Raw genomic sequence first — 115,343 nt, forward strand, 5'->3', positions numbered from 1 at the left:
ACCCGGCTTATCTGATCTACACCTCGGGCTCGACCGGCAAGCCCAAGGGCGTGCTGGTCGCCCACGCCACGCTGTCGCATCTGTTTCAGCACCAACGCAGCACCCTCTACAGCGCGGTCGCAAGCGACAACGACACCACGCGGGTGCGCTTCGCCCTGACCGCCACCTTCGCCTTCGACACCGCCGTCGAAGGCCTGCTGTGGCTGTGCGCCGGCCATCAGTTGGAACTGATCGACGACGACACCCGCCGCGACGGCGAACTGCTGATCGCGCGCCTGCGCGAGCGCCGCATCCATGCCGTCGACCTGACCCCGTCGCACTTCGAACCGCTGCGCCAGCGCGGCCTGCTCGATCCCGCGCATTGGCACCCGCGCAGCGTGATCCTCGGCGGCGAAGCCATCGCCCCGGCGCAATGGCAGGCCTTCGCCGAACGCGACGACGTGCGCGGCTACAACGCCTACGGCCCCACCGAGTACGGCGTCGATGCCGCGTTCACCGCGATCGAGCGCGAGGCCGCGGCGCCCTCGGTCGGCCGCGCAATCTGGAACACCCGCGCCTACGTGCTGGATGCCTGGCTGCAGCCGGTGCCGGAGGGCGTGGCCGGCGAGTTGTACCTGGCCGGCCCCGGCCTGGCGCGCGGCTATCGCGAGCGCGCCGCGCTCACCGCCGAACGCTTCGTCGCCGACCCCTTCCAGGCCGGCGAACGCATGTACCGCAGCGGCGACCGCGCACGGCGCCGTCGCGACGGCCGCCTGGAAGTGCTCGGCCGCGCCGACGACCAAGTCAAGATCCGCGGCTTCCGCATCGAACTCGGCGAAGTGCAGGCTGCACTCGCCGAACTCGGCTACGCCGACAACGCGGTGATCGCGCGCGAGGACAGCCCCGGCCATAAGCGCCTGGTCGCCTATGTGGTCGGCGAAGCCATCGACACCCAGGTCGTGCTGCGGCGACTGGGCGAGCGTCTGCCCGATTATCTGCGCCCGGCCGCGGTGGTCGCGCTCGACGCCCTGCCGCTGACCCGCAACGGCAAACTCGATCGCCACGCCCTGCCGGCGCCGAGCGTCGAGGCGGCGCGCGGCGCGGCGCCGGAATCGGCGCAGGAGCGTTTGCTCGCGCGCTTGTTCGCGCAGGTCCTCGGCCTGGCCGAGGTCGGTGTCGACGACGGCTTCTTCGCTCTCGGTGGCGATAGCATCAGTTCGATCCAGTTGGTCGGCCGCGCCCGTCAGGCCGGGCTGCGCCTGAGCGCCCGCGACGTGTTCCAGCACCAGAGCGTGCGCTCGCTGGCCGCGGTCGCGACCGCGCTCGACCCGCTGGCGACGCCGGCGCAGCCGACGGTCGACCCGATCGGCGAGCTGCCGGCCACCCCGATCGTGCGCGACCTGTTCGAGCAGGACGGCCCGTTCGGGCAGTTCCAGCAGTCGATGCTGCTGCGCGTGCCGGCGCTGCGCGAGGCGCCCTTGCTGAGCGCGCTGCAGCGCCTGATCGATCATCACGATGCGCTGCGTCTGCGCCTCGATGCCGGCCTGGCCTTGCACGTCGGCGCCGCCGGCAGTGTCCAGGCGCGGGATCTGCTGCGACGCATCGACATCGATATCGACGGGTTCGACGCCGCCGCGCGCAAGCGGCTCATCGAAGCCGAGGCCCAGGCTGCGCAGGCCCGGCTCGATCCTCGCAACGGCCGCATCCTGCAGGCGGTCTGGTTCGACGGCGGCGACGATTCGCGGCTGCTGTTGACCATCCATCACCTCGCCGTCGACGGCGTGTCCTGGCGCATCCTGGTGCCCGACCTGCGTGCGACCTGGGAGGCCTGCGCCGAGGACCGCCCCGCGTCGCTGGCGCCGGTGCCGACCTCGTTGCGGCAATGGGCGCTGGCCTTGCCGGCCGCCGCCGAACGCCGCCGCGCCGAGTTGCCGTTCTGGCGCGCGATGCTCGACGGCGATGCCGGCGCGGTCGCCGCGCGCCCGCTCGACCCGCGACGCGACACCCTCGCCGGCCAGCGCAGCCTGAGCCTGCGCCTGGACAGCGAGAGCACGCGCCTGTTGTTGACCCGCGCGCCCGAGCTGATCCACGGCCGCATCAACGACGTGCTGCTGACCGCGTTCGCACTGGCCCTGTCGGCCTGGCGCGGAGCGAGCCAGTGCAACGACGGCGAGGCTTCGGTGCTGTTCGACCTGGAAGGCCACGGCCGCGAAGCCGGCCTGCTCGACGGCGCCGATCTGTCGCGCACGGTCGGCTGGTTCACCAGCCTGTTCCCGCTGCGCCTGCACCTGCCCGAAAGCGGTGCGCAGGCCGCGCTGCGCGGCGGCAAGCCGCTGGAACGCGCGCTCAAGTCGATCAAGGAACAACTGCGTGCACTGCCGGACAACGGCATCGGCTACGGCCTGTTGCGCCATCTGGACGACGAGGGCCGCTACGCGTTGGCCGGTTGGCCGTCGCCGCAGGTCGGGTTCAACTATCTGGGCCGCTTCGATCTCGACGCCGGCAACGACGCTCTGTGGAGCGCCGCCGAGCCGGGCCTCGCGCTCGGCAGCGGCGGCGATGCGGCGATGCCGCTCGCGCATGCGCTCGAACTCAATGCCCTGACCCTGGCCGGCGAACACGGCCCGGAGCTGTGCGCGAACTGGAGCTGGGCCGGCGAACTGCTGCGGCAAGACGAAGTCGAGGCCTTGGCGGAGCATTGGTTCGCGGCGCTGCGCGCCATTGCCGACCATGCCGCCGGCAGCGACATGCGCCGGCTGACGCCGTCGGACCTGGAGCTGGTCGCGCTCGACCAGGACACGATCGAACGCCTGGAGTCGAGCCAGGCCCTGGCCGAGGTGCTGCCGCTGTCGCCGCTGCAACAAGGCCTGCTGTTCCACACTTTGTACGATCGCTCCGCGCCCGACGCCTACCTGACCCAGATGGTGTTCGAGCTCGACGGCACCCTCGACGGCGATCGCCTGGAACGCGCCGCACGCGACCTGGTCGCCCGCCATCCGCATTTGCGTGCGGCCTTCGTCCACGACGGCCTCGACCAGCCCTTGCAGTTGATCCCGCGCGACAGCCTGCTGCCGTGGGAAGTGATCGACCTGACCCCGCTGACCGCGGAACGCCGCGACAGCGAACTCGAACGGCTGCTTGCCGACGACGCCCAGCGCAACTTCGACCCGGCGCAGTCGCCGCTGCTGCGCTTCACCTTGCTGCGTTGCGCCCGCGACCGCCACCTGTTGGCGTTCACCAGCCACCACCTGCTGCTCGACGGCTGGTCCTCGCCGATCCTGATGCGCGAGTTGTTCGCGCTGTATCGCGACGGTGCCGAGGCCGCGCTGCCGCGGGTCACGCCTTATCGCGACTACCTGCGCTGGCTCGCCGGCCGCGATGCCGCCGGTGCCCGCGAAGCTTGGCAGGCGGCATTTGCGGGCTTCGACGAACCCACCCGCATCGCCGCGGCCACGACCGCCACAGCGACCGCAGCGGAAGTGCGCCGCTACCTCGCCGATGCCGCGCTCACCGCACGCCTGGAAGCGCAGTCGCGCAAGCTCGGCGTGACCCTGGCCAGCTTCGTCCAGGCCGCCTGGGGCCTGGTGCTGGCACAGCTCGCCCATCGCGACGACGTCGTGTTCGGCGCCACCGTGTCCGGACGCCCGCCCGAACTGGCCGGTGTCGAGGACATGATCGGTCTGTTCATCAATACCCTGCCGCTGCGCCTGCGCCTGCAGCGCGACGAAACCGTCGGCGCCTTGTTGCAGCGCCTGCAGAGGGAACAATCGGCGCTGCTCGACCACCAACACCTCAGCCTGACCGAGATCCAGCAGTCGGCCGGTCATGCCGAGCTGTTCGACACCCTGGTGGTGTTCGAGAACTTCCCGATCGGCGCCGACGCCACCGGCACGCTCGAAGTCGGCCCGCAATTGAGCGCGCGTTTCCACGGCCACCGCGGCGGCGATGCCTCGCATTACCCGCTCGGCCTGGTCGCCGTACCCGGGCGCGAACTCGCGCTCAAGCTGAGCTATCGCCCGGATCTGTTCGACGCCGCGACCATCGACCGCATCGCCTCGCGCTGCCTGCTTGCGCTCGACGCGCTGGCCGGCGATCCGCAGGCGCGGGTCGGCGAGATCGAGCTGTTGCCGAGCGAGGAACGCCGGCAAGTCCTGCAGCAGTGGAACGACACCGCCCATGCCTTCCCGGCACTGCCGCTGCCGGCCCTGTTCGAACGACAGGTCGCGCGTACGCCCGACGCTGTCGCCGTGGTGTTCGAGGGCGAGCGCCTGAGCTATGCCGAACTCGATGCCCGCGCCAACCGCCTCGCCCACCGCCTGATCGCCGACGGCATCGGCCCGGAGAGCATCGTCGGCGTGGCCCTGCCGCGTTCGGTCGAGCTGATCGTCGCCCTGTACGCGGTCAGCAAGGCCGGCGCAGCGTATCTGCCGCTGGATACCGATTATCCGGCCGAGCGCCTGGCCTACATGATCGGCCACGCCGCACCGGTGCGCGTGCTGACGCGCTCGGACGTCGCCGCGAAACTGCCGGCGCAGGCCGCGTTGTTGCCGCTCGACGATGCCGCGCTGCTCGCCGCCCTCGCGCAGGCCAGCGACCGCGCGCCGACCGATGCCGAACGAGTCCGCCCGCTCGAACTCGATCACCCGGCCTACGTGATCTACACCTCCGGCTCGACCGGACGCCCCAAGGGCGTGATCAACTCGCACCGCGGCATCGTCAACCGCCTGGCCTGGATGCAGGCCGAGTACGGCTTGCGCGGCGACGACGCGGTGCTGCAGAAGACCCCGTCGAGCTTCGACGTGTCGGTGTGGGAGTTCTTCTGGCCGCTGCTGGAAGGCGCGCGCCTGGTGGTCGCCCGTCCCGACGGCCATCGCGACCCGGCCTACCTGGCCGAACTGATCGAGCGCGAAGCCATCACCACCGTGCATTTCGTGCCGTCGATGCTCGACGTGTTCCTGTCGGAACTGTCCATGCGCGGCGCCGATGGCGCGGCCGGCTGCGCCGGCTTGCGCCGCATCCTGTGCAGCGGCGAAGCCTTGTCGGGCGAGCTGCGCAACCGCGTGCGCGAGCAACTGGCGCGGCCGCTGCACAACCTCTACGGCCCGACCGAAGCCGCGGTCGACGTCAGCGCCTGGGCCTGCCGCGACGACGAAACCGGCGCGCAGGTGCCGATCGGCGCGCCGATCTGGAACACCCGGCTGTACGTGCTCGATGCCGCACTGCGCCCGGTGCCGGTCGGCGTCGCCGGCGAGCTGTACCTGGCCGGCGTCGGCCTCGCCCGGGGTTATCTGGCCAATCCGGCGCTCACCGCTGAGCGCTTCGTCGCCGATCCGCATGCGGCCGACGGCTCGCGCCTGTACCGCACCGGCGATCTGGCGCGCTGGCGCGCGGACGGCCAGGTCGAATACCTCGGCCGCGTCGACCATCAGGTCAAGCTGCGCGGCCTGCGCATCGAACTCGGCGAGATCGAAGCGGCGCTGGCCCAACTCGGCCATGCCCAGCACGCGGTGATCGCGCGCGAAGACCGGCCCGGCGACAAGCAGTTGGTCGCCTATGTCGCGGCCGAGTCGATCAACGTCGAAGCGCTGCGCCAGGGCCTGGCTGCGCGCCTGCCCGAGTACATGCTGCCGAGCGCCTTCGTGCGCCTGGACACCCTGCCGCTGTCGCCGAACGGCAAGCTCGACCGCAAGGCGCTGCCGGCGCCGGACTACGCCCCGCACGCGCATTCGCGCGGGCCGCGCGACGCCACCGAAGCCCTGCTGTGCGCGCTGTTCGCGCAAGTGCTGGGACGCGAACGCGTCGGCATCGACGACAGTTTCTTCGCCCTCGGCGGGCATTCGCTGCTGGCCACGCGCCTGATCGGCCGGGTCCGCGCCACCTTCGACGTCGAACTGCCGATCCGCGCCTTGTTCGAGGCGCCGAGCGTGGAAGCCTTCGCCCGCCGCCTCGGCGAGGGCGGGCGTGCGCGCTTGCCGCTGTCGGTGCAGGAGCGCCCGCAACCGCTGCCGCTGTCGTTCGCCCAGCAGCGTCTGTGGTTCCTGCATCAGTACGAAGGCGCCAGCGCCCTCTACAACCTGCCGCTGGCGCTGCGCCTGCACGGCGAGTTGGATGCGGCCGCCCTGCATGCGGCAATCGCCGACCTGGTGGAACGTCACGAAAGCCTGCGCACCGTGTTCCCCGGCGGCGACACGCCGCAGCAACAGGTCCTGGCCGAGGTCGCGGTCGAACTGCATGCGTTCGACTGCAGCGAAGCCGACTTGCCCGAACGTTTGAGCGCGGCCGCGGCCCATGCCTTCGATCTCGAACGCGAGATTCCGCTGCGTGCGAGCCTGTTCAAGCTCGGCGCGCAGGATCACGTGCTGCTGCTGTTGCTGCACCACATCGCCGCCGACGGCGCCTCGCTGGTGCCGCTGAGCGAGGACCTGGCCGAAGCCTATGCCGCACGTCTGCAAGGGCTGACGCCGGCCTGGGCGCCGCTGCCGGTGCAGTACGCCGACTACAGCCTGTGGCAACGGCGCGTGCTCGGCGCCGGTCCGGCCTCGGGCGCCACCGACGACGACAGCGTGTATGCGCGCCAACTGGCCTGGTGGACCCGTCGTCTCGCCGCCCTGCCCGATCAGCTGAGTCTGCCGAGCGAGCGCCCGCGTCCGCAGGTCGCTAGCTACCGCGGCGCATCGCTGTCTCTCGCGATTCCGGCCGATCTGCATCGCAGCCTCGCCACGCTCGCCCAGCGTGGCGGCGCGACCTTGTTCATGGTGTTGCAATCGGCGCTGGCGGCGATGTTGACCCGCCTCGGCGCCGGCACCGACATCCCGATCGGCAGCCCGGTCGCGGGCCGTACCGATGCCGCGCTCGACGGCCTGGTCGGTCTGTTCCTCAACACCCTGGTGCTGCGCACCGACACCTCCGGCAACCCGGCCTTCGAGCAGTTGCTCGAACGCGTGCGCGACGCCGACCTGGCCGCCTACGAGCACCAGGACCTGCCGTTCGAGCAACTGGTCGAAGCGCTGAACCCGGTGCGCTCGCTGGCCCATCACCCGCTGTTCCAGGTGATGCTGGTGCTGCAGAACAACGCGCCGCCGCAAGCGGCGCTGGCCGGCCTGCGTTGCACGCCGCAGCCGATGGCGCTGGCCTCGTCGAAGTTCGACCTGAGCTTCGATTTCAATGAACGTGTCGATGGCGACGGCGCCCCCGCCGGCATCGACGGCACCCTCGAGTACGCCCTCGATCTGTTCGACGAGGACGGCGCGCAAGCGCTGGCGCAGCGCCTGCTGCGCGTGTTGGCCGCGGTCGCGGCCGATCCGTCGCTGCCCTTGGATCGCATCGAGCTGCTTGACGACGCCGAGCACCGCCGCTTGCTGGTCGAAGCCAACACCACCGCACGCAGCCAACCCGGCCTGACTCTGCCTGCGCTGTTCGAGGCCCAGGTCGAGCGCACGCCCGAGGCGACCGCCGCGGTCTGCGCCGAGGCCCGCCTGAGCTACGCCGAACTCGACGCCCGCGCCAATCGCCTCGCCCACCTGTTGATCGCGCAAGGCATCGGCCCCGAGGCCATCGTCGCGATCGCCCTGCCGCGTTCGCTCGACATGCTGGTGGCCCTGCTGGCGACACTGAAGGCCGGCGCCGCTTATTTGCCGCTGGACCCGGACTATCCGGCCGAACGCCTGGCCTATATGGTCGAAGACGCCGGCCCGGCCTGTCTGATCGGCGACGACGACACGCTCTCGTTGCTCGCCGAGGCCGAGGTCGCCTTGCGCTGGTCGCTCGACGCGGCCGACCTGCGCGAGCGTCTCGCCGGCGCCCCGGCACACGGCCCGCGCCAGCACGAACGTGCGCGCGCCCTGCATCCGCGCCACCCGGCCTACGTGATCTACACCTCCGGCTCGACCGGCCGTCCCAAGGGCGTGGCGATCGAACACCGCGCGCTCGAGAACTTCCTGTGCGCAATGCAGCGCGAGCCCGGCCTCGACGCCGGCGACCGCCTGCTGGCGCTGACCCCGATCTCGTTCGACATCGCCGGGCTCGAGTTGTACCTGCCCTTGCTGTGCGGCGCCGAACTGCACATCGCGCCGCGCGAGGTCGCGACCGACGGCGAGCGCCTGCGCGAGCACATCTCCGCGATCGCGCCGAGCACGATCCAGGCCACCCCGGCGACCTGGCAGATGCTGCGCGCCGCCGGCTGGGTGCCGCCCGGCGACCTGCGCGTGCTGTGCGGCGGCGAAGCGCTGCCGGCGGAACTCGCCGACTTCCTCGCCGCCGATGCCGCGGCACTGTGGAATCTGTACGGCCCCACCGAAACCACGGTCTGGTCGCTTGCCAGCCGCGTCGTCGCCGGCGAGGCGGTGCGCATCGGCGCGCCGATCGACAACACCCGCGTCTACGTCCTCGATGCCGCGCTGCGGCCGGTGCCGAGCGGCGTCGCCGGCGAGCTCTACCTGGCCGGCGACGGCCTGGCGCGCGGCTACTTCCGCCGGCCCTCGCTGAGCGCCGAACGTTTCGTCGCCGATCCGTTCCAACGCGGCGAACGCATGTACCGCACCGGCGACCTGGCACGCTGGGGCTTCGACGGCCGTCTGGATTTCCTCGGCCGCCTCGACCATCAGGTCAAGATCCGCGGCTTCCGCATCGAACTCGGCGAAATCGAAGCGGCCCTGGCCCAGCTCGGCCACGCCCGCAACGTGGTGGTCGCACGCGAGGACCGCGAAGGCCTCAAGCGCTTGGTCGCCTATGTCGTCGCCGATGGCCTCGACGGCGGCGCCCTGCGTCAGGCGTTGGGCGAGCGCCTGCCCGAGTACATGCTGCCCTCGACCTTCGTTGCCCTGGACGCGCTGCCGCTGACGCCGAACGGCAAGATCGACCGCAAGGCCCTGCCGGAACCCGGCGAGGGCGATCGCGCCGCGGAAACCTATCGCGCTCCGCAGACGCCGCAGCAAAGCCTGCTGTGCGAGCTGTTCGGCGAGGTGCTGGGGGTCGAACGGGTCGGCCTCGACGATCACTTCTTCACCCTCGGCGGCCACTCGCTGCTGGCCACCCGTCTGGTCAGCCGGATCCGCGCCGCACTCGGCATCGAACTGCCCTTGCGCGCCCTGTTCGAGGCGCCGACCGTGGCGAGCCTCGCCGCGCGTTTGCCGCAGGCCGAGTTGGCCCGCCCGGCGCTGCGTCCGCAAGCGCGTCCGGCGCTGCTGCCGCTGTCCTACGCGCAGCGTCGTCTGTGGTTCATCCAGAAGTTCGAACAACACGCGGGCACGGGCGACAGTGGCGCCGCCTACAACATCCCGATGCCGCTGCGCCTGTCGGGGCGGCTGGATCTGGACGCCTTGCGCGCCGCGCTGAGCGATGTGGTCGCGCGTCACGAAAGCCTGCGCACGATCTTCCCGGAAGCCGACGGCACGCCTTACCAGCAGGTGCTGACGATCGCCGAAAGCGCTCCGCAGTGGTCGCTGGTCGACGCCACCGCCGACACCCTGGCCGAGCTGCTGCATGCCGACGCCATGCACGTGTTCGATCTCGCCCGCGAGACGCCGCTGCGCAGCAGTCTGTTCCGTCTCGACGAGCAGGAGCACGTGCTGCTGGTGGTGCTGCATCACATCGCCGGCGACGGTTCCTCGCTGGCGCCGCTGGCGCGCGACCTCGGCCAGGCCTATGCCGCTCGTCTGCAGGGACATTCGCCGACCTGGGCGCCGCTGCCGGTGCAGTACGCCGATTACACCCTGTGGCAGCAACGCCTGCTCGGCAGCGAGCAGGACCCGGACAGCCTGATCTCGCAGCAGTTCGGTTACTGGAAGGCGCAACTGGCCGACCTGCCCGAACGCATCGAGTTGCCGACCGACCGGCCGCGTCCGCTGGTCGCCAGCTATCGCGGCCGGCAATGGGCGCTGAGCATAGATCCCGAACTGCACGCGCGCCTGCTCGACCTCGCTCATCGCCACGAAGCCAGCTTGTTCATGGTGTTGCAGGCCGGCCTCGCCGCATTGCTGCACCGCCTCGGCGCCGGCGACGACATCGCTCTCGGCAGCGCCATCGCCGGGCGCAACGATCAGGCCCTGGACGATCTGGTCGGGTTCTTCGTCAACACCCTGGTGCTGCGCGCCGATCTGTCCGGGCAGCCGAGCTTCGAGACCTTGCTCGGCCGGGTCCGCGCCACTGCGCTCGCCGCCTACACCCACCAGGACGCGCCGTTCGAGCGCCTGGTGGAACTGCTCAACCCGACCCGCTCGACTTCGCACCATGCGCTGTTCCAGGTCGGCATGGTCCTGCAGAACGTCAGCGAAGCCGAGCTGCGCCTGCCCGGCCTGACCGTGTCGATGCATAGCGCCGACTTCCGCAGCGCCAAGTTCGATCTGTTCTTCAACCTCGGCGAACGCCTCGCCGCCGACGGCGTGCCGGCCGGCCTCGACGGCGTCATCGAGTACGCCACCGATCTGTTCGACGAAGCCTCGATCGAACGCCTGTGGCAGCGTTTGCTGCGCCTGCTCGATGCCGCCGCCCGCGACCCGCGGCGCAGCATCGCCGCCATCGACCTGCTCGATAGCGACGAACGCCAGCGCTTGCTCGGCGACGCGAACCGCACCGTGCTCGGCGACGCGCACGGCGCCATCGCCGACGCCACCATTGCGGCCCTGTTCGAGCGCCAGGTCGCGCTCGATCCGGAAGCGCCGGCCTTGCTGTTCGGCGACGCCTGTCTCAGCTACGGCGAACTCGACCGCCGCGCCAACCGTTATGCGCATGCGCTGATCGCCCTGGGCATCGGCCGCGAAGACCGCGTCGCCATCGCCCTGCCGCGTTCGCCGGAAATGGTCGTCGCCGTGCTCGGCATCCTCAAGGCCGGCGCGGCCTATCTGCCGCTGGACCCGGACTACCCGCCGGAACGCCTGGCCTACATGCTCGCCGACGCGAAACCGGCGCGATTGATCAGCCGGCGCGAGATCGAAGCCCGCCTGCCCGAACACGGCGTGCCGACCTGGCTGCTGGATCTGCCGGAAACCTTGCAGACCCTCGCCGCGCAAGCGACCGACGCGCCGCAGCTCGTCGCCGCATCGCCGGCCGATGCCGCCTACGTCATCTACACCTCCGGTTCGACCGGGCGACCCAAGGGCGTGGTCGTCACCCATGCCGGCGTGCCGAGCCTGCTCGCCAGCCAGATCGCCGCCTTCGAAGTCGGCCCGGGTTCGCGCGTGCTGCAGTTCGCCTCGTTGAGCTTCGACGCGGCGTTCTGGGAACTGTGCATGGCGCTGCTGTCGGGCGCGGCCCTGGTCGTCGCCGAGGCCGACCGGCTGTTGCCGGGCGAGGCCCTGGTCGAGACCATGCAACGCCACCGCGTCACCCATGCGACCTTGCCGCCGGCCGCGTTGTCGGTGCTCGGCGCCGATGCGCTCGCGACCTGCAGCGACCTGATCGTCGCCGGCGAGGCCACCGCGCCGCAGTTGGTCAAGACCTGGTCGCAGGGCCGGCGCATGACCAATGCCTACGGTCCCACCGAAACCACGGTGTGCGCGACCATGAGCGCGCCGCTGGCGGGCGCCTCGGTGCCGCCGATCGGCACGCCGATCCTCGGCAGCCGCGTCTACTTGCTCGACGCCGGCCTGCAGCCGGTGCCGGTCGGCGTGCCGGGCGAGTTGTACCTGGCCGGCAAGGGCCTGGCGCGTGGTTATCTGCATCGCCCCGCACTCAGCGCCGAGCGCTTCGTCGCCGATCCTTACCTCGCCGGCGAGCGCATGTACCGCAGCGGCGACCTGGCGCGCTGGCGCGACGACGGCCAACTCGAATTCATCGGACGGGTCGATCATCAGGTCAAGCTGCGCGGCTTCCGCATCGAACTCGGCGAGATCGAGGACGTGCTGCAGCGCCACGCCGCGGTCGCGCAATCGATCGTGGTCGCGCGCGAAGACGTGCCGGGCCATAAGCAACTGGTCGCCTATGTCGTGCTCGAACACGAACGCGACGCCGACCGCGACCAGGGCCAGGAATCGCGCCTGATCGGCGAGTGGGAAACCATCTACGAGACCCTGTACGGCGAAGAACCGCCGCAAGCGGTCGAGTTCGGCGAAAACTTCCACGGCTGGAACAGCAGCTACGACGGCTCCGAGATCGCTCTCGAACAGATGCGCGAGTGGCGTGCGGCCACGGTCGAACGCATCCTCGAACTGCAGCCGAGGCGCGTGCTCGAGATCGGCGTCGGCAGCGGCCTGATCCTGTCGCAGGTGGCCCCGCACGTCGAGGCCTATCACGGCACCGACCTGTCGGCGGCGACCATCGAACGCCTGCGCGGCGAGATCGAACGGCAACCGCAGCTGGCCGGCAAGATCGAACTGCATGCACGGCCGGCGCACGAGATGCACGGCCTCGGCGACAGCCTGGCGAGCGACGGCCAGGACGGCCGCTTCGACACCATCGTCATCAACTCGGTGCTGCAGTACTTCCCGAACGGCGACTATCTGCTCGAAGTGATCCGCCAGGCGATGGACTTGCTGGCGCCGGGCGGCGCGCTATTCCTCGGCGACGTGCGCAATCTGCACCTGCAGCGCAGCTTCGCCACTGCGATCCAGTTGCACCAGGCCGATGCCGACACCGACGCGGCGACCCTGCAACGGCGCATCGAGCAGATCCTGCTGGCCGAGAAGGAACTGCTGGTCGCACCGGAGTTCTTCAGCCAGTTGCCGCAGCGCCTGGACGGCATCGCCGCGGTCGACATCCAGACCAAGCGCAGCGCCTACGGCAACGAACTCAGCCGCCACCGCTACGAGGTGGTGCTGCGCAAGGGGCCGCTGCCGCTGCGCTCGCTGGCGTCCTTGCCGGTGCGCGCCTGGGGCGCGGATTTCGACGGATTCGATGCCGTCGCCACCCATCTGCTCGACCACCAGCCCGCCGGCCTGCGCCTGCGCGGCGTGCCCAATGCGCATCTGCAACCCGAGCTGGACGCGCTGCAGGCCCTGGCCTCCGGCACCGCTATCGCCGAGGTGCGTTCGCAGCTGATCGCCGAGGGCAGCGCCATCGAGGCGACCAGCGAAGCGCTGGTGCAACTCGGCCGCCGCCTCGGTTACCGGGTCGCGACGACCTGGTCCGGCGGCGCCATCGGCGACGGGCTCGACCTGCTGTTCGTGCGCGCTGACGACGCCGCCGCGCCGGCGATGTGGACCGATCTGTACCTGGCGAACACACCGCGCGAGCTCGCCGCCTGCACCAACAACCCGGCCAACTTCGACCAGTTCAGCGACCTGCGCCGCCACGTCGCCGCGCAGCTACCGGACTACATGCAGCCGGTGATGGTGTTGCTGCCGTCGATGCCGCTGACCCCGAACGGCAAGATCGACCGCAAGGCGCTGCCGGCTCCCGATTTCACCCCGACCCACCACCGCGCCGCGCGCAACGACCGCGAGCAGGTCCTCGCCGAGCTGTATGCGCAAGTGCTCGGCCTGCCGCGGGTCAGCATCGACGACAGCTTCTTCGATCTGGGCGGCGACAGCATCATCTCCATCCAACTGGTCAGCCAGGCGCGCAAGGCCGGCCTGCTGATCACCCCGCGCGACGTGTTCCAGCACCAGAGCGTCGCCGCACTGGCCTTGGTCGCCCGCGATGCCGACGAGGCCGCACCGGCCCTGCTCGACGAACCGCTCGGCGAACTGCCGGCGCTGCCGATCCTGCGCTGGTTCCTCGACCGCGAGGTCGCCCTCGACGGCTTCAACCAATCGGTGCTGCTGCGGGTGCCGGCCGGCCTGGCCGAAGCCGAGCTGCGCGATGCGCTCGCCGCCTTGCTCGATCACCACGACGCCCTGCGCCTGCGCCTGGGCCGCGACGACGCCCAGGCCTGGCGCCTGCGCGTGCCCGAACCCGGCAGCGTCGACGCCGCGGCCTGCCTGCGGCGCATCGACGTCGCCGGTCTCGATGGCACGGCGCTGCAGGCCCGCATCGACGCGGCCGCGGCCGAATCGGCGCAGGCCTTGTCGTGCGAGCGCGGCGATCTGCTGCGTGCGTTCTGGTTCGATGCCGGCGAGCACGGCGGCCGCCTGTTGTTGACGATTCACCACCTCGCCGTCGACGGCGTCTCCTGGCGCATCCTGATTCCGGATCTGCGCGACGCGGTCGAGGCGATCCGTGCCGGCCGTGCGCCGGCGTTCGCGCCGCGCAGCCATTCGCTGCGCACCTGGGCGCAGCAATTGTCCGACGACGCGCATTCGCCGCAGCGCCTGGCCGAGCTGACGCATTGGACGGCGACGACCGATGGGTCCGACCCGCCGCTGTCGCCGGTCGCGCTCGATCCCGCACGCGACACCGGCGCCAACAGCGAGCACTTCAGCCTCAGCCTGCCGAGCGAAGTCACCGCGGCCCTGCTGACGGCGTTGCCGGCGCGCTTCCACGCCCGCATCAACGACGTGCTGCTGAGCGGCTTCGCCCTCGCCGTGAGCGACTGGCGCCGCCGCCACACCGGCGCCGTAGTCGATGCACTGCTGCTCGACCTGGAAGGCCACGGCCGCGAGAGCGATCGCAACGGGCTCGACCTGTCGCGCACGGTCGGCTGGTTCACCAGCCTGTATCCGCTGCGCCTGTCGCTGGACGAGATCGACCTGGAGCGCGCCTTCGCCGGCGACGGCGAGCTCGAACGCTTGCTCAAGCGTGTGAAGGAGCAATTGCGCGCGGTGCCCGACCACGGCCTCGGCTACGGTCTGCTGCGTCATCTCAACGCCGATACCGGCGCGCTGCTCGCCGCGCAGCCAGCCGCGCAGATCAGCTTCAACTACCTCGGCCGCTTCGGCGTCTCGGAAACCCGCGATTGGGAACAGGCCGAGGAAGAAGTCGCCAACAGCGGCGGCGATGCGATGCCGATCGCCCACGCGATCGAACTCAACGCCCTCACCCAAGACCGCGCCGACGGCCCCGAGTTCGTCGCCACCTGGTCGTGGCCGCGGGCCTTGTTCGACCGCGCCCAGATCGTCGACCTGGCCGAAACCTATGCACGCGCCCTGGGTGCATTGGCGTCGCTGCTCGAACGCGAAGACGCCGGCGGCCTGACCCCGTCCGACCTGCCGCTGGTCGCACTCGACCAGACCACCATCGAAACCTTGGAACGCGAACACGGCGGCGCCCACGCGGTCGCCGACATCCTGCCGCTGACGCCGTTGCAGCAAGGCCTGCTGTTCCACGCCCTGTACGACCACGAAGGGCCGGACCCGTATGTGGTGCAGGTGCATTTCGATCTCAACGGCCCGCTCGACGAAGCGCGCCTGCGCGACGCCGCACGCCGGCTGATGCAGCGCCATCCGCACCTCGGCGCGGCCTTCGTCCATCGCGGGCTGGAAACGCCGGTGCAGTTGATTCCGCGCGAGGTGCCGCTGGACTGGCGACGGGTCGATCTCGACACGGTGCCGGCCGCGCAACGCGAAGCCGAAGCAGCACGGGTCGCCGAGACCGAGCACCTGTGCCGCTTCGAGCTCGATCGTGCGCCTTTGCTGCGTTTCACCTTGGTCCGCCTCGACGATGCCCACCACCGTCTGCTGATCACCAACCATCACATCCTGCTCGACGGCTGGTCGCTGCCGGTGCTGGTGCAGGAGTTGTTCGCGCTGTACGGCGGCGCCGAGTTGCCACGCGCCACACCCTACGGCGACTACCTTGCGTGGCTGGGCCAACGCGATCCGGACGCGGCCGAACAGGCCTGGCGCGAAGTGCTCGCCGACATCGAAGAACCGACCCTGTTGCTGCCGTCGCGTCCGGCCGCGTCGGGCGAACAATCGCACCACGCCCTCGATCTGCCCGAACCGCTGTCGCGCACCCTCGCCCAGTTGGCGCGCCGCCACGGCCTGACCTTGAACACCCTGGTGCAGGGCGCCTGGGCGTTGTTGCTCGGGCGCATGCTGGGCCGCGACGACATCGTCCTCGGCACCACGGTCTCGGCGCGTCCGCCGGAGCTGCGCGACGTCGCCCAGATGATCGGCCTGTTCATCAACACCGTGCCCTCGCGCGTGCGCCTGCAGGCCGGCCAGAGCTTCATCGACCTGCTGCTGAACCTGCAAGCGCAGCAGGCCGGGCTGATCGAGCACCAGCACCTGAATCTGTCCGAGCTGCAACGCCTGGCCGGCTTCGAGCGTCTGTTCGACAGCCTGTACGTGTTCGAGAACTACCCGATCGATCACAACGGCCTGGAGTCGGCGCTCGGCGAGCTGCGCATCAGCGGCTTCCACAGCAGCGACGCCACCCACTATCCGCTGAGCCTGCTGGTCACGCCGGGCGCGCGACTGTCGTTCCGTTTCAACTACGACCCGGCGCGGTTCGACGCGCTCAGCATCGAGCGCTTGGCAGAGCGTCTGTCGCGTCTGCTCGATGCGATCGCCGCGCATCCGCAGCGGGCCCTCGAACAGTTCGACCTGCTCGACGACCGCGAACGCCGCCGCGTGCTCTACGACTGGAACGGCAACGAGGTCGAGCTGGCGCAGCAGACCGTGCCGCAGTGGTTCCAGCAACGCGTCGCCGCCGCGCCCGAGGCAGTCGCCGTGGTCTGCGCCGGCCACGAGTACAGCTACGCCGAACTCAACCGCCGCGCCAACCGCTGTGCGCATGCGCTGATCGCGCACGGCGTCGGCCCCGAGGACCGCATCGCCATCGCGGTGCCGCGTTCGCTCGACACCGTGGTCGCAGTGCTCGGCATCCTCAAGGCCGGTGCCGCCTACCTGCCGCTCGACGCCGATCACCCGGCCGAGCGCCTGGCCTGGACGCTGGCCGATGCGCGTCCGCGCAAAGTCGTCGCCACCCGCGCCAGCGCGACGCGCCTGCCCGCCGATGCCGAACTGCTGCTGATCGACGACGACCACGGCTTCGGCGCCGAGCTCGTGCATGCGCCGAGCCACGACCCGGACGACCGCGAACGCATGCGCGCGCTCGATCCACGCCATCCGGCCTACGTGATCTACACCTCCGGTTCGACCGGGCGGCCGAAGGGCGTGGTCGTCACTCACGCCGGCATTCCCAGCCTGACCCACAGCCAGATCGAACGCTTCGGCCTGGATGCCGACAGCCGCGTGCTGCAGTTCGCCTCGATGAGCTTCGACGCGGCGGCCATGGAAATGCTGATGTGTTTCGCCGCCGGCGCGACCCTGGTATTGCCGCCGCCGGGCCTGCTGCTCGGCGATGCGCTCGCCCGCACCCTCGACGAACAGCGCATCAGCCACACCCTGATTCCGCCGAGCGCGCTCAGCAGCCTCGACCCGGCCGTGCAGACCTGGCCGAGCACCCTGATCGTCGGCGGCGAAGCCTGCCCGCCGCACGTCGCCGCGGCCTGGTCGGCCGGGCGGCGCCTGGTCAATGCCTACGGCCCGACCGAGATCACCATTTGCGCGGCGATGAGCGGAGTGTTGTCGCCGGCTTCGCTGGCCGGCGCGGCACCGCCGCTCGGCACACCGATCGCCAACACCCGCTTGTACGTGCTCGACGCCATGCTGCGTCCGGTGCCGGCGGGCGTGGCCGGCGAGTTGTACATCGCCGGCGCCGGCCTGGCCCGCGGTTACCTCGACCGCCCGGGCTTGAGCGCCGAGCGTTTCGTCGCCGATCCGTTCGTGATCGGCGAGCGCATGTACCGCAGCGGCGACCGCGCCCGTTGGCGCGAGGACGGCCAGCTCGACTACCTCGGCCGCGCCGACCAGCAGATCAAGCTGCGCGGTTTCCGCATCGAGTTGGGCGAGATCGAAGCCGCGCTGGCGCAATGCGGCCATGCCGGCAACGCGGTGATCGTGCGCGAGGACCGGCCCGGCCATCCGTTGCTGGTCGCTTATCTGGTCACCCACGAAGCCATTGACGAGGACGGCCTGCGCCGGCGCCTCGGCGAACGTCTGCCCGAGTACATGGTGCCGTCGGCTTTCGTCGCCCTGCCGGCGCTGCCGCTGACCGCCAACGGCAGCAAGCTCGACCGCAAGGCCTTGCCGGCGCCGGAGTTCGCCGCACAGCCGGCCTCGCGCGGCCCGCGCAACGCCGCCGAAGCGATCCTGTGCGCCCTGTATGCGGACGTGCTCGGCCTGGAACGGGTCGGCGTCGGCGACAGCTTCTTCGCCCTCGGCGGCCATTCGCTGCTCGCCACCCGTCTGATCGGCCGCATCCGCGCGACCTTCGACGTCGAGTTGTCGATCCGCACTCTGTTCGATGCGCCGACCGTGGAAGCGCTCGCGCGGGCCCTGCCCTCGGGCGGCGGCCGGCGTGCGCCGCTCATCGCGCAACCGCGACCGCAACGCCTGCCGTTGTCGTTCGCCCAGCAACGCCTGTGGTTCCTGCATCAGTTCGAAGGGCCCAGCGCGACCTACAACATCCCGCTGGCCCTGCACCTGGACGGCGAACTCGACCGCGATGCCCTGCGCGCCGCGCTCGCCGACCTGGTCGCGCGCCACGAAAGCCTGCGCACGGTGTTCCCCGCGACCGCCAGCGCAGGCGAAGCACCGAGCCAGTGCGTACTGGCCCAGGCCGAAGCGCCATTGGCAATCGCCGATAGCAACGACGAGCGCCTGCGCACCGACCTGTCGCAGGCCGCCGCCTACGCTTTCGACCTCAGCCGCGAACTGCCCTTGCGCGCCCATCTGTTCGCGCTCGACCCGCAGCGCCACGTGCTGTTGTTGCTGCTGCACCATATCGCCGGCGACGGCGCTTCGCTGGCGCCGCTGTCGCGCGACCTCGCCCAGGCCTATGCCGCGCGTCTGCGCGGCCGCGCCCCGGAGTGGTCGCCGCTGCCGGTGCAGTACGCCGACTTCAGCCTCTGGCAACGCCAGGTGCTCGGCGACGAGGGCGACGACGCCAGCCTGCTCGCGCAACAAGCCGAGTACTGGAAGCGCACCCTCGCCGATCTGCCGGAACTGATCTCGCTGCCGACCGACCGGCCGCGGCCGCCGACCTCGAGCTACCGCGGCGGTCACCTGGCGCTGCCGCTCGACGCCGCCCTGCATGCGCGCCTGGCCGCGCTTGCCGGGCGCCACGGAGCGACCGTGTTCATGGTCCTGCAGGCCGCGCTCGCCGCCACCTTGAGCCGGCTCGGCGCGGGCGACGACATCGCCCTCGGCACGCCGATCGCAGGCCGCTCCGACGCCGCGCTCGACGATCTGGTCGGCGTGTTCCTCAACACCCTGGTGCTGCGCAACGACACCTCGGGCAACCCGAGCTTCGCCGCCCTGCTCGGCCGCGTGCGCGAGACCGACCTGGCCGCCTACGAGCATCAGGACCTGCCGTTCGAGCGTCTGGTCGATGCGCTCAAGCCCACCCGCTCGATGGCCCATCACCCGCTGTTCCAGGTGATGCTGTCGCTGCAGAACCACGCCCAGGCCGAGCTGGAACTGCCCGGCCTGCGCAGCCGCAGCGCCGAGTTCGACCTCGACATCGCCCAGTTCGACCTCAGTTTCGACTTCACCGAGCTGCACGACGAACGCGGCGCAGCCGCCGGCCTGCACGGCATGATCGAGTACGCCGTCGACTTGTTCGACGCCGACACCGCCCGCCGCATCGGCGTCTACCTGGAACGCATGCTGCGCGCGGTCGCCGCCGACGCCGGCCGCGCCATCGGCGATATCGAGCTGCTCGACGCCGACGAACGCGAATGCCTGCTGGTCGGCTGGAACGGCGCCCGCACCACAGCGTCCGGGCGCTCGTTGCCGAAGTGGTTCGAGCACCAGGTCGCGGCGACGCCGGACGCGATCGCCGCGGTCTGCGGCGAACTCTCGCTGAGCTATGCCGAACTCAACCGCCGCGCCAACCGCATCGCCCACGGCCTGATCGCCGCCGGCATCGGCGCCGAGGACCGGATCGCCCTGGCCCTGCCGCGTTCGCTCGACACCGTCGTCGCCATGCTCGGCGTGCTCAAGGCCGGCGCGGCCTATCTGCCGATGGACACCGAACACCTTGGCCCGCGTCTGCGCGAGCTGCTCGCCGAAGCCGCGCCGCGGATGTTGCTCGCCCATGGCGCCATCGCCGATGCGCTTATCGACCATGCCCCGCTCGCGTTCGACGTGCCGATCTGGCGCCTGGACGACGTCGAAGGTGTGCAACGCCTTTCGGACGCGCCGGACCACGACCCGACCGACGCAGACCGTTCGGTGCCGCTGCACGCCCTGCATCCGGCCTACGTCATCCACACCTCGGGCTCGACCGGCAAACCCAAGGGCGTGGTGGTCACCCACGCCGGCGTCGCCAACCTGTTCGAGGAGCATCGCGAGCGCCTGTTCGCCGAGGTCGTGCGTCATTCCGGCGAAGCCCGCATCCGCTTCGCCCTGACCGCGACCTTCGCCTTCGACACCTCGCTGGAAGGTCTGTTGTGGCTGTGCGCCGGCCAGGAACTGCACCTGATCGACGACGACACCCGCCGCGAAGGCGAGGCCCTGCTCGACTACATCGCCAGCCGGCGCATCGACGCGGTCGACCTGACCCCGGCGCATTTCGAACAACTGCGCGCTATCGGCTTGCTCGACGAAGGCCGCACTCACCCGAGCACGGTCGTGCTCGGCGGCGAAACCGTCGGCGAATCGCAGTGGAAGGCGCTGCGCGAGCATCCGGTACGCGGTTACAACTGCTACGGTCCGACCGAATGCACGGTCGACGCCAGTTACGTCGCCATCGACGAGATCGAAGAAGGCGACCGCCCCAGCATCGGCACGGCGCTGCGCAACACGCGTTTGTACGTGCTCGACACGCGCCTGCGGCCGGTGCCGGTCGGCGTGGCCGGCGAGCTGTATATCGGCGGCGCCGGCCTGGCCCGCGGCTATCTCGGCCGCCCCGACCTCAGCGCCGAGCGCTTCGTCGCCGATCCTTACCTCGTCGGCGAACGCATGTACCGCTCCGGCGACCTGGTGCGCTGGCGTCGCGACGGCCGCCTCGAACACCTCGGCCGCGCCGATCACCAGCTCAAGATCCGCGGTTTCCGCATCGAACCGGGCGAGATCGAAACCGCCCTGGCGGCAGTCGGTTATGCCGCCAATACGGTGATCGCACGCGAAGACCGGCCCGGCCAGCGCCAGTTGGTCGCGTATGTCGCGGCGCCGCAGATCGATGCCGCGCAGCTGCGGCGCGAACTCGCCGAACGCTTGCCCGAGTACATGCTGCCGGCGGCCTTCGTCGCCGTTCCGGCCCTGCCGTTGACCGCCAACGGCAAGCTCGACCGCAAGGCGCTGCCGGCGCCGCAAGTGCAGGTCGACGTCTCGGCCGCGCCCGGCAGCGAGCTCGAACAGCGCCTGTCGGTGTTGTTCGCCGAAGTCCTGGGGTTGGCCGCGGTCGGTATCGACGACGGCTTCTTCGCCCTCGGTGGCGACAGCATCAGTTCGATCCAATTGGTCAGCCGCGCCCGCCAGGCCGGCCTGCGCCTGAGCGCGCGAGAGGTGTTCCAGCACCAGACCGTGCGCGCACTCGCCACTGTCGCCACTGCGCTCGAACAAGCCGTTCGACAGCCAGCGGTGGCCGCGACCGGGCCGTTGCCGGCGACGCCGATCCTGCGCGACTTGTTCGAACAGGCGGGGCCGTTCAAGCAGTATCAACAGTCGATGCTGCTACGGGTGCCTGCGCTCGACGCCGCGCCCTTGTTGCACGCAATCCAGGCCCTGCTCGACCACCACGATGCGCTGCGTCTGAGCGTGTCGCCGACCCATGAGCTGGAGATCGCCGAGCCCGGCCGCATCCGTGCCGACGACTGCGTGCTCGCGGTGTCGCTGCACGGGCTCGATGCGGCCGCACGCGAAGCCGAGATCGCCGCCCAGGCCCAGGCCGCGCAGGAACGGCTCGACCCGCAAGCCGGACGCCTGCTGCAGGCGGTCTGGTTCGACCACGGCGAACGCTCGCGCCTGTTGTTGGTGCTCCATCACCTGGTGGTCGACGGCGTGTCCTGGCGCATCCTCGTGCCCGACCTGCAATCCGCCTACGAACAGGCCGCTAGCGGCGTCGAGGCGATCGCGCTCGAGCCGGTGCCGACCTCGTTGCGCGAATGGGCGCTGGCCCTGCCCGAGGCGGCGCAACGACGCAGCGCGGAACTGCCGTTCTGGCGTTCGATGCTCGAAGACGCCTCGCCGTCTTGGTTCGCGCGCCCGCTCGATCCGCAACACGACACCCATGCCAGCCTGCGCAGCCTCAGCCTGAGCCTCGACGTCGCCACCACCGAGCGCTTGCTGATCCAGGCGCCGGAACGCATCAATGGCCGCGTCAACGACGTGCTGCTGACCGGGTTCGCGCTGGCCGCGTTCGCCTGGCGGCGCGAACGCGGCGACCCGCTCGATGCGGGCAGCTTGCGCTTCGACCTCGAAGGCCACGGCCGCGAAACCGCGATCGTCGACGGCCTGATCGACGGCGCCGACCTGTCGCGCACCGTCGGTTGGTTCACCAGCCTGTTCCCGGTGCGCCTGGATGCCTCGCAGTTCGACCCGGTCGAGGCGATGAGCGGCGGCAAGGCCATGGAACGCGCGCTCAAATCGGTCAAGGAGCAATTGCGGCAAGTGCCCGACCAAGGCATCGGCTACGGCCTGTTGCGGCATCTGCACGACGAGGCCGGGCGCGAGCTCGCCGCGTTCGCGGCGCCGACCATCGGTTTCAACTACCTCGGTCGCTTCGCGGTCGGCGCCTCCGACGACGCCGCGGCCTGGAGCGTCGCCGACGACCCCGGCGCCTTCGGCGGCGGCAGCGACGAGACCCAGCCCTTGCCGCACGCGATCGACCTCAACGCCCTGGTCCAGGACGGCCCGGACGGTCCGCGCCTGTGCGCGAACTGGAGCTGGGCCGGCGAACTGCTCGACGAAAGCGAGGTGCGTGCCTTTGCCGAGGCCTGGTTCGACGCGCTCACCCGCATCGCCGACTTCGCCGCGGCCGCCGACACGTCGACCCTGACCCCTTCGGACGTCCCCATGGTCGCGCTCGACCAGTCCGACATCGAACTCCTGGAATCGATTTATGCGCAACTCTCAGATTGAAGACCTGCTGCCGCTGTCGCCGTTGCAGCACGGCTTCCTGTTCCACGCCCTCTACGACCACGAGGTGCAGGACAGCTATGTCGTGCAGATGGTGTTCGCGCTCGATGGCGCGCTCGATGCGGCAGCGTTGCAAGCGGCGGCGCAGGCGCTGTTGCGGCGCCATGCCAGCCTGCGCGCGGCCTTCGTCCACCACAAGATCAAGGAGCCGGTGCAGGTCATCCAGCGCGAGGTCGAGCTGCCGTGGCGCGAGATCGATCTGGGCGATCTGCCTGCAGACGAGCGCGCCAAGGCGTTGGCGCAGGCGATCGCCGACGATCAACAGCAGCGCTTCGAACTGACCCGTGCGCCGCTGCTGCGCTTCGTGCTGGTGCGCCAGTCGGCGACCCGGCATTACCTGTTGTTCACCAGCCACCACATCCTGCTCGACGGCTGGTCCTCGCCGATCCTGCTGCAGGAGTTGTTCGCGTTGTACCGCAACGGCGCCGACGCGCAGGCACTGCCGCGGGTCACGCCCTACCGCGACTACATGCGCTGGCTGGCCTCGCGCGACGCCGCCGCGGCGCGCAGCGCCTGGCGCGATGCCTTCGCCGGCTTCGAGGAACCGAGCCGGATCGCAGCGGCCACGACCGCGGCGGCGGTGCCCGACACCTTGCGTATCGACCTGCCCGACGCGCTGGTGCAGTCGTTGACCCGACTGACCCGCGGCCTGGGCGTGACCCTCAACACCGTCGTGCAGGCCGCCTGGGGGCTGTTGCTCGGTCGGCTTACGCATCGTCGCGACGTCGCCTTCGGCACCACCGTGTCGGGCCGTCCGCCGGAGCTGGCCGGGGTCGAGCAGATGGTCGGCTTGTTCATCAACACCTTGCCGCTGCGCTTGCAATGGCGGCCGGACGAATCGGTGCGCGACCTGCTGCTGCGTCTGCAGCGCGAGCAATCGGCGCTGCTCGATCACCAACACCTCGGCCTGACCGAGATCCAGCGCCTGGCCGGTCACGGCGAGCTGTTCGACACCCTGGTGGTGTTCGAGAACTTCCCGGTCGGCGACGGCGACGACGACGCGCCCGATGCATTGCGCATCGCCCTGCACAGCCACCACGGCGGCGACACCTCGCACTACCCGGTGGGCCTGGCGTTGATTCCGGGCCAGCCCTATCAACTCAAGCTGAGCTACCGGCCCGATCTGTTCACACGTGACGAAGTGCTGCGCCTGGGCGGCCGCTATCAGCGATTACTCGAGGCCTTCGTCGCCGATGCCGGGCAGCCGGTCGGCCGTATCGAACTGCTCGATGCCGCCGAGTCGGCCCAGGCGCTGCGCGACTGGAATGCGACCGAGCACGCGGTGCCGGCGCGAACCCTCGCTGAACTGCTGAGCGCGCAGGCTGTGCGCACACCCGATGCGGTCGCCATCGTGTTCGAAGGCGAGCGCTTGAGTTACGCCGAACTCGACGCGCGCGCCAACCGCCTCGCCCACCGCCTGATCGCCGACGGCATCGGCCCGGAAGACCTGGTCGGCGTGGCCTTGCCGCGTTCGCTGGAGTTGGTCGTCGCCCTGTGTGCGGTGCTCAGGAGCGGCGCGGCCTACCTGCCGCTCGACACCGATTACCCGAGCGACCGCCTCGCCCACATGATCGCCGACGCGGCGCCGGTGCGAATCCTGACGCGTGGCGACGTGGTGGAACGCCTGCCTGCGCATGACGGCTTGTGGCAGATCGACGAAGCTCGGTTTGCAATCGAGTTGGCGAGCTATGCGGATACGTCGCCCACCGACACCGACCGCACACGTCCGCTGCAGCTCGATCACCCGGCCTACGTGATCTACACCTCCGGCTCGACCGGCACGCCGAAGGGCGCGGTGATTCCGCACCGCGGCATCGTCAACCGCCTCGCCTGGATGCAGGGCGAGTACGGCTTGCAGGCCGACGACGCCGTGTTGCAGAAAACCCCGACCAGCTTCGACGTGTCGGTGTGGGAGCTGTTCTGGCCGTTGCTGCACGGCGCCCGTTTGGTGGTCGCGCGCCCCGACGGCCATCGCGACCCGGCTTATCTGGCGTCGTTGATCCAGCGCGAACAGGTCACCACCGTGCACTTCGTCGCCTCGATGCTCGAAATGTTCGTGCAGGAACCCGGCGCGGCCGCCTGCACCAGTCTGCGCCGGATCGTCTGCGGCGGCGAAGCGCTGTCGGCCGATCTGCATCGCCGCGTCGCCGCCCACATCGGCCGGCCGCTGCATCACTCCTACGGCCCGACCGAAGTCTCGATCGGCGTCACCGCCTGGCCCTGCCGCGATGTCGAAGACGGGCCGATCCCGATCGGCGGGCCGATCTGGAACACGCGCTTGTACGTGCTCGACAACGCGCTGCGGCCGGTGCCGGCCGGGGTCACCGGCGAGCTGTATATCGCCGGCCCCGGGCTGGCGCGCGGTTACCTGCGCCGCGCCGCGCTCAGCGCCGAGCGTTTCGTCGCCGACCCGTTCGTCGCCGGCGAACGCATGTACCGCTCCGGCGACTTGGCCAGCTGGCGCGAGGACGGGGTCATCGTCCACCGCGGTCGCGTCGATCACCAGGTCAAGCTGCGCGGCTTCCGCATCGAACTCGGCGAGATCGAAGCCGAGCTCGCCCGCGCCGGTTATCCGCGCAACAGCGCGATCGTGCGCGAGGACCGGCCGGGGCAGAAGCAGATCGTCGCCTATGTGGTCGCCGATACCACGAAACAGAACGAGATCGACCGCGACGCGCTGCGCGAGACCCTGGCCGCGCGCCTGCCCGAGTACATGGTCCCGGCCGCGATCGTCGTCCTCAATGCCCTGCCGCAGTTGCCCAACGGCAAGCTCGATCGCAAAGCGCTGCCGGCGCCGGACTTCGTCCCGGCCAGCCAGCGCGCCCCGCGTACTCCGCGCGAACAAACCCTGTGCGCGCTGTTCGCCGAGGTGCTCGGCCTGTCGGACGAGCACGCCGCCCAGCTCGGCATCGACGACAGCTTCTTCGTCCTCGGCGGCCATTCGCTGCGGGCGATCCGCTTGATCAGCCGCATCCGCGCCGAACTCGACGTCGAGCTGTCGATCCGCAGCCTGTTCGAGCACCCGACCGTCGCCGGTCTCGCCGGCGCGCTCGATCCGAGCCAGCACCGGCGCCTGGCGCTGCGGCCGATGCCGCGGCCGCAGACTTTGCCGCTGTCGTTCGCGCAACGCCGGCTGTGGTTCCTGCACCAGTTCGAAGGCCCCAGCGCGACCTACAACATGCCGCTGGCCTTACGCCTGGACGGTGAGTTGAACGTGGACGCGCTGCGCGCCGCGCTCGCCGACCTGTGCCAGCGCCACGAAAGCCTGCGCACCGTATTCCCGGTCGGCGAGGTGCCGAGCCAACAAGTACTCGAACATGCGGCACCGGCGCTGGAGACCCTCGACAGCGACGAAGCCGGCCTAGCCGACGCGCTGTCCGCGGCCGCCGCCTACGCCTTCGACCTGCGCCACGAGATCCCGCTGCGCGCGACCCTGGTCCGGCTCGGCCCGCAACAACACGCGCTGCTGCTCTTGCTGCATCACATCGCCGGCGACGGCGCCTCGCTGGCGCCGCTCGCGCGCGATCTGGCCGAAGCCTACGCCGCGCGTCTCGACGGCAACGCGCCTATCCGCGCGCCCCTGCCGGTGCAATACGCCGACTACACCCTCTGGCAACAGCAACTGTTGGGCGATGACGCCGATCCCGACAGCCTGATCGCGACGCAAGTCGCCTATTGGCGCGACACCCTGGCCGGCCTGCCCGAACAGATCGAACTGCCGAGCGACCGCCCGCGCCCGCCGCGCGCGAGCTATCGCGGCGGCCAGTGCGGCTTCGCCCTCGACGCCGATACCCATGCGCGCCTGCGCGCCGTCGCGCGACGCCACCATGCGACCTTGTTCATGGTGCTGCAGGCCGCGCTCGCCGCGACCCTGACCCGGCTCGGCGCCGGCACCGACCTCGCCATCGGCACACCGGTCGCCGGCCGCCAGGACGCCGCCCTGCACGAACTGGTCGGGTTGTTCCTCAACACCTTGGTATTGCGCACCGACACGAGCGGCAACCCCCGTTTCAGCGAGCTGCTGGCGCGGGTACGCGCCACCGACCTGGCCGCGTTCGAGCATCAGGACCTGCCGTTCGAGCAATTGGTCGACACGCTGAAACCCGAGCGCTCCTTGAGCCACCACCCGCTGTTCCAGGTGCTGTTGGTGTTGCAGAACACCGAGCAGGCCGAGCTGCACCTGCCCGGCCTGCACGCCCGCGCGGCCGAGTTCGCCCTCGATGTGGCCAAGTTCGATCTGAGCTTCGCCTTCAGCGAACGCTTCGACGACGCCGGCCAGGCCGGCGGCCTCGACGGCGCGCTCGAATACGCCAGCGATCTGTTCGACCCGGCCACTGCCGAGGCGATCGCGCTGCGGCTGCAGCGCATGCTGGTCGCCGTCGCCGAAGACGACCGCCGGCCGATCGGCGCGGTCGAGTTGCTCGACGCCGATGAGCGCCGGCGCCTGCTGCGCGAGTGCAACGACACCGCACACACCGTCGAACTCGAATCGGTCGCGGCCGCGTTCGAGCGCCAGGTCGCGTCGACCCCGCACGCCATCGCCGTGATCGGCGACGGCGTCGAGTGGAGCTACGCCGAACTCGACCGCCGCGCCGAAGCGCTCGCCCACGCACTGCGCCGTCGCGGCGCCGGCGCCGAACGCGGCGTCGCCCTGCTGCTGCAGCGTTCGCCCGATCTGGTCGTGGCGGTGCTGGCCGTGCTCAAGACCGGCGCCTATTACCTGCCGCTGCACGAGCAGCACCCCGACGAGCGCCTGGGCCAATTGCTGGCCGAGACCGAAGCCGCCGTCTTGATCGCCGATGCCGGCATCGATGCACGCAGCTTGACCCATCCGAATCTGCTGCGTCTGGACCGCTTCGATTTCGACGCGTCCACCGAGCCGCGCACGCGCAAGCCGGCCATCCATCCCGAGCAACTCGCCTACGTCATGTACACCTCCGGCTCGACCGGGGTGCCGAAGGGCGTGGCCGTGCGTCAGCGCGACGTGGTCGAGTTCGCCCGCGACCGCCGCTTCGCCAGCGGCCACGAGACCGTGCTGCTGCATTCGACCCACGCCTTCGATGCCTCGACCTACGAGCTGTGGGTGCCGCTGCTCAACGGTGGGCGCATCGCGGTCGCGCCGGCCGGGGCCAGCGATGGCCGCGACTTCCAGCGCCTGATCGAACGCTTTGAGGTGCGCAGCCTGTGGCTGACCGCCGGCCTGTTCCACGAGTTCGCCGAATCCATGCCCGAGCTGTTCGCCGGCCTGCGCCAAGTCCTAGCCGGCGGCGACGTGCTCTCGACCGATGCCATCCGCCGTCTGCAGGCGCGGCATCCGCGCTTGCGCATCGTCAACGGCTACGGCCCCACCGAGACCACCACCTTTGCCTTGACCTGCGCCGTGCCGACCCTGCAGCCGCAGGCGCGTTCGGTCCCGATCGGCACGCCGCTCGACAATATGCAGGTCTACGTACTCGACGAGGCGCTGCAACCGGTGCCGGCCGGCGTGCCCGGCGAGTTGTACATCGCCGGTGCCGGCCTGGCGCGCGGTTATCTGCAGCGCCCCGCGCTCAGCGCCGAACGTTTCGTCGCCAACCCCTTCGAAATCGGCCAGCGCATGTACCGCTCCGGCGACCGCGTGCGTTGGCGCGGCGACGGCCAGATCGATTACCTGGGTCGCGCCGATCAGCAGATCAAGCTGCGCGGCTTCCGCATCGAACTCGGCGAAATCGAGGCCGCATTGGCCCAGGCCGGCTACGCCCAGAACGCGGCGATCGTGCGCGAAGACCGCCCCGGCCAGAAGCAACTGGTCGCCTATGTGGTCGGCGACGCCATCGACGGCGAAGCGCTGCGCCATGCGCTCGCCGAGCGCCTGCCCGAGTACATGCTGCCGGCCTCCTTCGTCGCACTGGATGCGCTGCCCCTGACCGCGAACGGCAAGCTCGACCGCAAGGCCCTGCCCGCGCCGGACTTCGCGCCGAGCAGCCTGCGTGAGCCGCGCACCGCCACCGAGTCCACCTTGTGCGCCTTGTTCGCGCAGGTGCTCGGGCTGGAACGGGTCGGCATCGACGACAGCTTCTTCGCCCTAGGCGGCGACAGCATCGGCTCGATCCAACTGGTCAGCCGCGCCCGCCGCGTCGGCCTGCGTTTCAGCGCCCGCGACGTGTTCCAGCATGCTTCGGTGCAGGCCCTGGCCCAGGTCGCGGCGAGCATCGTCGAAGCCGACACGGTCGAGGTCGAAGCGCCGGTGGGTGCGTTGCCGGCGACGCCGATCATGCGCTGGCTGCTCGAACGCCAAGGGCCGTTCGACCGTTTCAGTCAGTCGATGCTGCTGCGGATGCCGCCGCTGAGGCAGGAGCCGCTGCAAGCCGCACTGCAGGACCTGATCGATCACCACCATGCCTTGCGCCTGCGCCTGGGCGCGGACGACAGCCTGGAAACCCTGCCGCTCGGCAGCGTCGATGCCGGGACCTGTCTGCAGCGCGTCGACCTGGCCGGCCTGACCGGAGAGAGCCGCGAAGCCGCCATGCAGGCCGCCGCCGAAGCCGCGCAGAACCGCCTCGCCCCGCGCGAGGGACGGCTGCTGCAGGCGGTCTGGTTCGACGACGGCGAGGACTCGCGGCTGTGGCTGGCGATCCACCATCTCGCCGTCGACGGCGTGTCCTGGCGCATCCTCGTGCCCGATCTGCAGGCCGCCTGGGACGCACGCGCCGCAGGCCATGCCCCGGCCCTGGAGCCGGTGCCGACCTCGTTGCGTCACTGGGCCTTGGCGCTGCCGAAGCTCGCCGAGGCGCGCCGGCACGAACTGCCGTTCTGGCAGGCCATGCAGGACGGCCACGACCCGCGCCTGAGCGCGCGTGCGCTCGATCCGCAACGCGACACCAGCGCCACCCAACGCGGCCTGTGGCTGCGCCTGGAACCGGATACGACCCGGCTGCTGCTGACCCGCGCCACCGAACGCATCCACGGCCGCATCAACGACGTGTTGCTGACCGCGTTCGCGCTGGCGCTGGCCGACTGGCGCCGGCGCCGCGGCCTCGACGAGGCCGACACGGTCCGCTTCGATCTCGAAGGCCACGGCCGCGAAGCCATCCTCGACGGCGCCGATCTGTCGCGCACGGTCGGCTGGTTCACCAGCCTGTTCCCGTTGCAACTCAGCTTGCCGCGCGGCGAGCGCGAGGCCGCCCTGCGCGGCGGCGCGCCGCTGGAGCGCGCGCTCAAATCGGTCAAGGAGCAACTGCGCCGCCTGCCCGACCACGGCATCGGCTACGGTCTGCTGCGCTATCTCAGCGACGCCGGCCGCGAGGCCTTGCAGCCGCTGCCGCCATCGCAGATCGGCTTCAACTATCTGGGCCGTTTCAGCGTCGCCGGCGCCGGCGCCCACGAGCCGCACTGGACCCTGGCCGACGAGGCGGCACTCGGCGGCGACGGCCACGAAGCGCGTCCGCTCGCGCATGCCCTCGATCTCAACGCCAGCACCGAGGACGGCGCCGAAGGCCCGGTGCTCTGCGCCGGTTGGAGCTGGGCCGGCGAGCTGTTCGAGGAGGACGCGATACGCGACCTCGCCGACACCTGGTTCGCGGTGCTGCGCCGCATCGCCGAGACCGTCGCCGACACCGAGCGGCATCTGCTGACGCCCTCGGACGTGCCGCTGACCGCGCTGGACCAGGCCCAGATCGAAGCCATCGAAGCCGCCCAACCGCCCCTGCTCGATCTGCTGCCGCTGTCGCCGCTGCAACACGGCTTCCTGTTCCACGCCGTCTACGACCAGGACGCGGGCACGCCAGCAACCGCGGCAGCCGACAGCTACGTCGTGCAGATGGCCTTCACCCTCGACGGCGAGCTCGACGGCGCCGCGCTGCGTCGCGCCGCGCAGGCGCTGCTGCAACGCCATCCGAACCTGCGCGCGGCCTTCGTCCATCAGGACCTGGCCGCGCCGGTGCAAGCGATACCGCGCGATGCGGTGCTGCCGTGGCGTTCGATCGCCCTCGAAGGCAGTGCCGAAGCGCGCAGCGCCGCATTGGACGCGCTGCTGCGCGAAGACCGTGCGCAAGGCTTCGATCTCGCGCACGGCAGGTTGCTGCGCTTCACCCTGGTACGCGAACACGAGCGCCTGCATCATTTGGTGCTGACCAATCACCACATCGTCTTCGACGGCTGGTCGCTGCCGATCCTGCTCGAAGAACTGTTCGCCTTGTACGGCAACGGCGGCGACATCGACGCCTTGCCGCGGGTCGCGCCGTATCGCGATTACCTCGCCTGGCTGTCCAAGCGCGACCGCAGCGCCGCGCAGCAGGCCTGGCGCGCTTATCTCGACGGCGTCGACGAAGCCACCCGCGTGGCCGGCGGCGCACGCGCCGAGGCAGGCACGCAAGTACTCGCCCGAAGCCTGCCCGAGGCCTTGAGCTGCCAGTTGAGCCACCAGGCGCGCCGGCTCGGCCTGACCCTCAACACCCTGACCCAGGCCGCCTGGGCCTTGTTGCTCAGCCGCATCACCGGCCGCGACGACGTGGTCTTCGGCACCACCGTATCGGGACGCCCGCCGGACCTCGCCGGCGTCGAACGCATGGTCGGCCTGTTCATCAACACCGTGCCGGTGCGCGTGCGCCTGCAGCCGCAACAAAGCCTGGAAAGCCTGTTGCGGAGCGTGCAGGCCGAGCAATCGGCCTTGCTCGAACATCAGCACTTGAGCTTGCCGGAGGTGCAACGACTGCTCGGGATCGGCGAGCTGTTCGACACCCTGACCGTGTTCGAGAACTACCCGATCGACGAGACCGCGTTCGGCGACGACGGCGCCAGCGTGCCCGGTGCAGCACTGCGCATCGGCCGCCACAGCCAGCACGGCGGCGATGCCTCGCATTACCCGCTCGGCCTGGCGGTGATGCCGGGCGAGGCCCTGCGCCTGAGCCTGAGCTACCGCGACGACGCTTTCGACGCGGCCCAGGCCACCCAACTGCTCGGCGCCTATCTGCGCATTCTCGAAGCGATCGCGCAGGACCCGGAGCGCAGCCTCGGAAGAGTCGAGCTGCTCGACGACGTCGCACGCGAACGCCTGCTGCTGGCCTATAACGCCACCGCGGCCGAAAGCACCGGCTGCACCGGCCTGCACGAGTTGTTCCAGGCCCAGGCCGCGAGCACGCCGAACGCGCCGGCCCTGGTCGGCGCCGATAGCCAGCTCGACTACCTCGCCCTGGAACGTCGCGCCAACCGTCTCGCCCATGTCCTGATAGCGCGCGGCATCGGCGCGGAGGATCGCGTCGCAGTGGCGCTGCCGCGCTCGTCGGAGGCCATCGTCGCCCTGCTGGCCGTGCTCAAGGCCGGTGCCGTCTATCTTCCGCTGGACCCGCAACATCCTCCGGAACGTCTCGGCCACATCCTCGGCGATGCGACGCCTGTGCTGCTGGTCGCCGAGGAGGCCTTCGCTGCTCGCCTGCAAATCCTGGGCGATGCGACGCCTGTGCTTGCGATCGACGCGCCGGCGACGCGCGAGCTGATGCAACTCGCCAGCGAACGCGCCCCGCGCGACAGCGACCGTCGTTGCGTCCTGCGCGATCACCACATTGCCTACGTCATCTACACCTCCGGTTCGACCGGACAGCCCAAGGGCGTTGCGGTCGAGCATCGCCAGGCGCTGAATTCGATCCGCGCCCGTGCCGCGCGCTATGCGCCGCATCGCAGCGCGGTGCTGCTGCCGTCGCTGGCCTTCGATGCCTCGCTCGCGGCGATCTTCGGCAGCCTCGCCATCGGCGCCAGCCTGGTCTTGCCGGCCAGCGGCCTCGAACACGATCCGCAGGCCCTGGCCGCCTTGGTCCGGCAAAACCGGGTCGAGCAATGGATCAGCGGCCCGAGCCTGTATGCGGCCGCACTGGAACATGCCGATGCACTGGCCTCGCTGCGCAGCGTCGTACTCGGTGGCGAAGCGATTCCGCCGAGCATCCGCCAGCGCCACGGCGAACGTGCTCCGCTGGCGCGGCTGTACAACGAATACGGCCCCACCGAAGCGACGATCTGGTGCTCGTCCGCCGAAGTCGGCGAAGCCGATGCGAGCGAGCTGGGCTGCATCGGCGGGCCGATCGCCAATACCCGCTTCTACGTGCTCGACGCCGCCTTGCAACCGGTCCCGGTCGGAATCGCCGGCGAGTTGTACATCGCCGGCGCCGGCATCGCCCGTGGCTATCTCGGCCGCGCCGGCCTCAGTGCCGAACGCTTCGTCGCCAACCCGTTCGAGCCGGGTGCGCGCATGTACCGCACCGGCGACCGCGTGCGTTGGCGCGACGACGGCCAACTGGCCTACCTCGGCCGTGTCGACCAGCAGGTCAAGATCCGCGGCTACCGTATCGAGCTCGGCGAGATCGAGGCCGCGCTGGCCCAGGCCGGCCATGCGCGCAATGCGGTGATCCTGCGCGAGGACCGGCCCGGACAGAAGCAACTGGTCGCCTACCTGGCCGGCGACCGCATCGATACCGCGGCGTTGCGCGAGACGCTCGCCGGGCAACTGCCCGACTACATGCTGCCCGCGGCCTTCGTGGTGCTCGACCGACTGCCGCTGACGCCGAACGGAAAACTCGACCGCAAGAGCCTGCCGGCGCCGGATTTCGCCACCGGCTCGCGCGAACCGCGCAATGCCCTCGAAACCCTGCTGTGCGAGTTGTTCGCGCAGGTGCTCGGTCTGCAGCGGGTCGGCATCGACGACAGCTTCTTCGCCCTGGGCGGCGACAGCATCGGCTCGATCCAGTTGGTCAGCCGGGCGCGGCGCGCCGGCCTGCGCTTCAGCGCCCGCGACGTGTTCCAGCAGCAATCCGTGCAAGCCCTCGCACGCGTCGCCACGGCGATAGAAGGCGTGGGCACGGCGCCGGTGGAAGCGCCGGTCGGCGTGCTGCCGGCCACCCCGATCATGCGTTGGCTGTTGCAGCAGGACGGGCCGTTCGAGCATTTCGCCCAATCGATGCTGCTGCAGGTGCCGCGACTGCAACGCGAGCCGTTGATCGCCGCGCTGCAGGACCTGATCGACCACCACGATGCCCTGCGTCTGCGCCTGAAGCCCGACGACGTGCTCGAAATCGGCGCGGCCGGCAGCGTCGCCGCGATCAGTTGCCTCAACCACGTCGACCTGCACGGGCTCGACGCGCAGACCCGCGCCTGGACCATCAACCAGCACGCCCAAGCCGCGCAGCAACGTTTGTCGCCGCACGAAGGCCAGATGCTGCAGGCCGTGTGGTTCGACGACGGCGACGATTCGCGCTTGTTCCTCGCCCTGCATCACCTCGTGGTCGACGGCGTGTCCTGGCGCATCCTGATCCCGGACCTGCAAGCGGCCTGGGAAGCCCGCAGCGCCGGTCGCGCCGCCGAACTGGAAGCGGTGCCGACCTCGCTGCGTCACTGGGCGCTGGCCTTGCCCAAGGCGGCGGCCCAACGCAGTGGCGAGCTGCCGTTCTGGCGTTCGATGCTCGACGGCCTCGATCCGCCGCTCGCTACCCGAACGCCGGCTCCGCAAGGCGCCACCAACGCCGGCCGGCACAGCCTAGGCCTGCGCCTGCAGCCCGAGGTCACCCGGCTGCTGCTGACCCGCGCGACCGAACGCATCAACGGCCGCATCAACGATGTCCTGCTGTGCGCGTTCGCCCTGGCCGTGGCCGAATGGCGCCAGCGTTACCTCGGCATCGACCTCGATACGGTCCGCTTCGAGCTCGAAGGCCACGGCCGCGAAGCCATCGTCGACGGCGCCGATCTCTCGCGCACGGTCGGCTGGTTCACCAGCCAGTTCCCGCTGCAGCTGTCGCTGGCGGATATCGAACGCGATGCGGCCCTGTCGGGCGGCCCCGAGCTCGAACGCGCGCTCAAGTCGATCAAGGAACAACTGCGCCGCCTGCCCGACCAGGGCATCGGCTACGGCCTGCTGCGCTACCTCGACCCGGTCGCCGGCGCAGCCTTGGCGGCCTTGCCGGCGCCGCAGATCGGCTTCAATTACCTGGGCCGTTTCGCCACCGCCGGCACGACCGCGCAGCAGCATTGGGCGCCGGCAAGCGAGGTCTTGCTCGACGGCCCCGCGGGCGCGCCGCAGGGCCTGGGACATCCGCTCGACCTCAACGCCACCACCGAAGACGGCCTGCAAGGCCCGGTGCTGTACGCCGCCTGGAGCTGGAACGGCGAACTGTTCGACGAGATCGCAGTGCGCGACCTCGCCGAGACCTGGTTCGCGGTGCTGCGCCGCATCGCCGCCACCGTCGCGGCCGGCGAGCATCGGCTGCTGACCCCGAGCGACCTGCCGCTGATCGCGCTGGACCAGCGCCAGATCGAAACCATCGAGGCGAACCAACCGCGCTTGCTCGACGTGCTGCCGCTGTCGCCGCTGCAGCACGGCTTCCTGTTCCACACCCTCTACGACGAACAAGCGCAGGACCGCTACATCGTGCAGATGGCCTTCACCCTGAGCGGGGCGCTCGATGCGGCACGTTTGCGCCGCGCCGCCCAGGCCTTGCTCGAACGCCATCCGAACCTGCGCGCCGCCTTTCTCCATCACGGCTTGCGCGAGCCGGTGCAGGCGATCCCCTGCGAGGTCGATCTGCCTTGGCAGGAACACGCGCTCGACGGCGATGAAACGAGTCGCGAGGCCGCGCTCGAAGCCTTGCTACTCGACGACCAGCGCCGTCGCTTCGATCTCGAACGTGGACCGTTGCTGCGCTTCACGCTGATTCGCGACGGTTCCGACCGCGACGGCCATAGCGCGCGTCACCATCTGCTGTTCACCAGCCACCATATCCTGCTCGACGGCTGGTCCTCGCCGATGCTGTTGCAGGAGCTGTTCGCCCTGTACCGCAGCGATGGCGACAGCAGCTCCCTGCCGCAGGTCGCGCCGTATCGCGACTATCTGGGCTGGTTGTCGACGCGCGATCGCGAACGCTCGGCCGCGGCCTGGCGCGAAGCCTTGGCCGGGCTGGCCGAACCGACCCGCCTGGCCGCGGCTTCGACCGCGGCGACGGTGCCTTCCGCGTTGTCGCTCAGCTTGCCGGCCACGCTCGGCGATGCGCTCGCGCTGCAGGCGCGGCGCCATCAGCTGACTCTCAACACCCTGGTCCAGGCGGCCTGGGCGATCGTGCTGGGGCATCTGACCCGCCGCGACGACGTGGTGTTCGGCGTGACCGTGTCGGGACGCCCGCCGGACGTCGCCGGCATCGAGCGCATGATCGGTTTGTTCATCAACACCGTGCCCTTGCGCCTGCAACTGCGGCCGCAGGAGCGCCTGCTCGAATTGTTGCAACGCTTGCAATTGCAGCAATCGGGCCTGCTCGAACACCAGCACCTCAGCCTGGCCGAGATCCAGCGCATCGGCGGGCTCGGCGAGTTGTTCGACAGCTTGCTGGTGTTCGAGAACTTCCCGGTGGAGCCCTCCGCGGTCGGTCGCGGCAATGACGACCACGACAGCGTCGAGATCGCGCTGCGCGGCAATCACGGCGCCGCAGCGACGCACTACCCGCTCGGCCTGTCGGTAACGCCGCCGACGCCGGGGCAGGCACTGCATCTCGACCTCAGCTATCGACCGGACCTGCTGGATGCCGCACGTGTGCGCGCTATCGCCGGCCGTTTCGCGCGGGTGCTGGAAGCCATTGCGCAGGCTCCGGACACCCGCCTCGCCGCTCTCGATCTGCTCGACGACGACGAACACGAGCAGGCGCGGCAACGCAACGACACCGCACGTGCGGTGCCGGACGCGACCGCAATCGCCCTGTTCGAGGCCCAGGCTGCGCGCACGCCGGATGCGGTGGCGCTGATGTTCGGCGAGCAACGCATCGCCTATGCCGAACTCGACCGCCGCGCCGACCGTCTTGCTCGCCGCCTGCAAGCCGAGGGCATCGGCCCCGACAGCATCGTCGGCCTGTGCGTGGAGCGCTCGCCCGACGCGGTGGTCGGCCTGCTCGGCATTCTCAAGGCCGGTGGCGCCTATCTCGCACTCGACCCGGACTACCCGCAGCAACGTCTGGCCTACATGCTCGGCGACGCGCGTCCGGTGGCCGTCGTCACCCAAGCTTCGCTACGTACGCGCCTGCCGCAATCGTCGGCGCGGCTGATCCTCATCGACGGCGAAGACAGCGTCCCGGAGGCGCCGGTGCGCGGCACCCCGCATCCCGAGCACCTCGCCTATCTGCTTTACACCTCCGGTTCGACCGGCAGGCCTAAGGCGGTGATGGGTACGCACCGTAACGTCGCCTCGCGCCTGCACTGGGACATCGAATCGGACGGCGAAGTCGAGGAGATCTACGCGCAGAAAACCACGGTCAACTTCATCGACGTGCTGTGGGAACTGTTCATGCCGCTGATCCGCGGCCAGCGCGTGCTGGTCCTGACGCGCGAACAAGCCACCGAGCCCGAGCGCCTGATCGAGGCGCTGGCCGAGGCCGAAGCCACCCGCATCGTGCTGGTGCCTTCGTTGCTGCGGGCCATGCTCGACAGCGGCATCGATCTCGCCGACCGCCTGCCGAAGCTCTACTACTGGTCGTGCAGCGGCGAAGCCTTGAGTTTCGAGCTGGCGAACCGCTTCAAGGCGGCCTTGCCCAAGGCGCGCCTGCTCAACATCTACGGCACCTCCGAGTTCTGGGACGCGACCTGCTTCGAGGCCCGCGCCAAGGACACCGGCGACCACGGCGTGCCCCTGGGGCGCCTGATCGACAATATGCGCGCCTACGTGCTCGATCCGTTCCTGCGGCCGGTGCCGGTGGGTGCGCCCGGCGAACTCTACGTCGCCGGCAGCGGACTCAGCCGCGGCTATCTGCGCCAGGCCGGGCTCAGCGCCGAGCGCTTCCTCGCCAATCCGTTCGAGCCGGGTGCGCGCATGTACCGCTCCGGCGACGTGGTGCGTTGGCGCGAGGACGGCGAACTGGAGTACCTGGGCCGCGCCGATCATCAGCTCAAGATCCGCGGTTTCCGCATCGAGGCCGGCGAAATCGAGGCCTTGCTCGCAGCCGACGACGCGGTCGCCCAGGCCACGGTCAGCGTGCGCGAGGATCGGCCCGGGCAGCGGCAACTGGTCGCTTATCTGGTGCCGGCCGCGGGCCGTCGCCCGGACCCGCAGACCTTGCGCGAAGCGCTTGCGGCGCAGCTGCCGAGCCATATGCTGCCTTCGGCCTGGGTGGTGATCGAACGCCTGCCGCTGCTGCCGAACGGAAAAATCGACCGCAAGGCGCTGCCGCCCGCCGACGCGCCCGTACGCCGCGCCGCCAGCACGCTGCAGCAACAAGCGCTGTGCGCCTTGTTCGCCGAAGTGCTGGAACTCGACGAGGTCGGCATAGACGACGACTTCTTCGAACTCGGCGGCCATTCGCTGCTCGCACCGCGTTTGATCGGCCGCATCCGCAGCACCCTCGGCGCCGAACTGTCGACCCGGGTCCTGTTCGAGACCCCCACCGTCGCCGCCTTGGCGCAACGGCTCGCCGAGCCGCTGCAGGCGCTGTCGTCGCTGCAACCGTTGCTGCCGATCCGCACCCAGGGTTCGTTGCCGCCGCTGTTCTGCCTGCATCCGGCCGGTGGCCTGGGCTGGTGGTATAGCGGCCTCGCACGTCATATCGATCCGCAGCGACCGATCTATGCCTTGCAGGGTCGTGCGCTGACCGATGGCGCGAGCTTGCCGGAGCGCCTGGAAGACGTCGCCGAGGACTGCCTGGCGCAGATCCGCGCCGTGCAACCCGAAGGGCCGTATCACCTGCTCGGATGGTCCTACGGCGGCGTGCTCGCGTTCGAGATCGCGCAACGCCTGCAGCAGGCCGGCGAACAGGTCGCGCTGTTGGCTTTGCTCGATAGCTACTTGCTCACCGCCTTGCCGCAGTTCGACCCAACGGCGAACGACAAACCGCGCGAACGCATCCTGCACGAGTTCCTCGAACACAGCGGTTGCGATCTCGCCGGTTACGACGCGGCGGTGCCCGACTACGCGCGTGCCGCGCAGTTGCTCGACGGCAGCGTCTATTCGGGCTTCGACGCCGGCCAACTCGAACGCTTCATCGCTGCCACCGCCAACGACGTCGCGATGCTCGGCCGCTACCTGCCGCGCCATCGACTGCAGGGCGAGCTGGTCTATTTCAACGCCGCCGCCGGCAAGGGCGATGGCGACCCGGGCGCAGCCGAGTTCCAGGCCCGGGTCGACGGACGCGTGCATGTCCACGACATCGAGTGTCGACACGACGAGATGGCGCATCCGCAGCACTTGGCCCGGATCGGCCGCGTACTCGCCCAGCGCTACCGGATCTGAGCAATGCCCTCCCTTATCCCCGATTTCCCCTTTGACCTGATACGAGACAGCGCACCATGACGCGGTTCAATTTCAACGGTCGCAAGACCCTGCCCTCGCGCGGCCAGGCCTGGAGCGAGCTGCAGGAAGCCATGTCCGATCTGCGCAGCGGCGACGCCGACTGGCGCCACGGCCGCACGCCCCTGCACGTCTATTACGCCGGCGAGGACGTGCTCGACGTCGCCCGCCAGGCCTATGCGATGTTCATCAGCGAGAACGCCCTGGCGCCGGCGGCGTTCCCGAGCCTGAAGCGGATGCAGGACGACATCATCGACATCTCGCTGTCGCTGCTCGGCGGCGGCGACGATGCCGGCGGCACCATGACCTCGGGCGGCACCGAAAGCATCATGCTGGCAGTACGCAGCGCCCATCGCGCCTTCCGCGAGCGGCGTCCGCAGGCGCGTCCGCACTTGCTGCTGCCGACCAGCGCGCATCCGGCCTACGACAAGGCCGCCGACCTGATGGGCCTGGACGTAGTGCGGGTGCCGATCGGCGCCGACTACCGCGCCTGCGCCGACATCCTGGCCCAGCACATCAACGACGACACCATGATGATCGTCGCCTCGGCGCCGTCGCTGCCGTTCGGCACCATCGACCCGATCGCCGACATCGGCCGGCTCGCGCTCGAACGCGGCGTGTGGCTGCACGTCGACGCCTGCATCGGCGGCTTTCTCGCCCCGCACGTGGCCAAGTTCATGAGCGGCCTGCCGCGTTTCGACCTCAGCGTGCCCGGCGTGCGCTCGCTGTCGGCCGACCTGCACAAGTTCGGCTACGCCGCCAAGGGCGCCTCGGTGATCCTGTACGCCGATGCCGAAGACCAGGAACACCAGTACTTCGAGTACTTCGACTGGCCCAAGGGCATTTACCGCACCGAAACCCTGACCGGCACCCGCCCTGGCGGCGCCGTCGCCGCAGCCTGGGCGGTGATGCACTACCTCGGCGAGGCTGGCTACCGCGCACTCGCCCAGCGGGTGATGCACATCCGCGACCGCTACATCGAAGGCATCGACCGCATCCCGGGCCTGCACTTGCTCGGCAAGCCCGACCTCAGCGTGATCGCCTTCGCTTCCGACCGCTACGACATCCACGACGTCGGCGACGCCATGGAAGCGCGCGGCTGGTACATCAGCCGGCTGTCGAACCCGGCCGCATTGCACATGACCGTGACCCCCGGCCACGACCAGGGCGTCGACGATTACCTGAGCGACCTGGAACGGTCGATCCCGCATGCGGACCGGCCGGCCCTGCGTTCGCAATCGCGGACCGTGGTCACGTACTGATCGCAGCGCCGATCCGGATCATGCGTGATCGATCCGATCGGTAACCCAAGCACGGCATCCTTCCACCCTCGGGACCGGCGAACACCGCACCGCTCGCCTTCCCCTTCATCGCAACCGCAAGCAGGAGCACGACATGAGCAATCCCTTCGACGACCCCAACGGCAGCTTCCTGGTCCTGGTCAACGACGAGAACCAGCACTCGCTGTGGCCCGAATTCGCCGAAGTCCCGGCCGGCTGGCGCAGCGTGCACGGCCCCGGCGCGCGCCAGGCCTGCCTGGACTACATCGAGACGAACTGGACCGACATGCGTCCGGCCAGCCTGATCAAGGCGCAGGAACAGCACGCGCATTGAACGACGCGCGCGATCGGACGCTCCGGCCACCGGCCGGATGCGTCGCGATCGCGAGTGGCGAAAGAATGAAACGACGACGGGCCGACCCGACGGTAAGCGGTCGGCCCGCACGACGCGCCCCGGACGAGATCCGGGCGGCGCGTCGGAACACGCAGCGGTTTAGCTGCGCAGCTTCAGGGCGCGGTTGACGCCCAGCGCCGCCAGGGTGCAGATCGCGCCCGACAGCAGGTACACGCCGACGAAGGCCAGGCCGAAGTGCGCGCACAGGCCCAGCGCCACCAGCGGCGCGAACGCGGCGCCGATCAGCCAGGCCAGGTCCGAGGTCAAGGCCGCGCCGGTGTAGCGGTACTTGGAGCCGAAGTTGGCGGTCACCGAACCGGCGGCCTGGCCGTAGGACAGGCCGAGCAGGATGAAGCCGATCAGGATGAACACGTCCTGGCCCACTTCGCCGGACCCGAGCAGGGTCGGTGCGAAACCGCTGAACATGGCGATCGCCGCGGCCAGCGCCGCCAGCGTGCGCGGGCGGCCGTAGCGGTCGGCGATCACGCCCGATACCACCATCGAGCCGCAGGCCAGCAGCGCGCCGACGATCTGCACGCCGAGGAACTGGCTCACCGACTGGTCCGAATACAGCAGGATCCACGACAACGGGAAGATCGTGACGATATGGAACAGCGCATAGCTGGCCAGCGCGGCGAAGGCGCCGATGACGACGTGGCGGCCCTTCTGCTGGAACAGCTCGACCACGTCGGTGGGTTCGAGTTCGTGTTCGCCGAGTTCGCGCTCGTACTCGTGGGTCACGACCAGGCGCAGGCGAGCGAACAAGGCGACGACGTTGATCGCGAACGCCGCGAAGAACGGATAGCGCCAGCCCCAGTCGAGGAAGTCGCTCGGCGCCAGGCTGGTGTTGAGATAGGCGAACAGACCGGCGGCGATGATGAAACCGGCCGGCGCGCCGAGCTGGCCCAGCATCGCGTACCAACCGCGGCGGTGCTTCGGCGCGTTGAGCGCGAGCAGCGACGGCAGGCCGTCCCAGGAACCGCCGAGGGCGATGCCCTGGCCGACCCGGAACAGCGACAACAACGCGATCGAGAGCACGCCGATCTTGCCGAAACCGGGCAGGAAGGCGATGCCGGCGGTGCAGGTGCCGAGCAGGAACAGCGCGACGGTCAGCTTGGTGCTGCGGCCCCAGCGGCGCTGGATCCACATGAAGGCGACGGTGCCGATGGGACGCGCGACGAACGCCAACGCGAAAATCGCGAACGACCACAGCGTGCCTTCCAGACGGCCCAGGAACGGGAAGAACACCGTCGGAAACACCAGCGCCGAAGCGATGCCGTAGACGAAGAAGTCGAAGTACTCCGAAGCGCGGCCGATCACCACGCCGACCGCGATGTCGCCGGGCGCGACCTCGGCATGCGAACCGGTGTCGTGCACCGAAACGGTCATGGAGGAATCCGGGTTTGCGTGATTTGGCGTATGCATCGTCGATTCGGTGGTGGGCGCCGCGGCATGGTCGTGGCGACCGGGCCTGGACACTGTGCCTAAACAGGCGGGTACGTTCAGTTAAAGCGCGTCCGACAGCGACGGAACCGGAAACGACGCCCCAGGCCCCAAAAGCGGCAAAGGACGAGCGCCCGGCTACCGGGACGACGCTAGCTTCCCACCACCGGCCCGGCGCTGCCATAGGACAAAACGTCCAATCGTCGTCACAGTCCTGCGCCTCTACAGTGCGCGCATCGCCGCGACTGCCGCGGCCTCGATCGTGCTGCTTGCTCCTTAGATGACCGCCATCGAACCCCTGCTCCGCCCCTCCCTGCTCCGCCGCCTGTTCATGGCCGCGGCGATCCTGCCGCTGGCCGGCTGCAACACGATCTTGCTGAACGCGCCCGGCGACGTCGCCGCGCAGCAAGGCGACCTGATCGTGGTGTCGACCGTGCTGATGCTGCTGATCATCGTGCCGGTGATCGCGCTGACCCTGTATTTCGCCTGGCGTTACCGCGCCTCCAACACCAAGGCCACCTATAAACCGGACTGGGATCATTCGACCCAGCTCGAGCTGCTGATCTGGGCGGCGCCGCTGCTGATCATCATCGCGCTCGGCGCGATCACCTGGATGAGCACGCACACGCTCGATCCCTATCGCCCGCTCGACCGTATCGCCAAGAATCGTCCGGTGCCGGCCAACGTGAAACCGCTGGTGGTCGAGGTGGTGGCGCTGGACTGGAAGTGGCTGTTCCTCTATCCCGAGCAGAACATCGCCACGGTCAACGAACTCGCCGCGCCGGTCGATCGCCCGATCCAGTTCAAGATCACCGCCTCCACGGTGATGAACTCGTTCTACATCCCGGCGCTGGCCGGACAGATCTACGCCATGCCCGGCATGGAAACCCAGTTGCACGCGGTGATGAACAAGCCGGGCGACTACGAAGGCTTCTCGGCCAACTACAGCGGCGCCGGTTTCTCGCACATGCGCTTCCGCTTCCACGGCCTCGACCAGGCCGGCTTCGATGCCTGGGTGGCGAAGAATCGCGCCAGCGGCGCGACGCTCGAGCGCGCCGGCTACCTGGAACTGGAAAAGCCCAGCGAGAAGGAACCGGTGCGCCGCTACGCCAGCGTCGCCCCCGGCCTGTACAAGGCGATCCTCAACCGCTGCGTCGACAGCAGCAAGATGTGCATGGACGAGATGATGGCCATCGACGCCGGCGGCGGCCTCGGCCTCAACACCGATGCGCTGGCGCCGCGCCGCAAGGGCGACCTGCGCGGCGGCCCGGTGGTGACCTCGGCGATGTGCCTGACCGAACCCTCGGCCGGCTCGACCCTGGGCGTGGCCACGCTCGCCCCCTGACCTGTTTCGTAAACGCATTCACCGGGCGCGCCGAACGCGCGCCGAGTCCGCCCGCGGACTTCTGGAGTCGAGATGTCTGACCAATCCAACCTCGCCACGCTGATCTTCGGCCGGCTCACCTGGGACTCGATCCCGCTGCACGAACCGATCCTGATCGCGACCTTCGCCATGGTCGTGCTGGGCGGCCTCGCCGTGGTCGCCGCGATCACCCGCTACAAGCTCTGGGGCTATCTCTGGAACGAGTGGTTCACCAGCATCGATCACAAGAAGATCGGCATCATGTACATCGTGCTGGGCCTGATCATGCTGATGCGCGGCTTCGCCGACGCGATCATGATGCGCCTGCAGCAGGCGATGGCGTTCGGCGACAACGCCGGCTACCTGCCGCCCGAACACTACGACCAGGTCTTCACCGCCCACGGCGTGATCATGATCTTCTTCGTGGCCATGCCGCTGGTCACCGGCTTCATGAACTACGTCGTGCCGCTGCAGATCGGTGCGCGCGACGTCGCGTTTCCGTTCCTCAACAATTTCAGCTTCTGGATGACCGCTTGCGGCGCGGCCCTGGTGATGGTCTCGCTGTTCGTCGGCGAGTTCGCCAAGACCGGCTGGCTGGCATATCCGCCGCTGTCGGGCATCGCCTACAGTCCCGGGGTCGGCGTCGACTACTACATATGGGCGCTGCAGATCGCCGGCGTCGGCACCTTGCTATCGGGCATCAACCTGATCGCGACCATCGTCAAGATGCGCGCACCGGGCATGAGCATGATGAAGATGCCGGTGTTCACCTGGACCTCGCTGTGCACCAACGTGCTGATCGTTGCGGCGTTCCCGGTGCTCACTGCGGTGCTGTTGCTGCTCTCGCTCGACCGCTACGCGGGCACCAACTTCTTCACGAACGATCTGGGCGGCAACCCCATGATGTACGTGAACCTGATCTGGATCTGGGGCCACCCGGAGGTCTACATCCTGATCCTGCCCTGCTTCGGCATCTTCTCCGAGATCGTCTCGACCTACAGCGGCAAGCGCCTGTTCGGCTACGCCTCGATGGTCTATGCGACGGTGGTCATCACCATCCTGTCCTACCTGGTGTGGCTGCACCACTTCTTCACCATGGGCTCGGGCGCCAGCGTCAACTCGTTCTTCGGCATCACCACGATGATCATCTCGATCCCGACGGGCGCGAAGATCTTCAACTGGCTGTTCACCATGTACCGCGGCCGCATCCGCTTCGAGGTGCCGATGCTGTGGACGATCGGTTTCATGGTCACCTTCACCATCGGCGGCATGACCGGTGTGTTGCTGGCGGTGCCCCCGGCCGACTTCGTCCTGCACAACAGCCTGTTCCTGATCGCCCACTTCCATAACGTGATCATCGGCGGCGTGCTGTTCGGCCTGTTCGCCGGCATCAACTTCTGGTGGCCCAAGGCCTTCGGCTTCAAGCTCGACCCGTTCTGGGGCAAGTGCTCGTTCTGGTTCTGGATCACCGGCTTCTTCTTCGCCTTCATGCCGCTGTACGTGCTCGGCCTGATGGGCGTGACCCGGCGCATGAGCCACTTCGAGGATCAATCGCTGCAGATCTGGTTCGTCATCGCCGCCTTCGGCGCGGTGCTGATCGCCATCGGCATCGCCTGCATGCTGATCCAGTTCGTGGTCAGCATCCGTCGCCGCCACGAGCTGCGCGACGAGACCGGCGACCCGTGGCAGGGCCGCACCCTGGAGTGGTCGACCTCCTCGCCGCCGCCGGACTACAACTTCGCCTTCACCCCGGTGGTGCACGACAACGACGCCTGGCACGACATGAAGCAGCGCGGTTACCAGCGTCCGACCTCGGGCTTCCTGCCGATCCACATGCCCAAGAACACCGCCGCGGGCGTGGTCATCGCCGGGCTCAGCACGCTGTGCGCGTTCGCCCTGATCTGGCAGATGTGGCTGGTCGCCGGCGTGTCCTTCGCCGCCATGCTGATCGCCGCCATCGTCCACACCTTCAACTACAAGCGCGACTACTACATCCCGGCGGAGCAAGTGACCGCCACCGAAGCCAAGCGCACGCAACAACTGGCCGCCGCCCATGTCTGACGCTCACGCCATCGCCACCCACACGCCCGACGGGCGCCCGGTCTTCTTCGACCTCAAGGGCAAGCACCATCCGGAGAACGGTACCCTGCTCGGGTTCTGGCTCTATCTGATGAGCGACTGCCTGGTGTTCGCCTGCCTGTTCGCGGTCTACGGCGTGCTCGGGCGCAGCTACGCCGCCGGCCCGTCCGGCGCCGACCTGTTCGACCTGCAACTGGTCGCGATCAACACCTCGATGCTGTTGCTGTCGTCGATCACCTATGGCTTCGCGATGATCGCGATGCAGAAGCGCAAGATCGCCGCGGTGCAGGGCTGGCTGGCGATCACCGGCTTGTTCGGCCTGGCCTTCATCGGCCTGGAACTGTACGAGTTCGCCCACCTGATCCATGAAGGCGCCGGCCCGCAGCGCAGCGCGTTCCTGTCCTCGTTCTTCGCCCTGGTCGGCACCCACGGCCTGCACGTGACCTTCGGCATCGTCTGGTTGGCCACCTTGATGGTGCAGGTCGGCAAGCACGGCCTGAGCGCCGAAAACCGCCGCCGCCTGCTGTGCCTGTCGATGTTCTGGCATTTCCTCGACGTCGTCTGGATCGGCGTCTTCACCTTCGTTTACCTGATGGGAGTGCTGCCGTGACCGAGCCCACCACTCACGCCGCGCACGATCATGGCCACGGCCATGACGACCACGACGACGGCGCCCACGGCAGCGTCGGCAGCTACACCATCGGCTTCCTGCTGTCGGTGGTGCTGACCGCGATTCCGTTCTGGCTGATCATGGCCAAGGTGATCCCGAACTCCGGCACCGCCGCCTTCGTGGTGCTGGCCTTCGCCGTGGTCCAGATCGTCGTGCACATGGTGTATTTCCTGCACATGAACACGAAGTCGGAGGGCGGCTGGAACATGCTCGCGCTGATCTTCACCCTGGTGTTGGTGGTGATCCTGCTGGCCGGTTCCTTGTGGGTCATGCACCACCTCAACGTCAACATGATGCCGATGGCTCCGCACGACATGCGCAACATGCCTTGATTCGGGATTCGGGATTCGGGATTCGGGATTCGGGATTCGGGATTCGGGAATCGGGAATCGGGAATCGAGTTTCGGGTCTTCGGTTCTCGCCGTGTTCTTTTTGCCCGTCGTTCCCGCGAAGGCGGGAACCCAGGGTTTCACCGCGACATGACTCTGAAGTCTCTGGATCCCCGCCTTCGCGGGGATGACGGATGAGGAGTACGTAGGCCGCTGCACGAGCTTGAAATCGAGCAACACCGAACGCCCTATCGGCGATCCATGAAGAGGCCCCGACCATGACCGCGAACACCGCCAAGCGCCCGCGCAGCCGCTTCGCCCTGGCGGTCCTGTCGTCGATCTTTTTCGCCGCCTTCCTCGGCCTGATCGTCCTCGGCGGCTGGCAGGTGCAACGCCGCGCCTGGAAGCTCGATCTGATCGAACGCGTCGAAGCCCGCGTACATGCGCCGCCGGGCGCGGCGCCCGGGCCGGCCGATTGGCCCCAGGTCAGCGCCGCCCGCGACGAGTACCGCCACGTCCAGCTCGAAGGTCGGTATCTGGGCGGAAAAGACAGCCTGATCCAGGCCGTGACCGCGATCGGCCCCGGGTTCTGGCTGGTGACTCCATTCCAGACCGACGCCGGCCCGATCGTGCTGGTCAACCGCGGCTTCGTCCCGGGCAAGCGCGAAGCCGCTGCCGCGGCCGCTTCGGCCGACACCCGGGTCACCGGCCTGCTGCGCCTCAGCGAGCCCGGCGGCGGTTTCCTGCGCAAAAACGCGCCGCAGCAGGATCGCTGGTACTCGCGCGACGTGGCCGCCATCGCCGCCGCCCGCGGCCTGCAGCGCGTGGCGCCCTACTTCATCGACGCCGACCGTCGCGACGAAGGCCCCGTCGCAGCCAATGCCGAGCCGGCCTGGCCGGTCGGCGGACTGACGGTGATAAAGTTTCCCAACAATCATCTGGTCTATGCGCTGACCTGGTTCGGGCTGGCCCTGATGGTCGCTGCCGCCGCATGGCGGGTGGCGCTGGAAGAACGTCGGCGCCGCCGCGCCGCCGCATCGCTCGACGTCATCCGCTGAGGGCCGCCGATGCAGGATTTGCCGCTACCGCGCACGCTCGACGCCGAAGCGCCCGCCTCGACGGCCTCGCGCGACAGCGCCGGGGTCAAGAACATGCACCAGTTGATCCAGTTGCGCTGGATCGCGGTGATCGGCCAGGTCGCGACCATCGTCTTCGTCCACTTCGCCTTCGGCATCGCCCTGCCGTTGGCGCCGATGGCGATCGTCTTGGCCTGCCTGGCCGCGTTCAACCTGGTCAGCCTGCTGCGCTGGCGGCACCGCGAGAAGGTCACCAACGGCGCCCTGTTCCTCGCGCTGCTGGTCGACGTGGTCACCCTGACCGCGCAGCTGTACCTCAGCGGCGGCGCCGCCAATCCGTTCGTGTTCCTGTACCTGCTGCAGGTCGCGCTGGCGGCGGTGTTGCTGCGCTCGTGGGCGAGTTGGGCCGTGGTGTTCGCGACCAGCGCCTGCTTCATCGCCCTGACCATGTTCGCCGGGCCCGTGGTGATTCCGGCCGACCCGACCCGCGGCCTCGCCGACCCCTACGTCCAGGGCATGCTGCTGTGCTTCGTCCTCAACGCCACCTTGCTGGTGGTGTTCATCACCCGCATCGGCCGCATCCTGCGCGCCCGCGACGCGCGCCTGGCCGACCTGCGCCAACGCGCAGCCGAGGAAGAGCACATCGTGCGCATGGGCCTGCTGGCCTCGGGCGCCGCACACGAACTCGGCACGCCGCTGGCGACGCTGTCGGTGATTCTCGGCGACTGGCGGCGCATGGCGCCGTTCACCGAGCAACCCGAGCTGCTGCAGGAGCTCGACGAGATGCAGACCCAGTTGCACCGCTGCAAGACCATCGTCACCGGCATCCTGCTTTCCGCCGGCGAAACCCGCGGCGAAGCCCCGGCGGAAACCACGGTCGGCGCCTTCCTCGACGAACTGGTCGACGAGTGGCGAACGACCCGGCCGGTGCGCGGATTCGATTACGCCAATGGTTTCGGCGAAGATCTGCCGATCGTCTCCGACTCGGGCCTCAAGCAGATGATCTGCAACGTGCTCGACAACGCCCTGGAAGCCTCGCCCGACTGGATCGGCCTGGAAGCCTCGCGCGACGACGACCGCCTGGTGCTGAAGGTCAGCGACATCGGCCCCGGCTTCGCCCCAGCGATGCTCTCGCACTTCGGCAAGCCCTATCAGTCGAGCAAGGGCCGCCCCGGCGGCGGCCTGGGCCTGTTCCTGGCCCTCAACGTCGCCCGCACCCTCGGCGGCAGCATCACTGCGCAGAACCGCAGCCCGCGCGGCGCTATCGTCACGATGACCCTGCCGCTGTCGGCGCTGACCCTGGTCGAGGCCGCCGATGAGCAGTGACCTCAAGAGTGAAGATCCCGGCCCGCCCCGGGACGGGCCGCGCGAACTGTTGATCGTCGAAGACGACGCCGCCTTCGCCCGCACCCTGACCCGCTCGTTCGAGCGCCGCGGCTATCTGGTACGCAATGCGACCGACCTCAGCGAAGTCGACGCCCTGCTGCGCGAACACTCGCCCGGTTTTGCGGTGGTCGACCTCAAACTGGCCGGCGGCGATTCCGGCCTGGCCTGCGTGCAGGCCCTGCACGCCCACGACCCCGACATGCTGATCGTGGTCCTGACCGGCTACGCCAGCATCGCCACCGCAGTCGAAGCGATCAAGCTCGGCGCCTGCCATTACCTGGCCAAGCCCTCGAACACCGACGACATCGAAGCCGCCTTCGGCCGCGCCGGCGGCGACGCCACGGTCGAGCTGACCGAACGCCAGACCTCGATCAAGACCCTGGAATGGGAGCGCATCCACGAGATGCTCGCCGAGACAGACTTCAATATCTCCGAGACCGCCAGGCGGCTGGGGATGCATCGAAGGACCTTGGCCCGGAAGCTGGGGAAGCATCGGGTTAAGTAGATCGAGCGCGGAACTCGCTGACGAGCCCGGCCAATTATTCAATCGTTATCAATACCTTGAAGCGATAATTTCGCCTCTGCATCGATGCGTCCGGGAGCCTCTCCCGGCTCGGAGCGAGGCGCTACCGCCGGTCGGAATCCCCCCGATGTTACGTAAACGAACACCCCGAGCGTGACCGGCGCGGGGATGGCGCCGCGTTGATCGTCCTGCAACACCTCGAAAACCTCCGGCTTGGCTTGGCGCCCCACGGCGCCGCGCCGTGGTCGGTTGCGCGGGTATCTGGCGGACTGTCCCGGTCATGGAGGCGTGCGATGGAAGTCCCCCGATGGGCCGTGGTTCCGCTCGGAAGCGCGCCTGCAGAAGTGCGCGACGTGCGCGAGGTGCTCGCGGCGCTGTCGTGTTGCGCCTCGGTCGAGCTGTCGCCATCGGGTTATCTGCAGGCGGCGATCCAGGGCGCCGACGGCATCGTCCTGGTCCCGGGCTTGGATGGGCTGGCGACGATTGCCGAGTCGATCGCGGCGATCCGGCACGAGCGCCCGCAATTGGCGATCGTGGTGGCGACCCGCGATGCCGGCGATAGCGAGCTCGATGCCCTGATCCTGGCCGGCGCTTCGGACTTCGTATCCCTGCCCTCGACCGTGTCGGAATGGCGGGTGCGCCTGCATCGTGCGCTGCATACCGCTGCGGCGCCTTGCCGCGGCGAGCCGGTGCAGGAGGAGGAACCGCACATCCGCGGTTTCGTCCACGGCAGCAAGGCCTGCGCGGCGATCGCGACGCGTCTGCCGACCCTGGCCCGCTGCGACGCCAGCGTGTTGATCACCGGCGAGACCGGCACCGGCAAGGAGGTCTGCGCGCAGGCCATCCATTACCTGTCGATGCGCGCCGACCGCCCCTGGGTCGCGGTCAACTGCGGCGCCATACCGGTCGAGCTGGTCGAGAACGAACTGTTCGGCCACGTCAAAGGCGCCTATACCCATGCCCACAGCGCCTGCCCGGGTCTGGTGCGCGAGGCCGAGGGCGGCACTCTGTTTCTCGACGACGTCGACTGCCTGCCGCTGTCGGCGCAGGCCAAGCTGCTGCGCTTCCTGCAGGAACGCGAGTACCGGCCGGTCGGCTCCAACACCGTCCATCGCGCCGACCTGCGGGTGATCGCCGCCAGTAACTGCAATCTGTGCACGCTCTCGCAGAGCGGCGGCTTCCGCCAAGATCTGTACTACCGCCTCAACGTCCTCAACATCACTCTGCCGCCGCTGCGGCAACGGCCGGAGGACGTGCCGATCCTGGCGCGGCACTTCGCCGCCCATTTCGCCCGCGAGTTCGGCCGTGCGCCGGCCAGTTTCTCCTACGGTGCGCTCGAACGCCTGCTGCGCCACGATTGGCCCGGCAACGTGCGCGAGCTCAAGCACGTGATCGAGCGCGCAGTGCTGTTGTCGGGCGGCCAGGTGCTGGTCGCGGAAGACATCGAGATCGAACCGGCTTCGCCCGATCTGTCCCTGCCGCCCTCGTTCGACCTGGCCGCCGATTCGTTCCGGGCGGCGAAACAGCGCGTGGTCGAAGACTTCGAGCGCGGCTACGTCGAGCACCTGCTCGCCGCGCATGCCGGCAACGTCACCCACGCCGCGATAGCGGCCAAGAAGGACCGCCGCGCCTTCTTCGAGCTGATGCGCAAGCACCGCATCGAACCCAAGCGCTTCCGCGCGTTCGAGTCGCAGCTCACCTGATCGCAGCGTTATCCGCGACGAGACGGTAACCGCCGTGCCCGCGGCATCGTCGTGCCTGCATGTACGACCGAACGGTCTTCCGGATATGCGTCGTTCGACGCTGCGACGGCCCGACCCGTGCGCTCACCGGACAAAGCCACGCACCGCGCGGACAAAAACATCCTGGCTGCGCAGGCTTGAAAACACGGCGTTCGCGGCCGGCATTGTGACGGCCGTCGGGTTCGCGCCCGGATCAAAATATCCGCCCTCGCTCGGCATCCCGCATCGACGACGCCCACCGCGCAAGCGTTTGCCTCGTCCGTCGCCGTTGGCATCGCTCTTGCATTGATCTGATGCGCAGAGGGTCGATCGCGATGGACGAAAGCTCCGCGGTATCGGCATGTGTGAAGGCATTGGCCAGCTATATGCGAGCCAATCCGCAAGCGTGCGATACCGCCGAAGGCATCCATCGCTGGTGGTTCGGAAGCGAACACGAGGTCGCCATGGACGAATTGCAGGAGGCGCTGGACTGGATGAAACGCTGTGGGGTGATCGAGGAGACCGTGGCGGCCGACGGCCGCAGGCGCTACCGACGGCTCGCCGGCGATGCGCTGCTCGGCGCCTTGCTGACGCAACGGCGCGGAGACTGAGCCCATGGCGAACTACCGCGCCATCGCCGCCACCAGTACCGCACTGGCCGGCCTGCTGCGCGATCGCTACCCGCGCGACGAATTCGGCGCCGGCCTCGACATCAGCCTGTATCAGGCGCGCGACTTCGAGTCGCCGATGCAGGACGGCTTCTCGATTTACCTGTTCCGCGTCGCCGTCAACGGCGCCATGCGCAACCTGACCCTGCGCCGTTCGCCGGACGGCCGCCGCTATCGGCCGTCGCTGCCGCTCGACCTGCATTACATGATCACGCCCTGGGCGCAGGACACCGAACGCCAGCAGCGCATGCTCGGCTGGGTGATGCGCTTGATGGAAGACACCAGCGTGCTCAGCGCCGGCCATCTCAATCACTACATGCCCGAGACCGACACTTTCGGCGCGCAGGAAGGCATCGAGGTGGTCTGCGATCCGCTGTCGCTCAACGACTATCTGACCCTGTGGGATCGCCTGCGGCGCCTGCCGTCCTCGGCGACCTATGCCCTGCGCATGGTGCTGATCGATTCCGACGTCAGCGTCGACGACGGCGCCGCGGTGCAGAGCCGCCGCTTCGAAGTGCACGAGGCGATCACGTGAGCGCGGTCCTGTTCGAACTCGAAGTGCTGCAACGCAATGCCGCGCTCGGTCTGCGTTTCTGGGACATGGCGAGGGCCAGCTCGGTCATCGACGGCCTGGTCGTCGAGGTCTACCCGCGCAACGCGCCGAACGCGCGCAAGCGCGCCCTGCCCAACCCGAGCGGCATCTACGTGGCGCATCGGGTCAGCGGCCTGATCGATTTCGAGTTCGACCAGCGCGAACCGGTCGAACAACCCTGGATCGATGCGTTGAACGCGTCGCCGCCGGCCTCGGGCTACCGCATCGAAGTCAGCGACCCGTTCGGGCGCTTTCTGCCGTTGGCCTTCGATGCCGAATTGCCTGCACGCGGGCTGTTCACCTGGCTGGCGCCCTGGGTCTCGCCGCCGCAGCCGCTCGCCCTGCCCGGCACGGCTTCGTCGCCGCCGCAGTTGCTGATCGAGCGCATTCCGCTGTTCTCGGCGCCGAGCCGCCCCCTGCCGCAACCGCTCGCCGTGACCTATGCGCAGTTGCGCGAGGCCGGCACCCAGCGCGTGCCGGCCTGGAGCCTGCTCGCGGTCGACATCGACGGCGCGCCGCGCGGCATCGGCATGGCCGACCGCGACGGCCGGGTGGCGGTGATCTATCCCTACCCCGAGCCGCCGCGCACGCCGCTGTCGTCGCCGCCGGAAGCGCGCAGCGATTTCCGCTGGACGGTCGAGCTCAGCGCGTTCTGGTCGCCGGCCTCGCCGCCGATCGAAGCGCCCGCCGTACCCGATCTCGCCGACGTGCTGGCGCAACTGGCCACGCCTTGCACGGTGATCGATTCGCTGTCGTCGCCGGCGCCGCCCCGGCGCCTGGAGTACCGCCGGCCGATGACGGCCAGAACCGAAGGGCAGCCGGCGGCGGACGCTTCCTGGCTGTTGGTATCCACCGCATGACCGCGCCGCGCCACTACGCCGACACGCGCGCCAAGACATGCGCCGTCTTAGGCAAGGAGAACTGCTATGTCTGAGTACCTGGCTCCCGGTGTCTTCGTCGAGGAAGTCTCCTTCCGCGCGAAATCGATCGAGGGCGTGAGCACCACCACCACCGGCTTCGTCGGTCCTGCCCGCTACGGCCCGCTCGACATCGAGCCGGAAATCGTCACCAGCCTGGTCGAGTTCGAACGCACCTACGGCGGTCGCGACAAACTGGTGTTCCAGGACGCCGGCGAAGTCGACAACTACCTCTGGCACGGTGTGCGCGCTTTCTTCGAGGAAGGCGGCAAGCGCCTCTACGTCAGCCGCGTGTTCACCCCCATCGACGCGACCGACGAACGCCCGGGCTGCGCCCGCGGCGGCCTGCCCGGCAGCCCCTCGTCGATGATGGTGTACGCGCGCTTCCCCGGTCGCGCCGGCAACGCGCGGGTCGGCTTCACCTTCAACGTCGGCCAGAGCCTGCTCTCAGACGTCGACGGCGTTACTTTCGCCAACTCGCTGCAATCGCGCGACGTGGTGTGGATCCGGCCGCGCGCCGGCGCGCCGTCGCCGGCGGTCGAGGACGGTTATTACCTCGCCCTGTGGGATGCGGCCAACGAAAGCTGGGCCTTCGTCTCCAGCGGCGACGACATCGGCACCGCCGAGGCCACCCTGACCGACCTCAGCGCCGCCAACTACGAGCTGCGCGTGGTCACCGTAACGGTGGTCGTGCAGCCGCTAGGCGGCGGCGACGCCTTCGTCGCCCCCGACCTGCCGTTGGACCCGCTGCACCAGCGCGCCGGTTCGCCGGATTCGCTGTTCGCCTATTTCGCCGAGTTCCCGGCCAGCCTCAGCCGCGCCCGCACCCTGCCGATCGTGATCCGCGCCGAAGACGTCGCCGCCATCGGCACCGGCACCGAATTGCTCGGCGCCTTCTTCGATGCCGACCCGAACGCATCGGTGTCGCCGCCGGCGGGCTTGCGCGCGGCCATGCAGAACTCGCAGAGCACGCCGGCCGAACGCAGCCTGGCGATCCTGATCGACGACGGCGACGACGGCCTGCGCCCGTTCGCGTCTGCCTACGAGGGCGAGGTCGACAGCGCCGACCGCAAGACCGGCCTGCGCCAGTTCGAGGACCTGGAAGACATTTCGATCGTCGCCGCGCCGGGTTCGACCTTCGGCTACGGCGCCGGCTATGCGACCCATGCGCCGTCGATCGTGCGGGCCCTGATCCGCCACGCCGAGCGCATGAAGTACTGCATCGCCGTGCTCGACAGCGGCGACAACCAAGCGATCAGCGAAGTGCGGGCGATGCGCGCCCAGCTCGATTCCAAGCACGCCGCGCTGTACTACCCCTGGGTGCGCGTGCTCGATCCGCTGACCCAGCGCGAGACCCACATGCCGCCGTCGGGCTTCGTCGCCGGCATTTACGCCCGCAACGACGTCAACCGCGCGGTCTACAAGGCGCCGGCCAACGAGGTCGTCAACCTCGCCCTGGGCTTCGAGCGCTTCCTCAACAAGGCGCAACAGGAAGTGCTGAACCCTGAAGGGATCAACTGCTTCCGCTATTTCGAGGGCCGCGGCATGCGCCTGTGGGGCGCGCGCACGATCAGCTCCGACCCGGAATGGAAGTACGTCAACCTGCGGCGCTACTTCGCCTATTTGGAGCGCTCCATCGACAAGGGCACGCAGTGGGCGGTGTTCGAGCCGAACGGCGAACAGTTGTGGGCCAACGTGCGCCGCACCATCGAGGACTTCCTCCTCAACGAATGGCAAAGCGGCGCCCTGCTCGGCGACAAGCCGGAGAAGTCGTATTTCGTCAAATGCGACCGCTCGACCATGTCGCAGAACGATCTCGACAACGGCCGCCTGATCTGCCTGATCGGCGTGGCGCCGCTGCGGCCCGCCGAATTCGTCATCTTCCGCATCGGCCAGTGGACGGCCGACCGCAAAGTCTGATCGGAGAGCAACGTCATGGCCACCCTTCGCGACCGCCCGTACGTGCAGTTCAATTTCCTCGTCGACCTGGGCGACGGGGTCACCGACGGGCCGCAGGCCGGGTTCCAAGAGCTCAGCGGCATCGGCATGGAAGTCACCGTGTCCGAGTACCGCACCGGCAACGCCAAAGAAAACAGCGTGATGAAGATCACCGGCATGAACAAATCCACCGACGTGACGATGAAACGCGGCGTGATCGGTTCGCTCAACCTGTACCAATGGCTCGACCAGATCCGCAACGGCGACCAGAAGGCCATGCGCACGGTGACGATCCATCTGCAGAACGAGGACCACACCCAGATCGTGCAGACCTGGAAGCTGCTGCGCGCGCGGATCATCAAACACACCAGCGGGCCGTTCAACGCCAAGGGCACCGATGTGGCGTTGGAAGAGCTGACGCTGTCCTACGAACGGCTCGAGATGGAGTGAGGATCGTGGCGAACGCGCGCCGGCTGCCGGGCATCCAGGTCGACGTGGCTCCGCCGCTCGCGGCGGAGGCCCTGCCGCGCCTGGACGTGGCGGTGTTCGTCGGCTTCGCCTCGACCGGCCCGCTGCACCTGCCGGTCGCAGTGGAGAGCGCTGCGCAGTACGCGACCGCGTTCGGCGCCGACGCGGCGCTGGCCTGGGACGAACGCCGCGGCGAGCGCGTGCATGCGCATCTGGGCCCGTCGGTGCGCGCCTTCTTCGCCAACGGCGGTCGCCGCTGCTGGGTGATACGGGTGGCGCGCAGCGCCGAGATGGAGCGCGTGCGCGCCGAGGTCGACGCCGATGACGATGGCGGCGCCGATCCCTCGCTCGCGGTCGCCGTCGGCAACCGCTTCGCCCTGTCCGGAATGCTGTCGATCGCCGCGGCCAGCGGCGAAGCCGAACCGGCCATCGTCGCCACGCGCTGCGAAGGTTCCTGGTCGGACCCCTTGCGCGTCAGCGTGTCGGTGCAGTCGCGCGGTTTCGCCCTCGACGCTTGGTCCGGCGTCGATTCGCCGGCTTCGGGCCGATACGAATTCCTGACCCGGCAAGCGCTGCGCAGCGGCGACCTGCTGCAGTTCGGCCGCAGCGTCGGCGATTGCGCCTATGCCCGCGTCGAGGACGTCGCGGCCGGCGCGACTCCGGCGGCGCCGTACCAGGTCTCGGTGTGCATGCTGGCCGCGTTCGAACGCGTCGTCGCCGAGGCCTCGCCGCCGGGCGAGCTTGCCGGTGTCGCCCGCCTCGCCGGTCTGGAACTGCCGTTTGCAGCGACTCTACTGGCGCCGCCGGGCTTCGACAGCGATCCGGATTCGGCCGCCGAACCCGCGCCGCTTGCCCTGCGCTTCGACGAGCCGCTGCCCGAATCCGCCTTCGCGATCGGCGCCTGGGTGCGTTTCGATGCCGCCGGCGCGGTCCACTGGTTGCGCATCGACGAAGCCGACCGCGCGCCGGACCTGTCGGCGAGCCCGCAGCTGACGACGACCTTGCAGGTGCTCGCGACCGTGCATGGTCCGGCCTGGCGCAGCGTCGACCTCGCCGCCGCGCCGCTCGGCACGGTGGCCTCGGCGCAAGTGTTGGAAATCGAACTGCTTGCGACCTCGGAGAACGGTCCGCAAGCGCGTCTGCGCCAGTTGGCGTTGACGCCGAGCCGGCCCGGCAACTTCTGGGAACTGCAGTGCGACAGCGATTTCTATCGCGTGCACGACGATCTCGCCGCCGCGGCGCCGGCGCAATTGCAACGTTTTCCATTGGCGCCCGACGAGGCGCCATTACCCCTGGCCTGGCTGCCGCTCGGTGCGAGCGGTCTGTTCGGCGCGGCGGTCGGCCCGCTGCACCGCGGCGAGACCGCGCTCGAACGCGATGGCCTGGCAGCGTTCGACAGCGGATTGTTTCTCGACCCGGAACTCGCCGACGACGGCGTCGACGCCCTGCTCGCGCATGCCGACGACATCCGCCTGATCCGCGAGCAGACGCGCCCGCTGTACGGGCTGCACGCGGTGTTCGGCATCGGTGCCGGCGGCTTGTTCAACGAGGCCAGCCTGATCGCCGTGCCCGACGCCGTCCACTGCGGCTGGCAACGGCGCGGTGCGGACGACCCGGAACCCACGCAAGCACCACTCGTGACGACGCCGGCGCATTGGCGCGCGCATCGCGGCGCCTGCCTGGCGACGGTGCCGGCCGACTCCGTCTTGGCAACACCCGATTTCGGTCGCTTCCTCGATTGCGGCACACGCCTGATCGAAGCGCCGCTGCTCGACGGCCCCGACGCGCCGATGCCGCCTGGTACTTATCGCTTGAGCTGGACCGAGAGCGAGCCCGGTGCGGTCTATGCCCTGTTCGAGGCCGGCAGCGCCGATTTCAGCGACGAGCGCGAGATCTACCGCGGCGCCGACGGCGAGTACGTGGCGATGAGCCAACGCGAAGGCCTGTATCACTATCGCGTGTTCGCCTGGGTCGGCGACGAAAGCAGCCAAGGCTCCAACCCGGTCACGGTGCGCGTACGCGCCGACGACTGGGAACAGATCGCACCGGAACTCGCCGGGGACCTGCACGAGGCCGACTGGCTCGAGGTGCATCGGGCCAGCCTGCGCCTGGCCGCGGCCTGCGGCGATCTGTTCGCGGTGCTGTCGATGCCGCGCCATTTCCGCACCGCTCAGGCCCTGCGCTATACCCAGCGCCTGCGCGCCGTGCGCATGCCGACCGATCAAGCCGGGCCGAGCGATCCGCACGCCTTCGGCTTCGACGAAGCCCGCGCCCTGAGCTACGGCGCACTGTACTTCCCCTGGTTGCAGTCGGATGCGCGCGCGAGCGGCACCGACAGCGCCGGTCAGCGCCCCTTACGGGTGGTGCCGCCGGACGGCGTATCGGTCGGAGTGCTGTCGAAGCGGGCCTCCATACGCGGCGCCTGGATCGCCGCGGCCAACGAACCGATGAAGGATGTGGTCGCCTTGACCCCGCCGATCGCCGACAGCGATCGCCAGGCCCTGCAGGACGCGCAGATCAATCTGCTGCGCAACGATCCGCGCGGCTTCTTCGCCCTGTCCGCCGACACCCTGGCCCTGGAGGAAGCGCTGCGGCCGATCAACGTGCGCCGCTTGTTGATCCTGCTGCGGCGCATGGCGCTGCGCCACGGCACTCGCTACGTGTTCGAGCCCAATGGGCCGGTGCTGTGGCGTTCGGTGCAGCGCGGCTTCGACTTGCTGCTGACCGATCTGTTCCAACGCGGTGCCTTCGCCGGCGCCACCGCCGCGCAGTCCTTCCGCGTGGTCACCGACGAGGGCGTCAACACGCCGCAGTCGGTCGACGCCGGCCGCTTCGTGGTCGAACTGCGGGTGGCGCCGTCGCTGCCGATGCGTTTCATCGCCGTGCGCCTGGCCCAGAACGGCGAGCGCCTGGCCGTGATCGAGGAGCTCTGAGCATGGCCGCCCAGCCCTACCCGTTCACCAATTTCAACTTCGCCGTCGAGATCAACCGCGGCGACGACGCCAAGCCGCTGGTCAATGCCGCGTTCGCCGAATGCGACGGCCTGGAAGTGAACATGGAAGTGAAGACCATCCGCGAAGGCGGCGCCAACGATCGCCAGATCCGCCTCAACGGCATGGTCAGTTACGGCCAGCTCACCCTCAAGCGCGGCATGACCGAAAACTTCGACCTGTGGCGCTGGTTCAAGGACAGCATCGCCAACCCGCGTTTGCGCGCCAATGCCGAGGTGGTGCTGTTCGCCGCCGACGGCAGCACCGTGCGCGCGCGCTTCCAGCTCTCGCGCTGCCTGCCGGTCAAGCTCAAGGCGCCGGCGCTGAACGCGCGCGACGGCCAGGTGGCGATCGAAGAACTGCAGGTGGCCTACGAGACCCTGGCCCTGAAGGAGCTCGACGCATGAAACGCGCGGAGGCCACGTCATGAGCCTGGAAAAAGCCCAGCTGATCGAACTCGACCAGAGCTTCGCCAACGAGAAGTCCGGCGGGCGCAAGGTCGCGGTGCAGTTCAATCCGGAAACCCTGAAGGTCACCTTCGCCAACCAGATCGTGCAACCGCAGGGCGGCGACCAAGCCGCCGGCAACGCTGGCCGCCAGTTCGTCGGTGCCGGAACCACCAAGCTCGCGCTGCAGTTGTGGTTCGACGTCACCGCGATGGAGAAGGACGCGGTCGACGACGTCCGCCGCCTGACCCAGGACGTGGTCTATTTCATGACCCCGCAGAAGTCCGAGGAAGACCCGAAGAAACTCTCGCCGCCGGGACTGCGCTTTCACTGGGGCACGTTTCTGTTCGACGGCATGGTCGAGGGCATGGAAGAGACCCTGGAGTTCTTCTCGCCCGACGGAAAACCGCTGCGCTCCAGCATCACCATGACCCTGTCGCAGCAGAAGATCCTCGAAGCCAAGTTCGAGGGCGAAGGCAAGGTGCCCAACCAGCCCGGCCAGGCGCCGTTGAAGAGCGCCAACGAGGGCGACTCGCTGCAGTCGATGGCCGGCAGGAGCGGCAAGCCGGACTGGCAGGGCATCGCTTCGGCCAACGGCATCGAAGACCCGCTGCGCATGTCGCCGGGTCAGTTGGTCGATCTCAATCTTTCCGCCGGCGCTTCGATCGGCGGCGGTGCCGGCATCGGCGGCGGTGTCGGCATAGGCGTCGACGCGGGCATCGGCGGCAGCGCCTCGGTCAGCGCCGGTTTCGGCACCGGCATGGGTGGCAGCGTTGGCATCGATGCCGATGCCAGCGCCAGTGTCGGCCTCAACGCATCCCTCGGCGGCAGCGCCGGCGGCTCGATCTCGTTCGGATAAGGAACCCGGCCATGGCGGTAGTCATCAACGAATTCGAAGTGTTGGCCGAGCCGCGACCGGCGGCGAAGTCCGATGCGAACAGCGGCGCCAAGTCCGAGGGCGAGGCTCCGGAGAAGCTCGAACCGCGCGACGTGCAGATGGCGTTACGCCACATCGACCAGCAATCCCTGCGCGTGTGGGCGCATTGACGGAGCCATAGCCAGCCCATGGGCGATACCGCGACATTGCCGATCAAAGCTTCGCGTCCGTCGGTGGAAATCGACGGCAAGCGCGAGGCCACGCTGACCAGCTCGCTGATGTCGCTCGACATCGTCGAGTCGGAGGCCGGCCTGGCCCGCTGCGAGCTGGTGTTCGGCAACTGGGGCGGCCCGGACAAGGGCGGCTTCCAGCACTTCGGCCGCGACCTGCTCGAATTCGGCAAGCCGCTCACCATCAAGCTCGGCGACGGCAAGTTGTTCGAGGGCCGGATCAGCGCGCTGTCGGCGAAGTTCCCCGACGGCGGCACGCCGCAGATCGGCGTCTGCGCCGAAGATCGTCTGCAAGACCTGCGCATGACCCGGCGCACCCGCGCCTTCGCCGACGCCAGCCTCGCCGACATCCTGCGCAGCATCGCCGGCGACCATGGCCTGCAGGCGCAGGTCGACGTGCAAGGCGAAACCTACAAGTTGCTGGCCCAAGTCAACCAGAGCGACCTGGCCTTCCTGCGCGACCTGGCCCGGCGCGAAGACGCGCAGATCTGGGTCGAGGGCAGCCAGCTCAAAGCGGCGCAACGCGCGCAGCGCAACGGCCAGTCGCTCGAGTTGTCCTGGGCCGGGCCCTTGCGCGAGTTCGAGGTCTGCGCCGACCTCGCCCATCAGCGCACGCGCCTGGTCGGCGCCGGCTGGAGCGTCGCCGACAAGCGCGTGGCCAAGCACGAGGCCGACGAAGCCGCGATCCGAGCCGAACTCAACGGCGGTCCCAGCGGCGCCGAGACCCTGCAACAGGCGTTCGGCGCACGCGTCGACGCGCTCGCCCACGGCCTGCCGAGTTCCGACGGCGAAGCGCGCGCCTTGGCCGAAGCCAGCTTCCGCCATATGGCGCGGCGCTTCATCACCGGCCACGGCGTGGCCGAAACCAAGGACGCCCTGCGGGTCGGCAACAAGCTGAGCATCAAGGGCGTGGGGCCGCTGTTCGAAGGCGACTACACCGTGACCGAAGTGCAGATCCGCTTCGATCCCAAACTGGGCGTGCGCACCGAGTTCTGGTGCGACCGGCCCGCGATCGGACGGGGCTGAGCCATGCGCATCGTCGAGCTGCCGCCGTTCGAACAACTGCTGAGCGAACGCCTGCCGAGCGGCTGGGGCGGGCGCTGGTACGGCGTGCTGGTGGCGCTGGTCACCGACATCAAGGACCCCGACAACCAGGGCCGCGTGCAGATCACCCTGCCCTGGTCGCCCGACGCCAGCGGCCAGCGCTACGAAGGCTGGGCGCGGCTGGCGACGATGTTCGGCGGCAACAACCGCGGCAGTTGGTTCGTGCCCGATGTCGATGATGAAGTGCTGGTCTGTTTCGAACACGGCGACCCGCGCCGCCCTTACGTGATCGGCGGCCTGTGGAACGGCCGCGACCAGCCGCCCGAGTCGATGGACGGCGCCGGCAACAACTACAAGAAGGTGCTGCGCTCGCGCAACGGCGTGAAGATCACCCTCGACGACCAGGACGGCCGCGAACAGCTGTTGCTGGAAACGCCGGGCGGCCAGAGCTTCACCCTCAAGGACGGCCCCGGCGCGGTCGAGATCGAAGACAGCAACGGCAACTCGGTCAAGCTGGAAATGTCCGGCATCACCGTCACCGCCGCGGCCAAGGTCACCGTCAACGCCAGCCAGGTCGCGGTCAGCGCCGGCATGGTCACGGTCGACTCGGCGATGTCGCGCTTCTCCGGCGTCGTGCAAGCCGACACGGTGATCTGCAACAGCATCATCAGCGCCTCTTACACCCCCGGCGCGGGGAACATCTGGTGAAGCCGATGACCGCCACGCGCCGAGATCGCCCGCCACGCCCGCGGAGGACGCCATGAACGCCCATCCCTTGCGCTGGCAGGCGCCGCAACCGCTGTGGTCGCGCTTCGGCGACGCCGCCGGCGCCGCGGCCACGCCCGAACAGGCGCGCCCGGCGATCCTGCGTTTCGCCAGCGACGACTTCATGGAGCAGTTGCTCGGCACCCTGGCGCGCGACCCGACCCGCATCGACAAGCTGGTCGCGCGCCACGAGACCTGGCGCAAGCCGATGGTCGACCCACCCGACCTGGTCGAACGCGCGCCGATGCCGCAATTGGTGCAGGCCTCCAGCCGCAGTGCGGCAGCCAGGCTGCCGAAGCCGCGGCTGGCCCCGGCCGACGCGGATGCGCCGCCGTTGAAGCTGTATCAGCCCGCGCATCAGCGCCATTACTTGGCCACCGCGAGCCTGGTCTGCGGCATCCAGGGCCTGCCCGAGCACGCGCTGGTGCGCGGCGGCGGCGAAGAAGTCGGCATGGTGCTGCGGCGCCTGATGCCGGTGCCCGGCGACGCCAGCGGAACGCTGCACGAGTTCGCTTATCTGAAGGATCTGCAGGGCGCGCGTTGGCAGCGTTGCAACGACAACACCGACTTCGTGCCCGGCGAGGACCGCCTGCCAGCGTTCGCCTTGAGTTTTCTCGACGACGGCCAGCATCGCCGTGCGCTGTGGGCCGGCAGCGTCCCCGTCGGCCGGCGCGAGGAATACCTCGGCTGCCGCGTCGATACCGCGCCGTCGCCGGCGTACGCGGCCGCCCAGCGCGAGCAACTGTCGCCGAGCGTTCCGGCACCGGCGAACTCCAAGCTCGCGCGTACCGCGCAGTTCCAGATCGACGTCAGCGAGCCGTGGAAGACCATGATCCGCTCGGCCTTCAAGCTCGCCGCCGCGCCGGCCTCGACGCCGACCATCGGCGACGAAGCCGAACCGCCCGGCGATCGCGTCACCCGTGCGTTCAATTTCAACCTGCAGCAGCAAAGCGCGTCGTGGCTGGTGCTGCTGGATTGCGCCGACCACCTGCAGAGCTATCTGCCCGATGTCTGGAACGCCATCGACAACAACGGCGCCGGCTACGCCGCGCTGTCGAGCAACCGCCGCGCCCTGTACGACTGGCTCGGCACGGTGGTCATGAGCGCGCCCTTGATCGCCGCACTGCAACCGACCGCGCAATACCCGGTCGCCGCCTCGATGCGCGCCGCGCTCAAGGCGATCCGCGCCCCCGGCGTGCGCGAAAAGCTCGAAGCGAGCACGGCGACCTTCGCCGCCACGCCCGACACCCGCGGCCTGCCGGACTGGCCGCGCTTCAGCTTCTGCCTGGCCGGGGTCGAGCAAAGCCTGGCCGCGAACGGGCCGTACAGCGCGCTCGACAGCCTCGGCGACGATGCCTCGATCGACCCCGACCCGGTCGCCGGCAACGTGCCGGGCCAGGACGTGGCGCGCAAGGTCGACCGGTTCACCGCGCTGTACGCGCGCGCACTCGAAGCCACCACCGAAACCGACGCGCCTCCGGTGCCGTTCGCGTTGCAGGTCAAGAACGCGCTCGGCAACAACCTCGGCGCCAACCTCGGCGACGGCGGCTGGTTCGTGCTGCGCTTCGTCCATGGCCGCCGCGACTGCGGCCCGCTGCATCCGCCGCTGTTGTCGGCGCCGACCGAACGCTTCCGCCTGGCGAGCTTCTTCGATTCCGATGCGCCGGCGCGGCCGATCCGCATCTCGCTGCCGGCCGACACCAGCCCCGCCGGCTTGCGCAAATATCAGAAGAACACCGCTTTCGTGCTCTCGGACATGCTGTGCGGCCAGGTGCAACGCGCCAAGGGCATGGGCCTGGTCGACCTGGTGCTGTCGGTGCTGCCGTGGCCGTTCCACAAGGACCTACCCGCCGGCGACGGCGCGCCGTGCCAGAGCGGCGGCATCAACATCGGCATGATCTGCTCGCTGTCGATTCCGATCATCACCATCTGCGCGCTGATCCTGCTGATCATCATCGTCATCCTGTTCGACCTGATCTTCCGCTGGCTGCCCTACTTCGTGATCTGTTTCCCGGTGCCCGGGCTCAAGGGCAAGAAGGAATCCTCATGAGCATCTTCGGTCGGAGCCTGTCGTTCCCGCCGCGGGTCGGCGCCGACGGCCGTTTCGTCTGGTCGTCGGGCGAGGACAACATCCGCGAATCGATCGCGGTGATCCTGAAGACCGAACCCGGCGAACGCGTCGGCGTGCCCGAGTTCGGCGCCGGCCTGGCGCGCTTCCTGTTCGAGCCCAACAACCCGGCCACCCATGCGCGCATGCGCGATGCGGTGCAACGCGCGCTGACCCGCTGGGAGCGGCGCATCGAAGTCGAAGCGGTCGAGGTGGCCGCGCACGCTACCGAAGCCGAGACCGCGGTGGCCACGATCACTTACCGGCTGGTGGCGACCGCCTCGCGCGAACGCATCAGCCTCGCCATTCCGCTGGCCGTGACCTGAGGCCCGCACCATGCCGCTGACGCCCCCGCCCATCGACGATCGCCGCTTCGCCCAACTGGTGGAAGACACGCTGGCGCGGGCGAGCGTGCACACGCCGGAGTGGACCAACTTCAACCAGAGCGACCCGGGCGTGACCCTAGTGCAGTTGTTCTCCTTCCTCACCGAGAACCTGCTGTACCGCGCCAACCTGACCCCGGAACGCAACCGCCTCAAGTTTCTGCAGATGCTGCGCATTCCCCTGGCCAGCGCGAGCGCCGCGCTAGGCCTGGTGGCGATCGCCAACGAGCGCGGCCTGGCCAAGGTCGAAACCTTGCCGGCCGACCTGGAAGTGCGCGCCGGCTCGGTGCCGTTCCGCACCCAACTCGGCCTGGACGTGCTGCCGGTCGAGGCGCGCGTCTATTTCAAGCGCCGCCTCGACGATCCCTCGCAGGAACTGCTGGATTACTACCGGCTGCTGTACGCGTCCTATCAACTGCCGTTCCCGTCCGAGGTGCAGCTGTACAAGACCCTGGCGCTGGATCGCAAGGTCGTCGACAGCGTCGACCTCAATGCCGACACCGTCGACCGCTCGTTGTGGATCGCCCTGTTGGCGCGCAAAACCGATGCGCCCGGCGATCCCGAGGACCCGTGGAAGTCGGTGCGCGATGCGCTCGGCGGCCGCACCCTGACCCTCGGCCTGGTGCCGGCGCTGGATGCGGTGAGCGCGCAACTGTTGCCGGCCGGCAACGCGCAAAGCCGGCAACTGCTGCGCTTCGAATTGCCGAGCGTGCCGGCCGACGGCCGCGTACCGCGCGACGCCAGCGACCGTCCGGCACCGAGCTATCGCCAACTCGAACCGCGTACCGAAGTCGACCTGCTGTCGGTACCGGGCGTGGTGCAGCTGGCGCTGCCGCCGGCCGCGCAACTCAAAGTCTGGCAGGACATCGACCCGCTCGAAGGTGGCGTCGGCGACATGCCGCCGACCCTCGACGACGCGGCCCTGGCCGGACGCGTGATCACCTGGCTGCGCGTGCGCGCCGACGGTGCGGCGCAGGCGCGGATGCGCTGGGCCGGCATCAACGCCACGCCGGTGCGGCAGATCCAGCGTATCGCCGCCGAACCGCTCGCCGACGGCGACGGCCGGCCCGATCAAGTGCGGCGGCTGTCGCGCCGGCCGGTGCTGCGTCATTCGGTCAGCGTGTCGACCCGGATCGGTGCGGCGGCGCCGCGTCGCTGGAGCGAGATCGACGACCTGGCCGCGGCCGCGCCGGAAGTGCCGGTCTCCGATCCGCGTTCGAGCGCGCGCGACCTGGCCTGCGTCGAAACCGGCCCGACCGAGGTGTTCGAACTCGATCCGGAAGCCGGCGAGCTGCGCTTCGGCGATGGCCTGCGCGGGCGCCGTCTGCCACTCGGTGCGCGCGTATTCGCCGCCTACGAGTTCTGTCTCGGTGCGCAGGGCAATGTCGCCGAAGGCAAGATCGACAACGCCCCGCAGCTGCCGTCCGGCTTCGCCGTGCTCAACCCGGTGCAGACCTGGGGCGGCGCCGATGCCGAATCGGCCGACACCGGCGAGAAGCAGGTGCGCCGGCATCTGCAACATCGCGACCGCATGGTCAGCATCGACGACTTCGAGTCGGTCGCTTACCGCGCGCCCGGCGTGCAGATCGGCCGTATCGAGGTGTTGCCGGCCTTCCATCCCGACCTGTCGCCGAACGAACCCGGCTCGGCGCCCGGCGTGGTCACCCTGATGGCGATCCCGCGCTCCGACCCGACCCAACCCGATGCGCCGCGCGCCGACCGTCTGTTCCTCAACGCGCTGTGCCGCCATCTCGATCCGCGTCGCCTGGTCACCACCGAACTGGTCGTGCGCGGCGCCGACTACAAGGGCATCTGGATCTCGGTGGGCATCGAAGCCGCGGCCGGTTATGCGATCGCCCAGGTCGTCGACGACGTCAAGCGCCGTCTGCGCGAAGTGCTGGCGCCGATCGGCCCGGCCGGCGCGATGCCGCGCAACGGCGCCCTGTTCACGCCGCGCGGCGCCGACCCGGCACGCGGCTGGCCCCTGCGCACCGCCGTCGCCAGCCGCGTGTTGCTGGCCGAAGTCGCGCGCGTGGCCGGCGTGACCTCGGTCGCCGACGTGCTGCTCGCCGAGGGCGAGCTCAGCGCCAGCGACGTGGTCGAGATGAGCGGGCTGGAGCTGCCGCGCATTCTCGGTATTTCGGTCGTCGCCGGCGAAGCCCTGTCGCTCGATGCCCTGCGCGGCGGTGGCGGCAGCGCCGGCGGCGGCGGTTCGACGGGCTCGACCACGCCGCTGTTGCCGGTGCCGGTCGTGCCGGAGACCTGCTGATGAATGTCAACGGCGCCCGCTTCCAGATGCTGTACGGACGCGACGACTGGGCGCGTTGCACGACCGCCGACTTTGCCGAGGCCGAGTCCGCCGCGACGCAGCCGCTGGCGTTCTGGTGGGAAGTGTTCGCCAGCCCGATGCCGATTCCCCCGTCGACCCTGCCCGGATGGGACCCGTCGCGCAGCGAGATCACTCTGCAGCCGCAAGCGATCGAACTGCCGGCGACGCTCGGCGAAACACCGCTAAGCCTGGACGCGCGCCGCCCGGCCGCCGCCGATCGTCACGGCAACGTCTATCGCGTGGCCGACGATGCCGCCTCCCTGCGCGTCGCTTCGACCGAAGGCGGCAGCGAAGCGCCGTTCTGGCCGGCCGAACCGGCCGACTGCACCCAGACCCGCCGCGAGCGACGCCTCGCCTTCGAGACCCATCAGGCCGCGCAGGCGCACGCCGCCGACCGCTACCTCGCCGTGGTCGTCAGCGAAGACGACTACCTCGTCGCAGCGTTCGCGCGCGGCGACCTGCGCGGCCTGATGAGTTTCGACCTGATCTCCGGCGGTCCGCCCCTGGAAACCCGCTGGCCGGCGGCGGTACCGTTCGAACCCTTCGACCTGTGCCCGCGCCATGGCGGCGGCGCCTGGGTGTTGGATCGCGTGCATCGGCGCTTGTGGGAACTCGACTGCACCCTGGCCGTGGTCAACAGCGGGCAGACCGCGCTGCCGTTGAGCGCAGCGGTCGTCGACGACTTCCAACCGCATTCCGGGCCGCTGCGCGAACAAGCGGCGGTGCAATTCCCCGCCGGCCTGGACTTGGCGGCACTGAGCCTGCCCGTGCACGATCCGATCGCGATCGAATCCATCGGTGCGGGCACGGTCTTGCTGCTCGACCGCGACGCGCCCCTGCAACGCTCGCGCGTGGTGCGGCTGCGCCGCGAGGGTTCGGCCTGGGCGGCCGATGCCTCGCAATGGCTCGATGCCCTGCCCGCGCTCGCCCACGACATGGTCTACGCCAGCGGCCTCGGCCATACCGCGGCCTCGCTGACCGAACCGGCGCCGCCGCGCTTGTTCATCGCCAGCGAAGTCGGCAACCAGGTCCACGCTTTCGAAGTGGTCGACCACGACGGGCAGTTCGCCCTGCGCGCGCCGGCCGAGTTGTATCCGCTGCGTCGCTATGGCGGCCGCGCCCTGGTCTCGGTCGCGGGCAAGGCCCATTACGACTGCGGCCTGGGCCTGCCGCGCTGGACCCCGGTGGTGCAGCAGCACCGCCAACGCTATGCCGCGCAAGCGGTGTTTGTGACCCCGGTATTCGACAGCAACGAGCTCGGCACGGTCTGGGACAAGCTGCTGCTCGACGCGGCGATACCGCCCGACACCGCGATCACCGTCGAAAGTCGCGCCGGCGACGAACTCAGCGGTTGGTTCGACGGCGAGTCGCAACCGGCGGCGGATGCGCAAGTCATCGGCAACTGGTTGCGCGAACCGGTGCCGCGCTTGCGCGCGAGCGGGCCGGAGCTGCCCTGGCTGCGTCGCGAAGCCGCACGCGCGACCCGCCGCGAAGCCGGTGCCGGCACCTGGGAGTTGCTGCTGCAACAAGCGCACGGCCGCTATCTGCAACTGCGCGTGACCCTGGTCGGCCGCAACGGCACCGCCACGCCGCGCCTGCGCGCCCTGCGCGTGTGGTCGCCGCGCTTCTCCTATCCGCAGCGTTTCCTGCCGGCGTTGTACCGCGAAGACAGCGCCAACGGCGATTTCCTCGAACGCTGGCTCGCCAACTGCGAAAGCACCCTGACCCAGATCGAGGACCGCGTCGCCAACGTGCAGTCGCTGTTCGATGCGCGCACGGTGCCGCAGGACGCGCTGGCCTGGCTCGCCGGCTGGTTCGACCTGGCCCTGGACCCGTCCTGGGACGAACGCCGCCACCGCCTGCTGGTCCGCCACGCCATGGACTTCTTCCGTTGGCGCGGCACCGTGCACGGTCTGCGTGTCGCCCTGACCCTGGCCTTCGAGCCCGGCTTCGATGCGGCCATGTTCGAGGGCCCCGATCCCGACGACGAAGGCGTCGGCCGCATCCGCATCGTCGAGTCCTATCAAACGCGCCTGGTCGAAACCTTGGTCGCCGGCGCCGCCCTCGGCCGCGCCGCGTCCGACGACGGCTTGCGCAACGTGGTCTTGCAGAGTTTGTGGACGCCGGCCGAAGGCAATGCCGGCCTGGTCGATCGTTATGCCGCCTGGCTGCAAAGCACGGCATCGGCCTTGCAGCAAATGACCCCGTTCTCGCTGGCAGCGCCGCCGAACACTGCCGCGCATCCCGATGCCGCGCAGGAATGGAACGCGTTCTGCTCGGCGCATCTGGGTTTCGTGCCCAGCGTCGGCGCGGCCGAGCGCAGCCGTTGGCAGGGCTTCCTGATGTCGCGCTACGGCAGCCTGCCGGCCTTGAATCTCGCCCACGCCAGCGCCTACACGCAGCTCGCGCAGATCCTGCTGCCGGGCGCGCCGTCCGCGCGCGAAGCCGCCAGCCAGGATTGGCAGGAGTTCTGCGCACGCAGCGACGGCGCGCGCGAACGCAAGCTGTGGCACGACTTCCTGGCCCGGCGCTATCGCCGCATCGAGCGCCTGCGCAGTGCGCACCTCGCCGCCTGGCCCGAGTTCGAACAGGTGCCATTGCCCGATCGCCTGCCGGCGACTCCGGCCGCGCAGACCGACTGGCTGCAATTCGAGCGTCAATTGCTGGCGATGCATCGCACCGCGCACCGCTTCTCGGTGTTGCTGCCGGTGGCGAGCGTGATCGCCGATCCCTACCGCCTCGACGAACGCCTGGCACTCGCGCGGCGCATCGTCGAACTGGAAAAACCCGCGCACACCGTGTTCGACGTGCGCTTCTACTGGGCCTTCAACCGCGTCGGCGAGGCGCGGCTCGGGCTCGACACACAGTTGGGTGCCGGCAGCCGCGCAAGCGAGCTGATCCCCGATGCCGTGGTGGGCCGCGCCTACCTCGGAGCCAGCTTCGTCGGCGGTGCGCCGCGCCATCAAGGGCGCGACCGGCTGTCGCTCGAATGCTGAGCCGCCAAGTCTCCAGGAGCGAATCATGGGCTGCTGCAACGAACCGGTGACCACGCTGACGGGCCTGCCCGCAGACCCTACGCAGCATGTCAATTACGAGCGCGGCATGGTGCTCGGCGTGGACGACTTCACCCAGGAGTTCGCTTACCTGGCCGGACGCGACCAATGGCTGGCGCGCGACGCGGTCGGCTACGGCACGCTGAGCGGGCTGCGCATCCAATTCGAGAACGACGGCAGCGACGGGCCGCGCCTGCACGTCGCCGCCGGTTCGGCGCTGGTGCCCAGCGGCAAGCTGGTGTGCGTGCCGGCCGATCAGTGCGCGGTGCTCAACCGCTGGCTGGCCAAGCCCGACAACGCCGCGCTGGTGAACCGGATGCTCGACCCCGGCTCGCCGCCGTTGTCGCCACCGCTCTCGCCGCCGCTGTCCCCGCCGGCGGTCGGCGCGGGCGAGATCTCGCTGTACCTGACCCTGTGCTACGCCGACTGCAAGACCCGGCCGGTGCCAATCCCCGGCGAGCCGTGCCGGTCCGAAGACGAGTTGATGAAACCCTCGCGCGTCGCCGACGACTTCCGCCTGGAACTGCGCCAGCACGCGCCGGCCCAGGTCGAAGAAGACGCCTTGCGCGATTTCGTGCGCTGGCTGCGCCGCAACGTCAGCGTGCTCGACAGCAGTCCGCCTCAGATCGCCGATCCCGACGCCTGGCTCGAGGCGATGCGCGGCGCCGTGCAGCCCTGGCTCGATGCGCAATCGATGTCGCCGCCGCTGTCGCCGCCGGCCTCGTTCGCGACCCTCGGCGATTATCTGTTCGACCTCGGTTCGCCGCGGCTCAGCCTTGCGCGCGAGCAACAATGCGAGTTCCTGCGCACCGCGTTCCGTTTCTGGGTCACCGAACTGCGGCCGCTGTGGATGGCCATGCGCTGCCATCGCCCGCAATACCCGGATGGCGATTGCGTGCTGCTGGCGCGGATCAGTTTCGAGGTGGTCTGGGTCGGCGGTTCGCCGAGCGGCGCCTGGCAGGTCGACGGCAGCCCGGCCAGCCTGCGCATCGACGAAAGCGCACGGCCCTTTCTCGCCCATCTGCGCCTGCTGCAGGAATGGGCGCTGTGCGGCTGCGATTGCGCCGGCACCGGCGACGCCGCCGGGGCGGCGTTCGGCGGGCCGATGCCGCTGGAGTTCGACGCTCCGATGGCGATCTCGCCGATGCAGGTGCCGGTCCAATTCTCCGACCAGGACATGGCGCTCGACGACAGCCAGTACCTGGTGATCGGCCGCAGCGCCGCCAAGCTCGCCCTGACCCTGCCGGCCTCGGTGCCGATGACCGCGGGGCGCACCTACGTGATCAAGAACCTCGACGTCGGCGCCTTGACCGTGTTCGCCGACACCCTGGTCGGCGACGGCATCGACGGCCTGCCCGAGTTCTCGGTCAAGAAGAAAAAGGCCGTCACCCTGGTCGCCGACGGCGCCGGGCAATGGCATTCGATCGGGACCGCATGAGGCCGCCATGAGCACTCTCGACAACGTCCTGCAGCTGCAACAACCCGTCAAAGAAGGCGGCATCCGCACCGTCAACTTCTTCAACGGGCGCCTGCTCACCAGCAAGGACCTGACCCGCGAGCAAGTCGCACGTCGCGAGGCCGACGCCCGGCTCGGGCTGGCGCTCGGCGACGGCGTCGCCTTCGGCCTGGAAGCCGCACGCGATGCCGACCTCGACCAGCCCAGCGCACCGGTGTTGCGGGTGCGCGCCGGGCTGGCGGTCAATCGGGCCGGCCAGACCCTGTGCCTGACCGCCGACACCAGCGTCGCCCTGACCCGGCGTTTCGATGCCGGCGAGGCCGCGGCCTGCGACTGCGTGTTCGCCAACTGCAATCCGCTCGCCGACGGCGTCTACGTCGCCGGCGCCGGCGTCTACGTGCTGACCATCGCGCCGGCGCAGACCAGCGAAGGCCGCGCCCCCACTAACGGTTTGGACCCGAGCAACGTGCGCTGCAACACCGACGCCACCGTCGACGGCGTGCAGTTCCGCCTGCTTGCGCTGAATCCGTTGCGCTTCGCCGACCTCGACCCGTCCTCGTCGCAGTTCCGCAATCGCTTGGCGTATCGCTGCTTCGGCATCGAGGCGCGCGACAGCAACGCGCTCGATCCTTGGCAGAACGACCCGCCGAACTACGGTCTGGTCGACGAACTGCGCGACAGCGCGCTCAGCGACTGCGACGTGCCGATCGCCCTGGTCTACTGGACCAGCGCCGGCTTGAACTTCGTCGACACCTGGGCGGTACGGCGGCGCCTGCTCGAACCCGATGCACTGTCGGGCTATGCCTTTCAGCGCAACCCGCTCGACCCGGCCGAACTGTCCTCGTTCGCATTCCAGGCGCGCGCCCGCCGCCTGGTCGAAACCCATGCGATGTGCGCGCAGTTCCAACAGCACCTGGCCGATCTGCTCGCCGCGTCGGCGGCGCCCTCGGCCTTGATCGCGACCCAGTATTTCCGCTATCTGCCGCCGTTCGGGATCGTGCCGCTGCACAGTCTGGCGCTGCGCGGTTTTTCCGACACCACCTTCTTCACCGGCATCGTGCGCCGGCCCGCGCCGGGTTCCGGGCAGAGCACGCCCTTCATCGACGCACGCCTGCTCGGCGCCCTGCAGGCGCAAGCGCTGGCCTCCACGCCGACCGACGTGAACCAGAAGGAATTCGTCTGGGTGTATCGCCCCTGGCAGAACGTCAAAGCCTCGCGCGAAGGCGAGCCGGTGCAACCGATGCTGGTCTTCGCAAGCGGACAACTTCCCGACATCGCGGTCGCGCGGTTCGACATGGCGCGCCTGGACTACAGCAACCTGGCCGGTTGCTGCGGCGCCCCATAGCCAGCACTCAGGAGAACTTCCATGGCACTTCCCTCACAGGTACAGCCCGGCGATGTGATGTCATCGGATCTGATCAACGCGATCCTGGAGGCGCTCGCGCAATTGCAGGGCGGCCCCGGCGGCGGCACGCAGACGGTGCCGAACCTGTTCGGCTCGCTGCTGAGCGAGGCCCGCGCGATCCTGCTGCAACCCGGGCGCCAGCTCACCCTCGGCTTCACCCTCGATGTCGCCGGCGCGGCGGTCGATCCGCTCGCCGCGGCCAACGCCAACCTGGTGGTGCTCAACCAGAGCCCGCCGGCGCAGATGCGCGTGGCGCCGGGCACACCGATCAACCTGGTGGTGTCGCGCGCCGCCGGCAGCGTGCCGAATCCGGGCAATCAGCCGCCGACCATCTCGCGCACCGAAACCGTCAGCGGCGTGGCCTCGACCAGCTTCGCGGTGAACACGCCGCTGGCCATCGTCGGCACCAACTTCAGCGCCACCGCGGCGCAGAACACGGTGACCTTCAACAACGTGCCGGCGGCCTCGGTCAACCCCGACCCGGTCGACCCGACCCGGCGCCTGCTCGTGGTGGTGCCGGCCGGCATTCCCGGCGCGCCCGCAACCGGCGGCGCACCGCCCCTGCCCGGCGTCACCATCCGCATCGTCACGCCGAACGGTACGCCGGCGACGACCCAGATCACCGTCACCGCACCGGTGGCGGCGCAGCCGACGATCAGCAACGTCGCCCCGGCGGCCCAGCTCGAAGGCAACAACATCACCATCACCGGCACCAATTTCACCGCGGCGGCGCAAGTGCGCATACGCGGCACCACCGCGGCGATCGTCAGCGCCAACGCCACCACCATCGTCGCCACCGTGCCCAACTTCCCCGACATCCCGCAAGGCCCCGTGGTTGCGGCGACCGTGATCGTCTCGGTCCCCGGCTTCAGCGACATCGCATACACCGGCACCTTCAACGTAGTGGGCGCCTGAACCAGGAGAGTTCCATGACACGCATGACACGTCAGATGCGTTTTCCCCGCACCGCGTCTTGGTTGCTCGGCGGACTGCTGGCTATCGGCTCGTCCGCCGCGTGGGCCCAGACCCTGACCTTGCAGGTGCCTTCGCGCGGGCCCAGCCCGCCGACCATGCAGACCGCGATGTCGGCGATCGAGTTCGACGCGGCCTCGATCGGCGGCGGATCGACGATCTCCGTCGACGGCACCAGCATCGCGGTCGCCGACGCCGGTTGCGCCGGCGTGGCCTGCAAGGCGGTCGGGGTCAGCCCGACCGGCGACGTCGCCACGGTGACCCGCATCAGCGGCACTCAGCGCGCCCGTCTCGACATCAGCTACAAGAGCGTGTTCCCGGGTAATTTCTGCGCGCCGACCATCACCCCGGCCGGCTTGTCGATCACCCTGGAACTGACCGGTTTCACCTTCGGCGCCGGCAAGGGCTATCGCATCACCAGCTTCATGGCGCCTTCGGATGCGTCCTGCGACATCGCCTATGTGCGCGTACCGACCAGCCGGCCTTCGATCTCCGGCGCCGGTGCCGATTACCTGGGACGCCTGCCACTGAATATCGTGCTGGTGATCGACAAGTCGCCGAGCATGGACTGGGTAATTCCCGGTTCGCCGGACAAACGCTGGGATCGAATGAAGTCCTCGGTGCAATTGTTCGCCTCGGTCTGGGATGCGGTCGGCGCGCCGCCACCGCCGGCGACGATTTCCTCCGAGGGTCACCCCGACGATAGGCTCGGCATGGTCCTGTTCGGCGGCACCGCAGTCGAATCGAACCTCGACGGCCTCAATTTCTTCAAGCAGCGCGGCGCGATCGCCGCGCCGTGGGCCGTGCCCGTCGCGGCCGGCTTGGCCGACAACACCTACATCGGCGGCACCTCGATCGGTGCCGGCACCACGATGGGGCGCGCCCGCCTGGTTCCGGTCGAACAACTGGTCGGCGATACCGCGATCGTGCTGTTCACCGACGGCGAGCAGAACAACCCGCCGTGCATCTCGCGCCAGGGCGAGGTGTTGGCGCCGGTCGAGAAGCCTTATCCCGGCAAGCCGCCGGGCACGACCTATCTGGACAAATGCGCGGTCGCCGCGGCGATGCCGAGCAGCGCGCTGCTGACCTTGAACGGCGGCATCCTGGCTCGCGACGTGCTGCCGCGCGGCCCGATCTTCACCATCGGCCTCGGCGAAGGCGGCATGGCCGCGAGCGCTGAACTGCTCGACGAAATCTCCGGAGAAACCGCCGGCCGTTCGGCGTTCCCGAACAACGGCGTGGCGATGGACAACAGCTTCGTCGACAACCTGGTGACTCACCTCAAGGGCGGCACGGTGTCGCTGCTGGATCGCACACTCGGCGATCTGGCCGCCGGCACGCCGGCGTCGACGCCGTTCAACTTCATCGTCGACCCCTCGCTGACCCGTGTCACCTTCGTGCTGAGCTGGGAGGGCAGCGCCCGTGAAGCGGGGCTGGAGATCCGCCGCCCCGACGGCACCATGACCACCGCCATCCAGAATGCCGCCGGGCCGAACTTCCGCGTCGCCACCGTCAACATTCCCCAGGCCGGCCCGGCCGGCGACTGGAAGGTGACGGTGCGGCAATTCGGCACCGCCGGCCTGAAGTACCAGTTGTCGGCCTACGGCGTGGAAAGCCGCCTGGGCGCGCGCGTCACCGAAACCCCGCGCCTGGGCACCGCCAGCCCGATCGGCGTCGTTGCCGAAGTCGGCTGGGAGCACGGCCCGCTCGCCGACCTGCCGGCCGGCGCGATCCGCGCGATCATCGAACGCCCCGGCGCCAACCTCGGCACCTTGTTGCACGACGCCGGCGCCCAGCCGATCGACGGCGAGATCCGCAACGACACCTCGCCGCTGTCGATGAAACTCGACCAGCTGATCCGCACCGCCGGCCTGCTGGACAAGATCGAACCCAAGCCGGTCGGCGAAGCGATCGAACTCAAGCATGTCGGCAACGGCCGCTACGAAGGCAAGTTCGACGCCACCAACGTCGGCGGCCGTTACCGCATCCGCATCGAGTACGACTGGAACGACCCGCGCACCGGCACGATCCGCCGCCGCGACCTCGCCGAACGCCAGGTGCCGGTGATCCCGACCGCGAAGGATTCGGCGGTGCGGGTGCAGCGCGAGCCGCGCAGCGCCAATGCGGTGATAGTGATCACGCCCCGCGACAAGTTCGGCAACTACGTCGGCCCCGGCTACGAAGGCGGCTTCAACGTCAAGATCGACGCCGGCACGATCGCCGGCGCGCCGACCGACAACGGCCTCACCGGCGAGTACACGATCAAGGTGGGCGGGCTCGCCCCCGGCGACGACCCCAAGGTCAGCATCGTGTTCGCCGACCAGGTGCTGCGCGACGGTCCGCTGTCGAGCCTGGGTACCGGCACCGAACCGCCTTCGCACGAGCCGTGGTGGAAGCGCTGGTGGTGGCTGATCCTGATTCTGTTGTTGCTGGTGCTGTTCCTGTTGTTGCGGCGCAAGTAGACGCCGCGACCCGCCGAGGCCCGCATGCTCCGACTGGACTGGCGATGCGATCCGAACCAACTGCGCAGCGTCAGGCTGCGCAGTGCGGAGCGCGACACGCTGCGGGCCCGGCAGGGCCTGGAGCGGGCCTTGGCTACGGTCGACTGGAGTCTGAGCGAACTGCCGCCGAACGCACTGTTGCTGGTGCGCAAGCTGCAGACCATGTCTCACTCCATGGCGGCCTTCGGCCCGCGCGTGGCGCAAGCCCTGCGCGAGCAGCAACGCTACGCGAAACGCCCCTGGCGCGACGACGGCGCAACGGGCGCCGACGCGGTCTGGTTCGACGAAGGCGAACTGGCCGCCTGCCTGATCCGCGATTGGTTGCGCGGTCACGTCTCGCAGCGTTGGTGGTGGCGCACCGTGCTGGGCCGGGCCGCGGTCGACGAGTGGCTGCGCGAGCAGGTGCTCGGCCACGGCCAACACGTGGCGGCCACGCTGAATCTGCTGGCGCCGAACGGCGACGCCGCGGCCTGGCTGTCGCGCTTGCACGACGGCGATGTGAGGCGCGCATTGACGGCGCTGGCACGGGATTACGACGCGCCGCTCGCCCTGGCCTTCGCTGCCACATCCGCAACTGCGAAGGCGGCAGCCGTCCAAACGAGCGTCGCTTCGGGTTCGTACGAGGCGCCGCATCGTCCGCCCGCAGCCGATGCAGGCGGTGGTTCCGAGCCAGACCCGAGCAGGCACCCGCCGACTTCGCGTCGCGACGACATCCGCCTGCTCGCGGCGCTACCCGAACTGCGCAACGAAGCATTGCGGCCGACCACGCTGCGCCTGCTCGCCTTCGCCCTGGCGGTAGTGCGCGAACCGGGCTGGCTGCGCAGTGCGTCCTTCGCCGATGCGGTAACGAGGTGGACGCAATCGCGCACGGCGGTGGCACCGACAAACTCGCTGTTGCCACCGTCGACCTCGGCACCCGCGTCGAATTCGCGACCCGGCACCACGCCCCCGCTCGCCGCGTCGACTGCTACGGCCGATACGGTCGCATCGCCGACTCGCGCCAGCCAAACCGCGGCCGCTGACGCCGCGCGCATCGCATCGGAAGCACCGATGCCGCCCGTGTTCGATTCATCGGCGCCGCCGAACAGCGAACCGGCAACCAAGCGCGGCAAACGCAAGCCGTCGCCAGCGCCGATTGCTGCGCAATTCCAGGCGAGTACCGCCCCACCGGCCGTCGTGACCGCCGATACGGCGGCGGCGAGCGATGCGCTCGAACCTGCGGCCGCCACGGAGCCTGTTCGACTGGAGGCCGCCACCGACGTCGAGCCGGCGCCACCCGAGAGCACGCCGCAGACGGCCTTCAACGCCGGCGGCGTGCAGATCGACAGCGACTACGGCGGCCTGCTGTACCTGCTCAACGCGGCCTTGGCGCTGGAGTTGTACGGCGATTTCAGCATGCCGCGTGCGCGCGGCCTGGCGCTGTCGCCATGGAACTGGCTGGCGCTGATCGGCGAAGCCTGGTTCGGCGCAGAATTTCGCCGCGACCCACTGTGGCGGCTGTTGGCCGATCTGGCCGGCCGCAAACCGCAGCAAGCGCCCGCATACGACTTTGTCGCACCGCTCGACTGGGCCATCGACGAGGCTTGGCTGCAGCCCTGGGATGCGGCCGAAACAGTCGCCTACCACGCCGGTACCCGACGCTTGCGGCTGTGGCACCCGCAGGGCTTCGTGCTCGCCGATCTGCCGCGTCGGACCGCATCGACTCCGGCCGTGCAGGCCGCCGACTGGTGCGCGGAACGCGCCGGGTTGAAAACGGCCAGGCTCGTTCGCATGCCGCGTCTACCGGCGCCCTCGCCGCGCCAACGCAACCGCCGCTGGCTGCATTACCTGCTCAGCTACCTGGAAGCGCGCCTGGCGCGCGCCCTCGCCGCCGGCGACAGCGATATCCCCGCCCTGGTCTGTCGCCACCGAGCGCAACTGCATTGCAATCTGGTCGACGTCGAGGTGCGCCTGTCGTTGGACGCGCTGCCCTTGTGTCTGCGCTTGGCCGGGCTCGACCGCGATCCCGGCTGGATCCCGGCCGCCGGCCGCAGCGTCCGTTTCCGCTTCGTCTGAGGGCCGCGCATGAACGCCTTCCTCGCTCCGAGCGCCATCGCCTTCGCCGAAATGCCGTTCACCGCGCCCGTACACCTCAAGCTGGCGCTGTACGGGGTGATCGCGAGCATCGCCGAGGCCTGCACCGACGGCGACATCGACGATGCCGTGCAGGCCTATCCCTTCCTGGCCGACTACCTCGAAGAGATCGAGCGCGAAGTCGCCGCCGGTGCCTGCTTGTCGGCGCGCTGGCGAGCCGCATTGGCCGAATGGGAAGGCCGCGCCGAAGCGCAGGCGCAGCGTTTGCCGTTGTCGGCCCTGCGCCGCGCCGGCTTGAACCCGCTCGACGTCGAACTGTTGCTGGCGATCGGCCTGATCGAAGAGGACCCGCGTTTCGGCCTGGTGTTCGAGCAGGCGCAGCGGCGCGACAACCGGCCGAGCTTCGGCCTGTTGATGGCCTGGTGGCGCGACCGCGGCGACGGCGACGACCGCATCGACCAGGTGCGCAAGTCGCTGCAAAGCCTGATCGAACACGGCCTGGTGCAGCTGTCCAATCCGGAAGCGCCACGCCCGGACTGGACCCCCAGCGTGACCCTGGCGGTGTGGGACGGTCTGCGCGGCGAATTGAGCTCGACCCGCTGGCTGCGCCATGTCGCCCACGCGCAATTGCCCCCATTGAGCGATTACGTCTTCCCCCTCGCCAGCCTCGATGGCCAGGCCATCCTCGACGCCCTGCGCACCGGCGCGAGCGCACCGGCGCTGTTGATCCGCGGCCCGATCCACAACGGCCGCAAGACCCTCGCCGGCGCACTCGCCCACACCCTAGGCAAGGACCTGCTGATCGCCAGCGAAGCGGTGTTCGAAGACGAAACGCGCTGGCGTCTGTTCGGCACCCTGGCGGCGATGCTCGACGCGCTGCCGGTCGTCGAAGCCGATTCCTCGCCCGGCGAGACCCGGCGCCTGGCGACGCTGCCGCTGGTCGACACGCCCTTGTTCGTGGTCACCGGCCGTCACGGCGCCTGGGCCTGCGAAGACCGCCGGCCGATGCTCGACATCGAACTGCCGCTGCCCGGCCCCGCGCAACGGCAACGCCATTGGTCGGCGTGCCTGCCCGAGCAATCGGCCGAGACCCTCGCCGACCTGTCCGGGCGCATGCGTTTGTCGAGCGGCCACGTGCGCCAGGTCGCGGCGGCGGCGAACGCGTTCGCACGCCTCGCCCAGCGCGAGCGCCCGCAACACGAGGACTTGCGCCGCGCCTGCCGCAGCCTGCAGACCGCGCGCCTGGAAACCCTGGCCACGCGCCTGCAGGCGACCGGCTCACTCGACGACCTGATCGTCGACGACGCCACCCGCGAAGAGATCGACGCGCTGGCGACGCGCTGCCGCTGGCGCGAACCGCTGGCGAGCGGTTCGGCCGAGGTGGCGATGCATGGGGTCGGCGTGCGCGCCCTGTTCGCCGGTTCCAGCGGCACCGGCAAGACCCTGGCCGCGCGCCTGCTGGCGGCCGAGCTCGGCAAGGACGTCTATCGCATCGACCTGTCGGCGACGGTCAACAAATACCTCGGCGAAACCGAGAAGAACCTCGACCATGCCTTGAGCGCAGCGGAAGAACTCGACGTGGTGCTGCTGCTCGACGAAGGCGATGCGCTGATGGCCAACCGCACCGAGGTCGGCTCCTCGCACGACCGCTACGCCAACCTCGAAACCAATTTCCTGCTGCAACGCATCGAGTCCTTCGAAGGCATCCTGGTGGTCACCAGTAACGCCGCCGACCGCATCGACCGCGCCTTCGCCCGGCGCATGGACGTGGTGGTGAACTTCCGCGCCCCCGATGCCTGGCGACGCTACGAGATCCTGCGCCTGCACCTGGGCAGCGACGGCTGCGACGAAGGCTGGCTGCAGGATGCCGCCAGCCGCTGCGCCCTCAGCGGCGGCCAGTGGCGCAACGTGGTGATGCATGCACGCCTGCTCGCCCTGCAGAGCGGCAACGCCATCGCCGCGGTGCACCTGCAGGCGGCGCTGACCCGCGAATACCGCAAGATCGGTGCCAACTGCCCGATGCGTGCGCTCGATCCGCCACGCAGCGGCCCCGGACACTGACGATGGCCGTCGCGCGCGTCGCCAAACGGGCCAACCCGCGCAACGACCCGCGCTACAAGCGCGTGGTCGACAAACTCAACGCCGACAGCCGCAAGCTCAAGCAACATCCGCCGCCGTCACGCAAGTCCGACGAATCCGGCAAGGCCGCCAAGGGCCCGGCCAACGAGAAGGCCGCCGGCGCGCGCGCCAAGCAGGTCGACCAGCTCGAAGAGGCCGAGACGCCGAAACCGGAGACCGCCAGTTTCCTGTCGATCCTGCGCGCCGAAATCGCCAAGGTCATGCCCAAGACGCTCGGTGACACCGAGAAGTTCATGAAGGGCGGCACCGGCAACGAGATCAAGGGTTCGCTCAAGGGCGAAGTCGGCAACCAGAAACAGGCCGCCACCGGCGATCTGCAGCAGACCTCGAACGCGCCGCCGTCGGAAGCCGGCGTGCCGGCCAAGCCGGTCACGCCGATCCCGCCCGAGCCCGGCGTGCCGCCGCCGCAGGTCGACGCCGCCGCGGCGATGCCGGCGCCGAAACCCGCCGCCGAGATTTCGCTGGAAGAAAGCAAGACCGAGGTCGCCGATGCCAAGAAGGCGACCAAGCAGACCGACACCCGCCTGAAGAACGCCAACGACCCGCGCTTCTCGGCGGTGATGACCGCCGAGAAAGCGGTACAGAAGGATTCCGATGCCGGCCCAGGCAAGTACCGCGGCAAGGAAGGCGCGACCCTGGCCAAGGCCGCCGGCCAGGCCAAGGCGGTCGCCGGCAAGGGCGTCAGCAGCCTGCTCTCGGTCAAGGGCGGCAGCAAGACCAAGGTGCTGTCGAAGCAGGAACAGCAGAAGGCGCGCGAAGAGCTGGAGCTGAGCAAGTTCAGCAACTTCGTCGTCGCCACCTTCAACACCGCCAAGGCCGCGGTCGACAAGCGCCTGGAGAACCTGGAAACCTCGGTCAACACGATCTTCGACCAGGGCACCGACGCCGCCCTGGCGCGCATGAAGAGTTATGTCGAAGATGCGCTGTTCGATTACAAACTCAAACGCTATCTGTTGATGCCGGGCGGCTCGCTGCTGTGGATCAAGGACCAGATCCTCGACCTGCCGCCGGAGGTCAACCGCTTCTACGAGGCCGGGCGCAATCTGTTCACCGCGGCGATGGACGCGCTGGCGGTCAAGGTCGCCAACCTGGTCGAACGCGAACTGGCCGCGGCCAAGAACGACGTCGCCCAGGCCCAGGCCAAGATCGCCACCGCGCAGGCGGCGCTGTCGCCGGGCGTGCGCGCCCGCGGCGCCCAGCTCACCGCCGAATACGCCGAAAAATTCAACGAACTCAAGTCCGGCATCGAGGACAAGAAGCAGGCGCTGGCCGAAGGCCTGGCGCAGAAGTACAAGGAAGCCTTCGACAAGGCCGACGAAGCGCTCAAGGCGATCCAGGATTCCAACAAGGGCCTGGTCACCCAGGCCAAGGAGAAGATCGCCGAAGTCGCCAAGGCGCTGATGGAGTTCAAGGACAAGCTGATGGGCATCCTGCGCAAGGGCGCGGACACCATCGACCTGATTCTCGACAACCCCGGCGGCTTCCTGTCCAACCTGATCTCGGCGGTCAAGGGCGGCTTCTCGGCCTTCGCCGGCAACATCCTCGGCCACCTCAAGCGCGGTTTCGTCAAGTGGCTGTTCGGCGCGCTGGCCGGCACCGGCATCGAAGTGCCCAGCGACCTGTCGCTGGTCTCGATCCTGAAGATGGTGCTCGGGGTGCTCGGCATCACCTACGAGCGCATGCGCGCCAAGGCCGTCAAGCTGCTCGGGCCGACCGCGGTGGCGGTGATCGAAAAGCTGGTGAGCTATCTGCAGACCCTGATCGGCGGCGGCCCGGCCGCGCTGTGGGAGCAGATCAAGGGCGACCTGTCCAACCTCAAGGACATGGTGATCGGCGCGATCCAGGACTGGATCGTCAGCACCATCGTGCAGAAAGCCGTGGCCAAGGTCGTTTCGATGTTCAACCCGGCCGGCGCGATCATCCAGGCGATCATGATGATCGTCAACGTGGTGATGTTCGTGGTCGAGCGCGCCGCGCAGATCATGGAGTTCGTCGAGTCGGTGATCAACTCGATCCACGCCATCGCCACCGGCTCGATCGGCGGCGCGATCAGCAAGGTCGAACAGGCCCTGGGCAACGCCGTGCCGATCCTGATCGGCTTCCTGGCCGCATTGATCGGCCTGGGCGGCATCAGCGCCAAGATCAAGGGTTTCATCACCAAGGTCCAGACCAAGGTCGACCAGGCCATCGACAAGGCCATCAAGAAGGCGGTCGCCTACATCAAGAAACTGTTCGGCAAGTTGACCGGGAAGAAAGACGCCAAGCCGGACGAGCGAACCGATGCCCAGAAGCGCGCGGATCTGGCCAAGGCGGTAAGCGAAGCCAACTCGGCCCTGGAAGACGAAGGCCGGCGCTCGAAGGCCGCAAAGAAACTGAAGCAGATACAGACTCGCTATCGCCTGACCCGGGCCGATATCGTCGTCGACGAAAAGAAGAAAGGGACCACCTTCTTCCACGCCGAGTTGGAGATCAATCCGATCGCCAAGAGCAACAAGGCCGGCGAAATGGATTTCATCGACCCGCCGATCGCGGTAGACCCGCAGTTCAAATGCAAGAAGGCCTTCATGGACGCCGACGGCGCGAAGGAATTCAACGACCAGCTGACCTTGCAGGAGAGCACCATCAACGCGATGAACGTTCACCAATGGCTCGCCAACCGGGCCCGCTTCGTCAAGGGAGGGCGAAGCGCCGCGGGAACCAAGAAGCAACGCCAGGTCGTGGATGCGGCATTCATCGCATTCAACGCCAGGGTCATCGCAGAACGGCAGAACGTCTACAAGACGCAGTTCGGCATGAAGCTAGCCGAGGCCATGAGCACCGCCAAGGCTTTCGCCAATCGCTTGCTTGCCTACACGACCGGAAAATCCGGACGACGCAAGTTCAAGAACTCGCAATGGACGGACAAGGCCTACGACGGCGTGACAGTACACAACGAGCTCTATAAGAAGGCCGCCCTGCATGCGCTCGACCAAGTCGCCGGTGGCGACGGCGAGGATATCGTAGGGTTGGGCGGTTCGCGCGAAGACTTCTCTTTGGGCGCACAGTGGAAGGGCGCCAGGGTCGAGACCCTGGAGAAGAAGGTCAAGAAAGAGATCAAGGGGAAGAAAGCGGACGAGCAGAAGAACATACGCATGAACGTGAAACTGATGCCCCCCATCTACGAGTAGGAGCCCGCCATGGAACTGTATGACGATTTTCACAAGGCCCTGGGTAAACCCGAAGAACAGGTGCTTCCGGACGAGGCTTTCCTCAAGAGCGAGCTGGGGCAAGCCGACGAGAGTCTGCACGAGCTCTGGAAGACCGACGGTTGGGCGCGCTATTCGAAGGGTCTTTTCTGGACGGTAGACCCGCGTATGTTCACCGATGTCCCGAAACAGTGGCCCATCGTTCCGGCCGACGCGATCTTCTTCGCGAGAAATGCTTTCGCCGACTTGTATTTCCTGAGCGAAGGCAATAGCCGGTGCCTGAATTCGCAGTGGGGTCGCGTCCTGGATCTGGGGCCCGATCCAGCGATATTCCTGACTTCCGGTCTGCTGCCCCGTAACCGCGGAGACATTCTGAGCGACAAACTCTTCAAGGCGGTGCATAAGCGGCTGGGAACACTGGAGGTCGACGAATGCTACGGCCTGTTCCCGGCGCTACCGCTGGGCGGCAACGAGGAAGACCCCGAAGCATATAAACGAGTGAAGCTGCAGGCGTATCTGAACATCCTTGCCCAAGCCCATGGCTGACCAAGCTCGATCATGGCCAAACAGGCGACATCGTCGGGCTTGAGCGCATTCCGCGGCACGCTGAGCGGAGCATCGCTCGTCGTCTGCGGCTGCGGCCCCTCGCTGCTGCAGCTGGCGCAGCCTCAGCGCTTCGTGACCATCGGCGTCAACGACGTCGGCCGGTTGTTCGACCCGACTTATCTGGTGGTGCTGAACCCGCGCCAGCAGTTCAAGCACGATCGTTTCCGCTACGTCGAGCAGTCCAATGCGCAGGCGCTGTTCACCCAGATCGAGCTGGGACGGGTGCGGCCGCCGGTGGTGCGGTTCCGGCTCGGCCAGTACGCCGGCACCGAACCGGGGGCGGACGACGCGCTGCATTACACCCAGAACTCGCCCTATGTCGCGGTCTGCCTCGCGGCTTATATGGGCGCGCGACGGATCGGGCTGATCGGCGTCGATTTCACCGACGATCATTTCTTCGCCGCCACCGGCCGCCATGCCCTCGCCGCCCGGCTCAAGGAAATCGACGGCCAGTACGGCAAGTTGGCAGCCGCACTCGGCCGACGCGGCGTCGAGTTGTTCAACCTCAGCGCGATCAGCCGCCTGAATTCGCTGCCGCACGCCCGCATCGACGGCGAGGGCGAGTGGCTGCGCGATCCAGCCACCCTGCACCGCCTGCCCACGCCGGCGCCCGTGCCGGCCTCGGTGCGGGCACCTGCACCGACAACCGCAAGACCTCGCGCGTCCGCAAGGAGCCCCGCCATGAAAGTCGCGATCGAAAAACGCACCGCCGGCCTGGTCGGCGATCTGTTCGAGACCCTGGCCGTCTCGGTCGCCGCGCTCGGCCATACGGTCAGCCGCGACCCGCGCGCGACCGCGCGCAATCCGCGCGTGCTGTCGATCGTCTGGAACGGACGCGGCCATAGCCTGCTGGGCCCGGCGCTGTACTGCGAGCACGGTTGGCTGCCGCGCGCCGACTACCAGATCAGCCCGCGCGGCATCAACGCCGATTCGCACGCCGCGCCCTTCGTCTGGGACGGGCAAGCCCTGACCGCCGAGCAGGATGCCACCCTCGAACAACGGCTCGCGGCGATCAAGTCGACCGGTTTCAGCGGCTACTACCAGTACATGCAGGCCAATCGCGAACACCGGATCGACCTGCCGGCGCAGTTCCTGCTGGTGCCGCTGCAGATCGAGTCGGACACCAACATCATCCGCCACGCGCCCTCGTCGCTGCGGACCATGCAGGCCTTGATCGATCACGTCAGCCGCCTCGACCCGCCGTGGCCGGTGATCTTCAAGCAGCACCCGGCCGACGCGCGCACCCGCAACCGTCATCTGCGTCTGCAACTGCGCCGCAAACAGGACCTGTTGTGGCCGCAGACCCGCGGCAATATCCACGAGATGCTGCGCAGCGGTGCTTGCCGAGGCATCCTCACCCTCAACAGCAACGTCGCCCATGACGGCCTGCTCTGGGACGTGCCGGCGATCGTGCTCGGCCGCAACGTGTGGCCACGCAGCGGCGCGGTGAAACCGTTCCTGACCGAGGCGCCGCGCGATTGGGCGCTGCTCGCCGAAAGCGCGGCCAGCGCCGAAGGCATCGCCTGCCGCCGGGCCTATGCGCAGCATCTGATCGCCCACCAATACAGCCTGAGCGAAGCCGCCGACCCGCAGCGCGTCGCCGGTCTGCTCGAACTCGCCCTGCGCGAACGGCCGTTGGCGCCGACCGGTACGGTGATTCCGCGCGTCCTGCCCCGCGCCGCCGCGCGCAAAGCCGCGCCGATGCCGGCGCCGTCGTTGCCGACCCTCAACGTGGTCGCCGAGAACAAGGGCTGGTTGTTCGAGCACTGGAAGCAGGCGCTCGCGTCGGCCGCGCCGCCCGGTTACCGCGTCGCCGCCACCCAGAAGCCCTTGCCGCAGGCCGAGGCCTGGATCTTCCTGCGCGCCCGCGAAGCCGCACGCAGCCCCGATCCGATGCGCAGCGTGGTGCAGTTGCACGACATGAGCGGCGCCGAGGCGTATCGGCGCGGCGGCGCGCGTGCCGACGTCGCCCGCTGCGGCGGTCTCGTCCTCGCCCATCCCGATCAGCAAGCGATCCTGGCCGCGAGCGGCATCGATCTGTCGAAGCGACAGTGGATCGTGCGGCCGGTCGGCTGGAGCGAGGCCGCGCCGGCGCCGCCCAACCAGGACGCCGTACCGGTATTGGCCTGGGTCGGCCGGCCGGCGAACCAGCAAGGCTGCGACGCGAGCGGCCTCGCCGACTTCATCGCCGCCGTGCAACGGGCCAAGTCGCCGATGCGCATCGCCTTGGTCGGCGAACGTCTCGATGCCACCGCCGCGAGTCTGCGCCGCGCCGGCATCGATTGCGCGGTCATGGGCCTCTCGCAATGCCCGCTGTCGCGCTGCGGCGAATGGATCGGGCGCTTCGACGGCGTGGTCGTGACCAGCGCCAGCGACTGCGGCCCCTGGCCCTTGTTCGATGCGGTGCGCGCCGGCGTGCCGGTGGTCGCCACCCGGGTCGGCTGGGCCGAGCAGTTGCTCGGCGACGGCCGCTGCGGCCATCTCGTCGACGACATCGACACGATGGCCGCGGCGATCGATGCGGTGCTCGGACAACGCAGTCATTGGCGAGAGCGACGCCTGGCCTTGCCGCCGCAATGCCCCGAGTTCGGCATGGCTGCCTGGGTGGAAGCCAATCTACGGCTGGCGGTCGCGCTCGCGACCGGCGGCGAGCGAGCCGTAGCATGAAGACCCATCCGCTCCGCGCCGTCGTCGCGCCCCCTAAACCGAAGCCGAAATCGGCACCGAACCCGGCACCGAGCCCGCTTGCGCGCGCTAAGCCCCGCAAGGCCGGCAAGAAGAAAGGCCCGCCACCGCCATGGTTGGCCGACCAGGCTTTGAATCTGTTGCTGGCGCAGTACGAATTCGACAGCGTGCTCGATGTCGGCTGCGGCGACGGCCTGCAGGCGCGTCACCTCGCCAAGCACGGCAAGCGCGTCACCACGATCTCGTTCGAGTCCTACGGCGCCCATCGCCCGGACTTCGTTGGCGACTTCGAGGATTTCGCCAGCGACGAGCGCTACGACCTGGTCTGGTGCTCGCATGCGCTCGAACACCAGGCCAACGTCGGCCTGTTCCTGCAACGCCTGGTGAGTTTCGTCGCGCCCGGCGGCTTGCTCGCCATTACCGTGCCGCCGGCGCGGCCCTACATCGTCGGCGGCCACCTGACGGTGTGGAACGCCGGGCTGTTGCTGTACAACCTGATCGTCGCCGGCATCGATTGCCGCGAGGCCCGGCTCAAGGTCTACGGCTACAACATCTCGTTGATCGTGCGGGTGCGCAAGGCCGAACTGCCCGCGCTGCGCCACGATATCGGCGACATCGAACGCCTCGCGCCGTTCTTCCCGATGCCGGTGCAACAGGGCTTCGACGGCCGCATCGAAGAGATCAACTGGGAGCGGCCGCACAGCGCCGACATCGCAAGCATCGATCGCGGCGCGCACGCGGCGGCGAAGGCCGCCACGGCGATGCTGGCGGCGGCCCCGGTGATCGATGCCGGCGCCGCACTCGACATCGGCGCGTTTCGCGCCTTGCCGGTGCCGCACAAAAGCGACCTCGACAGCCTGCTCGCGGTGACCCGCGCGCACTGCCCGAGCGGCCATGTAATGGAGTTCGGCGTGTTCCGCGGGCGTTCGCTCAGCGCGCTCGCCAAGGCCTTGCCCGAACGCAGCGTGCACGGCTTCGACACCTTCAGCGGGTTGCCGATCCCCTGGCAACGCAGCGCCGACAGTGTCTATCCGGCCGGCCATTTCGATACCGGTGCCCTGCCCGAGGTGCCGGCGAATGCGCGGTTGTGGCCGGGCGAATTCGGCGCCAGCCTGCCGGCCTGGCTGGCCGCGCATCCCGGCCCCGCGGCGCTGCTGCACATCGACTGCGATCTGTACGAGTCCACCGTCACCGTGCTGACCTTGATGGACGAACGCATCGTGCCCGGCACGGTGCTGGTGTTCGACGAGTTGTGCGACTGGAACGAATCCGGCGTGTACCCGGCCTGGCGCGAGGGCGAATGGCGGGCGCTGCGCGAATGGCTGCAACGCCGTCCGCGCCGGTTGCGGCTGTTGGCGCGCGGGCCGAAGTTCTCCGCGGCGATCCAGGTGCTCGCCGCGCCGTCCTGAGCATCCGACGAGCGCGGCCCCGCCTGCGAGCCGCGTCCGCGATCACGGAACGCGGCATTGAATACGATTGCAGCCGGTCCGGAGCAGCGCAGCAACGGCCTTAGAGTGGCTCGGCGCGCGTAGTCCGCGCGCCTTCCGATTCGACAGGAGTGCGGGGCGATGCGCGATCAGACGCGGTGGTGGAACGGCATGGCGAGTGCGGTGCTGGCGACGATGTTGGGCCTGCTGTGCAGCGGCCAGGCACGCGCCGCCATCGATGCCCAGCAGTTGGGTGCGCGCTACGACGCCAGCCAGAGCAATCTCAACTTCCGCGTCTATTCCTCGCGCGCCACCCGCATCGAAGTGTGGCTGTACAAGACCGCCTCCGGCGCGCAGGAAGTCGCTCGCCTGAGCATGACCAAGGACGCGGCAACCCAGGTCTGGTCGAAGTCGGTCGCGACCAGCACCATCAAGACCAGCTACGGCATCACCGGCACGGTCTACTACGGGTATCGCGCCTGGGGCCCCAACTGGCCCTACGACGCCGCCTGGAGCAAAGGCAGCGGCACCGGTTTCGTCAGCGACGTCGACAACGCCGGCAACCGCTTCAATCCGAACAAGCTGCTGATCGACCCCTACGCGCGCGAGCTCAGCCAGGACCCGAACACCGCCGCCTGCGCCGACGGCACCCTCTACGCCAGCGGCGCCAGCCATCGCAACAAGGACAGCGGCGCCTGCGCCGGCAAGAGCGTGGCCCTGCCCGCCGATGCCTCGTCGATCGGCAGCAAGCCGACCCGCGCGCTCAAGGACGAGGTGATCTACGAAGTGCACGTGCGCGGCCTGACCCGCAACGACGCCAGCGTGCCCGTCGCCGAACGCGGCACCTATGCCGGCGCAGCGCGCAAGGCCGCCTATTTGGCCGGGCTCGGCATCACCGCAGTCGAATTCCTGCCGGTGCAGGAGGCGCAGAACGACCAGAACGACGTCGACCCCACCTCGACCGCGAACGATAACTACTGGGGTTACATGACCCTGAACTATTTCGCCCCGGACCGCCGCTACGCCGCCGATAAGAGCGCCGGCGGGCCGACCCGCGAATGGAAAACGATGGTCAAGGCCTTCCACGACGCCGGCATCAAGGTCTATATCGACGTGGTCTACAACCACACCGGCGAAGGCGGCCCCTGGGGCGGCAGCGACGGCCTGACCGTGTACAACCTGCTGTCCTGGCGCGGCCTCGACAACCCCGCCTATTACTCGCTGACCGCCGACCTCAAATACCCCTGGGACAACACCGGCGTCGGCGGCAACTACAACACCCGCAACACCGTCGCCCAGAACCTGATCGTCGACTCGCTGGCCTATTGGCGCGATGCGCTCGGCGTCGACGGCTTCCGCTTCGACCTGGCCTCGGTGCTCGGCAACAGCTGCCAGCACGGCTGCTTCAACTTCGACAAGAGCGACGCCGGCAACGCGCTCAACCGCATCGTCGCCGAACTGCCGCCGCGCGCTGCGGCGGGCGGCGCCGGTCTCGACCTGATCGCCGAACCCTGGGCGATCGGCGGCAATTCCTATCAGGTCGGCAACTTCCCCGCCGGCTGGGCGGAATGGAACGGCCTGTACCGCGATGCCCTGCGCAAGAAGCAGAACAAGCTCGGCGTCGAGGTGGTCACGCCGGGCACCCTGGCCTCGCGCTTCGCCGGTTCCAGCGACCTCTACAGCGACGACGGCCGCAAGCCCTGGCACTCGATCAATTTCATGGTCGCCCACGACGGCTTCACCCTCAACGACCTCTATGCCTACAACGACAAGCAGAACAACCAACCCTGGCCGTACGGGCCTTCCGACGGCGGCGAAGACCACAACCTGAGCTGGGACCAGGCCGGCGTGGTCCTCGAACAACGCAAGGCGGCTCGCACGGGATTGGCTTTCATGATGCTGAGCGCCGGCGTGCCGATGATCACCGGCGGCGACGAAGTGCTGCGCACCCAGTTCGGCAACAACAACACCTATAACCTGGATTCGGCGGCGAACTGGCTGTACTGGACCCGCGACAGCATCGAGGCCGACCACGAGACCTACAGCAAGCGCCTGATCGCCTTCCGCAAGGCGCATCCGGCGCTGCGTCCGGCCAATTTCTACAGCGGCACGGACGGCAACGGCAACGTCATGGAGCAGTTGCGCTGGTTCAAGCCCGACGGCGCCCAGGCCGATGCGGCGTATTTCAACGGCACCGGCAACCATGCCCTCGCCTGGCGCATCGACGGCAGCGAGTTCGCCGACCCGGCCAGCGCGATCTACGTCGCCTACAACGGCTGGTCGGGGCCGGTGAACTTCGTCCTGCCCTGGCCCGGCAACGGCAAGCAGTGGTACCGCGTCACCGACACCGCCACCTGGAACGAAGGCCCGAACGCAGTCGCGGTGCCGGGCTCGGAAACCCTGATCGGCGGGGAGAACGCGACCTATGGATTGCAGGCGCGTTCGCTGTTGCTGTTGATCGCGAAGTGATCGTGAGCGCCGCACCCACTGCGTGGCCGTGATCGCCATGCCGTTGCGTTGTATGGGCTGATCCGCGACGGGAAAACGTCGGGCGACGCGTGTCGCCCGTCACGCTCCGCATCGCGGCCGCGTCGGTTCCGATACGCCGGGAGGCCCGCATGTGGCAGTTCCAGAGCATCCGCAATCCAAGCGAGGCCTCGCTGTGGTTCAGCGACGGCCTGCCGATCGACAGCTGGCGCGGCGGCAAGGGCGTATCGAGCCGCTTGATCGTCGACGGCGAGGGCTTTCTCGACGTCACCGATTTCCAGAATGGCTTTCCGTTCGGTCCGGTGATGGATTTCATCGACTTCAACGGCGCCGACTTCGACTACACGCCGAACCCGAGCGCCAGTTTCGACCTGTACCTGCCCGGCGACGGCAGCTTTTCGGTGACCGCGGCGGCGACCGGCGCTACCCAGTCCGGACAGCTCAAGCCCTTGCCGGTGGTCGCGGCCGCCGATGCGGCTTACCTGGACCAGATGATCGCCGACAAGTACGTGCCCTATCAGGACATCCCCGATGCGCCGGGCAAGAGCTTCGCCCAGATCGCCGCGCTCGGCGCGCAGTTGTTTCCGTTCTCGCCGTACAGCTTCCAACTGGCGATGTCGATCTACGACTGGACCACGGCCTCGTTCACCCGCCTGGTGTTCATGAAGATCTTCGAATACACCGGCATGAACCAGTCGCCGCTGCCGCTGGATCAGGACAGCATCGCCACGGCGATCTGGGAATCGAACTGGAACACCTACAACCCGAGCAACGCCGACTACATGAACTCCTTCATGATGACGCCGGCCTCGTCCCTGGCCGACGTGCAGTCGCAACTGGCCGCGGTGGCGACCCAGTTGCAGCAGTTCAGCGACGTCGAGAACCGCCTGCTCGCCGCCGCCTACCAGGCTATGCCGCGCACCAGCATCGTCGACCAGCCGCAGCTCTTCAGCGGGCAGATGGACATCTACCAACTCGGCATGGAGCACTTCGGCATCGAGTTCCTGCAGTGCCCGCTCAATGCCGGCCCCGACACGGTGCCGCTGCAGATCGACTTCAGCCAGGCCATCGCCGACTATATCCAGCCCGGCGACACCATCACCACCAAGATGGTCTGGAGTTTCGGCAGCAGCATGAGCGAGGCGATGCAATACCAGAACGGCATCGTCCTGGTCGCCAACCCGCCCGACGGCGCCTGGGTCTGGGATGCCGCCAGCTACATCACGCCGCTGTCGGACGATCCGGACAAGATCGAATACACCTTCGCCCCGGGGACCTCGTTCCTGGTGCAGTCGGTCGAACAGACCCAGAACAACGGCGTCGACGTCTGGGTCATCACCTTGCTCGTGTCCGGCGCTTGAGCGCCGCCGACGCACTCAGCGCGGCGGCGGTTCGCGCAGCCGCTTGCGGTACACGCCGGAAGCCGCGGCTGAAGGCGGGCTAGCAGCCGTAACCGTCTTGCGCGGCGATCTGCGAGTTGGCGCCGATCGTGGTTTCGGGAAGCGGAACGATTGCGTCCCGCTTCGCCGAAGCCGCGTCGTCGGCACGACGCTTCGCGGCTTCAGGGTAGGAGCGGCGCAAGCCGCGACCACGCAATCACGGAATCGACGTCGGTATCGGACACAGGCTTGGCAACGAAATCCGACTGAACTGTCGGGCGACGCGCCGGGCATCGTTTCAAGGCCGGACATCGAATGACGCCAGCGTTTGCGGATCATGATCGCGGCTTGCGCTGCTCCTACCCTTGGCGGCTCAAACGCCCTCGCGCGCAGGCCCGTGCGACATCGCCAGATACCGGCTCGGCGGCATGCCGATCAGGCGCTTGAACATGGTCGTGAACGCCGAGGCGCTTTCGTAACCCAGGTCCAGCGCCAGGGTCGTGATCGGCTCGCCCGCGGCCAGCCGCGGCAAGGCGGCGAAGATCGCCGCCTGCCGGCACCATTGGGCGAAACTGGTGCCGGTTTCGCCGCGGAAACGGCGGGTGAAGGTGCGCCGGCTCATCGCCAGGTCGCGGCACCAGTCGTCGATGGTGTCGTGCGGCGAGGGATGCGCGAGGTAAGTGCGGCAACGCTTGGCCAGGCGCGGATCGGCCGGAAAAGGAATGTCCAGCGGCAACACCGGCGCGCGTTCGATTTCCTGCACGATCAGCGAATAGATCAGGTCCGGCCGCGACCCGCTCTCGGCCTGCAACGGCAGGTCGAGGGTTTCCAACAACAGCTCCCGCATCAGCGGCGACACCCCGACCACCCGACAGTCCCGCGGCAAGGCCGCGCTGAGCTCGGGCTCGATGTAGACGCTGCGCGTGCTGATCGCGACCAGCACATGCACGTCGTGGGCCATGCCGGCCGGAATCCAGGCCGCGCGTTCCGGCGGCACGATCCAGCGCCCGGTCTCGGTGCCGACCACCATGATCCCGTATGCGGCGTACAGCAGCTGCGAGCGGCGATGGCGGTGCCGGGCGATGCGATGGTGGCTCGGGTGGTCGTTCGAGGTCGCGACGATACGGCCCGGCAAGGCGTCGACCTGGGTCGCAAGGACATTGCGCATTGGCCCGATCTCGAAGATTGTTGACCTGAACAATAATGCGGGCATGCGCACGGCGGCGTCTACTGGTCGCCATGACCACCCTCGATACCCCGAACACGTCGAACGACGCATCGATCGATACGCCCGCGACCGCCGCCCTGCCCGCCTTCGAAGCGGATCAGAAACCCGCCGAAGCGGCCGGCCGCATCGCTTTGCCGATCCTGGCGATGCTCAGCGTCTGCCATCTGCTCAACGACATGATCCAGTCCTTGCTGCCGGCGATCTATCCGCTGCTCAAGGACGCGTTCAAGCTCGATTTCGGCCAGATCGGCCTGATCACCCTGACCTTCCAGGTCACCGCTTCGCTGTTACAGCCCTTGGTCGGCATCTACACCGACAAACGGCCGATGCCCTACTCGCTCGCCATCGGCATGGGCTTCACCCTGGCCGGCCTGTTGCTGTTGTCGCGCGCATCGAGCTTCCCGATGTTGCTGCTCGCCGCGGCCCTGGTCGGCTCGGGCTCGTCGGTGTTCCACCCGGAGTCCTCGCGGGTGGCGCGCATGGCCTCGGGCGGCCGCCACGGCCTGGCTCAGTCGCTGTTCCAGGTCGGCGGCAACGTCGGCTCCGCGCTCGGCCCCCTGCTCGCCGCCTTCGTGGTGATGCCGCGCGGCCAGGGCAGCGTCGGCTGGTTCGCTTTCGCCGCGCTGACCGCGATCGTGATCCTGAGCCGCATCGGCGTGTGGTACCGCGAACAGATCCCCGCGCAACGCAAGAAACAGGCTAGCGCTGCGCGTGCGCCGCTGCCGCGCAAGACTGTCGCCCGCAGCATGGCGGTGCTCGCGGTGCTGATCTTCTCCAAGTATTTCTACATGGCGAGCCTGTCGAGCTACTACACCTTCTACCTGATGGAAAAATTCCAGCTCAAGGCGCAGGACGCGCAGGTGCACTTGTTCGTCTTCCTCGGCGCGGTCGCCGCCGGCACCTTGCTCGGCGGGCCGATCGGCGACCGCATCGGCCGCCGCTACGTGATCTGGTTTTCGATCCTCGGCGTGTTGCCCTTCACCCTGCTGCTCCCACACGCCAACCTGTTCTGGACCACGGCGTTGACGGTGGTGATCGGCCTGGTACTGGCCTCGGCGTTCTCGGCGATCCTGGTCTATGCGCAAGAACTGGTGCCGGGCCGCACCGGCGTCATCGCCGGCCTGTTCTTCGGCTTCGCCTTCGGCATGGGCGGCCTCGGCGCCGCCGCCCTGGGCCAGCTCGCCGACCGCATCGGCATCGAAGCGGTGTACGCCTTGTGCGCCTATCTGCCTGCGATCGGCCTGCTGGCCTGGTTCCTGCCGAAACTGGAGAAGCCGGTCGCCGCTGTCTGACGACCGCGAGCTGCGCCACTGCGGCGCCCGTCTCGCAGCTTGAGAATGTTTCGTCGCATCATGCGCCATGCACCAGCATTCGTTGTTCGACGCCGACCCGCAGCAACCGATCCGCGACGCCGAAGGCGGCGTGCGTTATCTGCCGGGCGTGTTCGATGGCGAGTGGTCGATGCGCTTGTTCTCGGCGCTGCTCGAACAGGCCGCGTGGACCTCGCAACAACGCATGATGTACGAGCGGCTGATCGACGTGCCGCGGCGCATGGCGATGTATCGCCTCGATCGCGACGCATTGCCGCCGATGCTCGCCGACACCGCCGAACGCATCGGCGAATTGTTGACGACCCCGTTCAACAGCGTCGGCCTGAACCTGTATCGCGACGGCCGCGACAGCGTCGCCCTGCACAACGACAAGCTGCACCACCTTGCACAGGGCCGGCCGATCGCAGTGCTATCGCTCGGCGCGACACGGCGCATGACCGTGCGGGCCAAGCGTGCGCCGCACGCGACCTGGCAGCTGCAGCTCGAATCCGGCAGCCTGGTGGTCATGAGCCATGCCTCGCAGCAGCATTACGACCATGGCATCCCCAAGGCGCCCGGCGTAGTCGACCCGCGCATCAGCCTGGCGTTCCGGGTGCGTACCGATTGAGTGCGGCCGCAACCAGTCGGCGGATCAGCCCATGGTCGAGGCGTGCCCGGTCGAAGCCTGCAGGGCCGCCGCGAGCGCCGCGTCGCCGGACACCAGGTCGCTCCAGTTCAGCGCGATGCCCTTGCGCCGGCCTTTCTCGGACAGTTTGAGGCCATCGGGATCGACCGTCAGCGTGTACAGCTTGCCGTCGATCTCCACTTCGCGCCGTATCGGCTTGTCGAGTCGGGTCATGATGGTATCGCTCCTGTATGCGGACGGATGCTGAAGCCTTGCTTGCCGGTCTGCTTGCCGGTCTGCGCCGTTCGAACGCTGGCGCGATCCGAACTCTCAACTCTCAGTTTCTCGAACTATTCGCGCGATACCACGCCAGCAAAGCCTCGGGCAGGCGCGGTTCCAGCTCGACGCCCAAGGCCGCATGCGCATCGAGCGAGTCCAGCAACTTGCGCCGCAAGGTCCGCAACCCGGGTTGGTCGAGCAGCGAGACATCGCCTTGCAGTTGCGTCATCAGGGCGGCGCTGCGGTCGTACAAGTCATCGCCCTGCGCGGCGAGTTGCCGCCCCAGCCATTCGCGCAGCGGGCGATGCACGGTATGGCCGACGGCTTGCAGGCGCACCGCCTCCTCAGCCAGCGCCCGATAGGCGCCGCGATACCACTCGCTGTGGCCGCCGGCCTGCGCGTTCGCGGTCAACGGCGCCGGTGCGTTGTAGTCGCTCAGGCGATGACGCAGGTCCAATTCCAGCTTGCGCGCATCGCCGACGGTCTCGGTCTCGACCAGGAAGGCCAGGTCGAGATCGAAGAACTCGAAGAACCGCGCTTGCAGCGCCTGGATGCGCCCCAGCGGCCCGCGCGAGAAGCCCAGCTTGAGCAGGTCCTCGTACGCGCAAGGCAGCACGTACAGATAACAGACGCCTTCGCTGGCACTGTGGATCACCGCGGGGTCTGACGAGCGGATGGCGCGCATGCGGCTAGCATCGCCGATCGCCGGTGAAGTCGAAAGCATGCTCATAGGACGTTCCGCAACCGCTCTAAAAACCGTGCGCGAGTTCGAGGATTTGCGGATCGGCCCCGGTTGCCGGCGCCCCAGGCTCATGCCCGGTCCGCGACCCCGCTGACGCCGGCGCTGCGGGCGCAATGCACGCAGCAATAGAAGGTGCCGTCGTCCTCGATGCCGTGCCCGACGATGCGGCAGTCGCAGTGCGCGCAACGCGGCGCCATCGCGTGGATCGCGCACTCGAACGAATCGAAGGTGCCGCTGCGCGTCCCCATCGAAACGGTGAAGGTCTTGTCGTACTGGTTTCCGCAAACCTCGCAAACGGCCATGACGGGCTCCTGGTGTGTGGCGGCGCGGCGTCCGGCGAGATCGGCCTCGCCAAACGGCGCCGGCTAGCTGCCCGTGGGTTTCCCGCGGGCCGATGGACGAACGAATTCGCGTTCGTCGGATTGCAACGGGCAAACATTCAGGATCTCGTCGAGCCAAAGATAAGCGACGCGGTCGCCGCCGCGGATGTCTTCCAGTCGCAGCACCGCATTGCTGCCCTCGTTGCCGTGGGCGTCGAGAAAGGTCTGCAGACTCGGCCGGGTCGCGACGACCCCGACCTGCCGACTGCCATCGACCAGAACGATATCGACCAAGCCTTCGTCGGGAAGCCGCTCGATCAAGAGACTCAATCGGCGGATCTCGGCGGGATCGGTGTGAACACGGTCGGCTAGCTGGGTCATCGCTCTGTCCTATGCGGACTGTCCGTATGTGGACTGTCCTATAAGGACCGTCCCCTGAGGAACTGTCCTTATGAGAGTCGGCAGGCCGGGGAATACCGGCCGTCGCCTACTTGTTGTGGGCGCTCTTGGCCGAGACCAGCGCGGTGCTGTCGACCTTCTTGACGCCGTCGATCTTGCGCGCGATCTCGATGGCCTTGTCGGCCTCGGTCTTGCCGTCCACGTGACCGGACAATTTGACCACGCCGTTGACGGTCTCGACGTTGATATCGGTGCCGGTCACGCCCTTGGTGGCCAACAACTCGGCCTTGACCTTGGTGGTGATCCAGGTATCGCTGACCGGCTGCGCCGACTCGTTGCCGGTGCCCGTGGCCGGATCGTTGCCAGTGGGGCTGCCGCTGGATTGCGGCGCCGCCAGGGCGGTGCCGGAGACGGCCAGGGTCAGGGTGAGAATCGCGAGACGCATGGATTTCATGATGGAGTCCTCATATATGGGATCGAGACATGCGAGATCGGGCATGGGACCGCGCCCTGCGTCAGGCCGTGAAGCCGCGGCCATGGTCGGAACGCTTGCTGCGTACGGCACGGGCCAGTTCGATGCCTTCGGGTGATGGAACTGCGATGGAGCTCAGTGATGGTCTTTGCGGCCCGAGCCGGATTTCTTGCCGCCGCCGTCCTGCTTGTTGACGGTGGCCCAGGCGCGCTCTTCGGCTTCCTTCTGCGATACGCCGTCTTTCCTGTACTGCTGCTCGATATGCTCGGCCTGGCGTTTCTGCTTGTCGGTATAGGACGACTTATCTCCACGAGACATGACCGGTCTCCTGATCGGAATCGTTGGAATCACGATGCCGACGCTAACCGCCGGAGAGTTAAGGCCGGGACAGCGCGCCGTTAGCGCGGGGTGTGCGATTCATCTGCGCGCCGTCGCGACGACAGCCGGTCACCGACGCCTCACATGGCCCGGGTTATCAAGAACGCTTACCCAGCCGGAGCGCATTCATGGAGCTGTTGAGTCAGCTGTGGGTCGTCGGCGGCACCGCCTACGCAATGGTGCTCGGCGGCACCATCGGCCTGGAGCGCGAACTGAAGAATCGACCGGCGGGATTCCGCACCCACATGCTGGTCGCGGGCGCCTCTTCGCTGCTGGTAGGCGTGGGCCAACTGGCGATCATGGACCCGCGTTTCCGCATTCCCTTCCTGGTCAACATCGATCCCTTGCGCCTGGTCGAGGCGGTCGTCGCCGGCGTGTCGTTCATCGGCGCCGGCACGATATTCGCCCAGCGCGGCGGCCAGGCGGTGTCCGGCGTCACCACCGCGGCCTCGCTGTTGATGGTCGCAGTGATCGGCGCCAGCACCGGCCTGCGTTATCACCTGCTCGCCTTCGCAGCGACCGTGCTGACCTTGCTGGTCCTGTTCCTGCTCAACTTCGCCGAGCGCAAGGCCGGCACGAAACCACCGGACCAATCGACCTGAGGTTTCATATCGTCGGCAAGCGTTGTCGGCTCTCGGCGAAACCCTCCCAGGGATCGCTGCGCAGGCGCGCAGCGCGACGTAGTGCCTTGGCCAGATCGAAGTCGGTCGAGGAACGCGCTCGCGAGAATTCGTCCCAGCGCAACGGCATCGCCACCGGCGCGCCTTCGCGCGCGCGCAGCGACCAACTCGCCACGCTGGTGGCGCCGCGCGCATTGCGCAGCCAGTCGATGAAGATGCGCCCCTTGCGGGCGACCTTGGATGCCGTCGCGACATAGCGCAGCGGCGCCTGCGCGACCATGGCGTCGGCGAAGGCCTCGCTGAAGGCTTTGACCTCGGCCCAGTCCGGGCCGGGCCGGATCGGCACTACCACGTGCATGCCCTTGCCGCCGGACAAGCGCGGCCAACTGTCGAGCCCGATCTCGGCGAGCCGGTCGCGCACATCGCGCCCGGCCCGCTTGAGCTCGCTCCAGGCGATGTCCTCGGCCGGGTCCAGGTCGAACACCAACCGGTCCGGCCGGTCCGGCGCCTGCCGTTTCGCGCCCCAGGGATGGAATTCCAGGGTGTTCATCTGCACCAGCGCCAACACGCCTTCGATGTCGCGCACGTAGACGTAGTCGGCCTGGCCGGCGGCCTCGCGCAGGCGGACCGGATGCACGCCCTCGCCCAGGCTGTCGGCGTGGTGTTTCTGGAAGAAACACGCCGATGCGATGCCATCGGGGCAGCGCAGCAAGGACAGCGGACGTTCGATCAGTTCCGGCAGCAGCCAGGCCTCGACCGCGCGGTAATAATCGGCGACCTCGCCTTTGCTGATCTTCGCGGCGGGATAGACGATGCGTTCGGGATGGCTGAGCCGGGTGTCGCTCATCGCGGTTTCCTCGATGGATCGGGCGCGGATGGGCCGGACGCGCCCCGCCCTGGCGCGTCGCGGCGCAGGCTCGGCCTGCGCGGCTGCGACGGCGGCGCTCAGGTCGGCGGCCCGTTTGTCCTCGCGCAGCCGCACGAAGCTGGCCTGGCGGATCAGGCCTTCCTTGCCGCGTCCGCGCGAATGCACGTCGACGACGAGTTCCGGCGCGACCCAGCGCACCGAACCTCGCGGAAACGGCACGTGCCCGGGCAGTTCCACCGCCGCCTGTTCGCTGTGCAGCGTCTGCAGGCGCTTGCTCAGGCTGCGCAAGGCCGCATCGCTGAAACCGCTGCCGACGCGACCGACATATACCAGGCCGTCGGCGCCGGGCCGAGCCAACAGCAGGGAGCCGAAACCCTGGCGGCCGTGCTTCGGCGGCGTATGCCCGACGACGATGAATTCCTCGTCTGCGACGTGCTTGAGCTTGATCCAGGCCTGGCTGCGGCCGCCGTGGTAAGGCGCATCGGCGCGCTTGCAGACGATGCCTTCCAGGCCGGCCTTGACGCTCGCCGCCAGCACCTGCCCGGCGTCGCCTTCGACATGTTCGCTGAAGGCCAGCGCGTCCGAGGTCGAAGCGGCCAACACCTCACGCAACAGGCCTCGGCGCTGCGCCTGCGCCGCCCCGCGCAGGTCGATGCCGTCCAGATACAGCAGGTCGAAGATCACATAGCGCAGCGAATCCAACTGCCCGGATTCGAGCAGGCGCTGCAACTCGCCGAAATCGCTGCGGCCGCTGCGATCGGAGGCGATCAACTCGCCGTCGAGCACCGCGCTGCGCAGCGGCAGGCCGGCGATGGCCTCGGCCAGGCGCACGAAGCGCTCGCTCCAATCGACCTTGTTGCGCGATTGCAGGCGCACGCCACGCTGGAGGTAGGCGAGCATGCGATAGCCGTCCCACTTGACCTCGAACTGCCAGTCGCCGCCGCTCGGCGGGCTATCGCGCAACGTCGCCAACTGTAATTCGACGTCTTTCGGCATCGGCGCCGCGACGGCGCCGGCGATCTTCGCGGCGGCGCTGCGCCAGGCCCCGGAACCGCCTGCCCCGGCCCCTCGCGACCCGGCCCCGCGTGCGTTGGCGGTCGTCGCCCGGGATTTCCTGGCGAGCTGTTTCGCCGGCGGCGGAGCAGGCTTGGCGGCCGCGGCGGGCTCGTCGAGCATGCGATCGGCGTCGCTGTCGCGCGCATGCTCGTCGCTGCGCTTGATCAGCAGCCACTGCTGCTGTTTACCGATGGGCCGGGTCCGCACCAGGGTGAAACGGCCGTGCAGGCGCTCGCCGTCGAGTTCGAAGTCGAGCTTGCCGGCGGCGATCTGGTCGAGGGCGTCGTCGTCGGTGCGCCAGGTGCCGTGATCGAAAATGTCGACATGGCCGGCACCGTACTGGCCTTCGGGAATATCTCCCTCGAAATCGGCATAGGACAGCGGGTGGTCTTCGACCTCGACCGCGAGACGGCGCTCGCCGGCACGTAACGAAGGCCCCTTCGGCACCGCCCAGCTCTTCAGCACGCCGTCGGCTTCCAGGCGGAAGTCGTAGTGGCGGGCCCGCGCATGATGCAACTGGACGACGAAGATCGGCGCCTTGCGCCGCCCGCGGCGCGCACGGCCACGGTCGGCGTCCGGCTCCGGCGTGGCGTCGAAGCGACGTTTGCGGACGTAATCGCGCAGCGTCACGGCGCAGTCCTCACAGCCGCGCCGTCACGCCGACTTGCGCGTGCGCTTCTTGGCCGCCTTCGCGGTCTTCTTGGCCGGGGCCTTTTTGGCCGCGCGCTTAGTCGCACCCTGCCCGCCCTTTTTCTCCAGGCTGCGCTTGAGCAGTTCGGCGAAGTCGATGACGTTGGTCGCGGCGTTTTCCGGCAGCTTGGTTTCGTCGGCAGGCTTGCCGCGCACGACCTTCTTCGACTTGACCCGCTGCTCGATGACCTTGTGCAAGCGCTGGCGGAAGTCGTCCTTGTAGCTGTCCGGCTTCCATTCGCCGCTCATCGACTTGATCAACTGCTCCGCCATCTCGACCTCGCGCGGCGATATCTTCCACTTCGTCATGCTGCCCTCGGGCAGTTTGTAATCGCTGGGATCGACCAGTTCCTGGGCGTAGCGCAGGATCATCAGCATCAGGGCGTCGCCCTGCGGCACTACCGCTGCCAGGTATTCGCGGGTGCGAATCACCACCCGGCCGACGCCGACCATGCCGGTGCGCTTGAGCACCTCGCGCAGCAGGACATAGCCTTTCTCGGCCTTCTTGCCGGGCTCGAGCACATAGGGCTTTTCGTAGAACTCGGCGCCGATCGAGGCGGCGTCGACGAAGGTGTCGATATCGACGGTTTCCTTGTGATCCGGCGCGGCCGCGGCGATGTCGGCCTCCTCGATCACCACATAGCTGCCCTTGTCGTACTCGAAAGCCTTGACGATTTCCTTCCACGGCACTTCTTCGCCGGTCTCCTCGTTGACCCGCTCGTAACGGATCGGCGCCTTGTTGCGGCTGTCCAGCATGCGGAAATGCAGGTCGACGCGGCGCTCACCGGTCATCAGTTTGACCGGGATGTTGAGCAATCCGAACGACAGGGTTCCGGTCCAGATCGGGCGCGCCATGGCTACCTCGCAAGGCCGGCCTGAATCGCCGGCGGGAACATCGGGTCTCGACTGTGCCGCCGCGGGCGTTGAACCGGAGTGAACGGCGACGCCTTGCGAAGGCCGTCTCTCCCGATTTCGCGCCCGCAGGTCGGCGAGCGTCGCGCCGCGGAGGCGCCGCTACGGGTCGCGACGTTCCTGAGTTGCCGCGACCGGCTGCATCCGCGTGAGCGAACCGTGGCCGGCCGCGACAACCCAGGGCCGCGCTCCCCTGCAATCACAACATCTGGCTACGGGCTTTCTCGGCCCGAGCCGCGCCGATCGCGGTCTCGACCTGCTTGATTTCCTCGGGCGGCGGCAGAACCGCCGGCAACCCGAGCGACTCGATCCACAGCTCGCGGGTCCAGCCGGTCGTGTGATAGAGGTGATGGTCTTCGTCGGACTCGACCGCTTCATGAGCCTGCTTGAGCACTTCGAGGCCATCGCCCTTCGCATGCTCGACCAGGTGCCCGATCAGCTCCCAATTCATGTGGTCCTTGGTCTCGGCCAGCACCACGCATTCGGCGGCGACCAGTTGTGCGGCATCGGGATCGCCGGCTTTCTGCGCCATCCGGATGGCTTGCTCCAGCGCTTGGCCGATGTGGCCGACGACCTCGCGTCCGGGGCTGCGTTGTTTCGGGTCCAGGCCCAGTTCCTTGAACACGTTGAGCAATTCTTTCTCGTGGGTACGGGTTTCGGCGAGATAACCTTGCCACTCTTTGTGCAGGTCTTCGTTGACGGCGCATTCGACCGCCGCCTCGTAGATCTTGATGCCGCCCTGTTCGGTTTCCAGCGCCTGCAGCAGCAACTCACGAACCTGCGGGGCGTGCGGTTGGGTCTTCTTCATTCTGGTTCTCCTGATGGGGCGAAAGGGTTTGACCATCGGCTCCGATGGGCCGGCGCTTGCGAGCGCCGCGGGCGAGCCGTTCATAGCGCTGGCGGAACTTCTCCAAGGTCTCTTCGTCGAGTTCCTCCAGGTCGAGCAAAGCGTTCTCGGCGGCCTTCGTCGCACGAATCAACTCATCGAGCTTTATTTGTACTGCGGCGGAATCGCGGTTCTGCGAGTTCTGGATCAGGAACACCATCAGGAAGGTGATGATGGTCGTCCCGGTATTGATGACCAACTGCCAGGTGTCGCTGAAACCGAACAAGGGGCCGCTGACCATCCAAGCGAGCACCACGCCGAGCGCGAGGCCGAAACACAGCGGATGCCCGGTGAAGCGGGAAGCTGCTTTCGCCCCACGTTCGAAGGCGTGGCGCAGCGTCATGGGGGCGAACTCCGCTGTTCGAGCCGGCCCCAGGCCGCCTCCACCACCGTGCGGGCTTCGTCCCAATCCAGACGCGAGGCCCCGCGGGTGCGGCGATAGCACACGCCGATGCCGTCCTGCATCTCCTCCAGGGTCCGGCCTCGACTGCGCATGTAAGCGTCCAGGCCCAGTTTCACCGCCGGCTCGTAATCGCTGTAGCGCAAGCCCGGCCGATCGACCAGACCGCGATAGTGGTTGCGCCAATAGGCCAGTTCCGAATCGAGGTCCAGCACGGCCAGCGACAACGCCGAATCCGCGGCATCGCTGGTCGACGAGTCGATCGTCGAAATATCCGTCTCGTGAAGACGGTTCGTATAGACGGTCATGGTCGACTCCTAGAACAAGAACCCGGGCACATGGCGAGCGATCTAATGCGCAGGCAGGATCGAACGGGGGGTGAGGATCACCCGGTGCCGCGATGACGCCGCGACACGCTCGCTGTTCGACGAATCGATTCCAGACCCCACAGTGCCACCACGGACCGCGAAGACGACGTTACGGTCGCAACGATTTATTCTCGATGCGTTCATCAACGTCATGGGGATTACACGCATCGGCTTAACGCTTCAGCGAAAAATCGCGACACAGTTCGCAGGCATGCCTGCCGATAGGGCGAAACCGATCGACCGGCACACTGAACGGGCATGGGGATTGCTGGCCATCCAGAAGAATCGGGCCGCGAGATGGCCTTATTCGGCCAAGGCAGTTTTTGCACCTAAGGGTAGGAGCGGCGCGAGCCGCGACAACGTAGGTTCCTATCGTCGTCGGTCGCGAGGAGCACTCATGTCTCAACCGCGGCGCCGTTGCCGTTGCCGTTGCCGTTGCCGTGATTTTGATCTGCTTTTGCCGCTTTCCCGGTCAAGTGGAGACCCGGAGGGCGGCGCACAGGACGTGCGCCGTTTTCCGATAAGACAGGGACGTCTTATCGGAAAATCCCGGCGCGCGCATCGCACTCACAGGGGAGCTTCGTCAAGGAAGGCCTTTTCTTTGGTTAGCTTTCTTTTGGGCCAGCAAAAGAAAGTAACCCGGCCGCGTCAGCGGACGGAAGCTCTGCTCTTGCTTGAAGAACGAGACTCCGCGAATCCTTCCCTTGTAGGAGCGACGTAAGTCGCGACCACGACGCCTCAATCTCGAGTCACTGCGGGCTAGAGCCCAGGGTAGGAGCGGCGCAAGCCGCGACCGCACTGTGGCTGTCTTGCTGCGCCTCGCCCAAGCAGGATCAAGATCAAACGCCGAAAGCTTCCGCCACTAAAGCGGCGGGTTACTTTCTTTTGTCATAAGCAACAAAAGTCCGTCTGGATTCCCTTCGGTCAAAGGTAACCAAAGAAAAATGCTTTTCTTTGAATCACAGGCCCGCACGAGCGGTGCCTCCGCAGGGATTTTTCATACGGGACATCCCTGTCCCGATGAAAAACGGCGCGCATCCCTGCGCGCCGCCCTCCGGGCCTTCTTTTGCCTTCGCGAGTGCGAGGCTGCGCACAGCAACAGCCGCAGCCGCAGCCGCAGCCGCAGCCAAAGACAGGGCCAAGGGCAAAACCTAGCAGCGCATGCCGATCAATGCCGCGCAAGATTGCGCATCACCTCGTCGATGCTCGCCTCGGCTGCCGCCGCGGCGCTGCCCGGCCGGCGCAGCAGCAGGCGATGGACGTCGCGCTGGATGTCGGCAGGCAACTCGACCAGTTCTTCGACCTGGCCGGCGAGCAGGCTGGCCACCGCCACGCCATCGCGGAAGGCGATGCGCGCGCCGGGGATGCGCGGCACTTTGACGCCGGCGAGTACGCTGCCGGTGAGGTTCAGCGGGTCGGCCGCGGACACGCAGACCAGGGCGCCGTCGTGGGCACGCTGGCGGATCTGGCGCAGGCTGTTGACCGCATCGGGCAAGGCGAACTGCTCGCCGGACATGCCGCTGACGAAACGGCCGCCGCGGATCTCGCCGCGCGCTTCCAGGCGCCGGTAGACACGCAGCAGGTCGCGCCAGGGCGGCAGCCAGGCGGCTTCGCGCTGTATCAGGCGCCAGAACACCACGCCGTAGCGTTCGAGCAGTCGCCAGGCGATGTGCTCGTTGGCTTCGGCGTTGCGCGCCGCATCGGCAGGCGCGCCCTCGCCTTCGGCCGGCCCCGTCAACGACCAGCGGCCGGCATCCTGCAGGTCGGTCAGCAAGGCGCGGCGACGGCGGGCGCCGTGGGTCGACACGCGTTTGGACGGCGGCACCAGCAAGGCACGCAGACCGGCGTAGCTGTCGCAGGTGATGCGGCCACGGGTGACCAACTCGCCCAGTGCCTCTTCCAGTTCGGTGCGCAGCAGATGCGCATCGCGTTCGAGTTCATCGAAAAACGAGGCGCCGCGCGCTTCGAGCGCGGCGAGGACGCGTTGGGCGCGCGACGACACCGGCGCCGGATCGGCCTTGCGGCCCGCGGCGAGCCGCCAATCGGCCAATGCGCGCCGCGGCAGCAGCACGATCGGTGTCTGCCGCACGCTCGGCACGCCTTGCGGCACCGGTGCTGCGGAGGTGCCGTTGACTGCGCCGGCGTTCGCGTCCGGACGCAAACGCGCCCAGGTCACCCGGCCGGCGCTGCACAGTTCGTCGAGCCAGCTCGAATCGTAGTCGCCGATGCGCGCCGGCAGCAGCTCGCTTTCCCACACCGAAGCCGGCGCTTCGTAGCCTTCCAGTTGTTCCAGCACCGCGCGCAGGGCTTGCGGCCCGTTCATCCGCGTCGATGCGGTCGAATGTTGCCAATCGAACAGGAAGCGGGCGAAGTCGCGCGGTTCGACCGGCTCGATCTCGCGCCGCAGGCGGCCGACGGTGTAGCGGTGAATGCGCGCCAGCAGATGCCGCTCGCACCATTCCTCGTCGCCGCCGAGCAGGCTGTCGCGGCCGAAGCGGCCGCGCATGACATAGCCTTCCTGCTCCAGCTGCAACAGCGCCAGTTCGATCTCGCCGGCATCGCGGTGGCCGTCGCGAGCGAGGGCCGCGACCGTGGTCGGGCCGAGCGCGGTCAGGCGCGAACGCAGCAGCTCGACCGAGGCCTCCTCACTGCTCCACGCCGTCGCCAGGTATTCCGCGGGCACGACCACCACCGGCTCGGCCACGGCGTCGGCGAACAGTGCGCGCGCCTGCGGCAGGTTCTCGGTCGCGACCCACCACGCCGGCGCGGGTTCGCTCGCCGACAAACGCAGAGCGGTGGCGCGACCGCTGTCGGCCAATACCGTCAGCCAGCGCGGCCAATCGTTCGCCGCGGCCTCGGCGACGGTAACGAAGCCGAGCCCCATCAAGGCCTCGTGCATTTCGTCGGCGTCGCGCACTTCCGGCCAAGCCTCGCCGCGGACCGCCTCGATGGCCTCCGGATCGAGCCGGCCCAGATCGCCGGCGCTGTCGGCCTCGGCATAGCGCCGCGCCATCACCGCCTGGGTGCGGCGTTCTTCCAGCGGCGCGTCGTCGAGGAAAGCATAGGGCCGCGCATTGATCGCCTCGGCCGCAATCGGCGACGGCGCGGTGACGTCGCGCCCGATGACCTGCACCTCGCCCTGCTCCAAGCGCCGCAGCATGCGCAGCCAACCGGCGCTGTCCATCGCCTCGTACAGGCAGTCGTGCAGGGTCTGCGCGACCAGCGGATGGTCCGGCACCTCGCGCTCGCCGACCAGGTTCTCGGCGCAGGCGACCTGATCCGGGAACACCGTCGCCAGCAAGTCCTCGCTCTTCATCCGCTGCAATTGCGGCGCAACCTTGCGGCCGCCGACGAAACGCGGCAAGGCCAGCGCGGTGGTCGCGTTCCAGCGCCAGCGCACCGCGAACAGCGGCGCATCGAGCAAAGCCTGGGTGAGCACGTCGAGGGCCGAGGCCGAGTGCAGATAGCGGGCGACGTCTTCGAGCGGGAAGCTGTGGCTGGTCGACAGCGACAACACAATCGCGTCCTCGGTGGCCGCAGCCTGCAGCTCGAAATTGAACTTGCGGCAGAAGCGCTTGCGCAGGGCCAGGCCCCAGGCGCGGTTGATGCGGCTGCCGTAGGGCGAGTGGATCACCAGTTGGGTGCCGCCGGATTCGTCGAAGAAGCGCTCGAACACCAGGCGCTGCTGGCTCGGCACCACACCGAGCGCCTGGCGCGTGCGGCCGAGGTAGTCGACCAGTTGGATCGCAGTCTCGGCGTCGAAACCGAAAGTCTCGCTGAGCGCGCGCGCAGCCTCGCCGGCCTGCGGCGAGGCCGCGAGCAAAGTCTCGACCGCCTCGCGCAGCCGCGACACGCTGGCCGACAATTCGTCGCTGCGGCCCGGCGCTTCGCCGAGCCAGAACGGAATGTTCGGCGGCTGGCCCTGCGCATCCTCGACCCGCACCCGCCCCGGCTCGACGCGCAGGATGCGGTAGCTGGCGTTGCCGAGCTGGAACACGTCGCCGGCGAGGCTTTCGATGGCGAAATCCTCGTTGACGTTGCCGATGGTGACGGCCTCGGGTTCGAGCAACACCGTGTAGTCGCCGGTGTCGGGGATGGTGCCGCCCGACATCACCGCGGTCATGCGGCTGCCGCGACGCGCGCGCAGGCGGCCGTGCACGGCGTCGCGATGGATATAGGCCGAACGCGGCCCGCGCCGGGTGGTGAAGCCGTCGGCCAGCATGCGCACGATCGCATCGAAATCCTTGCGTAGCAGCCCGGCATAGGGCCAGGCGCGGCGCAGGCAGGCGTACAACGCGTCCTCGCCCCACTCCTGCGCGGCGACCTCGGCGACGATCTGCTGGGCCAGCACGTCCAGCGGCGCCGACGGAATCTGCAAGGCGTCCAGCTCGCCGCGGCGCACGCTGTCGAGCAAGGCCGCGCACTCGACCAGGTCGTCGCGCGACTGCGGGAACAAACGCCCCTTCGGCACGCCGCCGACATGATGACCGGCGCGGCCGACGCGCTGCAGGAAGGCGGCGATCGCACGCGGCGAACCGAGCTGGCAGACCAGGTCGATGTCGCCGATGTCGATGCCCAGTTCCAGCGAGGCGGTGGCCACCAGCACCCGCAGTTCGCCGCGCTTGAGGCGCTGCTCGGCGTCCAGGCGCAGCTCGCGCGCCAGGCTGCCGTGGTGCGCGGCGACCGCGTCCTTGCCGAGGCGGTCGGCGAGATGGCGCGCGGCGCGTTCGGCCATGCGCCGGGTGTTGACGAACACCAGGGTGGTGCGGTGTTCGCCGACCAAGGCCGCAAGGCGTTCGTAGACTTCGTCCCATTGCTCGTGCGACATCACCGCCGACAGCGGCGAGCCCGGCAGTTCCAGGGCCAGATCGCGCTGCTTGGCGTAGCCGATGTCGACGATCGCGCAGTCGGGACGGCCGGCCGCGTCGACCGCATCGGCGCCGACCAGGAAGCGCGCCACTTCGTCGATCGGCTTCTGCGTCGCCGACAGACCGATCCGCACCGGCGGCTGCGCGCATAACTCGCGCAGGCGTTCGAGGGTCAGGCTGAGATGGCTGCCGCGCTTGTCGTCGGCGACGGCGTGGATTTCGTCGACGATCACCGTGCGCACGCTCGAGAGCATGGTCCGGCCCGACTCCGAGCCCATCAGCACGTACAGCGACTCCGGCGTGGTCACCAGGATGTGCGGCGGCTTGCGCCGCATCGACTGGCGTTCGCCGGCCGGGGTGTCGCCGGTGCGCACCGCGGTGCGGATGCCGGGGTCGTCCAGGCCCATGCCGCGCAAGGCTTCGCTGATGCCGGCCAGCGGCGCTTCGAGATTCAGATGGATGTCGTTCGACAAGGCCTTCAACGGCGAGACGTAGACCACCGCGGTCTCGTCGCGCAGGCCTTGTTCCAGGCCTTCGCGGACCAGCGCGTCGATCGCGGCCAGGAACGCGGTCAGGGTTTTGCCGGAACCGGTCGGCGCCGCCACCAGGGTGTTGCGGCCGGCGCGGATCGCCGGCCAGGCGAGTTCCTGGGCCTGGGTCGGCGCCGGAAACGCCGAGCGGAACCAGGCGGCGATGGCGGGATGGAAGTCGTCGAGGACCATGCGTTCGCCGCGTCGCCGCGGCCTCGGGTTGTCCAGCCTAGATGGGGTCGATTCTGGCATCCCTAAACCGCGGCGAGGCCGGAATCGAAGGGTTTGCGCCTGTCCGGTGAACCATTCAGCCCGGCTACGGGCGCCCGCCAGGTAAGCGGAGGCTCGTCACGCCGGCCGAAGCTTGACCTTCCCATCATGGGAAGCCCCAACCTGCCCGGCATCCGAATCAGGACTTCCGAGAGAACGCCCATGAATGCCGCCGCACACCCGACCCCGCTGCACCCGCCGGCCCATCCGGCCGCTGCGCCCGCCGCCCCTTCCCTGCGTTTCGGCATCGTCGGCATGACCTGCGGCTCGTGCGTGGCGCGGGTGGAGAAGGCCTTGCTCGCGGTGCCCGGCGTCGAGCGCGCCAGCGTCAACCTGGCCACCGAAACCGCCGAGCTAGGCTCGGCCACGGCCGTCTCAGCGGCTGAGATCGAACGCGCGATCGCCGCCGCCGGCTACGCGGTGGTCACGCGCGAAGTCGTGCTGGAACTGCGCGGCATGAACTGCGGCTCCTGCGTGGGGCGGATCGAGAAAGCGTTGAGCGCGGTCGCCGGCGTGGTCGCGGCCTCGGTCAACCTGGCAACCGAGCGCGCGACCGTGACGGTCTTCGACGGTGTCGAAGCGGCCGCGTTGATCGAAGCCGTCGAGCGCGCCGGCTACGCCGCCGCCCTGCCGGCCGCTGCACCCTCCGACGACGACGGCGGTACGCCGCAGGCCTCCGGGCAGGCTGAAACCGCGGCCGCGCCGACCGCGATGATGTCGCGCGAGACCCGCCACCTGCTGATCGCCGCCGCGCTGTCGCTGCCCCTGGTCGCACCGATGCTCGGCCTGCTGTTCGGCGAGCATTGGATGCTGCCCGGCTGGCTGCAGTTCGCGCTCGCCACGCCGGTGCAGTTCTGGCTCGGTGCGCGCTTCTATCGGGCCGGCTGGCAGGCCCTGCGTGCGCGCAGCGGCAACATGGACCTGTTGGTTGCGCTCGGCACCAGCGCCGGTTACGGCCTGAGCCTGTATCACCTGCTGCGCGGCGATACGAGCGCGCTGTATTTCGAGACCTCGGCGGTCATCGTCACCCTGATCCTGCTCGGCAAATGGCTGGAGGCGCGCGCCAAGCGCCAGACCACCGCGGCGATCCGCGCGCTGCAGGCGCTGCGTCCGCTCAGTGCGCGGGTGGTGCGCGACGGCATCGAAACCCAACTGCCGATCGCGCAACTGCGCGTAGGCGACCGGGTCGTGGTGCGACCGGGCGAACGCATCGCCGCCGACGGCCGCATCGACGAAGGCCGCACCCATGTCGACGAATCGCTGATCACCGGCGAGTCGCTGCCGGTCGCGCGCGGCGAAGGCGACCGCGTCACCGGCGGCGCGGTCAACGGCGAAGGCCGCATCGTGGTCGAAACGCTCGCGGTCGGCGCCGAGAGCGCGTTGGCGCGGATCATCCGCCTGGTCGAGGACGCGCAGGCGAAGAAGGCGCCCATCCAACACCTGGTCGACAAGGTCAGCGCGGTGTTCGTTCCAGTGGTGATCGTGCTGGCGCTGGCCACTCTGCTCGCTTGGGGCCTGTCCAGCGGCGATTGGAACCAGGCCATCCTCAACGCGGTCGCGGTGCTGGTGATCGCCTGCCCTTGCGCGCTGGGCCTGGCCACGCCGACCGCGATCATGGCCGGCACCGGCGCCGCCGCACGCGCCGGCCTGCTGATCAAGGATGCCGAAGCGCTCGAGCTTGCACACCGCATCGACACCGTCGCCTTCGACAAGACCGGCACCCTGACCGTCGGCGAGCCGGTGTTGGCCGAACTGATCGCCATCGACGGCGATCGCGACGCGGTGCTGGCGCAGGCCGCGGCGCTGCAATCGGGCAGCGAGCATCCGCTGGCCAAGGCCGTGGGCCAGGCCGCCGCCGGACTGATCCTGCCCTCGGCCTCGACGGTCGTCGCCGTGCCCGGGCGCGGTTTGCGGGGCCGGGTCGAGGGCCGCTCGTTGCTGCTCGGCAGCACGCGCATGCTCGAAGAACTGGGCGCCGATTTGTCGCCGTGGCGCACGCAAGCCGAGCGTTTGAGCGCGAGCGGCCACAGCGTGTCGTGGCTGGCGGCCGAGGATCAGCCATCCGCTGCGGCGGTAGTTCGCGTGCTGGCCCTGCTCGGCTTCCGCGACAGCCCGCGCCCGGACGCCAAGGCCGCGATCGCGCGCCTGCATGCGCTGGGCCTGCGCACCGTGATGATCTCCGGCGACCATGCCGGCGCCGCGCGCAGCATCGCCGATGCGCTCGGCATCGACGAAGTACGCGCCGACGTGCTGCCGGAACAGAAAGCTGCGGTAGTCGCCGAACTGGCGCGCCGCGGGACCGTGGCGATGGTCGGCGACGGCGTCAACGATGCGCCGGCGCTGGCCGCGGCCGATGTCGGCATCGCCATGGGCAGCGGCACCGACGTCGCGATGCAGGCCGCGGGCATCACCCTGATGCGCCCGCAACCGGGCCTGGTCGCCGACGCCATCGACATCTCGCGCCGCACCACGCGCAAGATCCGTCAGAATCTGTTCTGGGCCTTCGGCTACAACGTGGTCGGCATCGCCCTGGCGGCGATGGGCTGGCTGGATCCGATCATCGCCGCCGCGGCGATGGCTTTTTCCAGCGTCAGCGTGCTCGGCAACACCCTGCTACTGCGCCGCTGGCGCCCGGCCGCCGGCCGATGAGGACCGCATCCATGCCCCGCAATGCATTACCGCCCGAACTCGCCCAGGCCAAGGCCGACGGCCTGCACAACATCGGCGAAGCCGCCGCCCTCAGCGGGGTCAGCGCGAAGATGATCCGCCACTACGAAAGCATCGACTTGATCCCGCCGGCCGGGCGCAGCATCGCCGGCTACCGCTTGTACAGCGATAACGACGTGCACCGCCTGCGCTTCATCAAGCGCTCGCGCTCGCTGGGGTTCTCGATCAAGCAGATCGAGACCTTGCTGGGGCTGTGGGACAACCGCTCGCGCGAAAGCGTCGAGGTCAAGCGCCTGGCCCTGGCCCATGCCGAAGAACTCGCCGGCAAGATCCGCGAGATGCAGACCATGCAGCGCACCCTGGAAGAACTGGCCCACCGTTGCCACGGCGACCACCGGCCGGATTGCCCGATCCTGGAAGATCTGGCGGAAAGCCGGGGCATTTCAGGGTAGGAGCGGCGCAAGCCGCGACCACGATGTCGCGGCTACGATGGGCGCCCGATGTAGGTTGCGACAGAGATGTGCATGACGGCTGCAACGACATGCGCCGCCGCCCGCATTGTCGCCGCCGCAGCTTACGCAGCTCTTACAAAAGCTTCCGTAGCGCAACACCTGTAGGAGCGGCGTGAGCCGCGACCGGAACGCTACGAAGGCCCCACGATCAAGCGTGATTGCGCGTCGCCGCCGCCAGGGCCTGGCGGGTTTCCTCGCCGTCGCGCCGGCCCATGGCTTCGGCGGTCTCGGCGAGCCAACGCTTGGCCTCGTCTTCGCCGTCGCTGTCGACCCGGCGCAGGTACTCGGGGGCGATCCGCGCCAGTTCGTCGCGCAGGCGTTGCGCACGCTCGTCGTATTGGCGGATCAAGGCGTTCTCGTCGGACGCCTCGATCGCACCGATTTCGCGCATCGCCTGCAGGCGCTCGAGCCATTCGCGACGGCGCTGCTCCGGGTCCATCGCCGCGCGGCTCAATTGAAGCCGATGTCGTAGGCCGTGTTCAGCACGAACTTGGCCGCTTCGGGCAGATCCGATTCCTGCGCGGCGTCGTTGGCCAGGCCGAGGAACTGGTCCGCGGCGCCGGCGACGAAATCGCCGATCACGCCACCGATTTCCCTGCCGATCATCGTACCCAAGGGGCCGCCGAGCGAACCGATGCCTGCGCCGAGTGCCTGACCGATACCGCTCGCTAGATCGCCGAAAAGAGACATGGACAGTTCCTTTGTGGGGGATGGCGGAATCCAGTGTCGCCACGGAGAAACCCGGGTCAATCTGGGAATGACCCTAGGCGTGCGCGCCGGCGATGCTGAATCGGCGAGCGTTCGAGAACATGAACGAGGCGCTGTTCTCGGCGCATGCGAGGAATCTCATCGCACGACGCATGCGTGCCGCTCGACCGCACCAGCCGATGCGCGGCCCACTCAGTTGAGCTTGGCCACCCACGACAACGGCAAGCGCTTCATCAACCAGCCGAGCAAGGCCCAAGGCCACCACGGCACGTAAGCCTTGGCCGATTCCTTGTCGATCGCGCGCACCAGCAAACGGCAACCGGTGGCTTCGTCGATGATGTACGGGGTCTGCTTGGCCGGCGCCTGCTCGTTCATTTCGGTGCGGATATAGCCCGGGAAAATCGTGCTGACCTTGATCGAGGGCTTGCGCAGCATATCGGTGCGGATGCCTTCGGCGAGCGAAGCGACACCGGCCTTGCTCGCCGCATAAGCGGTGAGGCCGCCGCGCATGCCGCGCATCGCGCTCATTGACGAGATCAACACCAGGTGGCCGAGGCCGGCTTCGCGAAAGATCTCCATCGCCGCTTCGCACTGCGCGAGTGCGGCGAGGAAATTGGTCTCGACGATGCTTCGATTAAGGGCGAATTGGCCCTTGCCGACCGGCGCGCCCTGGCCGATGCCGGCATTGACGATGACGCGGTCGAGCGCGCCGAGTTCGGCACGCAGAGAACGGAATACCGCGAACACCTGCTCGTGATCGGTGACGTCGAGGCTGCGGATGGCGACGCGGATGCCGGGATGCGCGGCTTCCAGTTCGGCCTTCAGCGCTTCCAGGCGATCGAGGCGTCGCGCGCACAGAGCGAGGTCGCTGCCGGCGCGTGCGAACTCGCGCGCCATGCCGCGCCCGAGTCCGGAACTGGCACCGGTGATGAGGATGTGCTTGCGCATGCGGCCGGCTCCTGAAGCGATAAGTTCAGCGGAAAGTTCAGCGATAAGTGATGAGGTCGTCGCGTGCGTACAGATGCGCATGGCCGTTGAAGGTGGACAGGCGCAGGCCGCTGCGGGCGACATGCAGTTGGGTGACGCTGGCGTTGACCAGGCTCCAGCTCAGGCGCAGCGCCTGCGCATCGGGCGCATCGAGCAGGCCCTGAACCACCGCGGCGATCGGGCCGCCCGAGGTGAACACCCATACGTTGCTCAAACCCGCCGCGGCATCGACGGCCGCTTGCAATGCGTCGCGGCACCGTTGCCGGAACGCCGGCCAGGTTTCGCTGTAGTCGGGGTCGTGATCGCCGCTGGACCAGCGCGTCATCGCCGCGGCGAACAGCGACTGAAAGGCGCGGCGCGGATCGACGGCAGCGCCCAGATCGGCGACCAGACGTTCGTGGTCGATGTATTCAGGTCGATGGCGGGCGACGATCTCGCGATGGTCGAATTCGTTCCAGCGTGGATCGGTGTGCGGGCCTGGGTCAAAGTGCCCGGCATCCGAGGACCCAGCCAGTGAGGATCCAGCCAAGCCGCCGTCGTTGCCGCAGGCGGAACGCATCGCCGCCAGACATTCCTGCGCGGTCTGCCGGTGCCGGCGCATGCCGCCGACGACGACGCGGTCGCCGTCTCGCCACAACGGGGCGAG

General features: G+C 68.7%; 62 protein-coding genes (2 of these 62 only partly in view). 44 read left to right on the forward strand and 18 right to left on the reverse strand.

The genetic code is table 11. The features are described from left to right. From ACKN61_RS12865 to ACKN61_RS12880, 4 genes are all read left to right on the forward strand, one after another. Positions 1-22,883 carry the 3' portion of a non-ribosomal peptide synthase/polyketide synthase gene (locus tag ACKN61_RS12865; protein WP_408949878.1) on the forward strand. It extends 5,002 nt beyond the left edge of the window, so only the last 22,883 of its 27,885 coding nucleotides appear in the window; the start codon falls outside the window, past its left edge; it ends in the stop codon at positions 22,881-22,883. Continuing rightward, positions 22,864-39,159 carry an amino acid adenylation domain-containing protein gene (locus ACKN61_RS12870; protein WP_408949879.1) on the forward strand — a complete coding sequence of 5,432 codons (16,296 nt, stop codon included), beginning with the start codon at positions 22,864-22,866 and terminating at the stop codon, positions 39,157-39,159. Before ACKN61_RS12865 ends, ACKN61_RS12870 begins: the two co-directional genes overlap by 20 nt. 56 nt (positions 39,160-39,215) lie before the next feature. Then, the gene (locus tag ACKN61_RS12875; protein WP_408949880.1) at positions 39,216-40,478 is read left to right on the forward strand and encodes a pyridoxal phosphate-dependent decarboxylase family protein; all 1,263 of its coding nucleotides are present in this window, start codon (positions 39,216-39,218) and stop codon (positions 40,476-40,478) included. A gap of 133 nt (positions 40,479-40,611) precedes the next feature. Further along, complete coding sequence (locus tag ACKN61_RS12880; RefSeq protein ID WP_031372417.1) at positions 40,612-40,830, forward strand: MbtH family protein; 219 nt, start codon at positions 40,612-40,614, stop codon at positions 40,828-40,830. Positions 40,831-40,989: 159 nt separating this feature from the next. On the opposite strand, the gene ACKN61_RS12885 is transcribed toward ACKN61_RS12880, so the two are convergent. Next, positions 40,990-42,279, reverse strand: coding sequence for an MFS transporter (locus tag ACKN61_RS12885; protein ID WP_408949881.1), 1,290 nt, complete (start codon positions 42,277-42,279; stop codon positions 40,990-40,992). A 334-nt stretch (positions 42,280-42,613) separates the two neighbouring features. Here ACKN61_RS12885 and cyoA point away from each other — a divergent pair, with 334 nt between their 5' ends. The 35 genes from cyoA to ACKN61_RS13060 all read left to right on the forward strand — a co-directional run bounded on the left by cyoA (position 42,614) and on the right by ACKN61_RS13060 (position 92,584). Next, positions 42,614-43,678 carry a ubiquinol oxidase subunit II gene (gene cyoA / locus ACKN61_RS12890; protein WP_408949882.1) on the forward strand — a complete coding sequence of 355 codons (1,065 nt, stop codon included), beginning with the start codon at positions 42,614-42,616 and terminating at the stop codon, positions 43,676-43,678. A 102-nt stretch (positions 43,679-43,780) separates the two neighbouring features. Next, the gene (gene cyoB / locus ACKN61_RS12895) at positions 43,781-45,757 is read left to right on the forward strand and encodes a cytochrome o ubiquinol oxidase subunit I (protein ID WP_408953819.1); all 1,977 of its coding nucleotides are present in this window, start codon (positions 43,781-43,783) and stop codon (positions 45,755-45,757) included. Next, positions 45,750-46,385, forward strand: a complete 636-nt coding sequence (gene cyoC, locus ACKN61_RS12900) for a cytochrome o ubiquinol oxidase subunit III (protein WP_408949883.1) — start codon at positions 45,750-45,752, stop codon at positions 46,383-46,385. The genes cyoB and cyoC overlap by 8 nt, the downstream gene beginning before the upstream one ends. Then, the gene (cyoD, locus tag ACKN61_RS12905; protein ID WP_031372412.1) at positions 46,382-46,777 is read left to right on the forward strand and encodes a cytochrome o ubiquinol oxidase subunit IV; all 396 of its coding nucleotides are present in this window, start codon (positions 46,382-46,384) and stop codon (positions 46,775-46,777) included. Before cyoC ends, cyoD begins: the two co-directional genes overlap by 4 nt. Positions 46,778-47,052: 275 nt before the next feature. Next, entirely contained in the window at positions 47,053-47,832 is a 780-nt protein-coding gene (locus tag ACKN61_RS12910; RefSeq protein WP_408949884.1) for an SURF1 family protein, read from the forward strand. A 9-nt stretch (positions 47,833-47,841) separates the two neighbouring features. Continuing rightward, on the forward strand, positions 47,842-49,176 hold the full coding sequence (locus ACKN61_RS12915) for an ATP-binding protein (protein ID WP_408949885.1): 1,335 nt from the start codon (positions 47,842-47,844) through the stop codon (positions 49,174-49,176). Continuing rightward, on the forward strand, positions 49,166-49,741 hold the full coding sequence (locus ACKN61_RS12920; protein WP_408949886.1) for a response regulator transcription factor: 576 nt from the start codon (positions 49,166-49,168) through the stop codon (positions 49,739-49,741). The genes ACKN61_RS12915 and ACKN61_RS12920 overlap by 11 nt, the downstream gene beginning before the upstream one ends. Before the next feature lie 311 nt (positions 49,742-50,052). Beyond that, positions 50,053-51,462: a sigma-54-dependent transcriptional regulator gene (locus ACKN61_RS12925; RefSeq protein WP_408949887.1), complete on the forward strand. Its 1,410-nt coding sequence runs from the start codon at positions 50,053-50,055 to the stop codon at positions 51,460-51,462. A 353-nt stretch (positions 51,463-51,815) separates the two neighbouring features. Beyond that, entirely contained in the window at positions 51,816-52,091 is a 276-nt protein-coding gene (locus tag ACKN61_RS12930) for a hypothetical protein (RefSeq protein WP_408949888.1), read from the forward strand. A gap of 4 nt (positions 52,092-52,095) precedes the next feature. Continuing rightward, positions 52,096-52,683 (forward strand): DUF4255 domain-containing protein, encoded by a 588-nt coding sequence (locus ACKN61_RS12935; protein ID WP_408949889.1) that lies wholly within the window; start codon positions 52,096-52,098, stop codon positions 52,681-52,683. Further along, entirely contained in the window at positions 52,680-53,600 is a 921-nt protein-coding gene (locus ACKN61_RS12940; RefSeq protein WP_408949890.1) for a hypothetical protein, read from the forward strand. The genes ACKN61_RS12935 and ACKN61_RS12940 overlap by 4 nt, the downstream gene beginning before the upstream one ends. A gap of 66 nt (positions 53,601-53,666) precedes the next feature. Beyond that, positions 53,667-55,577, forward strand: a complete 1,911-nt coding sequence (locus tag ACKN61_RS12945; RefSeq protein WP_408949891.1) for a phage tail sheath family protein — start codon at positions 53,667-53,669, stop codon at positions 55,575-55,577. A 15-nt stretch (positions 55,578-55,592) separates the two neighbouring features. Then, positions 55,593-56,045, forward strand: a complete 453-nt coding sequence (locus ACKN61_RS12950) for a phage tail protein (RefSeq protein ID WP_031372403.1) — start codon at positions 55,593-55,595, stop codon at positions 56,043-56,045. A 5-nt stretch (positions 56,046-56,050) separates the two neighbouring features. Next, positions 56,051-58,996, forward strand: a complete 2,946-nt coding sequence (locus ACKN61_RS12955) for a phage tail sheath C-terminal domain-containing protein (protein ID WP_408949892.1) — start codon at positions 56,051-56,053, stop codon at positions 58,994-58,996. Positions 58,997-58,998: 2 nt separating this feature from the next. Then, positions 58,999-59,460, forward strand: coding sequence for a phage tail protein (locus ACKN61_RS12960; protein ID WP_408949893.1), 462 nt, complete (start codon positions 58,999-59,001; stop codon positions 59,458-59,460). A 19-nt stretch (positions 59,461-59,479) separates the two neighbouring features. After that, entirely contained in the window at positions 59,480-60,358 is an 879-nt protein-coding gene (locus ACKN61_RS12965; RefSeq protein ID WP_408949894.1) for a hypothetical protein, read from the forward strand. A gap of 11 nt (positions 60,359-60,369) precedes the next feature. Beyond that, complete coding sequence (locus ACKN61_RS12970) at positions 60,370-60,546, forward strand: hypothetical protein (RefSeq protein WP_223620218.1); 177 nt, start codon at positions 60,370-60,372, stop codon at positions 60,544-60,546. Positions 60,547-60,564: 18 nt separating this feature from the next. Next, positions 60,565-61,632, forward strand: a complete 1,068-nt coding sequence (locus tag ACKN61_RS12975) for a phage late control D family protein (RefSeq protein WP_408949895.1) — start codon at positions 60,565-60,567, stop codon at positions 61,630-61,632. A 3-nt stretch (positions 61,633-61,635) separates the two neighbouring features. Beyond that, the gene (locus ACKN61_RS12980) at positions 61,636-62,358 is read left to right on the forward strand and encodes a phage baseplate assembly protein V (RefSeq protein WP_057918049.1); all 723 of its coding nucleotides are present in this window, start codon (positions 61,636-61,638) and stop codon (positions 62,356-62,358) included. 52 nt (positions 62,359-62,410) lie between these two features. Beyond that, a complete protein-coding gene (locus tag ACKN61_RS12985; protein WP_408949896.1) occupies positions 62,411-64,465 on the forward strand; it encodes a hypothetical protein in 2,055 nt (684 codons plus the stop codon). Continuing rightward, positions 64,462-64,848, forward strand: a complete 387-nt coding sequence (locus ACKN61_RS12990) for a GPW/gp25 family protein (RefSeq protein ID WP_031372396.1) — start codon at positions 64,462-64,464, stop codon at positions 64,846-64,848. Before ACKN61_RS12985 ends, ACKN61_RS12990 begins: the two co-directional genes overlap by 4 nt. A 10-nt stretch (positions 64,849-64,858) precedes the next feature. Next, on the forward strand, positions 64,859-67,174 hold the full coding sequence (locus ACKN61_RS12995; protein ID WP_408949897.1) for a baseplate J/gp47 family protein: 2,316 nt from the start codon (positions 64,859-64,861) through the stop codon (positions 67,172-67,174). Further along, complete coding sequence (locus ACKN61_RS13000) at positions 67,174-70,230, forward strand: phage tail protein (RefSeq protein ID WP_408949898.1); 3,057 nt, start codon at positions 67,174-67,176, stop codon at positions 70,228-70,230. The genes ACKN61_RS12995 and ACKN61_RS13000 overlap by 1 nt, the downstream gene beginning before the upstream one ends. Positions 70,231-70,255: 25 nt before the next feature. Further along, positions 70,256-71,725, forward strand: a complete 1,470-nt coding sequence (locus ACKN61_RS13005) for a hypothetical protein (protein ID WP_408949899.1) — start codon at positions 70,256-70,258, stop codon at positions 71,723-71,725. Between the two features lie 7 nt (positions 71,726-71,732). Then, positions 71,733-73,088 (forward strand): hypothetical protein, encoded by a 1,356-nt coding sequence (locus ACKN61_RS13010; RefSeq protein ID WP_408949900.1) that lies wholly within the window; start codon positions 71,733-71,735, stop codon positions 73,086-73,088. 21 nt (positions 73,089-73,109) lie between these two features. Then, complete coding sequence (locus tag ACKN61_RS13015) at positions 73,110-74,063, forward strand: IPT/TIG domain-containing protein (protein ID WP_408949901.1); 954 nt, start codon at positions 73,110-73,112, stop codon at positions 74,061-74,063. 35 nt (positions 74,064-74,098) lie between these two features. Next, the gene (locus tag ACKN61_RS13020; RefSeq protein ID WP_408949902.1) at positions 74,099-76,582 is read left to right on the forward strand and encodes a hypothetical protein; all 2,484 of its coding nucleotides are present in this window, start codon (positions 74,099-74,101) and stop codon (positions 76,580-76,582) included. Between the two features lie 24 nt (positions 76,583-76,606). Continuing rightward, positions 76,607-78,676, forward strand: a complete 2,070-nt coding sequence (locus ACKN61_RS13025) for a hypothetical protein (protein WP_408949903.1) — start codon at positions 76,607-76,609, stop codon at positions 78,674-78,676. 9 nt (positions 78,677-78,685) lie between these two features. Further along, positions 78,686-80,755 carry an ATP-binding protein gene (locus tag ACKN61_RS13030; RefSeq protein WP_408949904.1) on the forward strand — a complete coding sequence of 690 codons (2,070 nt, stop codon included), beginning with the start codon at positions 78,686-78,688 and terminating at the stop codon, positions 80,753-80,755. A 2-nt stretch (positions 80,756-80,757) separates the two neighbouring features. Continuing rightward, positions 80,758-84,000 carry a polymorphic toxin type 15 domain-containing protein gene (locus ACKN61_RS13035; protein ID WP_408949905.1) on the forward strand — a complete coding sequence of 1,081 codons (3,243 nt, stop codon included), beginning with the start codon at positions 80,758-80,760 and terminating at the stop codon, positions 83,998-84,000. A gap of 9 nt (positions 84,001-84,009) precedes the next feature. Beyond that, complete coding sequence (locus tag ACKN61_RS13040) at positions 84,010-84,564, forward strand: T6SS immunity protein Tdi1 domain-containing protein (RefSeq protein WP_408949906.1); 555 nt, start codon at positions 84,010-84,012, stop codon at positions 84,562-84,564. Between the two features lie 39 nt (positions 84,565-84,603). Next, on the forward strand, positions 84,604-87,291 hold the full coding sequence (locus tag ACKN61_RS13045) for a glycosyltransferase (RefSeq protein WP_408949907.1): 2,688 nt from the start codon (positions 84,604-84,606) through the stop codon (positions 87,289-87,291). Next, positions 87,288-88,718, forward strand: a complete 1,431-nt coding sequence (locus tag ACKN61_RS13050) for a methyltransferase domain-containing protein (protein ID WP_408949908.1) — start codon at positions 87,288-87,290, stop codon at positions 88,716-88,718. The genes ACKN61_RS13045 and ACKN61_RS13050 overlap by 4 nt, the downstream gene beginning before the upstream one ends. Before the next feature lie 159 nt (positions 88,719-88,877). Next, complete coding sequence (locus tag ACKN61_RS13055; RefSeq protein ID WP_408949909.1) at positions 88,878-91,205, forward strand: glycogen debranching protein; 2,328 nt, start codon at positions 88,878-88,880, stop codon at positions 91,203-91,205. A gap of 149 nt (positions 91,206-91,354) precedes the next feature. Continuing rightward, a complete protein-coding gene (locus ACKN61_RS13060; protein WP_408949910.1) occupies positions 91,355-92,584 on the forward strand; it encodes a hypothetical protein in 1,230 nt (409 codons plus the stop codon). Between the two features lie 391 nt (positions 92,585-92,975). On the opposite strand, the gene ACKN61_RS13065 is transcribed toward ACKN61_RS13060, so the two are convergent. After that, the gene (locus tag ACKN61_RS13065; protein ID WP_408949911.1) at positions 92,976-93,770 is read right to left on the reverse strand and encodes an AraC family transcriptional regulator; all 795 of its coding nucleotides are present in this window, start codon (positions 93,768-93,770) and stop codon (positions 92,976-92,978) included. Positions 93,771-93,841: 71 nt separating this feature from the next. On the opposite strand from ACKN61_RS13065, the gene ACKN61_RS13070 reads away from it, so the two are divergent. Continuing rightward, entirely contained in the window at positions 93,842-95,122 is a 1,281-nt protein-coding gene (locus ACKN61_RS13070; protein WP_408949912.1) for an MFS transporter, read from the forward strand. A 67-nt stretch (positions 95,123-95,189) separates the two neighbouring features. After that, complete coding sequence (locus ACKN61_RS13075; RefSeq protein WP_408949913.1) at positions 95,190-95,768, forward strand: alpha-ketoglutarate-dependent dioxygenase AlkB family protein; 579 nt, start codon at positions 95,190-95,192, stop codon at positions 95,766-95,768. A 24-nt stretch (positions 95,769-95,792) separates the two neighbouring features. On the opposite strand, the gene ACKN61_RS13080 is transcribed toward ACKN61_RS13075, so the two are convergent. The 6 genes from ACKN61_RS13080 to ACKN61_RS13105 form a co-directional block, all read right to left on the reverse strand. Beyond that, positions 95,793-95,999, reverse strand: a complete 207-nt coding sequence (locus ACKN61_RS13080) for a hypothetical protein (protein WP_408949914.1) — start codon at positions 95,997-95,999, stop codon at positions 95,793-95,795. Positions 96,000-96,102: 103 nt separating this feature from the next. Beyond that, a complete protein-coding gene (locus ACKN61_RS13085; RefSeq protein WP_408949915.1) occupies positions 96,103-96,774 on the reverse strand; it encodes a GIY-YIG nuclease family protein in 672 nt (223 codons plus the stop codon). Positions 96,775-96,854: 80 nt separating this feature from the next. Continuing rightward, positions 96,855-97,088 (reverse strand): hypothetical protein, encoded by a 234-nt coding sequence (locus ACKN61_RS13090; RefSeq protein WP_031372371.1) that lies wholly within the window; start codon positions 97,086-97,088, stop codon positions 96,855-96,857. 63 nt (positions 97,089-97,151) lie between these two features. Beyond that, complete coding sequence (locus tag ACKN61_RS13095) at positions 97,152-97,487, reverse strand: DUF3247 family protein (protein WP_408949916.1); 336 nt, start codon at positions 97,485-97,487, stop codon at positions 97,152-97,154. A 106-nt stretch (positions 97,488-97,593) separates the two neighbouring features. Next, positions 97,594-97,959, reverse strand: a complete 366-nt coding sequence (locus ACKN61_RS13100; protein ID WP_408949917.1) for a BON domain-containing protein — start codon at positions 97,957-97,959, stop codon at positions 97,594-97,596. Positions 97,960-98,112: 153 nt separating this feature from the next. Continuing rightward, positions 98,113-98,295, reverse strand: a complete 183-nt coding sequence (locus tag ACKN61_RS13105; protein ID WP_031372368.1) for a hypothetical protein — start codon at positions 98,293-98,295, stop codon at positions 98,113-98,115. Between the two features lie 188 nt (positions 98,296-98,483). Between ACKN61_RS13105 and ACKN61_RS13110 the strand changes: the two genes are divergently transcribed. Further along, positions 98,484-98,957, forward strand: a complete 474-nt coding sequence (locus tag ACKN61_RS13110; protein ID WP_031372367.1) for an MgtC/SapB family protein — start codon at positions 98,484-98,486, stop codon at positions 98,955-98,957. Positions 98,958-98,961: 4 nt separating this feature from the next. Here ACKN61_RS13110 and ligD read toward each other — a convergent pair whose 3' ends face one another. The 6 genes from ligD to ACKN61_RS13140 form a co-directional block, all read right to left on the reverse strand. Further along, positions 98,962-101,529, reverse strand: a complete 2,568-nt coding sequence (ligD, locus tag ACKN61_RS13115) for a DNA ligase D (RefSeq protein WP_408949918.1) — start codon at positions 101,527-101,529, stop codon at positions 98,962-98,964. Positions 101,530-101,553: 24 nt separating this feature from the next. After that, complete coding sequence (locus ACKN61_RS13120; protein WP_408949919.1) at positions 101,554-102,444, reverse strand: Ku protein; 891 nt, start codon at positions 102,442-102,444, stop codon at positions 101,554-101,556. A gap of 256 nt (positions 102,445-102,700) precedes the next feature. Beyond that, positions 102,701-103,309 carry a hypothetical protein gene (locus tag ACKN61_RS13125; RefSeq protein ID WP_408949920.1) on the reverse strand — a complete coding sequence of 203 codons (609 nt, stop codon included), beginning with the start codon at positions 103,307-103,309 and terminating at the stop codon, positions 102,701-102,703. Next, positions 103,272-103,730 carry a low affinity iron permease family protein gene (locus tag ACKN61_RS13130; protein WP_408949921.1) on the reverse strand — a complete coding sequence of 153 codons (459 nt, stop codon included), beginning with the start codon at positions 103,728-103,730 and terminating at the stop codon, positions 103,272-103,274. Before ACKN61_RS13130 ends, ACKN61_RS13125 begins: the two co-directional genes overlap by 38 nt. Continuing rightward, complete coding sequence (locus tag ACKN61_RS13135; RefSeq protein ID WP_408949922.1) at positions 103,727-104,095, reverse strand: hypothetical protein; 369 nt, start codon at positions 104,093-104,095, stop codon at positions 103,727-103,729. The genes ACKN61_RS13130 and ACKN61_RS13135 overlap by 4 nt, the downstream gene beginning before the upstream one ends. A 1,228-nt stretch (positions 104,096-105,323) precedes the next feature. Further along, positions 105,324-109,745, reverse strand: coding sequence for a DEAD/DEAH box helicase (locus tag ACKN61_RS13140; RefSeq protein ID WP_408949923.1), 4,422 nt, complete (start codon positions 109,743-109,745; stop codon positions 105,324-105,326). Positions 109,746-109,985: 240 nt separating this feature from the next. On the opposite strand from ACKN61_RS13140, the gene ACKN61_RS13145 reads away from it, so the two are divergent. Together ACKN61_RS13145 and cueR are read left to right on the forward strand one after the other, a co-directional pair. Beyond that, positions 109,986-112,472: a heavy metal translocating P-type ATPase gene (locus tag ACKN61_RS13145; RefSeq protein ID WP_408949924.1), complete on the forward strand. Its 2,487-nt coding sequence runs from the start codon at positions 109,986-109,988 to the stop codon at positions 112,470-112,472. Positions 112,473-112,483: 11 nt separating this feature from the next. Beyond that, positions 112,484-112,942 carry a Cu(I)-responsive transcriptional regulator gene (gene cueR, locus ACKN61_RS13150; protein WP_031373912.1) on the forward strand — a complete coding sequence of 153 codons (459 nt, stop codon included), beginning with the start codon at positions 112,484-112,486 and terminating at the stop codon, positions 112,940-112,942. A gap of 208 nt (positions 112,943-113,150) precedes the next feature. Here cueR and ACKN61_RS13155 read toward each other — a convergent pair whose 3' ends face one another. From ACKN61_RS13155 to ACKN61_RS13170, 4 genes are all read right to left on the reverse strand, one after another. Then, the gene (locus ACKN61_RS13155; protein WP_031373913.1) at positions 113,151-113,441 is read right to left on the reverse strand and encodes a hypothetical protein; all 291 of its coding nucleotides are present in this window, start codon (positions 113,439-113,441) and stop codon (positions 113,151-113,153) included. A gap of 11 nt (positions 113,442-113,452) precedes the next feature. Then, positions 113,453-113,692: a hypothetical protein gene (locus tag ACKN61_RS13160; RefSeq protein ID WP_408949925.1), complete on the reverse strand. Its 240-nt coding sequence runs from the start codon at positions 113,690-113,692 to the stop codon at positions 113,453-113,455. Positions 113,693-113,902: 210 nt separating this feature from the next. Beyond that, complete coding sequence (locus tag ACKN61_RS13165) at positions 113,903-114,658, reverse strand: SDR family oxidoreductase (protein ID WP_408949926.1); 756 nt, start codon at positions 114,656-114,658, stop codon at positions 113,903-113,905. Positions 114,659-114,695: 37 nt separating this feature from the next. After that, positions 114,696-115,343, reverse strand: the 3' portion of a protein-coding gene (locus tag ACKN61_RS13170) for a histidine phosphatase family protein (RefSeq protein ID WP_408949927.1). Its footprint extends 111 nt past the window's final position; the window shows 648 of its 759 coding nt (coding positions 112-759); its start codon lies beyond the right edge, outside the window; it ends in the stop codon at positions 114,696-114,698.

The sequence above is a fragment of the Lysobacter sp. Hz25 genome, assembly GCF_046097045.1.
Classification (GTDB): domain Bacteria; phylum Pseudomonadota; class Gammaproteobacteria; order Xanthomonadales; family Xanthomonadaceae; genus Lysobacter; species Lysobacter antibioticus_B.

Excerpts from the sequence above, each read along its gene's own strand:
- ACKN61_RS13125 (WP_408949920.1), bottom strand. The coding sequence starts at position 103,309 with ATGAAGAAGACCCAACCGCACGCCCCGCAGGTTCGTGAGTTGCTGCTG.
- ACKN61_RS12910 (WP_408949884.1), top strand. The coding sequence starts at position 47,053 with ATGACCGCGAACACCGCCAAGCGCCCGCGCAGCCGCTTCGCCCTGGCG.
- ACKN61_RS12880 (WP_031372417.1), top strand. The coding sequence starts at position 40,612 with ATGAGCAATCCCTTCGACGACCCCAACGGCAGCTTCCTGGTCCTGGTC.
- ACKN61_RS13160 (WP_408949925.1), bottom strand. The coding sequence starts at position 113,692 with ATGTCTCTTTTCGGCGATCTAGCGAGCGGTATCGGTCAGGCACTCGGC.
- ACKN61_RS12875 (WP_408949880.1), top strand. The coding sequence starts at position 39,216 with ATGACGCGGTTCAATTTCAACGGTCGCAAGACCCTGCCCTCGCGCGGC.
- ACKN61_RS12970 (WP_223620218.1), top strand. The coding sequence starts at position 60,370 with ATGGCGGTAGTCATCAACGAATTCGAAGTGTTGGCCGAGCCGCGACCG.
- ACKN61_RS13050 (WP_408949908.1), top strand. The coding sequence starts at position 87,288 with ATGAAGACCCATCCGCTCCGCGCCGTCGTCGCGCCCCCTAAACCGAAG.
- ACKN61_RS12885 (WP_408949881.1), bottom strand. The coding sequence starts at position 42,279 with ATGACCGTTTCGGTGCACGACACCGGTTCGCATGCCGAGGTCGCGCCC.
- ACKN61_RS13055 (WP_408949909.1), top strand. The coding sequence starts at position 88,878 with ATGCGCGATCAGACGCGGTGGTGGAACGGCATGGCGAGTGCGGTGCTG.
- ACKN61_RS12945 (WP_408949891.1), top strand. The coding sequence starts at position 53,667 with ATGTCTGAGTACCTGGCTCCCGGTGTCTTCGTCGAGGAAGTCTCCTTC.
- ACKN61_RS13060 (WP_408949910.1), top strand. The coding sequence starts at position 91,355 with ATGTGGCAGTTCCAGAGCATCCGCAATCCAAGCGAGGCCTCGCTGTGG.
- ACKN61_RS13025 (WP_408949903.1), top strand. The coding sequence starts at position 76,607 with ATGCTCCGACTGGACTGGCGATGCGATCCGAACCAACTGCGCAGCGTC.
- ACKN61_RS13145 (WP_408949924.1), top strand. The coding sequence starts at position 109,986 with ATGAATGCCGCCGCACACCCGACCCCGCTGCACCCGCCGGCCCATCCG.
- ACKN61_RS13070 (WP_408949912.1), top strand. The coding sequence starts at position 93,842 with ATGACCACCCTCGATACCCCGAACACGTCGAACGACGCATCGATCGAT.
- ACKN61_RS13020 (WP_408949902.1), top strand. The coding sequence starts at position 74,099 with ATGCGTTTTCCCCGCACCGCGTCTTGGTTGCTCGGCGGACTGCTGGCT.
- ACKN61_RS13135 (WP_408949922.1), bottom strand. The coding sequence starts at position 104,095 with ATGACCGTCTATACGAACCGTCTTCACGAGACGGATATTTCGACGATC.
- ACKN61_RS12950 (WP_031372403.1), top strand. The coding sequence starts at position 55,593 with ATGGCCACCCTTCGCGACCGCCCGTACGTGCAGTTCAATTTCCTCGTC.
- ACKN61_RS13075 (WP_408949913.1), top strand. The coding sequence starts at position 95,190 with ATGCACCAGCATTCGTTGTTCGACGCCGACCCGCAGCAACCGATCCGC.
- ACKN61_RS12920 (WP_408949886.1), top strand. The coding sequence starts at position 49,166 with ATGAGCAGTGACCTCAAGAGTGAAGATCCCGGCCCGCCCCGGGACGGG.
- ACKN61_RS13005 (WP_408949899.1), top strand. The coding sequence starts at position 70,256 with ATGGGCTGCTGCAACGAACCGGTGACCACGCTGACGGGCCTGCCCGCA.
- ACKN61_RS12960 (WP_408949893.1), top strand. The coding sequence starts at position 58,999 with ATGGCCGCCCAGCCCTACCCGTTCACCAATTTCAACTTCGCCGTCGAG.
- ACKN61_RS13105 (WP_031372368.1), bottom strand. The coding sequence starts at position 98,295 with ATGTCTCGTGGAGATAAGTCGTCCTATACCGACAAGCAGAAACGCCAG.
- ACKN61_RS12975 (WP_408949895.1), top strand. The coding sequence starts at position 60,565 with ATGGGCGATACCGCGACATTGCCGATCAAAGCTTCGCGTCCGTCGGTG.
- ACKN61_RS12985 (WP_408949896.1), top strand. The coding sequence starts at position 62,411 with ATGAACGCCCATCCCTTGCGCTGGCAGGCGCCGCAACCGCTGTGGTCG.
- cueR (WP_031373912.1), top strand. The coding sequence starts at position 112,484 with ATGCCCCGCAATGCATTACCGCCCGAACTCGCCCAGGCCAAGGCCGAC.
- cyoC (WP_408949883.1), top strand. The coding sequence starts at position 45,750 with ATGTCTGACGCTCACGCCATCGCCACCCACACGCCCGACGGGCGCCCG.
- ACKN61_RS13090 (WP_031372371.1), bottom strand. The coding sequence starts at position 97,088 with ATGGCCGTTTGCGAGGTTTGCGGAAACCAGTACGACAAGACCTTCACC.
- ACKN61_RS13010 (WP_408949900.1), top strand. The coding sequence starts at position 71,733 with ATGAGCACTCTCGACAACGTCCTGCAGCTGCAACAACCCGTCAAAGAA.
- ACKN61_RS13120 (WP_408949919.1), bottom strand. The coding sequence starts at position 102,444 with ATGGCGCGCCCGATCTGGACCGGAACCCTGTCGTTCGGATTGCTCAAC.
- ACKN61_RS12995 (WP_408949897.1), top strand. The coding sequence starts at position 64,859 with ATGCCGCTGACGCCCCCGCCCATCGACGATCGCCGCTTCGCCCAACTG.
- ACKN61_RS13140 (WP_408949923.1), bottom strand. The coding sequence starts at position 109,745 with ATGGTCCTCGACGACTTCCATCCCGCCATCGCCGCCTGGTTCCGCTCG.
- ACKN61_RS13000 (WP_408949898.1), top strand. The coding sequence starts at position 67,174 with ATGAATGTCAACGGCGCCCGCTTCCAGATGCTGTACGGACGCGACGAC.
- ACKN61_RS13065 (WP_408949911.1), bottom strand. The coding sequence starts at position 93,770 with ATGCGCAATGTCCTTGCGACCCAGGTCGACGCCTTGCCGGGCCGTATC.
- ACKN61_RS12965 (WP_408949894.1), top strand. The coding sequence starts at position 59,480 with ATGAGCCTGGAAAAAGCCCAGCTGATCGAACTCGACCAGAGCTTCGCC.
- ACKN61_RS12930 (WP_408949888.1), top strand. The coding sequence starts at position 51,816 with ATGGACGAAAGCTCCGCGGTATCGGCATGTGTGAAGGCATTGGCCAGC.
- ACKN61_RS13155 (WP_031373913.1), bottom strand. The coding sequence starts at position 113,441 with ATGGACCCGGAGCAGCGCCGTCGCGAATGGCTCGAGCGCCTGCAGGCG.
- ACKN61_RS12990 (WP_031372396.1), top strand. The coding sequence starts at position 64,462 with ATGAGCATCTTCGGTCGGAGCCTGTCGTTCCCGCCGCGGGTCGGCGCC.
- ACKN61_RS12915 (WP_408949885.1), top strand. The coding sequence starts at position 47,842 with ATGCAGGATTTGCCGCTACCGCGCACGCTCGACGCCGAAGCGCCCGCC.
- ACKN61_RS13035 (WP_408949905.1), top strand. The coding sequence starts at position 80,758 with ATGGCCGTCGCGCGCGTCGCCAAACGGGCCAACCCGCGCAACGACCCG.
- ACKN61_RS13015 (WP_408949901.1), top strand. The coding sequence starts at position 73,110 with ATGGCACTTCCCTCACAGGTACAGCCCGGCGATGTGATGTCATCGGAT.
- ACKN61_RS13130 (WP_408949921.1), bottom strand. The coding sequence starts at position 103,730 with ATGACGCTGCGCCACGCCTTCGAACGTGGGGCGAAAGCAGCTTCCCGC.
- ACKN61_RS13085 (WP_408949915.1), bottom strand. The coding sequence starts at position 96,774 with ATGAGCATGCTTTCGACTTCACCGGCGATCGGCGATGCTAGCCGCATG.
- ACKN61_RS13040 (WP_408949906.1), top strand. The coding sequence starts at position 84,010 with ATGGAACTGTATGACGATTTTCACAAGGCCCTGGGTAAACCCGAAGAA.
- ACKN61_RS13100 (WP_408949917.1), bottom strand. The coding sequence starts at position 97,959 with ATGAAATCCATGCGTCTCGCGATTCTCACCCTGACCCTGGCCGTCTCC.
- ACKN61_RS13080 (WP_408949914.1), bottom strand. The coding sequence starts at position 95,999 with ATGACCCGACTCGACAAGCCGATACGGCGCGAAGTGGAGATCGACGGC.
- ACKN61_RS13095 (WP_408949916.1), bottom strand. The coding sequence starts at position 97,487 with ATGACCCAGCTAGCCGACCGTGTTCACACCGATCCCGCCGAGATCCGC.
- ACKN61_RS12980 (WP_057918049.1), top strand. The coding sequence starts at position 61,636 with ATGCGCATCGTCGAGCTGCCGCCGTTCGAACAACTGCTGAGCGAACGC.
- ACKN61_RS12870 (WP_408949879.1), top strand. The coding sequence starts at position 22,864 with ATGCGCAACTCTCAGATTGAAGACCTGCTGCCGCTGTCGCCGTTGCAG.
- ACKN61_RS12925 (WP_408949887.1), top strand. The coding sequence starts at position 50,053 with ATGGAAGTCCCCCGATGGGCCGTGGTTCCGCTCGGAAGCGCGCCTGCA.
- cyoA (WP_408949882.1), top strand. The coding sequence starts at position 42,614 with ATGACCGCCATCGAACCCCTGCTCCGCCCCTCCCTGCTCCGCCGCCTG.
- ACKN61_RS13110 (WP_031372367.1), top strand. The coding sequence starts at position 98,484 with ATGGAGCTGTTGAGTCAGCTGTGGGTCGTCGGCGGCACCGCCTACGCA.
- ACKN61_RS13165 (WP_408949926.1), bottom strand. The coding sequence starts at position 114,658 with ATGCGCAAGCACATCCTCATCACCGGTGCCAGTTCCGGACTCGGGCGC.
- ACKN61_RS13030 (WP_408949904.1), top strand. The coding sequence starts at position 78,686 with ATGAACGCCTTCCTCGCTCCGAGCGCCATCGCCTTCGCCGAAATGCCG.
- ACKN61_RS12935 (WP_408949889.1), top strand. The coding sequence starts at position 52,096 with ATGGCGAACTACCGCGCCATCGCCGCCACCAGTACCGCACTGGCCGGC.